Source organism: Sorangium sp. So ce176 (genome assembly GCF_051519835.1).
Lineage (GTDB): Bacteria > Myxococcota_A > Polyangia > Polyangiales > Polyangiaceae > Sorangium > Sorangium cellulosum_G.
In genome coordinates, this window is the sequence record NZ_CP150371.1 from 6439526 (window position 1) to 6554868 (window position 115343).

The window sequence follows — 115343 nt, forward strand, 5'->3', positions numbered from 1 at the left end:
TCCGCGCACGACCCCGCTGGTGTCGCTGTCCGCAATTCCCTGCGGGTGCTCACGCTGAACATCTGGAACCGCCACGATCCGTGGGAGGCGCGCCTCGGCCTCATCCGGAAGGGCGTCCGCGAGCTCGCGCCCGACATCGTCGGGCTCCAGGAGGTGATGTCGTACGAGGGCCGGTCGCTGGCCGACGACATCGCCGAGGGGCTCGGCTACGAGGTCGCCTTCGGCCCCGCGCACGAGCTCGGCGGCGGCGTGCTCTTCGGCAACGCCGTGCTGTCGCGGTGGCCGGTCGCGCGGAGCCAGGCGTTCCCCCTGCCCACGGGCGAGACGGACGAGAAGCGCGCGATCCTGCTCGCGGAGCTCGCGTCGCCGCGCGGCGTGCTCCCGTTCTTCGTCACCCACCTGAACTGGAAGTTCCACCACGGCGCCGCGCGCGAGGCGCAGGTCGCGGCCCTGGCCGAGATCGTCATGCGCGAGGCGCCCGTGGAGGGCCTGCCGCCCGTGGTCGTCGGCGACTTCAACGCGCAGCCCGAGGCCACGGAGATCCGGTTCATGAAGGGGCTGCACGCCCTGAACCAGAAGAGCGTCTACTTCGCCGACACGTTCGACCAGACGGGCAAGGGCCCGGGGTTCACCTTCGACCCCGTGCGGAACCCGTTCGCGGCGATCACGAACGAGTACCCTCGCCGCATCGACTACATCTTCGTGCGCGGCCCGGACAAGCAGGGGCGCGGCAAGCCGCTCGCGTCGCGGGTGGTCTTCGAGGAGCTCGAGGACGGCGTCGCCGCGTCGGATCATTACGGGGTGCTGTCGGAGATCTCGATGTAGGAGCCCGCCCGGCGGGCTGGTCCGGTCGCCGTCGCCCTCCCCGGCTTCCGGGTCGCCCTCCCCGGCTTTCTCGAGGGCGCCCTGTTCACGTGTACACTGGCTGCATGTCGTCTCCTCGAGCCCCGGGCGGCGGCCCGCCGAGCCCGCCCGACGCGCCCGACGCGCCCGACGAGCGCTCAGCTCCCTCGCCCGCCGTGCGCGTCGGCCCGGTGGTGCCCGACGCGCTGTCGCTCATCGGCGGCACGCCGCTCGTCCGCCTCGCCCGCATCTCGCCCGAGGGGGGCGGCGTCGTCTACGGCAAGCTCGAGTCGATGAACCCGGGCGGCAGCGTCAAGGACCGGGCAGCGCTCGGCATGGTGCTCTGCGCCGAGCGCGAGGGGGCCCTCAGGAGAGGGGCGACGATCGTCGAGGCGACGAGCGGCAACACGGGGATCAGCCTCGCCATGATCGCCGCCGTGCGCGGCTACCGGTGCGTGGTGGTCATGCCCGAGGACATGAGCGTCGAGCGACGGCACATCCTCCGCGCGTACGGCGCCGAGATCGTCCTCACGCCCGAGGGCCAGGGCATGGCCGGCGCCGTCGCCCGCGCGGTCGAGATCTGCGAGGCGACCCCGGGCGCCTGGATGAGCCAGCAGTTCCAGAACCCGGCGAACCCCGGCGCGCACGCGCGCGCCACCGGCCTCGAGATCCTGGCGCAGACAGGCGGCGACATCGCTGCCTTCGTCGCCGGCGTGGGCACCGGCGGCACGCTGACCGGCTGCGGGCGCGTGCTCAGGGATCGGCTCGGCGGCGCGGTCCGCATCTGCGCCGTCGAGCCGACGAAGAGCGCCGTGCTCTCGGGGCGAGGCGCCGGCCCCCACGGCATCCAGGGCCTCGGCCCCGGCTTCGTGCCGGCGATCCTCGAGCGCTCGCTCATCGACGAGATCCTCACGGTGACCGAGGCGGGCGCGTCCCGCATGGTGCGGCGGCTCGCGCGCGAGGAAGGGCTCCTCGTCGGGCCGAGCTCCGGCGCCAACGTCCACGCGGCCGTGGAGATCGCGCGCAGGATCCACGGGACGATCGTGACGGTGCTGCCCGACTCCGGGGAGCGCTACCTGCTCTGAGCGGCGCGGGGCCCGCACGCGCGCGGCCTCAGCGCGACGCAGATCCGCCCGGACGAGGAGCCCGGCGGCCCTCGTCGAGGGACGCCCTCTCCTCGCCTCCCCGGCGCGCGCCCCGCCCGTCGCGGGCGGCGTCGCGGAGGACCCGCTCGACCACCGGCTCGTGCAGCGCGAGCAGCCGCGTCGGGGCCACGCCGAGGACCGCCGTGAGCGCCACGAAGGCCAGCAGGAACGCGCGCTCGCGAAGCACGAGCGCCGCCATCGCGGCGCCCGGCCGGCGGCGCGCGGGCGGGCCCAGGAAGGCGCGCTGGAACGCGCGGAACAGCGTGATCCCGTTGATCGCCGCCGCCGCCAGGGCGAGCACCGCCAGCACGGGGTGAACGTGTAAAATTCCATGCAGGAGCAGATCCTCGCTCACGAACGAGAGCGCCCCCGGCATCCCGATCGCCGCGCACGCGAGCAGGAAGAAGAAGGCCGCCATGCGCGGCGTCCGGGCCACGAGGCCGCCGAGCTCCCGCGTGTCCGTCGTGCCGGTGCGCGCCTCGAGCGCGCCGATGACCAGCGCGAGCCCCGTCATCGCGATCGACGACGCGACGCTCTGGAGGAGCGCGCCGCTCACGCTCTCCGCGTTCAGCGTGGCGATCCCGAGGAGCACGAGCCCCTTCTGGCTCGACATCAGGTAGCCGAGCATCCGGCGCAGGTCGGTCTGGGCGAGCGCGAGCACCGCGCCGTGCAGCGCGCTGATCAGGCCGATGACGGCGAGGATCGGCATCTCCTCGGCGCAGGCCGCCGGCAGGAGCTTCACCCCGACGCGCAGGAGCACGCAGACGCCGACATGCACCTCGGCGAGCAGGACGGTCACGCCGAGCGGCCCGCGCTCGAGCAGCACGGGCAGCCAGCCGTGGAACGGCACGGCGGCCATGCGCATCAGCACGGCGATCCCGACGAGCGCGAGCAGCGGCGACTGCCACGCCTCGGGGATGCCGGCGCGGGCGATCTCCTCGACGTCGAACGGCAGGGCAGCGCCGCGGCGCGCGGCGAGCGCGGCCATCGCGCCGATCGCCAGGACGAGCGGCGCCGTGCCGCCCAGCAGGAAGATGCGGCAGGTGCGCCGGAGGAGCGCGTCCTCGGCGCCCTTCCCGGCGACCAGGCGCTCCACGGGCACGAGCGCGGCGACCCACGCCGCGGCGAGCAGCGCGAGGTCGAGCGCGCAGAGCACGCAGAGGGCGGCGCTCGCGGTGGCGAGCAGCGCCGCGGCGGTGGGCCGATCGAGCGCGGCGCGCGGGCCCGCGGCGACGAGGGCGAGCAGGACGACGCCGAGCAGCGGGAGCAGGGCGACGGTGTAGCCGTCGAGGCCGAGCCGGAGGCGCGCCCCGAGGAGCGGCAGGGCGGGACCCCCGGCCTCGAGCGCGACGCCGGCGAGGGAGAGCGCGAGCGGCGCGAGCGAGAGGAGCAGGGTGAGCGCCGCGCCGACGAGGGCCGCGCGGCGCGCGCCCTCGTCGCTGCGCGCCCGGGACGCGAGCAGCGCCGCGGCCGCGGGCGCGAGGATGAGCGCCGCGAGGAGCGGGAAGGCGCTCACGAGCGAGCTCGCTTCGCGCCGCGCGCGGGGGGCTCGAAGGCCATCTCGCGCTCGGGGACGCCGCGCGCGCCCTCTTCCCCGGGATCGACGGCGGCGCGCTCGGGCCAGCCGCTCAGCGCCGCCACCCAGCGGCGCTCGCTCTGGTCGAGCTGGCGCCCGAGGCGCATCAGCGGCGCGGCGATGAGCCGCTCCTGCAGCGCCTCGAGGTGAAACCGCTCCAGGGCCAGCCAGTACGCGCGCCGCACGAGCGCCGCGGGCAGGAGCCGGCCGGCCACCCCGAGGGGCAGCAGCGGCTCGCCCGCGTGCGCGGCCCGGATCTCCTGCGCGTCGCGGAGCGCCGAGGGGGCGCGCAGCATCTGGAGGCAGCGCAGGCACGCGTGCGCAAACAGGTGGACGAGCGCGAGCCAGTAGAGGCCGAGGCCGATCTCCACGAACATGAGCCCCACCTGCGTCATTGTCGCGTGCGCGAGCGCGCTCTTCACGTCGGCCTGCGCGCGCCCCACCAGGGTGCCGTAGAGGGCCGTCGCCGCCCCCACGCAGGCGATCACCGCGCTGGCGGCGGGCGTGCGCTGGAGCAGCGGGGCCACGCGCAGCATCAGGTACACGCCCGCGTGCACCGAGATCGCGCCGTAGAAGAGCGCGCTCGAGGGCGTCGGCCCCTCCATGGCGCGCGGCAGCCAGCTGCCCAGCGGGAACTGCGCGCTCTTGCCCATGGCGGCGAGCAGCAGGCACAGCGCGAGCGCCGTGGCCGCCCCCGGGCCGAGCGGGGCGGGCATCCCCGGCCAGGCAGCGGCGCCGAAGACCTCGCCCCACTGCGAGGAGCCGGCGACGTCGTGCATGAGCACCGCGCCCCCGAGCAGCCCGACGTCGCAGAGCCGGTAGGTGACGTAGACGCGCAGCGCGGCCCGCGGCGGCGCCGCGCGCTCGTGGAAGAACGCCACGAGCAGCACGCTCGTCGCGCCGACGAGCTCCCAGCCGGCGAACAGCAGATCGATGGTGCCCGCCGACACGAGCGCCAGCATGCCCGTCGAGAACAGCGCGAGGAGCAGGAAGAACCGCGCGAACCCCGCCTCCCGGTGCAGGTACGCCACCGAGAACCGGCCGACCAGGAGCGCGATCAGCGAGACGAGCACCATCATCGTCGCCGACAGCCGATCGACGAGCAGGACGATCTCGAACGCGTAGCTGCCGGTCTCGAACCAGCGGCCGAGCGCCACCGGCGTGAAGGCGTGGGGCGCCGCGACGGCCGAGCCCCAGATCGCCAGCGAGGCCGCGAACGAGAGCGAGAGCGCCGACAGCACGACGCGCGACACGACGCGCTCGCTCGGCGCGCGCAGCAGCAAGAGGTAGGAGCCGAGCGCGGCGAACGCCGCCGCCGGGGAGAGCACGGCGAGCGCGGCGAGCTGGCCGAGCATCACGTCAGATGGCATGGCGGGGGACCTCGGGGGGCCGCGTGGACGCGGCGCGGACGAGCGCAGGCGGGACGAAGCCGGACCTCCCGGCGTACAAGTCGGCGGAGCGCTGGACCGCCGGCAAGGGGTGATCCGGGGGAGCGAACGGCGCGAAGCCGTCGCCCGTGAAGTGCGCTATCCCGCGCGTCGCGGGATCGACGCAGGCGAGCTGGATCCAGCCGTTGCAGATGAGCTCGCGCAGGGCCGGCTGCCGCGCGCAGAGCGCGGCGCAGAGCTCGGTGCTCGCCTCGACGACGACGAGCAGGCGCACCGGCTCGTGGATCTCGATCATCTGCTTCGGCAGCCCGGTGCGCAGGTCGCTCAGCGACCCTTCCATGACCCCGAGCAGCGAGGCCAGGTTGTGCGGGAGCTTGGTGCCGGCGCCGTAGCGGCGGTTGTCGACGCAGGAGAAGTAGTACTCGAGGTTGATCCCCGCCCCGACCGGCCCGACGGCGAGCAGGACGCGCTCGAGGATCGCGCCTGTCGGGTCCTGCGTCGGGTCGTACGAGACGAGGAACGCCCGGCGGTCGAGGAACAGCCCGCGGGTGAGCGCGCGGCGGCCGACAACGCAGACGGCGTTGGTCACGTGCCCGAGCTCGGGCCGGGCCTCGCTGAGGTCCGCGGCGCGCGCCTCGACGTGCGCGAGCGCCCGCGCGGGGCCGCCCTCGCGCGGCGCCGACGCGAACCTCCGGCAGCGCTCGTGCGCGTGCAGCTCGCGCGCCGCGTCCAGCGCGGCCCGCAGCGCCGCGAGCTCACCGCGGTGCGACGCCGGCGCGAGGTGCTCGTCGTAGAGGACGATCTCGTCCGTCGTCGTGTTGTTCATGCCGCCGACGAAGAAGGTCCCGTCCGGGATGTCGATCCCGCGCGCGGCGAGCAGCGCGCGCACCTCGGGGTCGTTCGCGAGGGCCGCGAACAGCCGCGCGTTCGGGCCGCCATGGCGGCCGCCGCAGGCGCCGCAGTCGTACGCCGACTGGTGCGGGTTGTTCACGCTGGTCGAGCCGTGGCCGAGCACGGCCACGATCGGCGCGAACCCGCGGGTGAGCCCCATGCTCTCGAGCGTGGCCGCCACCCGGGCCGCCCTGTCTGCGGCGGTGAACGGCCGCCCCTCGCCGGCCGCGGGGGAGCCCTCGTCGCGCGGGCTGTGGAGCCGCGTCGGCACCGCCGGGAGCAGGCGCCGCTCGAGCGCGCGGCGCAGCCGCGCCGCCGCCCGCGGGAAGAGGATGCGCCCGACAAGCGGGACGGTGGAGAGCAGGCCCAGGGTCGGCGTGAGCAGCATCCCGCGCGCCATGGTGCGGCTGCCGCGCCCGAGCGCGTGCAGGAGCCGCGCCCACCCCTTGCGGCGGGCCCTTCGGCGGCGCGCCGCCTCCTCCTCGTGGGGTCGCTCGACGATCTCGTGCGCCGGCTCCACGCCGACGGGGCAGAGGCTCACGTGGCCGGCGTCGTCGAGCCCTCGGTAGCGGATCGGCACGCCGAAGAACCCCGCGACGCCGAAGGTCTCGTGCCGCGGCGAGAGCTCCTCGACGTGCCGCCGGAGGCCCTCGCAGCGGTCGTCGATGCAGAAGGCGATCTGGAAGCGGGGCTCCGTCACGGCGCGGTCCTCCTCCGGGCGGCGGAGGTTCGCGGCGATCCCGTGCAGCACCTCGACCCGGTGGTGCCGCTCGTAGGCCTCGTGCAGCGCGCGCCGCCGCGCGACATCGTCGAAGGCCTCGAGCGCCTCGAGCGCCCAGACGCGCTCCGCCGTCGAGAGCGGCTCGATCTCGGCGGCCGAGAGGCCGGCGAGCTGGGCGAGCTGGAACAGGCGGAACGGCCGCGCGTTGTCGGGCGAGCGCGGCGGCGGCGCCGGCGGCCGCGCGGCGCGCCGGGCGTGCTCGACGAGCCCGGCGAGGGGCCCCTCGTACCCGAGCCGCCGGCGCGCGACGTCGCGCAGCGCGTGCCTGGCGAGGGTCAGGCGCACGGCGAGGTACTCGATCAGCGACGCGGGCGGCGCGTCCGCGGGCCGATCGCTCGGGGTGTGCTCCAGGCGGTGGATCATCCCGGCCCAGCCCGGCAGCTCGAGCAGCACGCGCGTCGCGTACCCCTCCCAGCGCGCCTCGGCGACGCCGAGCTCGTCGAGGGCGCGGGCGGCGATGGCCGCCGGCGACAGGCCCTCCGCGTCGAGGCGGCGGAGCTCCGCGTCGAGCCCCGCGAAGGCCGGGGCGGCGGGCCGCGAGCCCTCCAGCACCATGCCGCGGAAGCAGCGCCAGAGCCCCTGCGCCCGATCGGGCATGGTCCAGTGCGCGACGCCCTCGTCGAGGTAGGCGCAGAGGAGCCGGATCAGGAGCGGATCGACGAGGTCGGCCGGGTCCTCGCCCGCCAGCGCGAGCAGCAGATCGCGGTGCGACCTGTCGACGCCCACGCGCTCGACAAGCGGCGGCTCCGCGGGCGGGGCGGGCGGCAGCGGCGCCGCGCGGCACGCGTCCCAGAGCGCGAGGGCGGCGCGCGACTCCGGATCGCGCGCGCCTCGGTCGAGGAGGCCCGCCGCGATCTCGGGGTGCTCCTCGAGCCAGCGCTCCGTGCGCTGGAGGATGCGCCGGCGCCGCTCGGGCCGGACGTCGGCCCGGAGCGTGCGCGTCTCCCCCGCCTCCGAGATGCGCCACAGGAGGCCCGCCGCGGTCTCCTCCTCGATCGGGTAGCGCAGGGCGATCCGCTCGATCTCGTGCCGTGACAACGGTATTTTACATTCCGGAGAGCGCTCGTCCGGGTGCGCGGCGAAGCGCTCGGCGAGCGCCGCCTCGAGGTCCTCGTCGTCGATGCGGCCTGCCGCGATGTGGGCGCGGTACTCCGCCTCGGCGAGGTACGGCTCGGCGTCGAAGACGGCGCTCGCCGCGGCCAGCGCGTCGTGGAACGGCAGGTGCTGGAACGCGTGCAGCGTGTTGTGGTGGACGAACACGCCGATGGGCCCCTGCGCTGGCAGGAGGTGCCCGGCGCGGTCGACCGCGGCGCACAGGCGCTCCTCGCGGGCGGCGCTCGCGGGGACATCGTGAGAAAGCTCGCGGCTCATGGCGATCCCGGAGGAGGGTTGTTCATCCCGGAGGAGGGTTGTTCCTGGAGAGCCTCGCCCGTGTGCGCCCCTCTCGCGGCGGTCGACGTCGGGCGTCTCCTTGGCTCAGCGCCCCGCGACGGGGCTGACAAGGGCCCTCTTCCTCGCGGAGAGCGGGTGTGACGACATCTGGAAATGATCGCCGAGGCCCGCGAGGGTCAATGTCCGGCCCTGGCGCGCCATCGAGCTCTCCAGCTCATGCAGGTTGGACATGGTCGTGTGATCGACCAGGCGGGCCTCCGCGAAATCGATCTCGATGCTCGAGGCGTCCGCGTACCTCGCGAGCCGCCGCCGGATGCCGAGGTAGTTGCTGAACACCGCCGCGTGCTTGACGCGCAGCACGACCCGCCCTGCCTCGACGCGCTCCTCCACCTCGGGCCGGAAGAGGATCCGCAGCGGGGCGCCGTTGATCAGGTGGATGAGCATCTTCACGAGGATGCCGGCCGCGACCCCGACGAGCAGATCCGCGGCGATGCACAGCGCGGCCGTGGTGGCGAAGATGACGAGCTGCTCCCTGCCGATGCGGAGCGTCTTCACGAACTCCTTCGGGGACCCGAGGCGGACGCCCGTGAAGGTGAGCATGGCGGCGAGCGCGGCGAGGGGGATCCGGTGGATGAGCCCCGGCGCGAAGGCGACGAAGAGCAGGAGGAAGGCGCCGTGAAAGAAGTTCGACAGGCGGCTCTTCGCGCCGTATCCGACGTTCGCCGAGCTGCGGACGATCTCGGAGATCATCGGCAGCCCGCCGAGCAGGCCCGCGATGAGGTTGCCGACGCCCGTGGCGAGCAGATCCTTGTCGAGGTCGGAGCGGCGCTTCTCGGGATCGAGCGAATCGACGGCCTTGGCGGAGAGCAACGACTCGATGCTCCCCACCAGCGAGAACATGACGATGTACTTGATCGACGCGGGCGTGCCGACGTGGCTGAAGTCCGGGAACACGAGCGCCTGGAGCAGGTTGCCCGGCAGGTTGACAAGGAAGCTCGGCCCGATCGCGTACGTCGAGTGGGTCGCCGCGAGCGTGTACGTGTGCTCGTGCTCGAGATCGAACGCGTAGGCGAGCGGCACGGAGATCGCCAGCACCAGCATCGGCGCGGGGATCTTCTGCGCCCACCGCGCCTTCCCAGCGACCAGCGGATAGCCGAACAGGAGGAGGAGCGAGACGGCGCCGATCGCGGCGATCTCGGGGTTCAGCCGGGCCACGCTGCGCGGGATCTCCAGGAGCAGGCCAACCGGCGCCTTCGCCGCGGGCGTGACGCCGAGGAGCGTGTGGATCTGCTTCGAGCAGATGATGATCCCGATGGCCGCCAGCATCCCGTGCACCACCGAGGAAGGGAAGAAGTCGCCGAGCTTGCCGGCGCGCGCCAGCGCGAAGGCGATCTGCGTGACCGCGGCGACGACGATGCAGGCGAGCGCGCGGCGGTAGCCGACCGCGTTGTCCCCGGCGCCGAGCTCCTGGACGGCGCCCAGCGCGATGACGATGAGGCCCGCGGCGGGCCCCTTGATTGTCAGCGGCGCGCTGCCGAGCCAGGTGGCGACCATGCCGCCCACGACGGCGGTCAGCACGCCTGCGATGGGGGGAAATCCGCTCGCCATCGCGATGCCGAGACAGAGCGGCAGGGCGATCAGAAAGACGAGGAACCCGGAGATCAGGTCGTCCTTCCAGGTAGAAGACACAGGTGCGCTCGAGATGCTCGACGTGGGCATGCGGTGCTCAGCCTCGGAATTGCGGGGATGGTGTGGGCCCGCTGTTCGTCAGGACACGCCCCAGGACGGGACGACCCGGTCCGAGGTTCCCGCTCGGGCGACGAAATTTCGCGCGACGCGTCGGAACCTCCGCGCGGGTCCGTTCCGTCCCAGGAGCGCCGATGCACAACGCCGCCCCGATCGAGGCGCCGCTCGTCACGCCGCCGTGGCGCGACAAGCGAGCGCTACCCCGCCGTCCATTCCACGCTAGAGTCCAGGGCCTCGACGCTCCCGATGCTCGAACGCCCCTCATGACCGGATCGCGACCTCCCCTCGGCGAATCGCGCGCGCAGTTCGAGTCGGCGGTGCGCCCGTCGCTCCCGCGCCTCTATCGATTCTGCATCTCGCTGTGCGGCGCTCGGGATCAGGCGGACGATCTGTTCCAGAACGCGCTGCTCAAGGCCTACCTGAACGCGGCGTCGTTCGAGGGGCGCTCGGACCTCGGGGTCTGGCTCTGCGGGATCGCGCGGAACGAGTACCTGGAGGCGCACAGGACCGAGGCGCGGCGCCGCGGGCTGCTCGATCGGCTCATCGAGGCGTGCACCGAGGTGCTCGGCGTGGGGCACCACGCCGAGGTCCAGAGCCCCGAGGAGATCGCGATCCTGAGCCAGGACACGGGGGTGCTCGTCGCCTGCCTTCGAGAGATACCGGAGGAGTTTCGCACCGTGGTGGTGCTGTGCGACATCGAGGATCTTGGCTATGATAGCGTGGCCGAGGTGCTCGGGATCCCCAAGGGGACGGTGAAGAGCCGCCATGCCCGCGGCCGCGCGCGGCTACGCGACGCCTACGAGCGTCTGGCGGTTCGACAGGTCATCGCGGTGCGGGAGGGATCGACGTGAGCGGACACGACGACGATCTGCCTCCGATTCCGCCGGATCTGACGGCGAGCCTGCGCGCGCTGCGCTCGGTGAGCCCGCCGGAGGCGCTCGTCGAGCGCGCGCTGAGCAGGCTGCCCGAGCCGCCGGAGCGCCCTGACGCGACGGCCCCCCAGCGGGCGCGCGGCCGATGGGGGTGGACAGCGCTCATCGCAGCGCCGGCGCTCGCCGCCATCGCGCTCGGGATCGTCGTGGCGGTGGACAGGGGCGTGAGCTCGCCGGCGATCGAGCGCTCCGAGGAGCGCTCGATCGCCTTGCCTGATGACGGGCACGCGTGGACGCACCTCGATCTGTGGACGCATCGCCACGCCGACGAGCCGGCGGTGGTTCACCTCGAGGTGCCCGAGGACGTGCGCGTGCGGCTGCCGGACGGCGAGGGCGGCGCGCTGGAGAAGCACTGTCGGCAGGAGCGCTGCTCGCACCGGCTGACGCGCTACCGCGGCGAGGCGCCGCTCAGCGTGGCGGTCGCCCAGCCGGGCCGCTACGAGATCCACGTGCGTCACGAGTCGAACGAGGCGCGCGTGCGCGAGCGCTTCGTGCTGACCGCGGCGCGCGACTGAGCCGGAGCGCGCCTCGGGGGCCTGCGCGCGGCGTCAGGTCCGCTGCTCGCCGCGCTTGGCCTCGTCCCAGTAGCCGTCGAGCTCCTCCAGCGTGAGCGCGTCGTCCGACGCCCTGGCGGGCCAGCCGCCGTGGCGCTCGACGACCCGCCGCTCGACGTGCTCGAAGCGCCGGGTGAACTTGTCGGTCGTCCGGCGCAGCGCCCCCTCGGCGTCGACGCCGGCGTGGCGCGCCAGGTTCCCGAGCGCGAAGAGCACGTCGCCGAGCTCCTCCTCGATCGCGCCGGGATCGCCGCTCTCGAGGGCCCTGTCGAGCTCCCCGAGCTCCTCTTCCACCTTCGCGCGCGAGCCCCGCGCGTCCGGCCAGTCGAAGCCGACGCGCGCGACCTTCTCGCCCACCCGCTGCGCCCGCGTGAGCGCCGGCAGGCTGCGGGGAACGCCGCCGAGCACGCCGCGGTCCTTGCCCTCGCGGGCCCGCTCCGCGGCCTTGATGCGCTCCCAGTTCTGGAGCACCTCGTCGGCGTTCTCGGCGCTCTCGTCGGCGAACACGTGGGGGTGGCGCCGCACGAGCTTCTCGCAGATGGCCGCGACCACATCGTCCGGGCCGAACGCCCCCTCGGCCCGGGCGAGCTCGGCCTGGAAGACGACCTGGAGCAGGAGGTCGCCGAGCTCGGCGCACAGCTCCTTGCGGTCGCCGCCGTCGATCGCGTCGATGACCTCGCAGGCCTCCTCGAGGACGTAGCGGCGGAGGGTCGCGAAGCTCTGCTCGCGGTCCCACGGACACCCGTCGGGCGCCAGGAGGCGCTGCATCAGCTCGACCAGGCGCGGGAACGTGCGGCCCGCCTGCTCAGCGAGCGGCGGCGCCTCCACGGGCTCGAAGGGACGCGGCATGCGGAAGCTACTAGCGCAAACCGTCCCCGCTGAGGAGACGGGGCGGCCCAGCCGAGGGGACGGGCGAGCCGGCCGGGGGGGCGGGGAGCCGGCGGGTGGGCGGGGCAGCCGCAGGGACGGGAGGTCCGGCCGCCGAGCGGTCAGCCTGGATTCACGGGCCGTGGCATGCGAAAAGTGCAGAGGTGGTCGGAGTTCGGCGGCGAGGACGCCCATGAAGAGCGCAGTCTATGTGGTGCTGTTCACGATCGCCGGGTGCTCGCAGGGGGTGTGTCGGAGCATCGGGAGCGCGCCGGGCGCGGCGCCGAACCCCGCGGCACCCAACCCGGGTCACTCCGCGGCGGAGCCCGTGATCGCGGCCCAGCCGGACAGCGGCGAGCAGGAGGCCCTGGGGGAGCACATCGCCCCGCTGCGCAAGGGGGGGCGCCGGCACATCGCGGAGCCGCCGGACGACGTGGAGGACACGGCGTATGTGGCGTGGGTCGCGGCGGCGGCGCTCGCCGCGCAGAACAAGCTGCCGCCGCCGGCAGCCCCACCGGGGTTCGCGCTGCGGGCGGTCCCGGGGCGCGACCTCTGGGTGCTCTCCGAGGAGCCGAAGGAAAAGAAGCGCCGCCGGGGCGCGGCCGCCGTCGTGCTGCGAACAGGGGCGGCGGCGCCGCTGATCGTCGAGGCGCCGCATACCTTCTTCGACCGAGGGACGCTGCCCGTCGCGCTCGCCGTGTTCGACGCGCAACGGGCGCGGGCGCTGGTCGTCAACACGTCGCACCGGTACGGCGGGCGCCCCAAGCCGGGCGACGTCGCCGGGGACGACGAGGGCGCGGAAGAAGGAGCGGGCGGGGGCGGCGAGGGCGCGGACGATGGGGGCGCGGATGGCGAGACGACGGGCGGCGGCGCCAGGGCGACCGGCGGGCGGGGCCACGGCGGGGGCGGCGGCGATCTGGGGGCGGGCGGCGGCGCCCGGGGGGAGAGACGCGCCGCCCGCGAGCGGCTGGTGGCGTCGCTCGCCTTCGCGGATGTGGCGCACGCCGAGCGGTCGTTCTTCCTGTCGGCGCACCGGGCGCTGCTCCAGAGCTTCCCCGGCATGCCAGCGGTACAGCTACACGGATTCCAGGATAGCTCGGCGGCAGCCGCCGCCATCGCCAGCGCCGTGGGGCCCGGCGCCGACCTGGAGCGGCTGCTCGCCCCGCTGCGGGCGGTCGTGAGCGACGGGAAGGTCCTTGCCTACCCCGCCGATATCGACAAGCTCGGCGGCGCCACGAACGTGCAGGCACGCTGGTCGCGGCAGATGGGCGCGCCGTTCTACCATGTCGAGATGTCGCGGACGCTGCGCGACAAGCTGATCGAGGATGCGGAGCTCCGGCGGCGCTTCGCGGCGGCGTTCGCGGGGATCGCGACGGGAAAAGGCCAGGCCGGGAGTGACGGACCCGGGTGGGCCCGATAGGACGACGGTGACCCCGGGGACCCGACCCAGGTTGGGGGACCCGACCCAGGTTGGGGGACCCGACCCAGGTTGGGGGACCCGACCCAGGTTGGGGGACCCGACCCAGGTTGGGGGACCCGACCCAGGTTGGGGGACCCGACCCAGGTTGGGGGACCCGACCCAGGTTGGGGGACCCGACCCGCGCCTTCGGACCGACCGAGGTTGGGGTTGGTGCGGTTGGGGTGAGTGCGGGTTCACAGCCCGACCCAGGTCGGGGTGAGTGGCGGTGAGTGATCCAGCTCGGGGTGGGTTGCCGCAGTCGACCCGTCGCTTGGACACGTCTACCGACGCAAACAGAAGCGCTCAAGCCGAGCCTGTACCAACCCGGCCCTGACGCCGCCGTATTCGAGCTCGCGCGGCACATCACATACGCGTCAGTGCACGCAGCGCGCGAATTCTTAACCTCCCTCTCCGTCTCCCCAGACGTGCGTAATCACGACAGGCGTCAACCCTGGCCCGCTCTTGCCCATTGTGCTGTGGCGCCCTCGCTCAGTGCCTATGCCGGGAGCACGATGTCGTCCAGACCGTCGCCATGGAACGCGCGCATTCCGGTGACGCTGGCGCCGTGAAAGATGCGCATCCACCAGGTCCCCGCCGGGAATACCGCGCTGCGTACACCGGCACGCCACCGTTCTAACGCCGCCCGATACGACGCGCGAAACGCCCGCACCGCGGCAATTGCGGCTTGCCGTGCGCCCCCCTGCCCACCGCCGACCGCGAATGTCGGGTTGCGTTCTCGCAGCGCCTCGAAGCTCGTGGCTCGCTCGTAAGGGGAGATCCTGGTGACGCGTTCGGCGTCCATGAAACGGAGCCCTTGCTTCTGCAACTCCGCATGAGCCTGCGCCTCTTGCCGCTCGAGCTCGGCCGCTACCTGGCAGCGAAAGCCCTCCGCGCCGTCCTGCTCGATGACGGGCGGCAGCGCGAGCGGGAGCGTTACTTCCTCCGGCCACTGTGGATTTTCTGGATCGAGATACGCCGCGGGACGCGCCGCACGCAGCACGCCGCGGCCGAGTTCGCCCACATCCACCTTAGCGCCCGGCCACTCATGCGCATGCCGGACCAGGCCAGCGGCAACAGGGTTCGCGAGGACGTAGGCGATCTTCTCCACCACCGCCGCGCGCGTCAGCAGCCGCACCACGCTTGTCGCCTCGTGGTCCCAGACGGGTCCTTCCCACGTGCGAAGCACCTTCGTGCCAAGCGCGACGATGCGGTGGAAGAATTGCAAGAAACGCGGCAGGACGCCCTCCGTATCGGTCACGACGAGATGCACATGCGATGACATTGCGCAGAACGCGTGGACCTCAATGCCGTAGCGGCGGGTCGATGCCGCGAGAGCGTAGACAAAGAGCTGGGTGATGGCCGCGTCGGGACGGAGGAGAAGATGGCGTCGCAGGACACGACGGGTGATCAAGTAGGTGGCGCCGGCAGCGATCTCACGGGGCTGGCTCATGGCTGGCGTACATTGACAAATGCCGTGCCGGGGATCGCGGCCAATGAATTCAATGACTTGCGGATTGCCGTGGGTGGCGGCCGCCAGGCGGTCCGCCACCCTGGGCTGCTGGTCCCTGCCCCAACCTGGGCTGGTGCGTGCCCCACGTTACTGCGAGCCCAAGGTCGGTCACCGGTCGCTTCAATCTCGGTCAGGTCGCCGCTGCCCAACGTCGGTCGGCTTGCTCTGCTCCAACCCGGGTCGGGTCGCCCCCAACCTGGGTCCGGTCGCCCCCCCAACCTGGGTCCGGTCGCCCCCCCAACCTGGGTCGGGTCGCCCCAACCTGGGTCGGGTCGCCCCAACCTGGGTCGGGTCCCCAACCTGGGTCGGGTCGCCGGGTCGCCGGTCGCCTGGGTCAGGTCGCCCCGGTCGCCCCGCGAGAGGCGCTCACGCCGCCGCGCGGACCGGCGGCAGGCGGAACGGGGCGCCCTGAGAGCGGCTGCGCCGGCGGAACGCGCCCGGCGCCTCTCCGGTGTGCCGCTTGAACGCGCGGCTGAACGCGAACTCCGAGTCGTACCCGACCTCGGCCGCGACAGAGGCCAGCGAGCGATCGCCCTCGGCGAGCAGCTCGGCCGCGCGCTGCATGCGGAGCTCCGCGACGTAGCGGAGCGGCGGGACGCCGACTTCGGCGAGGAAACGCCGCGCGAATGCCGCACGGGAGAGGCCCGCCGCCCTCGCGAGCGCCTCGATGGTCCACCGCGCCGCCAGCTTCTCCTGGATGAGCTGGAGGGCGCGCGCGACGCGCCGATCGAACGCGCCCGCCGCGCGCCCGTCGCCCGCGCGCCCGTGGCAGTGAAGCGTGTAGGCGAGCAGCGGCTCGAGGAGCGAGCGCGCCAGCCGCTCCTGCCCCGCGGACGGCTCCGCGAGCGCGGCGCGCAGCAGGCTCACGACGGCCGAGAGCCCCTGCGCGCGCCGCACCTCGCCACCGGGCAAGTGCACGACCGGCGCGAGGGCGGCGAGCGCCCCGTCGGGCTCGGCGGCGTATGTGGCCGAGAGCAGCTCCACCGGCGCGGACGCGGCGCCGGACGACGGCGCGACGCAGCGGAGGCTGTGCTCGCGCGGCGCGGCGCCACGCGGACCGGCCCCGAGGAGCACGACGTCGCCGGGCTCGAGCCCGAGGACGCGCGCCCCGTCCTGCGCGAGGAAAAACGAGCCTTGCACGACGACGTGGAGGCTCGGCGGATCGCCCGCGCTCACGCCCCACGGCGGCGCCCCGTGACGCCTCGAGACCGCCACGCCGCGAGGAAGCTGCCGCCCCATCTCGTCCGCCATGGCGCATGGTTGCCCGCGCCGGGGCCGTTCGTCCAGCGCTCGTTCGCGGTCGAGACGCGCGGGCATGACTCCGCGCTTCCCGGTCATGGCGCGCGGGCGGGAGCGGCCGCAACATCCTCCCCATGATGCGTTCCGAGGCGCCCTTGAGCGAGGAGCAGCCGCTCCCCCGCGCGTTGCCTGAGGAGATCCGCCACAGGCTCCTCAGGAGCCGGACGGTCCTGATCTTCGGGGAGATCACGAGCGAGCTGGCGCAGACGACGACCGCGCAGCTCCTCGCGCTCGCGAGCGAGAGCGAGGAGCCGATCCGGGTCCTCATCCACTCTCCGGGAGGACACGTCGAGTCGGGGGACACGATCCACGACGTGATTCGCTTCATCCGGCCCGAGGTCAAGATGATCGGCTCCGGATGGGTCGCCAGCGCGGGCGCCCTCATCTACGTAGCCGCGCGGAGGGAGAACCGGTTCGCGCTCCCGAACACGCGCTTCCTCCTGCACCAGCCGCTCGGCGGCGTGCGCGGCCCCGCGTCGGAGATCGAGATCGAGGCGGCCCAGATCATGGCCGTGCGCGCGCGGCTCAACCGCATCTTCGCCGAGGCGACCGGCCAGGAGCCCGCGAAGATCGCGCAGGAGACCGAGCGCAACCTGTGGATGGCGGCGCCCGAGGCCAAGGAATACGGCCTCGTGCACCGCGTGATCGAGAGCGCGCTGGAGGTCTAGCCGCTAGAGCGGCCGCACCGGCAAGCAGACCTCGCAGCGGAACGTGTTGGTCCTGGGATCGTGGAACTCGCCTCGGTAGAGCTCGAAGCAGGGCCGGTGGTCGGGCTGATAACCGCTCTCCGGGAGCCACCGCGCGAAGAGGTGGTCCCAGGCGGCGCCGATCTCGCTCCCGCCGCCGACGAACACGCCCGCGGCGTACTTGCCGCCGGCGACGTCGGTCACGTTGACGTCGCCATCGGCCTTGAGGCCATCGGGGATCACGATCGCCGCATCGTGGCGGCACCTGGCCGGCTCTGTCACCTTGGGATTGTCGTGCGCGATGCCGAGGCAGAGGCGGTCCGCGGTCCACAGATCGCGCGCGGCCGCCCAGCGCGCGAGGCGCTGCCATGTGTCGCGGACGCCCCCCTCTTCGCCGTACGGGCCGACGTTCCGGATATAGGCCACGCGGTAGCTCGGCAGCGTCTTCACTGTCACGTTCATGGTCATCTCCTCGTCCTTGCGGGCGTCAGCGCCCGACGAGGAGCCATCTTGGTCGGCGGCGCGCGCCGCTGCTTTGCCCGGCTTGCGCACGACTTCACCCGGCTTGCTCTCCGCTTGACGCGCCTTGCACGCCTCCGCGGCCCCGCCGTTACGCCAGGCCGAAGCGCTCATGCCGAAGCGCTCCTTGAACGCGCGCGCGAAGGCGCTCGCCGAGCTGAAGCCGTTCTCGAGCGCGATCTCGAGGATGTCGGCGCGGGGCCGCTGCGTCAGGTGGCTGGCGGCGTTCTCGAGGCGCGTCCGCTGGATGAACTCGCGGAGGTTCTCGCCGGTCATCGACTTGAACACGCGATGGAAGTGAAACGGCGAGAACGCCGCCACCGCCGCCAGCGTCTCGAGGGACAGCGCCTCCGCGCGGTGGGCCTCGATGTAGTCGATCACGCGGTTGACCCGCTTCTGGTACTCGGCCCGGCTCCTGTCGCTGCTCGCCACGCGCGCAGGTTACCTGATCGGGGCTGCGCCGACCGGACAGAACTGGCCAGGACACCGCCTCCGACACCTGCTGCACCACCTGCCGACGGTCAGAGACCAGCGCCCCGCGTGGCCAGCGGCCCGCCCCATCCCCCTCACGCCGTGCCGGTTCGAAATCTGCTCGCGGTGTCGGCCCCCCGTGGTCCGCCACGCTATCCTCGGCCGTGGAGCGCCACGCCGCTCGCCCCGAGGAGCCCAGCATGTCCATCGAGCACTTCGACGTCCTGATCATCGGCGCCGGCCTCTCCGGCATCGGGGCCGGCTACCACCTCCAGGCGCGCTGCCCCGGCAAGCGGTACGCGATCCTCGAGGCACGCAGCGCCATCGGCGGCACGTGGGACCTGTTCCGCTATCCCGGGATCCGCTCGGACTCCGACATGTTCACGCTCGGCTACTCCTTCCGCCCCTGGAAGGAGCCCAAGGCGATCGCAGACGGACCGTCTATCCGCGACTACGTGCGCGATACGGCCCGGGAGTTCGGCATCGACCGGCACATCCGGTTCAATCACCGGGTCCGATCCGTATCGTGGTCTTCCGAGCACTCGCGCTGGACCGTCGAGGTGGACGTCGGCCCGAACGATGAGCGCGTCCGCTACTCCTGCAGCTTCCTGTACGTCTGCAGCGGCTACTACAGTTACGAGAGCGGCTATGCCCCCAGCTTCCCGGGCCGCGACGACTTCCAGGGTCGGCTTGTGCACCCTCAGGACTGGCCGCAAGATCTCGACTACCGGGGCAAGCGCGTCGTGATCATCGGCAGCGGCGCCACGGCCGTGACGCTGGTGCCTGCGATGGCCGCTGACGCAGCGCACGTGACGATGCTCCAGCGCTCGCCGTCGTACATCGCCTCGTTGCCCGCCGAGGATCCGATCGCGAACGCGATCCGCGAGCACCTGCCGGAGCGGCTCGCCCACCGCGTCGCCCGCTGGAAGAACGTCGGGATCAGCCTTCTCGTCTACCAGATCTGCCAACGCGCACCGGCGCTGGCAAGGCGGCTGCTCCGCAGCGGCGTCGCGCGGCATCTGCCGCCCGACTTCGACATCGATACGCACTTCAACCCGCGCTACGACCCATGGGATCAGCGCCTCTGCCTCGTGCCCGACGCCGATCTTTTCCGCGCGGTGAAGGCGGGGCGCGCCTCGGTGGTCACTGACCGGATCCGGACCTTCACGAAGGAAGGCATCCTGCTCGAATCGGGCAAGGAGCTCCAGGCGGACATCATCGTGACGGCGACAGGCCTTCGGCTCCTGCTCTGCGGCGGCGTCCGCATCGCCGTCGACGGTGACGCCCTCGAGCCCGGTCGGACCTTCGTCTACAAGGGTTTGATGCTGGGCGGCGTCCCGAACTTCGCGCTCTGCCTCGGATACACCAACGCCTCGTGGACGCTCCGCGCGGAGCTGGCGTCGACGTACGTCTGTCGGCTGCTCAACCACATGGATCGCCACGGCTACCGGCAATGCCTGCCGCGCCCTGACGAGTCCATCCTCGAGGGTCGTCCGCTGCTCGGCCTGACATCGGGCTACGTGCAGCGCGCCGTGGACCACCTGCCCAAGCAGGGCTCGAAGGCGCCGTGGTACTTCCGCCAGAACTACGTGCTCGATCTGCTGGCGATGAAGCTCGGTCCGGTGGACGACGGGACCATGGTCTTTTCCAGAGGCGGTCAGCCGACGCGCCGCGATGTCGCCAGCGCGGCGCGTCCTCGGCACGCGGAGACCTGAAGCAGACGGGAGGCGTGCGCCGTCCGAACACGGGCCGGGAGCGTCGTGCCGTCGTCGAGCGCGCTGTCATCCCCGTCGATCACCGGTCGCTCACCTCGGTGATGAGAGGAACGCGGCTACCCGCGCAGCGGCGGCCCCAACCCTCGGTCGGGTGGCCCCGGGTGGCCCCAACCTGGGTGGCCCCAACCTGGGTGGCCCCAACCTGGGTGGCCTGCCCAGTCGGTCCCCAACCTCGGTCGGGTGGCCCAACCTCGGTCGGGTGGCCGATCCCCAGGTCATCATCCCACAATCGCTCACACATCCCCACACCACCCGTCGATTTTCTTCACCATTCGTCACCCGGCATGTCGAGACTCCGCCCGCAGCTCCGACCTGCCTGTGAACGCGCCCCGCTCCCGGGGCGCAGCGATGAGAGGGAGCCCACCATGAAATACATGCTGATGATGAACACCCCGCACGGCGGGCCGTACCAGGTTGCAAGCTGGCCGCAGAAGGACCTCCACGCGCACATCGCCTTCATGAAGAGCTTCCACAAGAAGCTCAGCGACTCGGGCGAGCTCGTGGCCGCCGAAGGCCTCGCCGGGCCCGAGCAGGCCAAGCTCGTGCGCGCCGGCGACGACGGCAGGCCGATCACCGACGGCGTGTTCCCGGAGACCAAGGAGTTCCTCGCCGGGTACTGGATCGTCGAGGTCGACACCCCCGAGCGCGCCTACCAGATCGCCGCCGAGGCCTCCGCCGCGCCCGGCCCCGGCGGCGCTCCGCTCAACATGGGGATCGAGGTCCGCGAGGTGATGAGCGGGCCACCCAAAGATCTGCCGTGACCTCCCCGTCACGCGACGCCCGGGCCGAGCGCCTGCTGCGCGACATCGCGCCGCAGGTGCTCGGCGCCGTCCTCCGGCGATTCCGCGACTTCGCCGCCTCGGAGGACGCCGTCCAGGAAGCGTTGCTCGCCGCGGCCACCCAGTGGCCGCGCGACGGCGTGCCCGACGAGCCGCGCGCCTGGCTCATCCAGGTGGCGTCGCGCCGGATCACCGATCACGTCCGGAGCGAGGCCGCCCGCCGCCGCCGCGAGGCGTTCGTGATCAGCCTCGTGCCGCCGGAGCAGCAGATCGCCCTCGCCCCCGACAGCGACGAGACCCCCCGGCAGGACGACACGCTCGCCCTGCTCTTCATGTGCTGTCACCCCGCCCTGTCGCCGTCCTCCGCCATCGCGCTCACGCTCCGCGCCGTCGGCGGCCTGACCACCGCCGAGATCGCCAGAGCCTTCCTGGTCCCCGAGGCCACCATGGCGCAACGGATCAGCCGGGCCAAGCAGAGCATCAAGGCCTCCGGCGTGCCGTTCCAGATGCCCACGCCCGAGGAGCGCGCGCAGCGCCTCGGCGCCGTGCTGCACGTGCTCTACCTGATCTTCAACGAGGGCTACACAACGAGCGCCGGCCCCGAGCTGCACCGCACCGACCTGTCGAGCGAGGCGATCCGCCTGATGCGCGCCGTGCACGCGCTCCTCCCGGACGACGGCGAGGTCGCGGGCCTGCTCGCGCTGATGCTGCTGACCGACGCGCGTCGCGCGGCGCGCACCGGGCCGGCGGGCGAGCTGATCCCCCTCCACGAGCAGGATCGGAGCCTGTGGGATCAGCGCGCCATCGCCGAGGGCGTCGCGCTCGTCACCGCGGCGCTGTCGAGGGGAGCCATCGGCCCCTATCCGCTGCAAGCCGCCATCGCGGCGGTGCACGACGAGGCGGCGCGCGCCGACGAGACCGACTGGCCGCAGATCCTGGCGCTCTATGGCGTGCTGATGCGGATGTCCGCCAATCCGATGGTCGCGCTCAGCCACGCGGTCGCGACGGCCATGGTGCACGGCCCTCGCGCGGGGCTCGATCTGCTGGAGGCCCTCGACGACGACCCGCGGCTCGCGGGGCATTACCGCCTCGACGCCGTCCGCGCGCACCTGCTGGAGCGCGACGGCGATCACGAAACCGCGATCGCGCACTACAGAAGAGCGGCCAGCCGCACAACGAGCCTCCCGGAGCAGGCGTACCTGGCGACGCAGGCGGCGCGGCTGAGCGACGCCCGGAAGTGAGCGGCAGGCGCCGGCGCGCGTCACCGCGCCCGACCCGACCGGCTTCGCTGTCGAGGAGCGCCGGTTGACCCGGAAGATGCGCGCGCCTAACCGGTCGCCCATGTCCAGCGCAAGCGACGCGTCCATGGCGCGTCACGCCCGGGAGCTCGATGTCGCGACGGCCGCCGTGCGGGCCGCCGGCGAGGTGGTCCTGGCGCTCTACGGGCGCGCCGCCGTCTCGGAGAAGCCCGACGGGTCCGTGGTGACGGAGGCCGACCACGCCTCCGATGCCGTGATCCGCGCCGCGCTCTCGTCGGCTTTCCCCGGCGACGCCCTCCTGACCGAGGAAGGAACAGACGATGCCGCGCGGCTCGCCAGAGATCGCTGCTGGATCGTCGACCCCATCGACGGCACCGCGCAGTTCGTCGCGCGCACGGGCGATTTCGACGTGTTCATCGCGCTCGTCGTCCATGGCGCGCCGGCCGTCGCGCTGTCCTATCAGCCGACGACCGGGCTCCTCATGAGCGCCGTCGCCGGGAGCGGCGCCTGGATCGAGCGCCCCGGGGAAGAGCGCCGGCCGCTCCGCCTCTCCCCGGGCGGCGGGCGGCCCGTGATCGCCACCAAGGGCTGGCTCGGCGCTCCGGACAACCTCCCTCGCCTGCAGCGCGCCGCGGCGCGGCTGGGATCCGCGCACGTCGTGGAGGCAACGCGGAGCCTCTGCGCCCGCGCGCTGCTGCCCGGCGAGGGCTCCGTCGACGCGATCGCCGGGGTCCCCGCCGGCCGCCGCCTCGGCGCCTGGGAATGGGACATCGCCGCCGTCGACCTGATCATCCGGGAGGCGGGCGGCGCCGCCACCGACCTCGCCGGCGACCCGCTCCGCTACAACCGGCCCACGCCGCGCCTCGATGAAGGGCTGCTCATCAGCCGATCTCCCGTCCTGCACGAGCAGCTCCTCTCGACCCTCGCCCGGGAGCCGTGAGGTCCGCGACGGCTGCCCGGCGCACGCCTGTAGACCTCGTTCCACGCCAGAGAGCCGCTGAAGCGCCCGCTCCTCCTGTTCGGACGAGACAAGACGAGGCGAGGAGATGAACCGCCACGACGCCAGGACGCCAGGCGGCGCTACGCGGACACCAGGCCCCGCCGCGCTTCTCCCTTCGACTTCGGCCGGGCGGCCTGCACGTCCACCGGCAGTCGCCTGGCGCTGAGCATCGCCGTCGGGCTGAAGAACTCGCGCTGATCGTCGCGCGCCACCGCGATGGCCCGGTACCGATCGAGCAGGATCTCCAGCGCGATCTTCGCCTCCAGCCTGGCCAGCGGGGCGCCGAGGCAGAAATGGATGTTGTACCCGAAGCTCAGGTGCGGGTTCGGCTTGCGGTGAATGTTGAACCGGTCGGGGTCCTCGAACTGCGCGCTGTCGCGGTTGGCCGAGACGAGCCACAGGATCAGGATCTGATCCGCCGGGATCCGCTTGCCGCAGAGCTCCACCTCGGTGGTGGTCCGCCGGGCGAGCCGCGGGAACGGCGGGCGATAGCGGAGCACCTCCTCGATGGCCGCCGGGATCCCCGCGGGGTCGGCCCGGAGCTCGTCCGCGGCGGCGGGGTTCTCGTCGAGGCAGAGGATCGCATTGCCGACGAGCGCCGTCGTCGTGATGTGCCCGGCGATCAGCAGCAGGCCGACGAAGCCGACGATCTCCTCGTCCTCGAGGCGGTGGCCGTCGACCTCGGCGCGCACCAGCTTGCCGATCAGATCGTCGGTGGGCCGGGCGCGACGCTGCCTGATGTGCGCCAGCAGGTAGTCGTTCATCTCCCGCAGCGTCGGGGCCATCCGGTTCATCATGGCCTCGTCCGGCAGGGCGGCCGTGTCCTCCCTCGACAGCAGCGAGTCGGCCCACCGGCGGAACGACTCCCGGTCCTCGACAGGGATCCCGAGCAGCTCGGCGATCACGATCACCGGCAGCGGATACGCCAGGGATCCCACCAGATCGAAGCGCTCGGCGTCGCCGACGCCGTCGAGCAGCTCGCTCGTGAGCGCCGCGATCCGCGGCGCTAGCCCGGACACCATCCGCGGCGTGAACGCCTGGCTCACGAGATCGCGGAGCTTCCGGTGCATCGGAGGGTCCATCCGGACGAAGTTACCCCGGGAGAACAGCTCGAAGTCCGCCTGCGGCGGGATGAACCTGGACATGTCCGACGAGAACGTCGCCGGATCGGACAGCACGCGGAGCGTGTCCGCGTGGCCGAAGAGCTGCCAGATCCGCTGCGCCTCGTCATGGTGTATCGGGCTGGACTCCCGCGCATGGCGTAGCCAGGCCAGGAGCGGATCCAGCGCGGGCTGGTTCGGATGGGCGATCGCGTCGGTCGTGCTCATGGTGGATCACTCCTCGGGGCTCTCCCGCGTTGAGGTCGAATTCCCTTGTATGAACTGCACGTAATCAGCGCGTAACCGCACGAACATGTCGATGATCCCGGGCGCGAGCGCGCGGAGGACCGCGGGATCGGGGGGATCCGGGGGCTCGAAGGCGTTGCGCACCATCGCCGCGACGATCTCGGCCCTCTCGTCGAGCGACCGCCGCTCCTCGGGCGGCAACATCGGATCGAGCAGGTAGAAACCGAACAGCGCGGCGTTGATCGCGTAGAACTGGTCTTCCGCGGCCACGTCGGTGCGCAGCAGGCCGTGCGACCGCAGGAGCGCGAAGTGGCCGCGGAACGACGCGAACTTGCGGCCCCGGAGCGGCCGCACCGTGCTCTCCTCCAGCAGGCTGCCGAGCACCTCCGTGTCCCCGGTGAACATCGCTTGCAGCAGCGGAAACCCCTTCAGCAGAAGGAGCGTCCTCCGCAGCAGGCGGTGCAGCAGGATCTCCGCGGGATCCTCGCGGATCGCCTCGATGAGCCCGGCGTACAGCGTCACCGAGTCGCGCGCGAGCACGGCGAGGAAGAGCGCCTCTCGCGTCCTCCAGTGCAGGTAGACGGTCCCCTTGCCGATACCGGCCCGCTTGGCCACCTCATCGATCGTGACGCGCTTGTACCCCCAGCGGAGCACCAGCTCCGCCGCTGCATCCAGAATCCGCTCGGCCCGCTGCCGGTGCTTCGAGATCTCCCCTTCGGTCAAGCTCATGCTCCACTGTGGACGTTTGACCAATTTTCTAAATTGGTCAAACGCAACCCGGTCAATGTAGCGCCCCCTCCAGGCGGGTCAAGCCGGCGGGCGGATCGCCCCGGTGAGACCCCGCGCGCGGTGAGACCCCGCGCGCGGTGAGACCCCACGCGCGGTGCGACCCCGCGCGAGGCGGATCGCGGCCCTCACGCGAGCGCCGCTCGCCGCTGGGGCGCCGTCAGCCTTCGAGGTACGAGCCGAGCTCGCGCTGCCGCGAGCGCATCCGGAGCTTCTCGAGCAGCTTCGCCTCGATCTGGCGGATGCGCTCGCGCGTCAGCGAGAAGGACTGCCCGATCTCCTCGAGCGTCTCGTCCTCGTTGCCGTCGAGGCCGAAGCGGCGCCGCAGGAGCTCGCGCTCGCGCGGCTGCAGCGAGTCGAGCAGCTCGCGCGTCTGCTCGATCAGGCGGCGCCGGGCCAGCATGTCGGCGGGCGTGGGCTCGTCGCCGGCCAGCAGATCGCCGTACCGGGTGTCGCCCTCCTCGCCGATGGGGGCGTCGAGGCTGAGCGGGTCGAGCGCGAGCTCGCCGATCATGCGCACCTTCTCCACCGAGAGGCCGCTGCGCTCCGCGACCTCCTCGACCGAGGGCTCGCGCCCGCGCTCCTGCACGAGATCTCGCCGGGCGCGCACGACCTGGCTCCGGATCCCGGTGAGGTGCACCGGCATGCGCACGGCCTTGCCCTGGTTGAGGACCGCCCGCTTGATCGCCTGCTTGATCCACCACGCGGCGTAGGTGCCGAAGCGGTGGCCGCGGCGGTACTCGAACTTGTCGGCGGCGCGGATCAGGCCGAGGTTCCCCTCCTGCACGAGGTCGAGCAGCGGGACGCCGAAGCGCTGGTGCTCCCGCGCGATCGCGACAGCGAGGCGCAGGTTCGCCTGGACGAGCTCGGACTTCGCCTGGGCCACGGCGCGGCGCGCCCGGGCGATCGCCGCGATCGTGGCCTGGATCGGCGCGCGCTCGGCCCCGGTCGCCTCGGCCGCCGCCGTGCGCAGGCTCCGCTCGATGCGCTCCTCGAAGGCGGGATCGAGGCGCAGCTCCGCGAGGCCCGCGGCGAGGCCCGCGAGCGCGATCTCGTGGTCCTCACCCGTCCGCTCCCCGGCATGGAGCGAGCGCGCCAGCTCGAGCAGCCCCGCGAGCCGCTTCAAGCACGCTTCCGCATCGACATCGGTGGCGTCGGACTCGCACAGCAGATCCCGGATGCTGAGCGCCCCCACATGCACGTCCTCCGCCGTCCAGGCGAGCTCGCGCAGGGCGATCGGCGAGCGGACCCAGGCCTCGACGCACGCGAGCGCGCCCGCCTCCATGCGGCGACCGATCGCGACCTCCCCCTCGCGCGTCAGCGGCTGGCTGCCGGCGAGCGAGCGGAAGTAGAGCTCGGTCGCGCCGGGCGTGACGTGCCCGGCCGCAGCCCGACCGCGGCGCACAGGGGCGCGCTCGCCCGCCTGCTCCTCCGGGGAATCGATGACAACGGGACGACTCGATTCGGGCTCGCTCGCAGAGAGCGAGGGACGGAACCTCATTCAGTGCGCTCCAGTGTTGCCGCTGCTTCGTGCCTGCCCCCGTAGGAGCAGGGAGATACGAGCAGCGAGGCGCCTCGATACTCTATCCGCTATGGACGTAAACAGAAAATCGAAGGGCTAGCCTACTGCCGCCCTTTTACGGCATTTTTCTTGGTTGTTCCACCGCTCCGCGCGCGTCGTTGCATCTCGGCGGCGGCGCCCGCGCGCGCGGGGGGTTCTCGGCGCGGAGGAGCCCGCGCGGGGGGCTTCGGGATCGGCGGTGAGAGGGTCTCCTCGGATGTCGAGAACTGGCATCACCCCGCCGCGCAGGCCGCCGCGAGCTCGTGAAGACGGCGGCTCCTCCCCCGGGTAAACTCCTCGAAAGAGGGAAATTCCATGCGCTTGCTTGTCTCGATCGACTCGTGGGGTGCGAGGTTGCTCTCGGTGCTGGCGATCGCGCCCGCCCTGAGCTGCGGTGGCGTCACGACCGGAGGAGGCCCGGGCGGGAGCGCGGCGGAAGGCTCGGGCGGGAGCCCGGCCGCGGGCTCGGGCGGGAGCCCGGCCGCGGGCTCGGGCGGGAGCCCGGCCGCGGGCTCGGGCGGGAGCTCGGCCGATGGCCCGGCCGGGAGCACGGGGAGCGTGACGCCGGGAGATCCCTCGTTCGCGTGCGAGGATCCCGAGCCCATCGTCGTCGCGGGCGTGGACACCGGGTACGTGCGCTGCGCCGGCGGCTGGATGCACCGCCCCGAGGTCGTCGCCTGCCCCAGCGCGCTCCCGCGCGAGAAAGCGTGCTCGGACCCGAGCGGCGCCGAGGGGAGCTGCAAGACCGACGCCGACTGCACCGACCAGCCGCACGGCTACTGCAGCACCGCCACCGGAGGCGACGTGCTGCCAGGGTGCTTCTGCCATTACGGGTGCACGACCGACGCCGACTGCAGCGATGGGCAGATCTGCCTTTGTGGCGATCCGGTCGGGCAGTGCGTGCTCGCGCAGTGCACGAGCGACGACGACTGCGGCGGCCTGCTCTGCTCCACCTACGTCCTGAACCCCGGCTGCGGCGGGCTCGGCTTCGCCTGCCAGACGCCCGCCGACGAGTGCGCCGGCGACGACGACTGCGCCGGGGAGGAACAGTGCTCGCTCGAGGCCGGACGCCACGCCTGCTCGCCGGAGATCTGCGCGATCGGCCGGCCGTTCCTCGTCGAGGGGGTCGCGCGCACCGCCGAGCCCGCCGCGCGCGACGACTGGCGGGCCGCAGCCCCGGGAGCGCCGCCCCGCCGCGAGGCCCTCTCGCCCGATCAGCAGGCGGCGCTCGCCGCGCACTGGACCCGCGCCGCCCTGCTCGAGCACGCGTCGATCGCGGCGTTCGCGCGCTTCTCGCTGCAGCTCCTCTCGCTCGGCGCGCCGCCCGAGCTCGTCCGCGCGGCGCAGGCGGCCATGGGCGACGAGGCCGAGCACGCGCGCATGTGCTTCGAGCTCGCGAGCACCTTCGCCGGCCGCGGCGTCGGCCCGGGGCCCCTCGCCATCGACGGCGCCCTCGGCGGCGACGGCGCCCGCGAGATCCTGGTCACCACCTTCCGCGAGGGGTGCGTCGGCGAGACCGTCGCCGCGATCGAGGCGGCAGAGGCCGCCCTCCACGCGACGGATCCCGCGATCCGGCGCGCGCTCGAGACGATCGCCGAGGACGAGGCGCGGCACGCGGAGCTCGCCTTCCGGTTCACCGCCTGGGCCCTCGAGCGCGACCCCTCCCTGGCGAGCGCCGTCCTCGACGAGCTCGCCGCCGCGCGCGCGGAGGCCCCCGCCCCGCGCGAGGCCGACGGCGGCGGGCCGCTGCTCGGCTTCGGCGTGCTCTCGGCGCAGCACCTGCGCGCGATCCGGGAGCGCGCGCTCGCGCAGGTCATCGCGCCCTGCGCGCAGGCGCTGCTCGCGCGCGAGCGCGACGAGCGCCGCGCGCCGCGCACAACGGCCGGCGCTCAGCGCGAGGAGACCGAGAGCTTCGCGATGAAGAGCTGACCGTCCGCGACCTCGGGCTTGCAGTTCAGGAGGCTGAAGTCGTCGCTGAAGGTGCCCGCCAGGAAGATGTCCGTGCCGGAGACGGCGAGCGCCTGGATCTGCTGGAGCCCGGCGCCGGCGAGCGCGCCGCTCCACTCGACCTCGCCGGTCGTGGCGCTGAGCCGCGCGAGGAAGATGTCGCCCTCGACGCCCTCGCCGGTGACCTCCGCGTCGTCGATCTTCATCTGCTGCTGGAAATGCCCGGCCACGACGATCTTCTCGGACGTGTCGATCCCCACCGCCTGCGCCGACTGGGCCAGGCTGCCCCCGAGGTGCTTGGCCCACCGGGAGACGCCGCGCCGGTCGAGGTGCGCGACGAAGCCGTCCTCGTCGGTGGAGACGAGCCCGCCGTCGGGCTCGCCGGCGAGGTCGATCCCCCCCGTGAACGAGCCGGCCAGGACGACGCCCTCCTTGTGCACCGCGACGTCGCTGGCGCGCTGATCGCCGGGGAGCGACGAGTAATGCCGGTACCAGAGGCCCGCGGTGCCGGCGCTCGGCGGGTCGCAGATCCACGCCGTGGGGAACGACGCGAGCACAGCGTCGACGCCCTCGGCGGCCTCGTCGCCGGACGGCAGCCCGCGCTCGGCGCCGGGGAAGCCGAGGTTCACGCGGCCCTCGAAATCGGCGACAACGAACGCCTCGCCGGCGTCCACGCGGAGCGCGCGGGGCCGGTAGCTCGCCCCCTCGCGGCCCGAGAAGATCCCGTTGCACGCGCTCGAGAGCGTCTGTCCGTCGTGGCTCGCGAAGCCCATGTCCGCCCCGCCGTTGAGCGACGTCAGGACGACGACGCGATCGCCGTCCACGGCGACCGCCCTGGCCTCGTCGAGGCGGCTCGATCCGTGCGTCGCGCAGGCCGCGGGCCCGCCAGGATCGCCCTTGTCGAGCCGCGCCACGAACACGTCGCCGTCGCCAGCGCCCTCGGGCAGCGCGCAGTCCGCGCCGAACGCGAGGCTGCCGGTGAAGTCGCCCGCCACGTAGACGCCGCCCTCGCCGAGGGCGATCGCGGTCGCCTGATGGACGCTTGTCGCGACGTCGTTCTCCGCGTTCCCGAAGCGCCCGCTCCAGAGGTGATTCCCGTCCTGCGCGAGGTGCGCCACGAAGACGTCCTTGCCCTCGCCACCGGCGCGGAGCGCCGCGCCGCCCGCGACAGCGAGGGTCCCCCGGAAGCCGCCCGCCACCCACAGGGTGCCGTCCCTGTCGGCCGCGATCCCGCCGAGCGTGGTGTCGGCGTCGCCGAAGGGCATCGCCCACTGGCACGTGTACCCGGGCTCGCTGAACGTGCCCCCCCCGACGCCCTGCTCGCCGATGCGCTGGATGCCCGCGACCTCCGCGCACCCCGCGGCGCTCGCCGCGAAGAGGGCGCTCGCCAGCCAGCGCCCGGCGCGCCTCTCGTGCGTGCTCCGCATCAGAACACCCCGACGACGGCGCCGCCGAGGACGCCGGGCGCGATGTGCACGCGGGCGCTCGCGCGCGGGCCATCCGAGGGCAGCGTCCACCAGAGGACGGCCGTGCCGGCGAGCGCCGCGCCCGCGGCGATGAACGAGAAATCGGAGACGGTCGCGTACGACATCGCCCTGCTGGACAGATCGGGCACCGGCTGCGCGCAGTCCCGGTAACGCGCCGGATCCCTGCAGGCCGTCCCGGCGGCGTCCTCGACCTTGTCCCACGTGGAGATCGCGAGAACGCCAAACGTGGTTCCGAGCGCGATGCCCGCGAGCGCGAGCCCGCCAGTCACCCACATCAGGTTCCGGTGGATCGTATCGGGCCGCGCGCCATACGGCGCCGGCGCGCGCCGCTCGACGAGGCGGGCTGCAGGCGGCGCGTCCGGCCCCGCGAGCTCGGGCTCGAGCGCCGGGATCTGGACCTCGATGAGCTGCCCTGGCTGGCTCGCCTCGACCTCGCGCGCGAAGGCCTGCGTGCCCGGCGCGATCGCTGTCACCCGGTGCCTGCCCGGCTCGACGGGGCGGGCCGCGCCGAGCAGGCCGCGCGCGTCCACGCCGTCGAGCCTCACAACGAGCCCCGGCAGCGCCTGCACCTCGGGCGACGCGACGATCGCGAGCTTCGGCAGCCGCTGCTCCACCGCCGCCGCGCGCCCGCGGGCCTCCGCCGCCTGCCGCGCGTCGCCGCCCGCGCCCTCCGGCGCCGCCGCGACCTCGGTGTAGAGCGCCCACGCGCTCGCCAGGCGCCCCGTGGCCTCATGGCACCTCGCGAGCTCGAGCTTCGTCCCGACCGACGGGCTCAGCCTGTCGCTCTCCTCGAGCTTCGGACAGGCCGACTCGGGCCGGCCGCTCGCCATGAGCTCCCCCGCCTCCCGGCGGAGCTGGTCGGCCCGCGCGCGCTCCCCGATCGTCGCCGGCTCGGCGCCGGCCGGGGCCGCCGGCGCCGCGGCGGCCAGCGCTACGACGAGCCCGAGCGCGAGGCGGCCGAGGCCCCCCCGCGCCGCGCGACGCGCGCCGCCCCCCGCGCCACGCGCGAGGCGGCGGGACCTTCTGCACATCTCATCAGGCATCGAGTCCCCAGGAAGGTCGGCGCGCAGCACCCGCTCCGGAGCGGCGCGCTGGACAGCGACGACCGATAACAGGGCACCGCGGGGAGCGCCAGGGCGAAAGGCGCCCTCGGATCCCCGCCGGCCGCGCTCGCGCTCGCGTTGATCCACATCGCCCTGCCGCGCGCGGTGGCGCGGTCGCGCTGCTCGCGCGCGCCTGCGAGCAGACGCGGCGCGCGGTGACCTACCCGCGCCGGGACGAGGGCGACCCCCCGACGCCGGGCCCCGCGGGAGCGGGAGCGGCGCGGCCGGCCCGACCTTCGATCCGCGCGGCCTTTGCGCTAGCGTTGCGCGTCCGCTCCCGGTCCCGCCCTCGCCCCCCGTCATCGAGCGTGCCGGCTGGAGCGCTCTCGCGAAGAGGTGCCCTGATGTCCTCCGTGCCAGCCCCGAAGAAGAAGCGGCCCAAGAAGATCGTCAAGAAGGCCGCGAAGAAGAGCGCGGCCCCGCTGCCTCACCGCGACGAGGCGTGGATCGGCGGCTTCTTCTCCCTGCGCGCGTTCGTGCACGAGGGCGACGAGGCGTACCGCCCCGAGGCGGTCGTCTGGATGACCGAGCGCGGCCTCGTGCTGAGCTGCGCCGCGCTGCGCCCCGGCGACGTGGTGGCGGGCGCGGTCGACAGCTTCGAGGCCGCCGCCAGCGAGCCGCTGGACGGGGAGCCGCGCCTGCCCGCGCGCGTGCGCGTGGCGTCGCCCGCGCTCGCGGACGCGCTGCGCGCGCGGCTTGGCCCGGCGGTCGAGGTCCGCGTCGCGCCGACGCCGGAGATCGACGTCGTCGCCGAGGACCTGGAGGAGCACCTCGGCGCGCGGGACGGCCGGCTGACGCCGAGCTTCCTTGGAGGCGGCATCGAGGCGCCGGCGATGGCGTCGTTCTTCCGCGCGGCGGCCGCGCTCTACCGCGCGGCGCCCTGGAAGGCCGTGCCCAGCGACGCCGACATCCTGGCGCTGTCGATCCCGTCGCTCGGCGCGCGCGACCTCGCGCTGTGCGTCGTCGGGCAGGCCGGCCAGAGCCACGGCGTGCTGCTCTTCGAGAGCGCGCAGGGGTTCGAGCTCTACCTCGCCGAGACCGCGAAGCTCCCGGACGCGCCGCCCGCCTCGCTGCCGGCGGGCTTCTTCTCGCTGAGCTTCGACCGCATCGACGACCTGCACCCCGCGCTGCGCGCCGAGGTCGCCGAGCAGCGCTGGGAGCTCGCCGGGCCGGACGCGTATCCGATGCTCGCGATGATCGACGAGGATCTCATCGGCCGCAAGCCGACGCCCAAGGAGCTCACCGCCTCCGAGGCGCTCGCGCTCGGCCTCGTCGAGCTGATGAAGCGGCGCAAGGAGGTCCTGAGCGCCTTCCGCGGCGGCGCCCCGGTGGACGCGAGCTTCGTGGTGGAGACGCAGGTGGGCCCGGTGGAGGTGCTGTTCGGCGCGCCGCACCCGGCGCGGCGCTGATCCGCCGCCGGGCGCGCGGCGGGCGTCGACTCAGCGGCTCATGAGCCGGTAGAGATCGGCGTTCAGGATGAACTCGCAGATGACGTTGCCGAACTGGAGGATGTCGCCGCTCCGGAGGGGCACGCCGTCGCCGGCCGGCGCGAGCAGCCGGTCGTTGAGGTAGGTCCCGTTGGTGCTCTTCCTTGCGTGGAGCAGCGGGGTGTCTGCGACGAGCACCGAGATGTGCGCGTGGACCTTGGAGACGGACTGGTCGCGGAGCACGATATCGCTGTTCAAGGCGCGCCCGATGAGGATGCGATCCTGCCAGGGGCTCTCCGGGCGCTTGGTCACGGCGAGGAGCTCGCAGCCGTGGGACGCCACGGACATCGTCGACGAGATCCGGTGACGGCACAGCGCCGGTTGGCTGGCCGCGCCGGGCGAGGTGCCGGCGAAGAGGGTCTTGAACGACGGAGGAGGCTGGTCCTCGGGGCCGAGCTCCCGGAGCAACCAGGCGTGAGGGTACCTCCGATCGAAGGCCATCCGTGAGAGCGCGCGGCTCTGGGCACAAAGGGTCGCGAAGGTCAACATGAGCGGATCTTCCCCCGGGTTCCGTGCTGTTCGAGCGACGGGGCCCGGCCGGGCGGCGCTCGGCCGGTCCGGCAGGGCCTGATAAGGCGGTTATACATCAGTCCACGACGGGATCACCGGGGGCCACGCCGCGCCGTGTGGTCGAAAATTCAGGCGCCACGCGGACCACACGTCGGTATTCGCCATACCCGGCTGACGCGCGGCTCACACGCGAGGCGCGCGCGACGCACGGGCGGCTCACGTGAAGGTCACGCGCGGCGCACCTACGTGCGCTCCCAGGTACCTCCACCGGGCGAGGGCCGGCGGCGGCGCCCTCGGACAGGCGGGTCCGGACGGCGCGCTCCATGCCCGATGGGGGTGAGGAGAGAGACAGGAAGCGAGGATTGAAAACACGCCCCCACGGCGACTCGTGGGATCGCTTCGCCGGGCGATCACTGTATGTTGCCGCCGTGACCTCCTCCTACAATGTCCAGCACGCGCCGGTCGGCGCCTTTGCCTCCTTCACGCTCGGCAGCTTCGACCGCCGGGGCGGCTTCGCCTCCCAGGTGGGCCGCCCGGGAGACTCGAACCTCTACATCGGCTACCGCGAGGGCGACGGGGATCTGTTCCTCCTCCCCTACTTCGAGGCGGCCAGCGGCCCGGACGTCCCGTTCGGCGTCACGCTGTCGCGCGACACGCGCACGCGCCGCGTCTTCGGTGACAAGGACATCCGCCGCGAGCTCGGCTGGGCCAGCGACACGATCCGCGCCGGCAGGCTCACGCTCGCCATCTACTCGCCGTTCGGCCCCATCCCCGATCCGCGCACGGCGCCGCCCGCCGAGGTCGCCGCGCGGTCCTGCCCGGCGCTCATCGCGCGCATCGAGCTCGACAACACCGGCCGCTCCGAGCCCCTGACGGGCGTGTTCGCGCTCGAAGCGCCGAGCCTGCGCGACCTCGAGACGGCGAGCGACGGCCGCCTCGTCGGGGTGGCCCACGGCCGGCGCTGGGGCTTCGCCGTTCGCCCCGAGGCCGGCGTCCGCGCCTTCCAGGCCTTCTCGCCCGAGCACGCGTTCGACGGCAGCGCCGATCGCCTGTTCCGCCTCGGCAAGACGGGCGGCCTGCTCATCGAGGTCCCCCCGGGCGAGAAGCGCGAGGTCTGGATCGCCCTCGGGTTCCACGACGCCGGCGCGATCACGACAGGCGTCGAGGCGCGCTACGCCTACACCCGCTACTTCAAGGGGCTCGAGGACGTCCTCTCGTTCGCGCTCGACCGCCGCGAGGCGCTCGTCGCCGAGGCGGCGCAGCGGGACGAGGAGCTCTCGCGCGCGGCGCTCAGCCCGGCCCAGAGGTGGCTGCTCGCCCAGGCGACGCACGGCTACTTCGGCTCGACCGAGTGGCTGGACACCGCGCTCGACGACGCCTCGCCGCCCGCGCCGCTGTGGGTCGTGAACGAGGGCGAGTACGAGATGATGAACACCTTCGATCTCACGATCGATCACCTCTTCTTCGAGCTGCGCTACGCGCCCTGGGCCGTGCGCAACGTCCTCGACCTCTACGTCGACCGCTACAGCTACCGCGACAGGGTGAAGCGCCCCGGCGCGCCCGGCGAGCTGCTGCCCGGCGGCGTGTCGTTCACGCACGACATGGGCGTCAGCAACCACTTCTCGCCCGCGGGCAACTCCAGCTACGAGCGGCCGAACCTCGACGCCGCCTGCTTCAGCTACATGACGTACGAGCAGCTCACGAACTGGATCTGCTGCGCCGGCGTGTACGTCGCGCGCACCGGCGACGAGAAGTTCCTCGAGCGCCACGGGGGCCTCTTCGTCGAGCTGCTCGCGAGCCTGTTCCACCGCGACGCGCAGGAGCCCGGCGCGCGCACCGGCGTGATGGCGCTCGACAGCGATCGCTGCGGGACCGGCGCCGAGATCACGACCTACGACTCGCTCGATCACTCGCTCGGGCGCGCGCGCGGCAACCTCTACCTCGCCGGCAAGGGGTGGGCGTCGTACGTGATCCTCGCGCACCTGCTCGAGCGCCGCGGCGACGCCCAGCGCGCCGCGGAGGCGAAGGCGGCGGCCCGCAAGGCGGCGCGCGCGATCGCGGCGGCCTTCGACGAGCAAAGAGGCTACATCCCCGCGCTGCTCGACGGGGGCTCGACGAGCGCGATCATCCCCGCGATCGAGGGGCTGCTCTACCCGCACGTCATGGGGCTGCTCGACGAGAGCGCCGCCGGCGGCGAGCACGGCGAGCTCGTCCAGGTGCTCCGCCGCCACCTGAGCGCTGTGCTGAAGCCCGGGCTGTGCCTGTTCCCCGAGGGCGGCTGGAAGCTCTCGAGCAGCAGCGACAACTCGTGGGCGAGCAAGATCGCCCTCTGCCAGCACGTCGCGCGCGCGGTGCTGAAGGTCGACCTCCCCGACCCCGACCGCCACGAGGAGGCCCACGTCCGCTGGCAGATCGAGGGCTCCGGCTACTGGGCCTACTCCGACCAGATGCAGCGCGGCGTGCCCGTCGGCAGCCGCTACTACCCCCGCGGGGTGACTGCCATCCTCTGGCTCGACGAGGCCCCCTCGGGCCAGAAGCAGGCGCGTTGATGAGGGTCCTCGTCATCGGCGGGACCGGGCTCATCTCGACGGCCATCGTGGAGCAGCTCCTCGCGCGGGGCGATCGGGTCACGCTCTTCAACCGGGGCGTGACCGCGCGGCGGTTCGAGGGCGACGTCGACGTCATCGTCGGTGATCGCTGGAAGTACGCCGAGTTCGAGCGCGAGATGCAGCAGCGCACGTTCGACGCCGTGATCGACATGGTCGCCTTCGCGCCGGAGAACGCCGACTCGCTGCTCAGGGCGTTCTCGGGCCGCGCCGGCCACCTCGTCGTCTGCTCGACGGTGTGCGTCTACGGCGGTCCCCTCACGCGCTCGCCGGCGACCGACGACGAGCCGCACCGCCCCGTGACGAAGTACGGCCGCAGCAAGTCGCGCATCGAGTCGACGCTGCTCGCGGCGAACGGTCAGGGCGGGCTGAACACAACGATCCTGCGGCCGTCGTTCACGACCGGCGAGGGGCACACAGCCCTCGGCGCGCTCTACTTCGACGACTCGATGGCCGACCGCGCCCGCCGCGGCCTCCCGCTCGTCGTCCACGACGACGGCGCGACGCCGTGGGCCATCGCGCACGTCTCCGATGTGGCCCGGGGGTTCGTCAACGCGCTCGGCAACGAGAGGGCCTACGGGCAGGCCTACCACCTCACGAGCGACGAGCACACGACCTGGGGCGGCATCTTCGCCGCGCTGCAAGAGGCCGCCGGCGGCAAGTCCCCCGTGGTCTCGATCCCGACCGACTGGCTCTACGACGTCGCCCCGCGCCGCATGGTCGGCGTCAAGTTCATCTATCGATACGGGTCGATCTTCGACAACGGCAAGGCGGCGCGCGACCTCGACTTCCGGACCACCGTGCCGCTTGTCGAGACGTTCCGCCGCCAGATCGCCTGGTCGGAGCGCGCCGGGACCTACAGGCGCGCCGAGGAAGAGCCCCTGCAGGACGCCCTGATCGACGCGTTCACGAAGGGCAAGAAGCCCGCGCCGGGGCAGGTGCACGACTTCAATCCCTGGGGTAACGAGCCCGAGTCATGATCCCCGCCGCCGCGCGGAACAGGGGATACGAGGGGTGCTTCACCACCTCTCGACGCATCCTTCCGAAGAATTGAAGGGGATTCCTCAGGGCCACCTTCACTCCGCACTCCGCACTCCGCACTCCGCAGCCTGCGGCGCGAAGCCGCGGCGGTGCAGCCCGCAATCGAGATAAGCTTCGAAGCAGCCCGGGGGGCCAACTATTGACGCCCCACTGCGCCGGGACGATGCTCCGGCGCTGGCATGAAGCACTCGAACCGACACGCTAGATGGCTGCTGCTGGCAGCCCTGACCATCCCTGTTCCCGCCTGCGGGGACGACTCCACAGATCGCCCGGCTGACCCGACAGGGTCGGGCGGGTGGGGCGGCGGCGCCACGACCGGGACCGGCGGCGGCGGCGGCGGCGGCGGCGGCGAGGGCGGCTCCGGCGCGGGCACGACCACCGGCACCGGTGCCGGCGGTGGCGGCGGCGCGGGCGGCGAGACCGCGTCGGTCGAGTGGCCGACGGTGACGAGCGAGATCCCGCTCGACCCCGAGATCGAGGGCGCCATCGCCGAGCTGCTCGCGCAGATGAGCGTGGCGCAGAAGGTCGGCCAGATGGTCCAGCCCGAGATCCTGGCGATCACGCCGGACCAGGTCCGGGAGTACCACATCGGTTCGGTGCTGAACGGCGGCGGCTCCTGGCCGGGCGGCTCCAAGCACGCGACCGCGGCCGACTGGGTCGCCCTCGCGGACGCCTATTATACGGCCTCCACCGACACGAGCGGCGCGTCCGGCGAGCACCTCGGCATCCCCGTCCTCTGGGGCGTTGACGCGGTGCACGGCCACAACAACGTGATCGGCGCGACGCTGTTCCCGCAGAACATCGGGCTGGGCGCCATGAACGATCCCGATCTCATCGAGGAGATCGGCGCCATCACTGCCACCGAGGTCGCCGTCACCGGGCTCGACTGGGCCTTCGCCCCCACGCTCGCCGTGGTGCGGGACGACCGGTGGGGCCGCTCCTACGAGGGCTACTCCGAGGATCCGGAGATCGTGAAGAGCTACGCGGGCCGGATGATCCGGGGCCTGCAGGGCCGGCCGGCGGACAGCGCGGACCTGTTCAGCGGCACGCACGTGATCGCGACCGCCAAGCACTTCATGGGCGACGGCGGGACCGAGCAGGGCAAGGACCAGGGCAACACAGTCTGCTCCGAGGAGGATCTGCGCGACATCCACGCCCAGGGCTACTTCTCCGCGCTGGAGGCGGGCGCGCAGACAGTGATGGCGTCGTTCAGCAGCTGGAACGGCGACAAGATGCACGGCCATCAGTACCTGCTCACCGACATCCTCAAGGGCCAGCTCGGCTTCACAGGCTTCGTCATCGGCGACTGGAACGGGCACGGCCAGCTCCCGGGTTGCACCAATTCGCAGTGCGCCGCGGCGATCAACGCCGGGGTGGACATGATCATGGTGCCCAGCGACTGGATGGCGTTCATCGAGAACACCATCGCCCAGGTGGAGAGCGGCGAGATCCCAATATCCCGCATCGACGACGCGGTGACCCGGATCCTGCGCGTGAAGATGCGGGCCGGCCTCTTCGGCCCCAGGGCGAACAAGGGCGCCCCCTCGACCCGGTCGGTCGCCGGCGACGCCGCGCTCCTCGCCGCGCCGGAGCACCGGGCCGTGGCGCGCGAGGCCGTGCGCAAGTCGCTCGTCCTGCTCAAGAACAAGGGCGGCGTCCTGCCGCTCAGCAAGTCGATGAACGTCCTCGTGGCCGGCAAGACAGCGGACAGCATCCAGAACCAGTCCGGCGGCTGGACGCTTACCTGGCAGGGCACCGGCAACACCAACGCCGACTTCCCGAACGCCCAGTCCATCTACGCGGGCATCGAAGAGACGCTCACGGGCGCCGGGATGGACGGCACCGCGACCCTGAGCCCGGACGGCGCCGCCGCGGCCGACACCTTCGACGCCGCGATCGTGGTCATCGGCGAGACGCCCTACGCCGAGGGCCAGGGCGACATCGGCAAGTTCGAGACGCTCGAGCACGCCAAGCTCCACCCCGAGGACCTCGCCGTCATCGACACCATCCGCGCCCAGGCGCCGGATGTGCCCATCGTCACGGTGTTCGTGTCGGGCCGCCCGCTCCACACCAACAAGGAGCTCAACCGGTCGGACGCGTTCGTGGCGGCCTGGCTGCCTGGCAGCGAGGGCGGCGGCGTCGCCGACGTGCTCTTCGGTGATCACGAGTTCCAGGGCAAGCTGTCCTTCTCGTGGCCCTCGGCCGACTGCCAGACGCCCATCAACAAGGGAGACGGCGAAGAGCCGCTCTTCCCGTATGGCCATGGCCTCACGACCACCGACGCCGACGTGCTCGGCGACGATCTGCCCGAGGTCTCCACGGGCCACGGCTGCGCGGCCCCGGACCCGGGGATGGCCGGCACAACGAACGAGCCGCTCGAGATCTTCGTGGATGGCGACGAGAAGGGCGATTACGTGCTGCGCATCGGCGGCCCCTCGAACTGGGGCGGCATGGACGTGGGCATGGGGGCCACCCTGCCCGACGGCGAGGTCAGCGTGAGCACTGTCGACGGCGAGATCCAGGGCAGCGCCAAGCAGGTGACCTGGAGCGCGACCGGCCAGATCTACGCGCAGGTCTCGGCGGGCGTGCCCGGGGTCGACCTGTCGCCCTACTACAACTCGGAGACCTCGATCGTCTTCCGGGCGCGCGTCGATGCGCCGCCCGAGGGCACGCTCGTCACGCTGGCGGCCCACTGCGAGTATCCCTGCTCCGGCGACATCGACATCGCCGGCACGCTGACCTCCATCGCGGACGGGCAGTGGCACGAGGTCTCCGTCCCGCTGAAGTGCTTGACGGACAAGGGGCTCGACATCACCAACGTCAACACGCCCTTCCTCATCTACTCGGATTCGCCGATGGACGTGGCGATCGAGGACGTCCGCTGGGAGCCGTTCACCGCCGGCCCCACGCCGACCTGCACGTTCTGAGCCCCTGGACCACGACCTGGAGGCGCGAGCCCTTCGGGGTGCGCCTCCGGCAGCCGGCGCCGCAGCCACCGCGCGCCGGCGAGCTCGGCAGCGCACGCGATCAGGGCAGGTTCTCGAGAGGATCGGTCTTGCCCACGCCCGCGTGCTCCAGGACGAGCGCCTTGACGGTCGCCGCGCTGTCGAGCGGGTAGTCGTACGGGGCGGTCCAGGAGCAGTCCTCGCCGGACTCCTGCGTCCCGGTGGTCTCCTCGAACACGTTGTCGATGCGGTGCGTGCCGCCGGCCGGGCTGTCCAGCGTGGTGATCGGGTTCTTGACCTTGAAGAAGTGGTTGCCCTCCACCCGCAGGCAGGCGCCGACGCGCGAGTTCACCCCCGACGTGGGGACGTTCTCGAAGTAGTTGTTGAAGACGTGGCCGTTGCCGCCGCGGTAGCTCGGGAGGCGCGAGTTCACGTTGCTGATGCGGTTGTGATGGAAGGTGATGCGGCGATCGCTGTCGTCTTTGTCCGACGAGCCGACCAGCATGCCTTTGTAGTGGTCGTGCAGGTAGGTCCACGAGATCGTGATGTCCGAGGACTCGTGGGTTGCGTCGATGAGGCCGTCGTACTTGTCCTTGTCGGAGTTCACGGCGGGAGAGTCGGCCCAGAGCTCGCAGTGGTCGATCCAGACGTTGTGGCTCTCGTCCATGTGGATGCCGTCGCCGTTGCCGCTGTCGGCGAGCACGTGGTGGATCTTCAGGTTGCGGACGATGATGTTGGACGACCTCTTCAGGTTGAGCCCGATCCCCTCGAGCTCTCCGCTCGTCCCGACCCCCACGATGGTCTTGTCCGAGGCGACGTCCACGTCGTCGCCGCTGCCGCTGATCTTGCCGGTGATCTGGATGATCAGGGCGCCCGGCCTCGCGGCCTCCGTCCTCAGGTCGTCGAGCGAGCTCACGGAGACGACCTCACCGCCCTTGCCGCCGGTGGTGCCGTCGCCTGTCGTGGCATAGCCGTAGAGCCGGAAGTCCGCGCCGCCGGGGCTGCCGCCCGTTCCCGCGCTGTCCGAGCCGCCGTCGCCGGTACCACCCGTGCTGCCGCCCGCGCCGCTGGCGCCGCCGCCCTCACCGCCGCCGCCCGTGCCCGCTGTCGCGCTCCCGGAGCCGCTGCTGCCCGCGATGCTCCCCCCCGTGCCCGCGCCGCTGCCGGAGCTGACGCTCGCGCCGCCTGTCGGCTGGCCCTCGCCGTCGTCGGACGGCCCTGACGTCTCCGTGCCACAGCCGACCGCCGAGAACCCGATCGCGAACAGCGCAGCGAGGACAACCTGAGTTTCGCACTTCATGAGCAAGCGACCTTTCCGTGATGAGCCAAGCGGATCGCGCGGCACAGAGGGAGGAGCCGGACAGCGCGCGGCCGTTCCCGGCGACTCCATGGCGACGCACGCGCCCTTGAATCAGCAACGCACATGCCAGCAGCTCCGAACGGGCCGGAGCCGCCCCGATGCGCGCATCGCTCACGGCATTTCCCGCCGTGACGGCCGCGCCGCGCGCCCTTCACCCGCACCGCGCGCGGGGCCCTGGGGCCGAGGCGGCGTCAACCCGGGGTTGACACGGTGGACACGCGCAGTCACCGCGCCCCGGCCCTCGCCTGCTCAGCCTCCTGCGGTGTCCCCGGGCCCGCCCGGCGTGCGAAAAGGAGAGGGACCGCAACGGCGCAAGGCGAAAAGGGGAACAGCTCTCCTCCCTGTTCCCTTGCGCCCCTTGCGCCCTTGCGGTCCTCTTCCCATCTGCTGACGGTATTTCAACGCGATCGGGGCTCTAAGGGCCGATCCACAGGAGCCCGACCTGGTCGAGCATGGCACCGTCCTCGCGGCATTCGAACGAGACGATGTGCGTCCCGGGATCGAGCGCGAAGGTGAGCAGCGCCGTGTCTGTGGCGTCGGCGTCGCTGACGATGTCGTCGTGGAACTCGGCGCCGGTGAAGTCGTAATAGTGCCCCAGCGGCGGCTTGTGATCCATGCGAACCAGGAAGGAGCTGTCCTTGCCTTGGTCGGGCCCCTCGGCGACCCGTGCCTTGATCTGGTACGTGCCGGCCCTGCTGATCTCGAACGAGCAGTCGACCCGGTCCTCCTTACAATTCGCTTCCTCGGGGACGACCACGTAGGTCATGCCGCTCGCCTCCGGGTGGGCCATTTGCTTGAAATTGCCGTAAAGATTGCACCCCTCGGCCTCGAGATCGAGCACGTCAGGCGCGCCTCCGCCGCTGGACGCGGCTGCGCCTCCCTCCGCGTCCCACGCTTCGGACAGGCCCTCGAGCGAGCAGGCGGCGCACGCCACGAGCGGCAGCAGCGCCCCCCAGCGCCCCCAGCGCCGTGGGCGGGCGTCGATCCCCGTGGCGCACACAGGGGAGGCTCGCTCTTCACCGACAGCCGCGCGACGCCCCGTCTCCGCACCAGGTCTCGATATCTCGTTCACTCCCGCCATCCTAGCAACACGCGCACCACCGGCGCGACCCAATAGGTCGACACGGCCCCTCCGCATTCCACCCGGAATCGCGGCCCGAGCGGCGCCCCGGCGGCGCCGCGCCGACCTGGCGCTTCAGCGCGCCGCGGGACGCGCGTAGTCCTGCGCGCGGAAGAACACCCCGTGGACCTCGCCGTCGACCAGCGCCGGCACCAGCGCGCCCGGCAGGACGGACTCGACGTCGTTCGGCGCCTTCGGCCCGCCGAGGTCGGTCCGCAGCCAGCCCGGGTCGAGCAGGTTCATGAGCACCCCCGTGCCGCGCAGCGAAGGGACTGTGTCGCGAACGAACTTGTCGAGCGCCGCCTTCGACGCTGCATACGCCATCAGCTCGGGCTGGTCCTGGATCCCGGACGTCACCTGGACGATGCGCCCCCAGCCGCGCTTCAGCATCGTCGGCAGCAGCCGGTACGTGATCCGGATCGGGCTGATCACGTTCACCTCGAAGCTCAGCCGGTAGTCCTCCGCCGGCGTCTCCGCGTACGTGGCGCGGAACGGCGTCATGATCGCGGCGTTGTTGTACAGGATGTCGATCCCGCCCGACGCGGCGAGGGCGTCGTCCACCAGGCGATCGACCGCCCCCTGATCCGACAGCTCACCCGAGACGGCGCTCACCCGGACGCCCTTGCCGGCGAGCTCCCGCTCGAGCTCCCGCGTGTGCGCCGCGTCGCGGCTGTGCAGGACGACATTGCAGCCGAGCCCCGCGAGGCCGCGCGCGATCTGCGTCCCGATACCCCGGCTCGCGCCGGTGACCAGCGCCCATTTCCCTTGGATTTTCACCGTCATGGCAGCGCCGTTATGACAGAAGTCCGTCCTCGCTGGCACATGAAAGCTTCCCCGGCAGCAACGACTGCTGATCGGGTGCTGCTGGAGCAGCAGCGCAACCCGGGCTCCGCGGGGGGACGTCCCGGCAACCGCGCGAAATCTCAGGGTTCTTGCGTGGCACGGCGGCTGCCTGAGCTCTGCATTTGCATCCAGGTGCGATTTTCTCGCCGAATCCCATGCAACTGGAATCGACCCGTACCGTCCTTGGCGAGCCGGAAGGCATCCAGAAGAACCCCATGATCAGGCACACCTCCTTCGCGAAGATCCGCTCCGGGCTGCTTGCATGCGCCGCGCTGGCGTGCGCCCTGCTCGGCTGCGATCGCGGCGGCGGTGAGCTGGGCGCCGCGGCCGCGAGCGACGCAGGCGCCCCGGCGCGGGCGCAGGACACGCGCGAGGCGGCTGTCGTGCGCCTCGGCTACCAGAAGATCGGCACGCCGTACCTGCTCAAGGACCGCGCGGAGGGCCTCAAGAAGGCGCTCGAGGCGAGGAACGCCCGCGCCGAGTGGATCGAGTTCCCCGCGGGGCCTCCGCTGCTCGAGGCCATGCGCGCCGGCGCCGTGGACGTCGGCCACGTCGGCGAGACGCCCCCTGTCTTCGCGCAGGCGGGCGGCGTGCCCTTCGTCTACGTCGCCACCGATCCTCCGGCCCCGAAGGCCGAGGCGATCATCGTGCCGAAGGGCTCGCCGATCACCGGCGTCGCGGACCTGAAGGGCAAGCGCGTCGCCGTCAACCGCGGCTCCAACGTGCATTACCTGCTGATCCGGGCCGTCGAGAGCGCCGGGCTGACGCTCGACGATCTCCAGATCTCGTTCCTCGCGCCGGCGGACGCGCGGAGCGCGTTCGAGAGCGGCAAGGTCGACGCCTGGGTGATCTGGGATCCGTTCCTGGCCGCGGCCGAGCTCGCCGGTGCGCGCGTCCTCCGGAGCGGCGAGGGGCTTGTCGACAACCACCTCTTCTACGTCGCCCGGCGCGAGTTCGCCGAGCGGCACCCGGAGCTCCTGCGGACGGTGCTCGACGGGTACCAGGCGCTCAGCGGCTGGGAGCGCGAGCACACGGAGGAGACCTCGCAGATCCTCGCGAGGTCGTCGGGCGTCGCCTACGACGCGTTCCTCACCTCCGAGCGCCGGCGCGCGTTCGGCCTCCTGCCGATCACGCCCGAGATCCTGAAGAAGCAGCAGGACATCGCCGACACGCTCCACAAGCTCGCGATCATCCCGCGCGACGTCCGCGTCGACGACGCCTTCCTGTCGGCGGCCGCGTACGGGGGCGTCCGATGACGGCCGGCCCCGCGCCCGGCGCGCTCGGCCGGAGCCTCGCCCCCTGGATCGCCCCGCTCGCGCTGGTGCTCGTCTGGGAGGCCCTGTCCCGGCTGCAGATCCTCCCGAAGAGCCTGCTCCCGTCGCCCTCGGAGGTGGTGCTGGCCGCGGTCCACGCCACGAGGAGCGGCGACCTCCCGGCGCACCTCGGCGTCAGCGCCTTGCGCGCGCTCGGCGGTCTCGTGATCGGCGCCGGCATCGGGCTCGTGCTCGGCCTCGCCACCGGCCTCTCGCGCCCGCTCCAGCTCGTCGTGGACGGGCCCCTCCAGATGCTCCGCGCCATCCCCGCGCTGGCGCTCGTGCCGCTCGTCATCCTGTGGTTCGGGCTGGGCGAGGCGGCCAAGCTCTTCATCGTCGCGGTGACGGTGCTCTTCCCCGTCTACCTGAACACCTTCCACGGCGTGCGCAGCGTCGACCCGCACATCATCGAGATGGCGCGCGTCTACGACGTCCGCGGGCTCGCGCTCTACCGCGAGGTCATCCTCCCCGGCGCGCTCCCGTCGATCCTCGTCGGCCTCCGCTTCGCGCTCGGGCTCGCGTGGCTCGTGCTGATCGTCGCCGAGACGATCGGCGCGACGCAGGGCCTCGGCTACGTAGCGATGAACGCGCGGGAGTTCATGCAGATGGACCTGCTCGTGCTCACGATCGTGCTCTGGGCGCTCCTCGGCAAGCTGGCCGACTCGCTGGCGCGGTGGGCCGAGCGCGTGCTCCTGCCCTGGCAGCCTCGATTGCAGCGAATGGACGCGGGGGGAACATGAGCGCGCCGGTCACTCCTCGCGGCGGCGCACGGGTCCTCCTCGATCGGCTCGAGAAGCGTTTCGGCGACAAGCCTGTCCTCTCGGGCATCGAGCTCGACGTCCGCCCTGGCGAGCTCCTGACCATCGTCGGTCGGAGCGGCTCGGGCAAGAGCACCCTGCTCCGCATCCTGTGCGGCCTCGAGCAGCCCACGGGCGGCGCCGCGCGCGTCCTGACGCGCGAGGGCGGCGCGGCCGTGCGCGTCGTCTTCCAGGAGCCCCGCCTGATGCCGTGGCGCACGGTCCTCCAGAACGTCTGCATCGGGCTGCCGAGGGAGCGCCGCGAGCGCGCGCGCGACGTCCTTGCCCGGGTCGGCCTTCTCGACCGCCAGGACGACTACCCCGGCGTGCTCTCCGGCGGCCAGCGGCAGCGGGTCGCCCTCGCGCGCGCGCTCGTCCACGACCCCAGGGTCCTGCTCCTCGACGAGCCGTTCGGGGCCCTCGACGCCCTCACCCGCATCGGGGCGCAGCGCCTCGTCGAGTCGCTGTGGGTCCAGCACGGCTTCACGGCCATCCTGGTGACGCACGACGTGGAGGAGGCTGTCTTGCTCGGCGATCGCGTTCTCGTGTTCGACGAGGGCCGCATCGTGGAGAGCGTCGCTGTCGATCTGCCGCGGCCTCGCGCGCGGGAGCTCCCGGAGGTCGGCCGCCTCACCGGCGCCCTGCTCCGGACGATCCTCGCGTCGGCCGATGGCCCACCGACCCCGCCCCCGACGCGCACGAGCCTTCCTCCGCAGCTAGCGGAGCCCCTCCTGGCCGGCGCGGAGTGAGGTCCGACGCCTCCTCCCCGTCTCCAGTCTTCCGCCCCTCCCCTCCGTCCCTCGTCTTCCGTCCCCTCCCCTCCGTCCCCTCCCCTCCGTCCCCTCCCCTCCGTCCCTCGTCTTTCGTCCCTCGTGCGCGTGCGCGTGCGCGTGCGCGCGCTCGTCCTCGCTCCGATCCTCTCCAGCAGCGCGCCCCTCCCCCTCAGACAAAGCACCCCTCAAGTCGCGGGTCGGTCCGGAGTATCGCCTCGACCTCCACCACACAATCGCGCGCCGAGAGGACCGTGTAGTACCCGGGCTTGATCTCCGGCGCGAAGCGGACCGCCTCCCGCCATTCGTCGAGCGAGAACGGGTCCGCCCGGATCGCATCCCAGAACCGCGTCGCGTCGAGCACGCCCGCGATCGGGCCCGTGTCTCGCCCCTGGAGCCGGCTGACGACGTACGCGGCCGTGCCTACCTGCAGGCCGTGGAGCCGCGGCCGCGCGGACGTCTGGTCGAGCGCGTGCGAGATGAGGTGCTCGCTGCCGCTCGCCGGCCGGGACGAGCCGGCGATCTCCATGGCGATGCCGTTCAGCATCAGCGCCGTCGCGAGCAGGCGCATGCCCTCGAGATCGCGCTCTGGGCGCGCCATGAACTGGAACACTGTCGCGTCCGAGAGCAGGGCGGCGAAGTCGTTGACCGGCTCGCCGCGCGCGTGGAACGCGAGCTTCCAGTCGTGCACCGCCGTCACCTTGGCCACGAGATCGCCCACGCCGGAGAGCCACAGGACCTCGGGCGCGCGCAGGCAGACCTCGGTGTCCACGACGACGCCGAACGGGACGGCGCACGGGAGCGAGCGGCGCCTGCCGCCGACGGTCAGGCTGGCCGAGGGGCTGCAGAAGCCGTCGTTCGAGAGCGACGTGGGCACGGCCAGGAACGGCAGCCGGGCGAGGAACGCGAGGTACTTCGCCGTGTCGAGGGCGCGGCCGCCGCCGAGCCCGACGATGGCGTCGCAGCGCGTGGGCAGCGCGGGCAGCAGCGCGGCGGCCTCCTCGAAGCTGGCCGTGGCGACCTCGCGCCGCGCCACGACCTCGATCGCCTGCCCCGCGAGGCCCTCGAGCATGGCCGCCTCGATGGCCGCGGGCGTCCCCGCGCTGGAGAGCAGCAGGACGTGCCGGCGCGCCGCGCGCGCGAGGTAGAGGCCGCTGCGCGCGAGCGCCCCGGGCTTGATGCGCACCAGCGTGGGGATTCCGATCTGGGTCGTGCCGAGCATGCGGTGTTCTTACGCGCGATTGCGCCGGATCACGCTCGATTACGCCGGATTACGCCGGATCACGCTCGATTACGCCGGATTACGCTCGATCACGCCCGCCTCCTCGCCGCGGCGCGCCTCCGGCTGACCTCCAGGCCGCGGCCCAGGCTGCGCAGGACGAGCAGGTCCTCGCCGAGGTCGACGTCGACAAGCGCGCGGGCGACCTCGGGGCGGACGCCGGTGAGGATCGGCCGGGAGCCGAGGAGCTGGATCGCGCGCGCGAGCTGCTCCAGGGCGGCGGCGCCGTCCGGATCGAGCGCGTCCGCGCCGGTCACGTCGAGGACGACGTGGGACGCCCTGTGCGCGACGATGGCGGGCAGGAGCCGCTCGCCGAGCTCGCCGCCGCGCTCGGCGTCGAGGCGCCCGATGAGCGGCACGGCGAGGGTGCCCCGGTCGACGTCGAGGATCGGCGCCGAGAGCTTCAGGATCTGCCGCCGCTGCTCCTCCACGAGGGCGAGCGAGCGGTTGAGCTGGTCGATGAGCCGGCCCTGCTCCTCGATCTGCCCCTCGGCGCGGCGCTGCGCGGTGACGTCGAGCTGCTGGATGAGCACGGCGGGCGCGCCGGTCACCGGATCGGTCGTGCGGCGCGCCTCCACCTGGTGCCACCGCTCGCCGTCGGCCGTCACGACCCGCACCTCCCCTGCCCAGGGCGCGTCGGCGTCGATCGCGCCGCGGATGGCGGCGCCCACGCCCTCGTCCGGGAACGCCGCGTCGATCTGCGGCGCGTCGCCGAGGGCGCGCAGGGCCGCGGGGTTGTGGAAGAGCACCGCGCCTTCCCTGTCGACGACGCTGACCAGCACCGTCGAGTGGCGGACCGCCTCCACGCCGCGCACCATCGAGGCGTCGACGCCGGGCCGGCGCGGGAGCGCCTGGAACAGGATGGCGAGCCGCCCGTCGTCGAGGCGGATCCCCTGGCCGTGGAGGGTGACGGTCTCGGGCGTCCCGCGCGGGTAGAGCGTCCAGTCCTCCACGACCGTGCCGCCGTCCGCGAGCACGCGGAAGTAGCCGTCGAGCCGCGCGCGGACGGCCGGGGACAGGTCCGAGAGGTCGCGGGCGAGCAGCTCGGCGCGCTCCGTCGCGCGCCAGAACGGGACGGCCTTGGCGTTGGCCCAGGGGAAGCGGTAGCGGTCGTGGTCGTAGACCCAGGTCGGCAGGATCGACAGTTCGAAGGCCGACAGGCGCTGGTCGAGGGACGTCATTCGGGGCGGCACGTCATACGATGCCCTCGGCCGCCCTGCACGCTCCTATCGTCCCTGGTTCACTCGTGCGGCTGGTTCACGTACGGGTCGCGCCCCGCCTCCGCGTAGCCCGCCACGGACTGGGGGCTCGAATCGACGGCGAGCTTGCAAGCGCTCCTGAGGGTCACGTTCGAGTTGTAGAACTGCACCGCCTTGATGTCGGGATACTGCTTGAGTGCGTCGACGACGCCGCGCATCCACGCGCCCTTGCGGTTTGGGTCGGCCGGGTCCTCGTGGCTGGAGAACTCGCTCAGGATGTACGGTTTTTCGCCGTGCCATGCCCTCTGCGCGGGCTCGTGCATCCACTGGTAGTGACTCCCGAACGTTGTCGCGGGGTCCTTCCATCCCCCGCCGTTGCACACGTAGAAATTGTAGGGGTCGTACCCGAGCCAGTCGATGTAGCTGTCTCCGGGGTAGAGGGCGGGGAGCCGGGCGCGCGTGCCGCTCCAGCCCATCGGGGTCCATACCCACACGACGTTTGTCGCGCCCGCCTCGCGGAACATGTCGACGATGCGCCGGTAGGCACGGACGTAGTCGGCGTCCGGGCCGTCCGCGGCGTGGACATCGACGTTGTCCATCTCGTGATCGAAGGAGATCATCAGCTTGCCGGGCGCGTTCCTGGCGCGCTCCGCGGCCGCCCGGATCACGGCGTCCTGCGAGCCGTTCGCGATCTCGGTCCACGTGACGTTCGTGCCCCCCGAGTAGCGGCGCGACTCCCACGACAGGTGGAGGATGTATCCCTCCCTCATCTGCGCCGTCTCGTACCTGTCCGGGAAGACCCCGTTATCGGCGGTGCCCCAGTCGTGGTAGCGGTACACGATGTCGAGCTTGCGGCCGGCCTTCCCCTCGAAGTCCTTGATCGCGGCGCCCCAGTCCCAGCCATGGTTCTTCGCCGAGTTGTACGCGCCCCACCAGGCGCCGTTCCTCGGCACGAGCTTGTCCGACACGGCGGGCTCGCCGTCGGTGGACGCGCCGCCGTCGGTGGACGCGCCGCCGTCCCCGGGCGGCGCGCCGGCGTCCGCTGTCGTGCCGGCGTCCGCGGGCGTGACGTCGATCCACACGATCGAGGACACGAGCGACCCCTGGCCTGCCGTGTTCTCGAAGACGAGCTCGGTCCGGAGCTGGTCGCCGTCCCTCACCTTGAGGCCGCTGAACGTGTCTCTCAGGTTCTGCTGCATCGCGCGGAGCGTGCGCGCCGGGCCGGAGCCGACCAGGGTGTCGCCGTCGTAGAGGTTGACGCGCACGGTCCCGGCGCCCCCGTCGATCGTCCACGCCTGGTAATTGACGACGACCTGGGTCGTGCCGCCCGCCGGAGCGCCCGAGTAGCCGAGCGTCAGCGACGCCCTCGCCGACCCGGGTGAGCTCCGCGCGAACGTGCTGCCGCCGTCGCTCTCCACGAACGAGGTGCCGTCGTCGACCAGCGCGTAGATGGGCGCCGTGCCGCCGCCACCCCAGATCTTGGTCAGCGCGACGTCGCTCGTCGGCTTCAGGCTCACCGCCGCCGCGGCGGCGGAAGCCTGCTGATCCATGGGCTCCGAGCCGGCGAGCTCCCCCGAGCCACAGGCGGCGAGGAAGGCGGGGACTGCGCACAGGAAGAGTCGTTGACCGGTCAAGGCGAAGCGAGAACGAGAAGTCATCATGAGGCGATAGAAAGCACACATGAATCGGAGATCAAGCGTTTGAGCGAATTTCGAGGCTTCTGCAGCGACGCTGCACGCATGAGCCTCGACATGACACCTTGTGAGACGTCGCGCTCAGCGCCCATCACCGCGCATCTGCCGCGCATCTGCCGCGCAGACGGGCGATTCCGCGCGGCGCGCCGCGCGACACGCACACTGGACTGTTAAATAATGTGATGTTCCGGAGAAGAGTTGTGGCCCGCCGCCTGTGCCCGGCGGGCGCACAGGGCCTCTGCTCGCCCGTCGCCCGTCGCCCGCGGTCCGTCGCCAGGCGTCGTGTCGTGATCGCCCGATCAGCGGGTGATCTGCCAGAGCAGATCGAGCAGCTCTTCCACCACCAGGCGCCGGTTTTCCCAGGTCGACGCGGGCGCGACGGCGCTCGCGCGCCTCGCCGCGTCCCTGGCGAGCTCTGCCTGGCGGCGCGAGCGCTCCGCCTCGTCGTTCTGCTGCTGCCGCGCCCTCGCGGCGCCGCCCGACGCGACGAACGAGAGGAGCTGCGGGAGCTCGCCCCTGTCGAACCAGGTGCCGTGTTCCCTGCAGATGTCGACGATGATGCCGCTCTTGCCGGCGAAGTTCTTGCGGTTCATCGGCTGGCGGCAGGCCGGGCAGCGGACGTAGCGCACGCGGACATTGACGTGCTCCTGGCGCCGCGGCGGCCTCGGCGCGCTCCTGCCGTAGCTCTCACGGCGCTCCAGGAGGTCGCGCAGGAGCGCGTGGTCGACGAGCTGTCCGCCGCATCGCCCGCAGTCGCGCAGCAGGCCAGTCGCGGCGTGGAAGGCTGAAAAGGGCTCGTCGCAGTCGGAGCAGCGGAGCGCGTCGGGCTCCGCGATCGGCTCCAGGCCGAGCTCGTGCCCGCAGCCGTCGCAGCGCTCCGCGTCGGGGAAGTTGAGCTGGTAGCAGCCGCCGCAGCGCAGGGTGGCGAGCGGGCCAGCGCACCCGGGATAACAGCGCCCCTGCGCGTCGATGAGGAGACCGCAGCGCGGACACGTGGGGCGGCCGGCGTCCATCTGGTGATTCTAGAGGAACGCCGCGCGTCCGAGAAGCGGCGCGGCGGGCGCGCTCGAGCAGGGCGCCGGCGCCGCCTCCGGGTCGTCGGCGCGGCGCGGCGTCAGCGCGGCGTCAGCGCACCCGCGCGGGGCGCGCCGCGGGGTTGGAGCTCCGGGAGCGGGCGACCGGCGGCGCGCTGGAGCGGCGCCCGAGCTTGCGCAGCTCGCCGCGGAGGTAGCCCACCGCGACCTCCTCGTCGTGGAACACGAGGACGTTGTCGTTGTGCTCCTCACGCAGGAGCCGGTTCACCTGCAGGGCGCCGACAGCGGTCCGCACCACGATGGCGACGCAGGCGAACTCCTGGACGAGCATGCTGCGGGTGCGCATCGTCGCGGCCTCGAACCCCGGGTCGTTGTTCATGGGAGGCTGGCGGAGATCGATCAGGTGGCCGAGGCCCGCGCGGTCGAGCGACTCGTAGACCTTGAGCGCCTCGGTGTGAACCCGGATGAAATCGTCGGGCGACGGATACGGGACTTCGGACCGCGTGCTCCGGACGATCGCCTGGTCCTCATGGAGGGTGACCGTCAGGTGATCGTTCTGCAGCAGGACCGACATGCCCAAGACAGGATAGCGAGCCGGCGGCGAGCTGGCACTGAAAAGCGCTGCGATCTCGAATACGTGGCGGGGTTGTCGTGTCGGGAGTGACCGGAGCGGACCCCGGCGCTCCCCGACCGGCGGAGTGGCCTTGCGAAGGCGTTCTCGTGGCCCGCCGGCGGTGCCGCGGACTACGCTGCCTCACCGTGGTCGAGCTGAAGCGCCTCACGATCCACCGCTACCGCAACATGGAGCATGCGAGCTCATCTTTAGCGACAGCCGGAACGTCCTGCTCGGCCAAGCATCCTCGCAATCCATTTTCCCGGGCTTGCGACAACCCAGGTTCACCCTGCACGTGGGTTGTACCTGTTGGGATTCTTGAAGGACCGAAGATCGGCCTGCCCGAGGGCACGACCGACGACTCCATGAAGGACGAGCAACTCGCCTTCTTGTCCGAGGTGGTCCGTCTGCTCGACCTACGCTCGGCGACCGCCCTCGCCGCCGCCCGGCCAGCCTGACGCGGCCCCCCCCGGGGCCGCCCAGCTCACTCGAACCGCAGCGCCTCCACCGGATCGAGCCGCGCCGCGCGCCGCGCCGGGCCCACGCCGAACGTGATCCCGATGAGGATCGACACCCCGAGCGCCAGCCCGACGGCGTACGGCGGCACGATGGTCGCCCACTCCCCGAACCGCGACAGCAGCACCGCCGCCGCGTACCCGAGGCCCACGCCGGCCACGCCGCCCGCGAGCGACACAACCACGGCCTCGACGAGGAACTGCCGCAGGATGTCCCGGCGGCGCGCCCCCACCGCCATGCGCACGCCGATCTCGCGGGTGCGCTCCCGGACCGAGACCAGCATGATGTTCATGATCCCGATGCCGCCGACGATCAGCGACACCGCCGCCACGCTGCCGAGCAGCGTCGTGAACGTGCCCGTGATCTGCCCCATCGTCGCGAGCATCTCGGCCTGAGACCGCACCTCGAAGTCGCTCGGCTGATCCGGCCGCAGCCGGTGGCGCAGGCGCAGGAGCTGCTCGAGCTGCGCGATCACCGCGTCGGACCGGTCCTCGCTCGCGAGCTGCAGCGAGATCGTCGACAGGTGGTCCTGCCCGAACAGCGCCGACCGGTGCGTCGACAGCGGCACGAACACCCCGTCGTCCGGCGAGCCCATGCCGGAGCCCTTCTCGGCGAGCACCCCGACCACCCGGAACGCGCTCCCGTTGATCTGGAGCCGCGTGCCGAGCGGCGATGCCCCGGGGTAGAGCTGCCGCGCGATGTTCGCGCCGAGGATGACAACGCGCGAGCGCTGCTGCTCGTCGAGGTCGGAGAACGGGATGCCGCTCCCCATCGCGAGCGAGCGGACCTCGAGGTACGCCGGCGTGATCCCCGTCACCGAGGCGTTCAGGTTGCTCGTCATGTACCGGAGCTGCGCGCTGCCGCTCCGCTCCGGCGCGACGGCGGCCACGCCGTCGAGCCCCCGCAGCGCCTCGGCGTCGTCCTCGGTCAGCGTCTTCACCGTTCCAGAGCGGACCCCGCTCGCGGACGCCGACCCCGGGCGCACCATGAGCAGGTTCGCGCCGAGCGACCGGATCCGCCCCTCGACGCTGCTGCGCGCGCCCTCCCCGATGCCGAGCACCGCGACAACCGCGGCCGTCCCGATGATCATGCCGAGCATCGTGAGCAGCGTGCGCAGGCGGTTCGAGGCGAGCGAGCGCCACGCGCTCTTCGCGGTCTCCTTGATCAGCATGTCCCCTCCATCTCGCTCGCGTGGAACGCCGCCACCACGGCGCCCGCCGGGCCGTCGGCCACGATGCGCCCGTCCTTCATGTGGATCGCGCGCGCGAGCGACCGCGCCACGCCGAGATCGTGGGTCACCATCACGAGCGTCGTCCCGTCCGCGTTCAGCGAGAGCAGGAGCTCCAGCACGTCGCGCCCCGTCCGGCTGTCGAGCGCGCCCGTGGGCTCGTCGCACAGGAGGATCGACGGCCGCGTCACGATCGCCCGCGCGATCGCGACGCGCTGCCGCTGCCCGCCCGAGAGCTCGGTCGGCAGGTGCCGCGCGCGCGCGGCGAGCCCCACGCGCGCGAGCGCGCTCTCCGCCAGGGCGCGGCTGTCCTTCACCGCCCCGTAGAGGAGCGGCAGCTCGACGTTCTCCGCCGCCGTCATCCGCGGCAGCAGGTTGAAGCTCTGGAACACGAACCCGATGTGCTTGTTCCTGAGCCCCGCGAGGTCGTCGTCGTCGAGATCCGCGACGTCGCGCCCCCCGAGCCGGTACGTGCCCTCCGTCGGCCGATCGAGGCAGCCGAGGATGTTCAGGAGGCTCGACTTCCCGCACCCCGACGGCCCGATGATCGCCACCGACTCGCCGCGGCGCACCTCGAAGCCGATCCGGTCGACCGCCCGCACGGCGAGGTCCGCGCGGTCGGCGTGGTACACCTTGGAGAGGCCCTCGACGAGGACGGGGACGTCCATCTCAGCGGCCTCCCTGGCGGCCCATGCCCATCCCGCGCATCGGGTTCTGGCCGCCGCCCTGCCGCTGCCCCTGCCCCTGCCCCTGCCCCTGCGCGGGGGTCTGGGCGGGCGCGCTCGCGAGGACGTCGTCGCCCTCGGCCAGCCCCTCGACAACGACCATCTGCGTGCCGTCCGTCGCCCCGGTCTTGATGGGCCGCTCCTCGCCGTTCGCGAGCCGCACGAACCGCCGCTTGCCGGCCGACTGCACGGCCAGGAGCGGCACGAGCAGCACGTCCTTCTGCTCCGCGGTCACGATCTCCACGTCCGCGCTCATCCCCGACCGGAGCAGCGACGCCTCCTTGTCCTTGATGACGATCTCGACGTCGAACGTCACGACGCTCGAGGTCTCCTTGCCGAGCGGGCTCACGCGGTCGACGACGCCCTGGAACACCCGGTCCCCGTAGGCGTCGACGCGGATGTCGACCCGCTGCCCCGGGGCCACGCGGCCGATCTGCGCCTCGTCGATCGCGCCGACGATGCGCAGGTTCGACAGGTCGGCGAGCGTCATCACGGCGCTGCCGCCGCTCACGTTGGTGAGCGCCGACGAGACGAGCGTCCCCACCTCCACGGCCACGTCGAGCACCGTGCCGGCGATCGGCGCGTAGATCTGCATCTCCTTCAGGCGCGTCTCGGCGTCCTGCACCGCGATCTCGGCCGTCTTGAGCTGCGCCTGCGCCGCGGTCACCTGCGCGCGCCGCAGCGTCATGTTCGCGCTCGCGACCTTCGTCGAGTGCGCCGCCGACCGGGCGGCGTCGGTCGACCCGAGGCCGAGATCGGCGCTCTTCTCGGCGATCCCCTGGCTCACCTCGTTGTTCTTGCGCTCGAGGTCGGCGACCGCGAGCGACGCCTGCGCCGCCGCGAGGTCGGCCTTCACGCGGTCGCGCGCCACGCGCGCCGCGGAGAGATCGCGCTCCGCGTCCGTCGGATCGAGCTTGACGAGGAGCTGACCGACCTCGACGTTGTCGCCCTCCTTCACGAGCACCTCGATGACCTGGCCGGCGGCGCGCGACTTCACCTCGACCTGGACGTCGGGCTCGATCTTCCCGGACGCCGCGGCGGTCTCGGTCAGGCTCCCCTTGCGGATCTCGACGGTGGGGCCGGCCGGCGCCTGCGAGGGCCTCTGATACCAGGCGTACCCGCCGATCGCGAACGTCGCGATGGCCGCCGCGGCGACGCCGGACATCAGGTAGCGCTTCTTGTTCCTGTTCATGACGACCTCCTGGAGAGCACCGAGGCGAAGCGATCGAGGAGCGCGCCCGTGGCGTGCTCGAGCTGGAACCGCGACGTGAGCTCTGTCACGGCGGCCCGCAGCTTGCGGAGCTCCGCCTCGCGCAGCGTCTGCTCCGCCTTCACCACGTCCGCCGACGTCGACGTCCCGAGCAGGAGCCGCTGCCGCTCCGCCTCGGCCAGCTCGTTGGCGAGGCGGGCCGTCTCCGTCGCGATGGCGATCTGGTCGACGGCGGCCTCCAGCGTCACCCGCAGCGAGGTGATCTCGGCCGTGATCGCGTCGGCGCGCGCCCTGTAGCGGGCCTCCGCGGCGGCGAGCTGCGTGCGCGCGCGCGCCGCGTCGGCCGACGCCCGGCCCCCGCCGAACGGCAGCTCGAGGTCGAGCCCGCCCAGCACGCTGAACGCCGGCCGCCCGCCCGGGAGCGCGAGCCCCGACAGGCCGTCGTCCGCCCACAGGGTGCCCACCGACGCGGTCGTGAACACGTCGAGGCGGGCCTGGTCCGCGTCCTCCGCGGCGCCCACGCGCGCGCGCAGCGCCTCGAGATCGGCGCGCAGGGCGGCGAGCTCCTGGGACCGCGCGCTGGCCGCCTTCACGAGCGCGGCGGCGGGCGGGAGCGCCCCGAGCGACGGCGGCGCGCCGGTCGCGGCGAGCGACGCCGCGCGCGCCGGGTCCATGCCGAGCGCGCGCCCGAGCGCGATGGCCCGCGCCGAGCGCGCCGCGCGGGCCTGCGACAGCGCGTCGGCGATCGACCCGGCCGACGTCGAGAACTGCAGGACGTCGACGCGCGTGCCGGTGCCGAGCGTCTCGGCGCGGGTCTTCGCGTCGGCGAGCTGCCGCTGCGCGGCGGCGAGCGCCTGCTCCTGCACGCCGATCGCCTGCTCCGCGTACCAGAGCTCCCAGTACGCATCGAGCACGTCGAGCGCTGTCTGGCTCGCCGCGAGATCGCGCTCCCGCTCCGCGGCGACCGCCGACGCCTCCGCCTGCGTGAGCGGCGCGAGGACGGCGTCGGTCCCGGCGCCCCGGAGGAGCGGCTGCCGCGCCGAGACGTACGCCTCCGCCCTGTAGGTCGGCCCGGCGATCGCGCCGTCGAGCGCTCTCCTGTCGTCGCTCTGCCACCCCGAGTCCGCCGACGCGCCCACCTCGAGGCCCGTGCCGATGTCGGTCGTGTACCGGAGCGCCGCGTTCGCCGCGACGGACGTGCTGTCCGAGCGCGCGAGGCCGGCGCCGCCGCCCCGGAAGGCCTCGGTGTACTGTCCTGTCACCGAGGCGGAGAGCGTGGGCCTGCGGGCGCCTTGCTCGGCGGCCACGACCTGCCGCGCCGCGGTGGCCTCGAGCAGGGCCGCGCGGAGGCTCGGGTTCTGGGAGGCCGCGCGGCCCACCGCCTCTTCCGCGGTGAGCGTCTCGGCGCGCGCCGCGCTGCTCAGGGAGCACGTGGCGATCACGGCGAGGGACGCCAGCCACGGCAGGGGAACGGAGCGAGAGAGCGTCATGCGCCGAAAGCTAGAGGCCAGTGTCTCAAGAGGTGTCCGGTTCGTGTAAAGATTCGTCAAGAGCCTTTTGACCAGGCCTTACACGGCGCCGCGCGGGCCGCGCTACAGTCCCCGACATGGCCGATCCGCCGCAGATCCTGGTCATCGACGACGACGCCGAGCTCTGCGAGCTCCTGGCCGAGCTGCTCGGTCAGGAGGGCTACTCGGTCGAGAGCGCGCGCGAGGCGATCTCCGGCCTGGCGCGCGCGCAGGAGAAGGCGTTCACCCTGGTGGTGCTCGACGTGATGTTGCCCGGGCTCAACGGCTTCGAGGTCCTCACGCGGCTCCGGCAGAGCTCCAGGGTCCCTGTGCTGATGCTCACCGCGCGGGGCGAGGACGTCGACCGCATCGTCGGCCTCGAGATGGGGGCCGACGACTACCTGCCGAAGCCGTTCAACCCGCGCGAGCTCGTCGCCCGCGTGCGCGCGCTCCACCGGCGGGCCGCGCACGCGGGCGCGCCGGGCGCGGCGGCGCTGGGCCCCGCGGAGGCGCAGCAGGTCCTCACGGTCGACGACCTCGAGGTGGCGCCTGCGGCGCGGCGCGTCCGCGTCCGCGGCGAGGAGATCAAGCTCACGACGGCCGAGTACGACCTGCTCGAGGTCCTGGTCCGGCAGGCGGGGACGGTTGTCTCGCGCGAGGAGCTCGCGCGGCGCGTCCTCGGCCGCCGCCTCGCGGCGTACGACCGCGGCATCGACATGCACGTCTCGAACCTCCGCCGCAAGCTCGGCCCCGGCCCGGGCGGCGTCGAGCGCATCAAGACGGTCCGCAACGCGGGCTACATCCTGGCCCGGGAGCCCTCGTGAAGAGCCTCTTCCTGCGGCTGCTGGTCTCGCTGTGGATCGTGATGGCGCTCCTCGTCGGCCTGTTCGCGGTGATCCACGGCCGGGCGTTCTCCGCCGAGTCGAGCTCGCTGCGCCGCCGCCTGAGCACGCGCGCGATCGAGCTCCGGGCGGAGAGCGCGGTCGTCTGCGCGCGGGACGGGCTCGCCGGCTGCGAGCAGCGCCTCGCGCCGCTCGATCCGCGGGACCCGCGCGTCGCTGTCTACCGCGCCGGCGCGCTCGTGGCCGGCGAGCCGGTCGAGGGCGCGGCGGGCGTCGAGGAGCGGGCGCGGCGCTCGGCCGAGGGCATCGCCGTCGAGATCGACGACCGTGAGCTCGTCGCTGTCGTGCTGCGCCGCGACCCGACGCTCGTCGCCGTCGCGACAGGCCCGGTCCGGTCGCCGTGGATGTTCTTCATCGTGCCGGAGACGTTGCCGCTCCGGCTGCTCGCGATCGTCGTCGTCACCGGGCTCGTCGCGGTGGTCCTCGCGCGGTACCTGTCGCGGCCGGTCCGCGTCCTGCGGGGCGCCACGCAGCGGATGGCGGCGGGCGATCTCTCGGTCCGGGTCTCGCAGCAGCTCGCGGGCGCCGACGGCGAGACGCTGGCGCTCGGCCGCGACATGGACCGGATGGCCGAGCGCATCGACGAGTTGCTCGAGACGCAGCGCCGGCTGCTCCGCGACGTCTCGCACGAGCTCCGGTCGCCGCTCGCGCGGCTCAACATCGCGCTGGAGCTCGTCCGCCGCCGCTCGCCGCCGGACGTGGAGCCGGCGTTCGACCGGATCGAGCGCGAGACGGAGCGGCTCAACGGGATGATCGGCGAGCTGCTCACGCTGAGCCGGCTGGAGTCGGGCCGGGGCATGGAGCGCACCGAGCGGGTCGATCTGACGGCCCTGGTGGAGCAGCTCGTGGAGGACGCCGCGTTCGAGGCCGAGCAGCAGGGGTGCTCGGTCGAGCTGGGCGCGCGCGACGCGTGCTCGCTGGACGGCAACGGCGAGCTGCTCCGGCGCGCGATCGAGAACGTTGTGCGCAACGCGGCGCGCTTCACCGAGGCGGGAACCGCTGTCCGGGTCGACCTCGAGTGCGCCGGCGGCCTCGCCGAGCTGCGCGTGCGCGACCGCGGGCCGGGCGTCCCCGAGGCGGCGCTCGGGGACATCTTCAGGCCGTTCTACCGGGTCGACGACCACCGGGCGCGCGGCGCCGGCGGCACGGGGATCGGGCTGGCGATCACGCAGCGCGCGGTGCTGCTGCACGGCGGCGAGATCGAGGCGAGGAACGCGGAGGACGGCGGGCTCATGGTGGTGCTGCGGCTGCCGGTGGTGGCGGGGGGCTGAGCCGGGCGCGGGCAGGCGCGGTGAAAGGGGCCCGGTGGGTCGTCTCGTCTGCCGGCGATCGGGTATGGCTCTCGATCTCGGATCGATCCTTCCCCCCTCCCGAGGCCGCTCCGCCACGTCGCGACCTCCCCGCGCCGCCTCTCGAGGCCGCCCTTCTCGGTCCCGAACCGACCCGCCCCCCTCCCGAGGCCGCTCCGCCACGTCGCGACCTCCCCGTGCCAGCTCCCGTGCCGTCCCGCTCGATCCCGGATCGACATGCCCCCCTGGCGAGGCCGTCCCGGCACGTCGCGACCTCTCCGCGCCCGCCTCGACCCCCGCGCCGCCGCGCGTGAGCGCTCCACCACGCCTGCAAGAGTTCAACTCACGCGCCGGCGGCGCACGAAACCCACACCGCACGTGGGTTGACGCAAAGCAAGACAGGACTTCCTTTACCCGCTCACCCGCAATGCCTCCTCTGGCATTGCCCGCCCGGGGCAAGGCGTCGCTGCTCGACGTCGTGAAGCGGTGGCTCACCAAGGGCCGGGAGCTCGAGGCCATCGAGCGGGCCCGCACGGAGATCGAGGCGACCGAGACAACGACGCCGGCCAGCAAGACAACCATCCAGTCGGCCCGCAGCCAGTGGTTCAAGGTCGTGTCGCTCGTGCTCTCCAACCTCGAGATGTCCCGCGCCCCGGCGCGCGACATCGAGATCATCCGTGGGCCCGTTCTCCGCGCCTCGGGTCGCGCCGGCAAGCGCTACGTGAGCAGCAAGCCCGCGGAGGCTCCGGCAGAGGAGGATACGCCGGAGGAAGAGGCGGACAGCCCCGCCTCCGTGCCGGAGGGAGCCGCGCCGAGCAAAGATGAGGGCGACGCCGAGGACGAGGTGTCCTGAGCGCCTCGTCTGGGCTGAGCCGGTATGCTCAACTCCGCGGATGCGCGCCGATCCTCCGCCCGACAGCGGCCTCGTCCTTGATCTCGTCCGGATCGGGAGTTCTCTTGCGGACGACTCCTGCGCTCCGGGCGACCCGCGCGTGCTGTCCGGCCGCGCGGACGGCCTTGTCGTGCGGATCGACGAGGTGGTGGTCAAGGCCCATGCGCACGAGACGGCTGGCCTCGCGGGGCGAACCGCGGTAGGAGGGCGCCATGCTCAAGCACAACAGCTACTTCAACGGCGGCGTCCAGAGTCTCGGCTTCGAGCGCCACGGGCGCCGGCAGACGATGGGTGTCATCGACACCGGCGAGTTCCACTTCTCGACCGAATCGCCGGAGCGGATGACCGTCGTCGCGGGCGAGCTCGCGATCCGCTTCGACGGCTCGCAGGAGTGGCGCGTCTACCCGGCCGGGACGTCGTTCGAGGTGGCGGGCAAGAGCGGCTTCGACGTCAAGGCCTCGCAGCCCACCGGGTACTTCTGCGAGTTCCTCTGAGCCCACCCGCGCGGCGCCGCGCGCTTCCCGCGGCGCTCCTATCCGCCTCCCCGGCGCCCCAGCCTTCCTCCCGCCTCGCGCCCTGACGGCTCCAGGCGGCCGGCATCACCCGATCAACAGCGCGGGCAGCTTCGCGAGGTCGTCGATCTCTGGCGCTCGGCCTCGCAGCCCGTACTCGTCCGGATCGCCCGCGCGGTTCACGCGGAAGGCGCGGTATCCGCAGGCGAGCGCTCCCTGCGTATCCCACGCGTTGGCGGAGATGAAGGCCATCGAAGCAGCGGCGTGCCCGAACCGGCGCTCGGGCAGGCGGTAGACGAGCGGGTGCGGCTTGAAGACGCCGATCGCCTCCACGCTCAGCACGTCGTCGAGCAGATCGGCGATGCCCGCGGCGGTGACAGCGGCCGCCAGCATGCCGGGCTCCCCGTTGGAGAGGATCGCTGTCGCGAGGCCGCGGGCGCGCAGCGCGCCCAGCACGGCCGGCACCTCCGGATACGCCGGACAGGCGCGGTATGCGTCGAGCAGCGCCGCGCGCAGGCCGCGATCGGAGAGGCCGTGCCTCTCGGAGACCCAGTCGAGCGCGTCCTCCGTGCACCGCCAGAAGTCGCGGTGATGGGCGGGCCCCGTCAGGCTGCGCACCCAGGTGTACTCGAGCTGCTTCGCCCGCCAGTCCACCGAGAACCGGCGCCAGTGCGGACCGATACGCTCGGACTGCACAACGACGGGGGCGTGCACGTCGAGCAACGTGCCATAGGCGTCGAAGATGGCAGCTCGGATGTCCGACATGTCCTGGTGACCTCCCTGGCTTCTGAAACGGTGTCAGGAGAAAGCGGGAAGAGAAGATCGCCAGAGATCCACAGAGAGAGCTCAACGCAAAGGCGCGGCAGCGGCGTGGCAGGGTCTCTGACCCGAGGTACCAGCATGCCCGATCCCGCCGCTCCGGTCCCGCCGCGCCGGGCGCCGGCCTCGGCTAGGCTCCCAGCCACCTCCGCTCGAGCTCGAGCGTCGCCACGTTGTCCGGCACGTTGCCGAGGAACTTCGCGCGCCACACCGGGTCGCCGATCTTCCTCGCCCTGTCGAGCAGGCGCTCCCGCGCCGAGGCGATCGCCATGGTCGCCTCCCGCCGGTGGCCGCACGCGGAGAGCGCCTCGGCGTGCGCGAGGCGCACCAGCGACTCGCCCATCTCGGCGCCCACCGACTCGAGCAGGCAGTACGCCTCGGTCGTCGCGGCGAGCGCGTCCACCGCCTGCCCCGCGTCGAGCAGCGTCCGCCCGAGGACCGCGTACGCGAAGGCGCGGAGCGGCGGCGCGCCGTACAGGATCGCGACAGCGGCGCGCGCCTCGCGCTCGGCGCCCGCGAGGTCGCCCGACAGGATCAGGATCCTCGCGAGGCACGTCCGCGCCGCGCCCTCCATGCGCACGTCGCCGAGGCGCTGCGACGTCGCGATCGCCTCCTCCTCCGTCTGCCGCGCCTCGTCGACGAGGCCCTGCCGCGCGAGCACCGGACCCAGGTTGAGCAGCGCCCCGAGCCGCGCCTCCAGGAGCCCCATCCGCTCCGCGTCCGCGAGCGACGCGCGCAGCGCCGCCTCGGCGCCCTCGAGCTCGCCGAGCTCCGCGGTGCAGGAGCCCAGGTTGTTCCGCGCCCAGCAGGCGTTGCGCCGATCCCCGGCCTGCTCGAACGCCGCGAGCGCCGCCTCGAAGCCCGCGAGGCTCGCGCCGGGGTCGCCGTCCGCCATCGCCCTGTACGCGCGCGCCTCGTGCAGCCGCGCCAGCACCTCGACCTCCTGCTGCGTCTCCTCGGCGTCCTGCTCGATCGCGTCGAGCAGCTCGTCCGCGAGCCGGTACCGCCCGCCGAAGACGAGGCGCCCGGCCCCCGCGCACAGGCACACGCTGCGCGCGGGCCGCCCCGACCGCCGCGGCTCGGTGCTCTGCGCCACGCGCACGAGGCGCTCTACCTGGTCGTGGTTGCCGCGCTTCGAGGCCGCCAGGATCATCTGCGTCAGCGCCGAGAACCACGACGCCGACCCGGGCGAGAGCCGCTCCAGCGCCTCCATCCCCCGCCGCTCCGCCAGCGCGAACTCGCCGCGCCAGAGGTGCGCCTCCGCCTGGCAGAGCCGCAGCGCCCCGGCCGTCGTCTTCGAGGCCCCGCGCGCGATGCCGCGCTCCACGCGCTCGATCGCCGCGCCGAGATCGCTCCCGAGCAGCGCCTGCTCGGCCGCGCGCAGCGTCCACGTCGCCGCCCGCGCCGGCTCGCCCCCGCGCTCGAAATGCTCGGCCAGCGCCATCGGCTCCGCCGCGCCCGCGCGCTCCAGCCACTCGCCCGCGAGCCGGTGGCCGAGGCGGCGGTCGTGATCGGTCAGCATCCCGTACGCCGCCTCGCGCACGAGCGCGTGCCGGAACCGGTACTCGACCGCCTCCGACGCGCCCTCCGCCGCGCACCGCACGATGAGCTCCCGCGCCTCGACCTCGGCGAGCAGCGGGTCGACCTCCGCCCGGCCGACAAGCGCGGCGACCCCGCCCCGCGGGAAGCGCTCGCCGAAGATCGCCCCGGCGCGCAGCACGCGGCGCGCCCCGACGTCGAGCGCGTCGAGCTCCGCCTGCACCATCGCCAGCACCGTCTCCGGCAGGTCGGCCCCCTTGCCGGCCGCCGCCGCGCGGATCTGCTCCTCCAGATAGAAGGCGTTGCCGTCCGCGCGCTCCACGAGCGTCGCCACGAGCGCCTGGCTCTCGCCCTCGCCGAGCACCTGGCGCACGAGCCGCTCGCTCGACCGGCGCGAGATCCCCGCGAGCCGGAGCTTGTGCCCGCGCCGCTCGTCCCACAGCTTCGGGAAGAGCTCGTGCACCTCGGGGCGGCCGAGCGCCATCACCATGAACGGCCTGTCCTTCAGGTTCCGGAGCGCGGCGTCGACCATCGTGACCGTGGGCAGGTCGCCCCAGTGCAGGTCCTCGAGCACGAGCAGCACCGGGTGCTCCGCGCACTCGGCGCGCAGGAAGTCCTCCCACGCGAGGCGGAGCTGATCGCCCATGAGCATCGGGTTCCGCCGCGCCGCCCGGAGCTGGACGTCGTCGTCCGGGAACGGCGCGCCGACAAGCTCGCCGAGGAACGTCGCCACCCGCGCCGGGTCGAGCGCCGCGTGCCGCTCGACCCGCGCCCGCACCTTGCGCCGCCGCTCCTCGATGGAGTCGGCGTCCGACAGCCCGATCGCCCGCCGGAGCGCGTGCGCGAGCAGGCCGAACGCCGAGCCGGCGCTCATCGCGTCCACCTGGCCGAGCCACACCTCGACAGGCGCGCCTTCCTCCCGGAGGCCGCGGACGATCTCGTGGCGGAGCCGCGACTTGCCGATGCCGGCCGGACCCGTCACGAGCACGACGCTCGGGGTCGACTCCTCGACGCAGCGCGCGAGCTCGTCGCGGATCAGCGCCAGCTCGCGCTCGCGCCCGACGCACGACGTCAGCTTGCCGAGCAGGTGAGGCGCCGCGTCCGGCTCCTCGCGCGCGCCGTGGAGCCAGCGGCCCGCCTCGTCGCCCGAGATCTCGAACCGCGGCCCGAGCAGCCCCGCCGTCACCTCGTCGATGCGGATCGCCGCCGCGCGCGACGGGGCGCGGCTCTCGGGCAGGAGCTGGACCACGCGATCGATGAGATCGCCGATCGGCATGCGCGAGGCGATCTCCGCCCGGCCCGTGACGACAGCGACCGGCGCCCCGCCGAGGAGCGCCTGCACGGCGAGCGCGCAGCGCGCCGCCCGGGCCGCGAGGTCGGTCGTCGCGCCGGCGCCGGAGAGCACGACCAGCGGCAGCCGCGCCTCGACGAGCTCGAGCTGGCCCCGGTAGCGCGCCGCCGTGGCCGCGAGCGCCTGCGCGCGCGCCTGCTCGTCGGCCTCGGGCGCGGCCGGATCGGCCGCGGCGGGGGCGAGCCCGTCGCGCGCGAGGACGAGGCACATCACCTTGCGCTCGCCTGTCGTGAGCTCCGGCGGGCGGATGGACGGCGCCGGCGGGCGCACGGAGAGCGCCGCGGGATCCATGAGCGCGGCGAGCTCGGCCGCGACCGCGTTGCCGTCGCTCGGCCGCCCCTCGGGCGACTTCGACAGCATCCGCGTCACCAGGTCGTCGAGCGCCTCGGGCACGTCGTCGCGGAGCCACCGGAGCGACGGCGGCTCCTCGATGAGCACCTTGACCAGCACGGCGAGCCCGCGCGCGCCGCGGAAGGGCGCGCGCCCCGAGACGCACTTGTAGAGCAGGCAGCCGAGCGCGAAGACGTCGGCGCGCGCGTCGACCTGCGCCTCGCCGCGGGCCTGCTCGGGGGCCATGTAGCCGGGGGTGCCGAGGATGGCGCCCGGCATGGTGAGCTGCTGGTCGATGCCGGACATGCGGACCACGCCGAAGTCGATGAGCGTGATGCGGTCGATGGCGCCGTCGACGAGGAGCAGGTTGCTCGGCTTGAGGTCGCGGTGGACGACGCCGAGCCGGTGCACGGACCCGAGGGTGATCGCGACGCGCCGGGCGAGCTTGAGGCTCTCGTCCAGGCTGAACGACTGTCGGGCGAGGCGCTGGGAGAGGGTCTCGCCGGTGAGCCATTCCATGGCGAGGTAGGGGTGCCCGGTGTCCGTGAGGCCGTGCGCGATGTACCGCACCACCCCCGGCACCCGCAGGCTGGCGAGCGCCTGCGCCTCGCGCGAGAGGCGGCTGGAGTCCTGGGAGGCGGCGTTCTGGAGGACCTTGAGGGCGACGGTGTCGCCCGTCGTGAGGTCGTTCGCGCGAAAGACATGGCCCATGCCGCCGGCGCCCGCGAGCTCCACGATCTCGAACCGGCCGTCGATGACGTTTCCCGCGCGCATTGCCCTAGCCGCCGCTCCCCGCAGACCGCCGTCCGTCCTCTGTGTGGGAGCTACGCGAAGTTCATGTGGATGGCCAGCGGTTCGGGGTAGCAGGCGTGTCACCGGGCGCGGCGCCGCGAGGCCTCCGCGTCCCCTCATGCAATCACCGCCGATTACCGCGCTTCGGTCCGCATCGTCACCAGAGAGCGCGGCCCGGGGCAACTCCAGAGCGACGAAGCGCCCGGCGCGGCCCCTGCCGTCACGTCCGGCCGCGGGTCATGTCGGTTCTCCTCCGCTGCCGAGCGGCCTTTCCGGCGCGCCCGGAGCCCCGCGGGCGATACAGGAGCAGCCGCCGCGGCTCTCCGGTGATCGGTCCCACCGACGCCGCGGCCTCGACCGCGGCTCGTCTCGCCTTCGATCGCGGCGCCGGGCCGCTTTTCGTCCAGACGGCCTCGAGCGTGGAGCGGCCGACGCGGCGTGGCTGGTGTAGGCGGCGGTCCGTTCTTCGCGTCGACGGGCGCGCGGCGCTTCCGCTGTCGCGCCCGCGTGATAAATGAGCTTGTCTGGGGACTGGGGGGAGGCGACCGGAACGCGCTCGACCCCTTTTTGTCAAGCGAAGGAGGCCGCTCTTGTCAATCGTGCCCGGAACCGTCCTGCTCCAGCGCTACGGCGTCGTGGGTCACCTCCGCCGCGAGGGCCTCGGTGAAGTGTTCAGCGCCGAGGACGCTAGCACCGGCCGCCGCGTCGCGGTGAAGGTGCTCGGCGAGCCTCCAACGCGCGTGGATCCGGGGAGCGTGTTCAGCGCGCCGGAGCGCATGCCCCTGGCCGAGGCCAAGGCGCGCTTCCGGCGCGAGGCCGCGGCGTGCGAGCGGCTGCGGGGCCCGCACACGCTCCCTTCGATCGGCGGCGGCGCGGACCCGAAGCACGGCCCCTTCATCGTCTTCGAGCTGCGCGAGGGGGAGCTCCTCGCCGAGCGCATCGCCCGGCACGGGGCGCTCCCGTTCGACGCTCTCCACCCGCTGATCGAGCAGCTCTGGCTCGCGATCGCCGAGCTCCACGAGATTGACATCATCCACCGCGACATCAGCTCCGCGAGCGTGCTCGTCGATCGCGGCCCTGAAGGCGACCGGCTGACGCTCCTCGATCTCGGCTCGTGCAAGCTCCCGCCCGCGCTCTGCGACGAGGAGACGACCGTGGCGAGCCGGTGCCTCGGCGATCCCAGGTTCGCGCCCCCGGAGCAGCTCACGAAGGGCAAGACGGTGGATCACCGGGCCGACATCTATGCGGCGATGACGGTGGTCTTTCAGGCGCTCACCGGCGAGCTCCCCTACGCCGCGCGCAACCTGATGATGCTCGCCGATCTCAAGACGAGGACGGCGCCGCGGCGCCTCGGGAACATGATGCCCCCGCCGGTCGACCGGCAACTCGAGGTGTTCGTCAACCGCGGTCTCGCCCATAGCCCGGACCGCCGCTTCGCGAACATCGCCGAGGTGCTCGACGGCTGGCGGGCGCTGCGACCCGCCGCCTGAACGTCGCGGCCGCCCACGCGCGGCGCCCCACCGCTGAAGGCTGGACACCGAGGGCCCCCGGCTCGCGGCAACGCGCCCGCACGGACAGGAAGGCGGCGCGGGCGCGCCGTCCTCTCCCGCTCTCCGTGCCTTGCTGACTCCCTGCTCGTTTTCTCATGAATCAAGAGAGGTCCGCGACCGGCTCGCGGCCGCAGGCGTACCGGCGATCGTGACGGGACGCCGGAATGCCTGCGGGACCCGCGCGCGACGGCGCCTCGCGCGCGGCCCTGCCGGCGCCGCGCCTTCGCTCCGCCGCCCGCTCCCGCGTTCCTGACGAGCCCGGTCCGCGGCGCTGACGAGCGTTGCCCCGGCGTTCCGGGTAGGGCTCCGCCGCCGCGACGCCGTTCGATCGAGGCCTTTGGCCCACCATTACGACATCGCCTCTTTTTTTCTCATCGACGCTGCCATCCTTCGTCGCCGCACAGGCCGGTTGCCTCGATGGCGCGGCGGGGTGCTTTGCGCGAACGGCCCGCCCTGTTCCAGAGCGAGTTACGATTCTGCTCCCTTCTTGATCACGAGATCAGTCCGGGCCTAATCACCTGGGGTCCTGAGGAGGAATACGCATCTTCAGTCCAGAAACCGCCTCTCGCAGGATTGCAGAGCGTGAGCATGCATGTTAATCCGGGGTCGTTCGCTCGTCGCCGCGCCCTCTTGCGCGGCGCCAGGGCAACCGGAGCGACGTGCAGCTCCCCTGTCTGCGCGCCTGCCTGGCCGCGCGGAGGCTGCTCTCAGCGTCTCCGGCGCCGCCGAGGTGCGCCTCGGGACCGGCTCATTCCGGGCCGGCACGTCTCCTGGGATCTCTCAACCCTTGCTGCCACCACGCTATGACGACACCTACCTACCGTTATGTCTTCCTGGGACTCTCCATCACGTCGTCGTGGGGCAACGGCCACGCCACGACGTACAGGGCGCTCCTCCGGGCGCTCGCGTCGCGCGGCCACCACGTGCTTTTTCTGGAGCGGAACCTCTCCATCTATGACCAGCACCGCGACCTGCCCAACCCGCCTTACGGCAAGACCGAGCAGTACTCGAGCATTCCCGAGCTCCGTGATCGATTCTCACGCGCGGTGCGCGAAGCCGATCTCGTGATCGTCGGCTCCTTCGTCCCGGAGGGGGCCACCGTCGGGGCGTGGATCACGGAGGAGGCCCGCGGCAAGACAGCGTTCTACGACCTCGACACGCCGGTGACGCTGGGCCGGCTGGCGCACGGGGATCACGCGTACCTCACGCCGGCGCTGATCCCGCGGTACGACCTCTACCTGTCGGCGACGGGCGGCCCGACCTTGGAGCGGCTCGAGCGCGGCCACGGGGCGGTGCGCGCGCGGGCGCTCTACTGCTCGGCCGACACCGACGTCTACCATCCGCAGCCGGCGCCGATGCGCTGGGATCTCGGCTACCTCGGCACGTACAGCGACGACCGGCAGGCCGCGGTCGAGCGGCTCCTGCTCGAGCCGGCGCGGCGCATGCGCCGCGGCCGCTTCGCTGTGGCGGGCGCGCAGTACCCGACGTCGCTCGCGTGGCCCGACAACATCAGCCGGACGGAGCACCTCCCGCCGGACGAGCACCGCATCTTCTACAATTCCCAGCGCTTCACGCTGAACCTGACCCGCCGGGCGATGGTCGAGTCCGGGTGGTCGCCGAGCGCACGCCTGTTCGAGGCGGCCGCGTGCGGGACCCCCGTCCTGAGCGACACATGGCCGGGGATCGAGACGTTCTTCCAGCCCGGCGACGAGATCCTCCTCGTCCGCACGCCGGAGGACGTGCTCCGGAAGCTCAGGGAGATGAAGGAGGACAAGCGCCTCACCGTGGGCCAGCGAGCGCGGCAGCGCGTGTTCGCCGAGCACACGGCGATGCACCGGGCCGAGGCGTTCGAGCGCTACACCCGCGAGGTGCTCGACGCCGGGAGCCGCGCGCGGGCGCGCCGCGACCGCGACGGGCAGATCCCCGCGGCGCACATCGAGAGCCAGAGCGGCTGACGCCCCGGGAGCGCCAGGGCGGCCAACGCATCGGCCGGGCGCGGGCGGCCGCGCCGCGCTCCTGCTCCCTTGCCGCTCGGGTCAGCGCGCAGTACGCCACGGAGGTGCGCTCCACCCCGCTTCACCCTGTCGCTCGCTTGCCTGAAGAGTGGTCGGCCTCGCTGGCCGCCCGCGGAGAGCGGTCGTTCACGGCGAAGCAGGTATTCCACTGGATCCACCGCCGCGGCGTCCTGGATCCGGCGGCGATGAAGAACCTCCCGGCGCGGCTGCGCGAGCACCTCGCCGCGGAGGGGCTCGGCGAGGTGCTGACGCCCGAGCGGGTTCATCGCTCCGAGGACGGCACGCGCAAGCTGCTCCTCCGCCTGCACGACGGCGCGACAATCGAGACGGTCCTGCTCCCGTCGGTGTCGGGCCCCGGCTCGCAGGCGCAGCTCGACGCCGACGCGGCCGCGGGCGACGACACCGACGACGAGGACGACGACGCTGGCCCGGGCGCGGCGCCGCGCGTCCGCGTCACCCAGTGCATCTCCACGCAGGTCGGCTGCGCCATGGGGTGCGGCTTCTGCGCGAGCGGCGTGGCCGGGCTCAAGCGCCACCTCGGCGCCGAGGAGATCGCGGGCCAGGTGCTCCTCGGGCGGGCGATGCTCGAGGAGGGCGAAGATCTCCGCGGCGTCGTTTACATGGGCATGGGCGAGCCGCTCCACAACTACGAGGCCACAGCGCGCTCGCTGCGCCTGCTCACGCACCCGGAGGGCATCAACCTCTCGACGCGGCGGGTCACGGTGTCCACATCGGGCCTCGTCCCGGAGATCGCGCGGCTCGGCGAGGATTTCGGCGGGCAGATCGCGCTGGCGATCTCGCTGCACGCCGCGGACGACGCGACCCGCTCGGCGCTGATGCCCATCAACCGCAAGTACCCGCTCGACGAGCTGCTCGCGGCGCTGCGCGCCTACCCGCTGCCGCGGCGCCGGCGCATCACCATCGAGTACACGCTCGTGGCCGGGCAGAACGACGATCCGGTCGAGGCGCGCCGGCTGGCGAAGCTCCTGCGCGGGATCCCGGTGAAGATCAACCTCATCCCGATGAACCCGATCGAGGCGTCCTCGCTGGGCCCGCCCGGCCTGGAGCGCGTGACCGCGTTCCAGGAGGTGCTCACCCAGGCCGGATACTCGTGCTTCGTGCGGCGCCGGCGCGGGGACGACGTCTCGGCGGCGTGCGGGCAGCTCGTGCTGCTCGGGGCCAAGCCCAAGGTGCGGCGCGCGGTGGGCTGAGCCGGACCCGGCGCGGCTCAGCCCGCCGGGCAGGCAAGGGCGCTCCGCCGGAGGCCGTCCGACGAGGCCTGTCCGCGAGCGCTCGGGGCGCGCCGCGCCGCCCGGACCGCCTTGACGCCCCGCCGCGCGGGGGCGTAGCTGTCAACCGTGCTGAAAAAGATCCTCGTCGCCAACCGTGGAGAGATCGCCTGTCGCGTCCTCCGGACCTGCAAACGGCTCGGGATCGCCACGGTCGCCGTCTACTCGGACGCCGACGCGGGCGCGCCGCACGTCGCGATGGCCGACGAGGCCGTGCGCATCGGGCCGCCGCCGGTCCGCGACAGCTACCTCGTCATCCACGCGATCGTGGAGGCGGCCCGGGCGACGGGCGCCGACGGCATCCACCCGGGGTACGGGCTGCTCAGCGAGAACGAGGCGTTCGCCGAGGCCGTCCTCGCGGCCGGCATCACGTTCATCGGCCCGCCGCCCGCGGTGCTCCACGCCTTCGGCGACAAGATCCTCGCGCGCGACCACGCGCGCGCCGCCGACGTCTTCCCGCCGCCGGGCACGGGCGGCCCGGTCGACCCCGCCGACCTCGAGGCCGCCCAGCGCGCCGCCGAGAGCATCGGATTCCCGCTGCTCGTCAAGGCCGCGGGCGGCGGCGGCGGCATCGGCATGCAGGTCGTCACCGAGCCGGTCAAGCTCGCGCGCGCCCTCACCGCGTGCTCCGACCGCGGCCGCTCCGCGTTCGGCGACGCGCGCGTCTACATGGAGCGGTACATCGAGCGCCCGCGCCACATCGAGGTGCAGGTGCTCTGCGACGGCCAGGGCGGCGCCGTCGCGATCGGCGAGCGCGAGTGCAGCGCGCAGCGCAGGCACCAGAAGATCGTCGAGGAGAGCCCGTCGCCCGCCGCGTTCTTCCAGGGAGACGCGGGCGAGTCCCGCCGGAAGACGCTGCACGAGAGCGCGCTCCGGGTCGTGACAGGCGCCGGCTACGTCGGGGCCGGCACGGTCGAGTTCGTCGCGACGGAGAGCGGCGAGCTCTACTTCCTCGAGGTCAACGCGCGGCTCCAGGTCGAGCACTGCGTCACCGAGATGTGCACCGGGCTCGACCTCGTCGAGCACCAGATCCGCATCGCCTCGGGCGAGCCGCTCGCGCCGGAGGTCCGCGACCACGCCTACCGCGGCCATTCCATCGAGGCGCGCCTCTACGCCGAGGATCCGGCGAAGAAGTTCGCCCCGCAGCCCGGCCGCATCGCCGCGCTCCGCTGGCCCGCCGCGGGCGACGACCTGCGGATCGAGACAGGCGTCGCCGAGGGGCTCGAGGTGACGCCGTTCTACGATCCGCTGCTCGCCAAGATCGTCGCCCACGGGCCGACGCGCGACGACGCGATCGCCCGCCTGGACCGGGCGCTCGCCGGCACGACGATCGAGCTCGCCGGCCCGGCCGGTCCCGCCGCGACAAACCTCGCCTTCCTGCGCCAGATCCTGGCGGACGACGACTTCCGGCGCGGCCAGTACGACACGCGCTTCGCCGAGGCGCTCGCCGCCGGCAAGAAGGCCGGCTAGCCCCGCCCGTCCGCACGGAATCGCGCGTGCGCCTGCTGCACACGGCGGCCAGCTTGAACTAAAGATGGAGTCGTGAGCCACGACTTCGTCCTCGAGCCTGCCGAACGCTGGCTTGCCCACGACCCCGATCCGGAGACCCAGAGCGAGCTGCGCCGGCTCATCGACGCGGCCCGGGCGGGCGAGGAGGGCGTCCGCGATGAGCTCGCCGAGCGCTTCGCCGGCCCCCTCGAGTTCGGCACCGCCGGCATCCGCGGCGTGCTCGGCGCCGGCGAGAGCCGGATGAACCGCGCCGTCATCCTCCGCACGACCGCCGGCCTCGCCCGCTACCTCCTCGCCACGCTCGGCGACAAGGCGCGCAGCGCCGGGGTCGTCGTCGGCCACGACGCCCGCCGGATGAGCCGCGAGTTCGCGGAGGACGCCGCCTGCGCCCTCGCCGCCGCGGGCATCCCGAGCCACCTCTCGCCGCGGCCCTGCCCCACCCCGATCGCCGCGTTCGCTGTCGGTCACCTCGGCGCGGCCGCGGGCGTGATGGTCACGGCGAGCCACAACCCGCCCGAGTACAACGGCTACAAGGTCTACTGGGACAACGCCGCGCAGATCGTCCCGCCGCACGACACCGGCATCGCGACGGCGATCGACGCCTCGCCGCCGGCGGATCAGGTCCCCCGCGTCCCCCTCGACGAGGCGCGGCAGCGGGGCCTCGTGCGCGACTTCCCCGAGGATCTCGAGCCGGCGTACCTCCGCGCGATCCGCGGCCTCGCCGTGCGGGCGGACGGCGATCGCAACCTGCGCATCGTCTACACGCCGCTGCACGGCGTGGGCAACCGCCTCGTCCGCGAGGCGCTCGCGCAGGCCGGCTTCACGCGCGTGACGAGCGTGCCCGAGCAGGCCGAGCCGGACGGCGCGTTCCCCACGGTCGCGTTCCCGAACCCCGAGGAGAAGGGCGCCATGGACCTGGCGTTCGCCCTCGCGAAGAAGGAGGGCGCCGACATCGTCCTCGCCAACGATCCGGACGTCGACCGGCTCGCCGTGGCGGTGCGGCGCCCGGACGGCGAGTACGTGCAGCTCACGGGCAACCAGGTCGGCGTGCTCCTCGGCCACTACCTGCTCACCGAGGGGGGCGCCCAGGGCGGCGGCAGCGCGACCGAGCGCCGCCTCGTGCTGGCCTCCTGCGTCTCGACCCCGATGCTCGGCGCGATCGCCGCGGCGCTCGGGGTGCACTACGAGGAGACCCTGACCGGGTTCAAGTGGATCGCCAACCGGGCGATGGACATCGAGCGCTCGACAGGCGCCCGCTTCGTGTTCGGCTTCGAGGAGGCGCTCGGCTACACCATCGGCCCTGTCGTGCGCGACAAGGATGGCATCGGCGCCGCGGTGGTGCTCGCCGAGCTCGCCGCTGTGCGCAAGGCCGAGGGCAAGACGCTGCTCGACGAGCTCCAGGCGCTCACCCGCACGTACGGCCTCTACATGAGCGGGCAGCGCTCCTACACCCTGCGCGGCGTGGACGGCGTCGAGAAGATCGCCTCCATCATGGCCGCGCTGCGGAAGAGCCCGCCGGCGGAGCTCGGCGGCGTCCCGGTGGTGGCGTGGCGCGACTTCGAGGCGCGCACGCGCACGTCGAGCGACGGCAAGGCCGAGCCGCTCGTCCTGCCCCCGAGCAACGTCCTCGTGTACGAGCTCGACGGCGGCAGCCGGATCATCGCGCGCCCGAGCGGCACCGAGCCGAAGATCAAGTTCTACTTCGACGTGCGCGAGCCGGTCGCCGCGGACGAGCCGCTGGCCGACGCCGAGGCCCGCGCGGCGGCGCGGCTCGACGCGCTGGCCACGGCGTTCTCGGCCCTGGCCGGCATCGGCTGACGGGCCGCTTCAGCCGCCGGCGCTGCGGAAGGCGGCGCGGCCGACGAAGAACGGGCCCATCTGGCTGATGAACTCCGATGTCTGGCGGGTCTTCCGCATCGACTGGACGATGTGCGAGAGCGGGTGGAGCTCCTTGCCGACCAGCCCGATCACGAACTCGTTGTCGCGGGCGTCGAGCCCGTGGGACGCGAGGCGGATGTCGTGCGCGAGGTCCTGCGCGCCGTACGCCCGGCCGATGGTGCCGTGCTCGCGCAGGATGCTCCCCTGCTCGCGCGGCTCGAGCTTGGAGAACGCGCCGCTGCGGCGGAGCGGGTACCACACAGCCCACGACCAGGCGGGGTTGAGCACTGTCTCGGCCGGGCGCCGGAGCATCCAGTACTCGAGGTCCTGCTCGTAGCCTGTCGAGTAGGTGCGCCCCAGCATGGAGAAGTCGGGGCGGAGCTCCAGCCCCCGCAGGTCGCCGCGGTTGAGCGCGGGCCGGACCTTCTCGACGAAGAGGGCCGGGTCTTCCGCCCAGGTGAGCACCGCGATCCCGCGCGGGTCACTGACGTCCTCGTACACGACAGCGCCGACGCGCTGGGCCTCCAGGGCCTGACCGACAGCGCGGGTCAGCTCCGCCGGATCGCCGGTGCTCGGGCAGCGGAAGACGAGGAGCTGCATGAACAGCCTGCGGTCGATGACCTGCGGTCGCCCGTCGCGCGGCGCCCCCCGCTCGGCCACATCGATGTGCGGCAGCTCGGGCTCCGCGTGGCCGGCGGCCGGCCGGCCCGTCGTGGATTCGCTCATGGCGTAGGGGTACCGAGGTTCGCGCAGGAGGGCAACACCGAGGCGCCGCACCGCCGCCGGTCGCCGCCGTTCGCCGGCCCACCGCGCCGGGCGCCCCCTGGCTCCGCCGGCTCCGCCCGCCCGGCCGCGCGCTGCCCGCAGCACGTCGCGCCCGCGGCATCGACCGAACCACGGAGGCGGGTAATGTCGATTACACCTGCACCCCGCATCGGGACCGACGCTGGCATCCTGCGGTCTGGCCATCGGGTCGAAACGAGGGCTGGACAACCGGCGAAGGCTCGTCCAGCGCCGCTTCATTCCATGTCGCACGCCTGCTCCCGTGTAATCATCTCTTGCCATCCAGGCGAACTCACGCTCCCCTGCAAGGTACAACCACGACTCCTGGAGTCCCCCCGACGATGTGCTCTCCGGCAGGGCTTCCCGCCCGAGACCGCGCCCGCTGCGCCCGCGACCTGGGCCGGCGTCGTCAGGGCCTTCCCGCCGTAGGTTCGCCGCGATGAAGACGCACGAAACGAAGAGCAAATCCTCGATCCCCGCCGGTCGATGCAAAGGAACGTTGCTGGTCAACCTCCGGTCGTTCGTCACGACGAACCGCGATGCCGGGGCCTGGGAGCGGCTGGTGACGTCGCTCCCCAAGTCAGACCGGGACGTACTGTATCAGCCGCTGCTGCCGAGCAGCTGGTATCCGATCGGCGTCTGGAACCGGGCGTTGCGAACGCACGTGCGGTCCGCGAGCGACCAGGCCGCCGAGATCAAGCGGTTTGCCCGTTATGTCGCGGATCGCGACCTCAATACGGTGATGAAGTTCGCGCTCTCGATCGCGATGCCCGACACGATCGTCGCCCGCACTGGAATGTTCTGGTCGCGCTACTTCGATTCCGGGAAGGTCTTCCCGCGAATGGTGAAGCCGCGGGAGTGGGTGCTGACGATCACCGGTCCGACGGGGGACGACGAGGGGCCGTCCGCGATGAACTGCGGCGATGGCGTGTGCGGGTGGGTGGAGCAGGCGCTGCTCCTGTGCGGTGCGTCGACCCCCAAGGTGACTCACCAGCGGTGCCGGTTCCGCGGCGCGACCGAGTGCCTCTCCGAGGTCGTATGGTGAGCGGCTGAACGGACCGCCCATTTGCCTGTTGACTTGATCCTTCGCTCCGATCCAAACTGGATGCAGGCGGGACACATGTACGCGAAGCCTCTCATGGTGAGGTCATCGTGCTGGCCCTTTCATCCTCAGCGTCTGGGGGTCAGCATCGTGCCCGCGCCGCGCATTGTCTCCTGACGGCCGCGGGCCGGTCAGCCTGAGGGGTTTGGTGGAGCGGAGACCGGCGGGCAGGCACGAGGGAGATTGACCCAGCAACCCACCAGGTAAATTCATGCTGTCACCTCGCTCGCAGCGGCACAAGGAAGTCAAGGACAGCCTCAAGGCGACGCCGCATCCGGTCTGGGTCGAGGACATGCTCGAGTCCCTGGCCGACCAGTGGAAGGCCGCGGTTTACACGCCTCCGATCGCGCGGACGATGACGGAGCCGATCGATCAGGAGACCTGGGGTCTGATGATCCGGGAGTTCTTCTGCGTCGTCGAGGCGTTCCCGAAGTACATGGGGCTCAGCCTGGCGAAGACGACGTACGGACAGACGCCGCGCGACTCCCTGGTGCGCGACTGGCTCATCGGCAACATCCGGGTCGAGGCGCTGCATGTGCGCTGGTACCTCGACTGGGCGGCGGGGCACGGCATCAGCGCCTCGGAGATCACGAGCCATCGTCCGACCACGGAGGTCGCCTCGCTCTTCGACTGGCTCTGGTCGGTCTCCTACCGCGGCTCTCTGGCCGAGGCTGTCGGCGCGGTCAACTATGCGATCGAGGGTGTCACTGGCGAGTGGTCGCGCGTGGTGCTGCCGGCCTTCACGAAGCAATACGGCGAGGGGAGCAAGGCGCTGACGTGGCTCGCTGCCCATGCGAACTACGATGACGCTCACCCGCGCGAGGCGCTGGAGATCGTGAAGCTCGCGACCACCTCCGCCGAGGAGATCCGCCGGGTGCATTCGAGCATCGGCCGTTCCCTCGAGCTGTTCGAGCGCGCCTTCAAGGCCTGCAGCAACGCGCCCCGCAGCCGCAGCTAAACCGCCCCCTCCCGCCGCAGCGCGCGCCCCTCGCGGCGGACGTCCGCCCGAGCCGCGGCGGGAGACGACAGTTCCTCCTTACCCCTGCGGCGCGCCGAAGCAGCGAGTCTCTCGCGGTCGCGTCCGCCTCTGATGTGCCCCACGGCATCTCCCGCCCAGCCCCGCAGTCCGGACGAACGCCGCTCGCACGACCACGACGAAACTAGAAGACACCGAGAGCGCCATGCTCTCTGATTGCCCCTCTTCCGTCTTCAAGCGTCCTCGACGTTCCCCCCTTCACTGCAGGATCGCCTGCCGCCCACCGCCCGACCCCCCCTCAACGGCTCTCGTGCACGCCCCCCCTCTGCGATCGCACGTCTTCCGCGCGCGCGCCCCCAGCAGCCGTTCTCCCCTCCCCCTCCGCCCCCTCCGTTGATTCCGAGCGTCCCAGAGCGGGGCTCACCCGCACAGGAGACGGGCCCAGATCGGCGTTTTCGGCGCACAGGCGTACTCCTGTACGCCGAGCACCGAAAACGTCGAGATGGGCCCGTCTCCGAAGCGGGTGAGCCCCGCTCAGCGGCCGTAGACGGCTTTGCGGACCTTCTTCTTGAGGTCGTCGAGAACGAAGGGCTTCGTGATGTAGTGACGGGCGCCGGCCTGGATGCCGGCGATGACGTCCATCGGATCCGACTTGGCGGTGAGGAAGATGACGGGCACCCGGCGCATCTGGTCGTTCTCGCGGAGCCGCTTCGTCATGCTCACCCCGTCGAGCTTCGGCATCATGATGTCCACGATGACGAGATCCGGATGCGGCTCCTGCTGCGCCAGCGCCAGACCCTCGACCCCGTTCGTCGCGACCACGGTGTCGAACTCGTCGCTGAGGAACCGGGCAATCATCGCCGCCGTGTCCTCCTCGTCCTCCACCACCAGAACTCTCTTTTTTGTCGCGGTCACCATCTGCGCCCGGAAGGATAGCGCGAAGCGAACGACGCGGGCCGCGCGTGGGGCACTTTTTCGAGGATGTTGGAACCGCGCTGATTTTCTTCACCCTCACCGCAATCGCCCGCTGCCACCGGAGGCCAGCGACAACAAGGGCGCGCGCCGCGTGAAACGCGGTGCCCCCGCGCGGAGCAGGGCTGTCTCAGGCACACGGCGCGATGGTTCGTGAGCCGGCCGCGCCGGCGCCATTCGCCATCTCCCGGGCCGCTCGCCGGAAAACGGGGCAAAGGCCGGCTCGGCCCGCGCCAGGACCGCTCGGGGCGCGCTCCCGCTCGCGCCGGCAGGGGCGAGCGGGAGAGCGCCTGGACGTGAGCGCAATCACCTCTTCGGAGATGGACCGAGCCGGAAGGCTCAGGCGGCGCCGGACGCGGCGCGCTCGAGCAGCGACGCGAGGCGGTCGAGCTGCATGGGCTCCACGAACGTGCTGCCGATGTCGCGCATCAGGACCGCGCGGACCGTCGAGCCGCGGCGCTTCTTGTCGAGCGACAGGAAGCGCAGCGCGGCGGAGACCGGCTCGTCCTCGATCCGGGTGGGCAGCCCGAGCCGGGCGAGCAGGCGGATCACCCTGTCGGCCGACGCGCTGTCGGTCACGCCGAGAGAGCACCCGACCCGGAGCATCGCCACCATGCCGAGCGACACCGCCTCGCCGTGCGCCAGCCGGACGAACCCGCCCTCCGCCTCGAGGGCGTGCCCGAGCGTGTGGCCGAGGTTGAGCAGGGCGCGGTCGCCCGACTCGCGCTCGTCGCGGGCCACGATGGCCGCCTTCACAGCGATCGAGCGCCGGATGATCTCGGCGAGGAGGCCGGGGTCGCGCGCGAGGACGCGATCGGCCTCGCGCTCGAGGAGCACATGCAGGTCCGGGTCGCCGATGCAGGCCGTCTTCACCACCTCGGCGAGCCCGCTCCGGTAGGCGCGGTCGGTCTCTGTCGCGAGCGCCGCCGGGCTCGCGACGACCGCGGACGGCTGGTGGAAGGTGCCGACGGCGTTCTTCGCGGGGCCGAGGTCGACCCCGGTCTTGCCGCCTACCGACGCGTCGACCATCGAGAGGAGCGTCGTCGGCGCCCCGACCCAGCGGACGCCGCGCAGGAGCGTCGAGGCGGCGAAGCCGCCGATGTCGGTCACCACGCCCCCGCCGTGCGCCAGCACCACCGCGTCGCGATCGGCGCCCGCCTCGATCATCGCGGTGAGCGCCGCCTCGACGGCCGAGAGCCGCTTGTGCTCCTCGCCGGGCCGGAGCACCGTGACCGCGGCGGCCGGCTTGCCCTGCGCCGCGAGCGCGTCGAGCAGCGGCGCGCCCCAGAGGCGGCTCACGTTCTCGTCCGTGACCACGAAGACCGACGAGGGCGCGAGCGCGACGACGGCGTCGGCCACGGACGCCGGCGCGTCCGAGGCGATGCGCACCGCGTAGCTCTTGTCGCCGAGCGGCACGAAGAGCGGGCGATCCGCGTAGGCGCGGAGGACCCGCGCGGCGACCTCCTCGGGCGCGACGCCGTCGGTCACGACGCGCGCGTGGGCCTCCGCGTACACGGCCGCGCGCGCGGCCAGGAGCTCGCGGATGCGCGCCTCCCGGTCCGGCGCGCCGTCGAGGAGCGGGCGCGTGCCGCCCGGCGTGCGCGCGGCGATCGTGCGCGGGGTCGCGCTGAGCGCGACGACGCAGCCGCGCTCGAGCGCCTCGGCGCGGAGCGCGGCGTCGACGAGGGCGCCGCCGCCGAGGGCGATGACGCGCGGGCCGCGCGTCGCGAGGAGCCGGCGAAGGGTCGCCGCCTCCAGCGCGCGGAAGCCGGCCTCGCCGCGCGAGGCGAAGAGCGACGGGACGCTCTCGCCGGCCTCCGCCGTGATGGCGTCGTCGAGGTCGATGAACGGGAGGCCCGCGCGCGCGGCGGCGAGGCGGCCCACGGTCGTCTTTCCGGCCCCCATGAAGCCGGTGAGCAGGAGCGGAGGTGCGTCGGGGAGGAGTTGCATGGCGTTCAGTAAGAGCGGACCTGCTGGAGGTAGGTGTCGACGTTGCGCGAGAGCTCGGTGAGGCTGTCGCCGCCGAACTTCTCGAGCAGGGCGGCGGCGAGCGTGATCGCCACCATCGCCTCGCCGACGACCGAGGCGGCCGCGACGGCGCAGACGTCGCTCCGCTCGAAGGCGGCGTCGAACTGCTCCTTGGTGCGCACGTCGACCGAGGGGAGCGCGCGCTTCAGCGTGGCGATCGGCTTCATGGCGGCGCGGCAGATGAGCGGCATACCGTTCGTGATGCCGCCCTCGAGGCCGCCGGCGCGGTTCGACGGGCGGGTGAACGCGCTCGACGCCTGGTCGTACCCGATCGGGTCGTGCACCTCGGAGCCCGAGATGCGCGCGGCCTCGAAGCCGATGCCGATCTCGACGCCCTTGATCGCCTGGATGCTCATCAGCGCCTGCGCGAGCCGGCCGTCGAGCTTGCGGTCCCACTGCACGTGGCTGCCGAGCCCAGGCGGCAGGCCGGTGGCGATCACCTCGAAGACGCCGCCGAGCGTGTCGCCCCGGTGCGCTGCCTCGCGGATGGCGTCGCGCATCGCCTGCGCCGCGGCGGCGTCGACGCACGCGAGGTCGGAGGCGCGGGCGCGCTCGCGGAGCTCGGTGAGCGGGAGGTCGCCGAGGCCGGAGGCCGCGGAGATCTGCGAGCGCACCGGGCCGATCGAGAGGACGTGGGCGAAGACCTCGACGCCGACCGACCGGAGGAGCTTGCGGCAGACGCCGCCCACCGCGACGCGCGCCGCGGTCTCGCGCGCGCTCGCCCGCTCGAGCACGTCGCGCAGGTCCCGCCGGGCGTACTTCAGGCCGCCGGCGAGATCCGCGTGGCCGGGGCGCGGGCGGGTGAGCGCCTCGGGCGGCTCGGGGAACGGCTCCGGGCCCATGCGCCCGGCCCAGCTCGCGTGATCGCGGTTCTCGATCACCATGGCGATGGGGCCGCCGAGCGTCTCGCCGCCGCGCACGCCGGCGACGAGGCGGACGCGGTCGGTCTCGATCTTCATCCGCCCGCCGCGCCCGTAGCCGCGCTGGCGCCGCGCCAGATCCTCGTCGACGTCCTCCGCGAGGAGCGGCATGCCCGCCGGAATACCCTCGACGGTCGCCACGAGCTCCGGCCCGTGCGACTCGCCGGCCGAAAGCCACCTGAGCTGCGTCATCGTCTGGAAAACCTCCTCTGCGCCCGGGGCTCCGGGCCAAGCTTGCTGCCTATTACAGGTCGATCTGCTCGACGTCGACGCCCTGGGCCCCGGATCGGCTGGCGCCGTCCGTCTCGGGGCGGATCGGGGACCGGCCGCCTTCCGCTCCGACGACCGGCTCCCCGAGGAACCGGGCCGCCACCGAGGCGAAGCTCTTCGGCAGATCCGTGACGAGCAGCGCGAGGCTGCCCGGCGCGCTCCGGGACGTCGCGAGCCCCCGCTCGGCGAGGAACGACGCCACCTCCTCCGCTGTCGCGGACGCGCTGTCCACGATCGGGAGGGGGCCGCCGGCGAGCGCCGCCGTCTCGGCCTCGATCGCGGCGCGGAGCAGCGGGAAGTGCGTGCAGCCGAGCACGATCGAGCGGGCGCCCGCGCCGATGAGCGGCTCCAGGTAGCGCCGCGCGACGAGGCGCGGGACCTCGCCCTCGATCCACCCCTCCTCCGCCAGCGAGACGAGCAGCGGGGCCGCCTGGCCGGCGACCTCGGTGCGGGTGCTGAGCGACGCCACGGCGCGGGGGTAGGCGCCGGACGCGATCGTCCCCGCCGTCCCGAGCACGCCGATCGTCGCGCCGCGCGACGCGGCCACGGCGGCCCGCGCGCCGGGAAGGATGACCCCGAGGACGGGCAGGTCGAGCTCGACCCGGAGCATGTCGAGCGCGACGGCGCTCACCGTGTTGCACGCGACGACGATCGCCTTGACCCCGCGCTCGATCAGCACGCGCGCGCAGCCGAGCGCGTAGCGGACCACCGTCTCGGGGGACCGGGTGCCGTACGGGACGCGCGCCGTGTCGCCCAGGTAGACGATGTCCTCCGCCGGGCAGCGCCTGCGCAGCGCGCGCACGACCGTGAGGCCGCCGAGGCCCGAGTCGAACACCCCGAGCGGCGCGTCCCCGGGCGACGTCACGGCTCCTCGATGCGGAACAGGTGCGGCGGCTCGCGCAGGAACTCCTCGCGCGCGATGGCGTCGAGCGCGCTCCGCACGAGCCCCTCCTGCGCGTCGTGCGTGATGAGCACCACGTCGACGGCGGGCTCGCGGGCCGCCGCGCCGCCCGCGGGCGCCGCGCCCTGGCTCGCCTTGGTCGGCCCCTGCTGCACGATCTGCTCGATGCTCACGCCCGCGTCGCCGAGCGCGCCGGCGAGGCGCCCCATGACGCCCGGGCGGTCCTCGACCGCGAAGCGCAGGTAGTACCGCGAGACGATCTCGCTGAGCGGGCGGACCCGGCGGGGCTTGATCGACATGCCGCGGCCCTGCATGCCCGCGACGCCCGAGGCGATCGAGCGCGCGACGTCGAGGACGTCGGAGACGACGCTGACCGCGGTCGGCAGGTCGCCGGCGCCGCGGCCGTAGACGAGCGACGGCCCGACGGCGCGCCCCTCGAGGAGCACGGCGTTGAGCACGCCGGAGACGTTGGCGAGCACGCTCTGCTTCGGGATCAGCGTGGGGTGGACGCGCAGCTCGATGGAATCGCCGAGATCGCGGCCGATCGCGAGGTGCTTGATCGTGTAGCCGAAGCGGTCGGCGTAGCGGTGGTCGGCCTCCTCGATGGTCCGGATGCCGGAGGTGTGGACGGCGCCGCTGTCGACCTGCGCCCCGAAGGCGAGCATCGCGAGCACGATCAGCTTGTGCGCGGCGTCGTGGCCGTCGACGTCGAGCGACGGATCGGGCTTCTCGGCGTAGCCGAGGTCCTGCGCCTCGCGCAGCGCGGCCTCGAACGACGCGCCCGTGTCGCGCATGCGCGTGAGGATGTAGTTGCAGGTGCCGTTCACGATCGCGGTGACGCGCTCGACCCAGTCGCTCGCGAACGCGTCCCGGAGCGTGCGGATGATCGGGATGCCGCCGCCGACCGCCCCCTCGAACGCGAGGTCGACCTGGCGCGCCGCGGCCCGCGCGATGAGCGCGGGGCCGTGGGCCGCGAGCAGCAGCTTGTTCGCGGTGACCACCCCCTTGCCGCGGTCGATGGCGCGCTCGATCAGCGCGCGGGCGGGCGTCTCGCCGCCCATCACCTCGACGACCAGGTCGATCGTGGGGTCGTCGACCACCTCCTCCGCGCTCGTGGTGAGCAGGCCGCGATCCAGGGCCGAGACGCGCTCCTTCTCGAGGTCCCGCACGACGACGCGCTTGACCACGAGGGGCACGCCGGCGCGCTCCGCGAGGTAACCGGAGTTCTCGGCGAGCAGGCGGAGGACGCCGCCGCCGACAGTACCGCAGCCGAGGAGCCCGATCTGGATCGGGGCGCCGCCGCGCAGGCGCCTGCGATCGCTGGCGGCGTGGGGTTCAGGGTTCAAGTTCAAGGGCGGACCGCCTTCCGTCTTCATGCGCGCGGAGCTTAGCGCTTCTCGCGCCGAGAGGTGACGCCTATGCTGCGCGGGCCATGGCGGAAACGATCAAGGGCGTTCTGGGCGAGGAGTTCAGGTTCCACGTGGGCGAGGACGGGGGCGCCGCGGCGCGGGGGCCGCTGCTCCCGCTGCGCGTGCTCGTCGTCGCCGATCTCGTCCCCCGCGATCCGCACAACGCCGGGGCGAGCCCGCCCGCGGGCGCGATCCGCGTCGACGCGGGCCGGTTCGATAACCTCTTCGCGATGCTCCGGCCGCGGATCGCGATCGAGGTGCCGAGCGTGCTCGCGGGGGGCCGGCCGGCGCGCGTCGACCTGTCGCCCACCAGCCTGAAGAGCTTCCGGCCCGACGCCCTGTGCGCCGAGGTGCCGCTCCTGCGATCGCTGCTCGACGCCCGGCGCGTCCTCGATCGGCTGCGCGACGGCTCGACAACGCTCGATCAGGCGCGCGCCGAGCTCGATCGGCTCTGGGGCGGCGCCCCGCTCGGGCGCGACATCCTCGGGCTGCTGCCGGAGCGCCAAGGCGCCGTGGCCGCCCGGCCGGCGCCGCCCGCGGCAGCGCGGCCCGCCGCGCCTGCGCCCGCGCCGGGCGGTGACATCGACGCGCTGCTCTCGATGGTCGATCTCGGCGGGGGCGGCGGCGGGGAGGCCGCCGCGTCACCGGCGACGCCGGACGACGCCGGTCCGAAGCCCTCGGACGGGGGGCGGTTCTCGGAGCTCATCGCGACAGTGGCGGCGAGCGCGCGCCCGCGCGCGGGGCAGCCCGCCCGCCCCGCCGAGGCGATCGCGCAGCTCGAGCGCGCGATCGGCGCGCAGCTCGGCGCGATCCTGCAGCACCCGGAGGTGCGGCGCCTCGAGGAGGCGTGGCGGGGGCTGAGCCTGCTCGTCGATCGCGTGAAGGCGGCGGAGGGCGTCCGGATCGAGGTCGTCAGCGCGCGGCCGGACGAGGCGGCCGGCGCGCTCGAGCGGGTGCTCGCGCAGACGGCGAGCACCGAGCCGCCGGCGTCGGTCGCGATCGTGGACGTCGCGATCGACGGCACCGCCGCCTCGCTCGCGCGGCTCGAGCAGATCGCGCGCGTCGCCGAGGCGCACGCGCTCCCCGCCGTCGTGAACGGCGCCGCGGGGCTGCTCGGGGTCGACGAGCTCGGCGGCGTCGAGCGCCTCGACAACAAGGCCGCGCTGTTCCAGGCGCCGCACCGGGCGCCGTGGCGCTCCGCCGCGGCGCGGCACTGCATGCGCTGGGTCGCGATCGCCATGAACCGCGTGCTCGGCCGGATGCCCTACGACAGGTCGACCTCGCGCATCCGGGAGGCGACGATCGTCGAGCAGCCCGCCGACGAGGGCGGCCGCGTCTGGATCCCGCCGGCGTACGTTGTCGGCGCGCTGATCGCGGCGAGCTTCCGCGAGACGGCGTGGCCGTGCCGCATCGCGGGCGCGAAGGGCGGCGGCGTGATCGGGGACCTGCCGGTGCACGAGGTGAAGGGCGCGTACGAGGGGGACGAGGGCGTCGCGATCCCGACCGAGGCGTTCGTGTCGACCGACACCCAGCGCGATCTCGCGAAGAGCGGCGTGCTCCTGCTCGCGTCGGCGCCGAACAGCGACGCGGTGTACGTCCTCACCGCGCCGACGGCCTACGTCCCGCCGGAGAAGCTCACGTACGACAGCGCCACCGCCGAGCCGGACGCGCGCCTCGATCGGGTCTCGCTTGTCGATCAGCTCTTCGTCGCGCGCGTCGTCCAGTTCCTGCGCGCGCTCTGCGCGAAGCTGCCCCCGGACAGCGACCCGGCGGAGGTCCAGCCCGTCGTCGAGGGGGCGCTGTGGACGCTGTTCGAGAACGCGCCGCCCGCCACCATCGAGCTCTCGGTGAAGGCGGCCCGCGCCGAGGGCGGGGCGCTGGTCGCCGTCGCGGTGCGCCCGCGCCGCTTCCTCGGCGTCGGGCTCGACGAGGTGTCGCTCGAGGTCCCGCTCGGCTGAGCCCGCTGGTCACGATTGACGCCGCCCGGCGCGCAGGGGGAGAATGGCCGTCATGCGGCTCCGCGTCGCGATCCTCCTCTGTGTCCTGAGCACCCTGGTGACGACGTGCCAGCGGCCGGCCCCGCAAGCGCCGGCGGCCTCGTGCGGCTGTCGCAAGAAGTAGCCGCGACCGCCGCGCCATCGTCCAGGCCGCGCCGCACCTCCCGGGTCTGCATGCCCGCCTCCTGCGCCGGCGGCGTCGTGCTCGGCGCGGGAAGCGCAGGAGCGCGCACGAGTCGCGCACAGGCGTGCGCGAAGCACGTCCCCGCGCTCCATGCGGGCGGAGCAGACCTGGTTTCCTGTCATGGGTTCCCGGACGGTCCGAGATCGCTCAACCCATCTCGCAGGAGCTCGGATGAAGGCGTCGCACTCCGCGCTCTCCCATACACCGCGTCGCCGCCGCCCGTCGTGAGCTGTCAGCCGTCAATTTCCAGACACGGCCGCTCCGCGCCGAACCTCGGCCAGGGTCGCTCTCCGGTGACGACGAAAGCGCGCGCCTGAGGGCCTGTTTCGTGGCGACGGAGAGCAGCCGATTGCGTAGCTACGCAATCGCGCGGGTGAGCGACATCACCCGGCCCGCGCGTCCGGCGCGGCGCGGGAATAACGTCGCATCAGGACGGCGCCTGATGCGTCCGCCTTGCCTCCAGCAGGATCGGCCCGTGGTTTGCAATCTCCGTGGCTCCATGAACCCCTCCCCCCAGCAGAACCTCCGCCCCGATCACCGGTTCGGCGGCCGCAGGGCCGTGGTGATCGGCGGGAGCATCGCGGGCCTCGTCGCGGCCCGGGTGCTCGCCGATCACTTCGACGAGGTGGCCGTCATCGAGCGCGACGGCATCCCCGACGATCTCCGCGAGCCCCGCAGGGGCGTGCCGCAGGCGCGCCAGGTCCACGGCCTGCTCGCCCGGGGCGAGCGCATCCTGAACGATCTCTTCCCGGGCTTCACCGAGGACCTGATCCGGGACGGGGCGGTCGCGTACGACTTCGGGCTCGGCCTCGCCTGGCACCACCTCGGCGCGTGGAAGCCGCGCTGCGCGACGGGGGTGCGGACCGTGTGCATGACCCGGCCGCTGCTCGAGGCGCACGTGCGCCGCCGGACCTTCGCGCTGCCCGGGGTGCGACGTCTGGACGGGCGCGAGGTGGTCGAGCTCTCGGCGTCGCCCGACCGCTCCCGGCTCACGGGCGTCGTGGTCCGGCGGCGCGACGCGTCGGGCCAGGTCGAGGCGCTGCCGGCGGAGCTCGTTGTGGACGCCAGCGGGCGCGGCTCCCGCGCGCCGGCGTGGCTGGAGGCGCTCGGGTACCCGCGGCCCCTCGAGTCGACGATCAAGGTGCGCGTCGGGTACGCGAGCCGGCAGTACCGGCCGCGCGAGCCGGCGCAGGTGCCGTGGACCTCGCTCTACATCCTCGGCTCGCCGTCCGACAGCCGGCGGTTCGGCTGCATCGTGCCCGTCGAGGGCGGGCGCTGGATGGTCGTTCTCGCGGGCCTGTTCGGCGAGCACCCGCCCGCCGACCCCGAGGGCTTCCTCGAGTTCGCGCGGGGCCTGCCGCACGACGCGCTGTACCGAGCGCTGCTCGGGGCCGAGCCGGAGACGGAGATCGCCGTCTACAAGTTCCCGGCGCACCTCCGGCGGCGCTACGAGCGCATGGCGCGCATGCCCGAGGGGCTCGCGGTGCTGGGCGACGCGCTCGCGAGCTTCAACCCGGTCTACGGGCAGGGGATGACGTCGGCCTGCCTCCAGGCGCTCGCCCTCGACGCCGCGCTCGCCGAGCAGCGGCGCCGCGCGGGCCAGGGGGCGATCGCGGGGCTCACCCGCCGCTACCACGCGGCCGCCGCGAAGGCGGTCGACCTGCCGTGGCAGATGTCGACGGGGGAAGACCTCGCCTACCCCGAGACCGAGGGGGAGCGGCCGCTCCTCCAGCCGGTGCTGCGCTGGTACACCGGCGTGCTGCACCGCGCCGCGCAGGTCGACCGCGAGGTCTACGTGCGCTTCGTGCGCGCGCTGCACATGCTCGACGGGCCCGAGGCGCTCGTGAGCCCGCGCCTGCTCCTGCGCGCGCTGCGCGCCGGGCTCTCGGCGTCGCTCCCCCGGATGAGCGCGGCCGCCCCGGACTACGCGCGCCAGCCCGCCGACACATGAGCGGCCCCGGGCGGGGCGGCGATCGGCGCAGGGCCGCGCCGCTCACGGACGCGATTGCCACGTTGTTCATCGACGCGACGACTGCCACGTTGATGGAGCGCGAGGGCGTGGACGCGGATGCGAGCACAGGCGCGTTGCGGCCCAAGGGCCAGCGCGCCCTGGCGCGCTGCGCTGCGGGGACTCCGGTGGACCGCGGTGTCGCCCGGCGGCGAAACGTTGCCTGCGGGTCGTGTTCTGGTAAGAAGGGCGCGCGAGGCGGCTCCTCGCGGAGACAGGACGATGACCGACCCGGTGAATCCGCTGCTGGAGCTCGTCGCTCGCGATCAAGAGCACGACTGTGATGGATATGGCCACGAGAACGTGTGTGTGCGGGTGGTCGGCGTCGCCGAGCTGCCGACGCGCGCCGGCCACTTCCGCATCGTCGCGTTCTGGAACAACCGCGACGCCAAGGAGCACATCGCGATGGTGCACGGCGATGTCGTCGGCGCCTCGAACGTGCCGACGAGGCTGCACTCCGAGTGCCTGACCGGCGACGTCATGGGCTCGCTGCGCTGCGACTGCCGCGATCAGCTCCTCGAAGGGCTGAAGAAGATCAAGAGCATGGAGCGCGGCATCCTGCTCTATCTGCGCCAGGAGGGCCGCGGCATCGGGCTCATCAACAAGATCCGGGCGTACGCGCTGCAGGATCAGGGGCTCGACACGGTCGAGGCGAACCTGGCGCTCGGCTTCCGGGACGACGAGCGCGATTACGCCGTCGCGGCGCACATGCTGCATAGCCTCAACGTGAAGTCGGTGAAGCTCATCACCAACAATCCGAACAAGGTCCAGCAGCTCATGCAATATGGGGTGTCCGTGGCAGGGCGCATCCCGCACGTGATCCCGCCGAATGAGCACAACCGCTTTTACCTGGAGACCAAGGCGAAGCGGTCGGGCCATTTCATCGACACGTGGGGCAAGCCGCACCTCGTCGAGCAGAGCGACCCGGTCGTCGTCGACGGGATGGCGCCCCCCGAGTCCGATCGGACGCCCGCGAGCTGAGGCGCGGCGCCGCGCGGCGGCGTTGCGATCGCCTCAGGCCGCGGCGCCGCGCTCGCCTCACGGCGCGGCGCCGGTCAGGCGGCGTACCCGCTCGGCGTGAGGGCTCGTCGGGAACTGCGCGAGGAACGCCTCGGCGCGCCCGCGCGCCTGGTCGGCGCGCCCGCGGCGCACCAGCGCGTCGATCGCGATGAGCTCCCGCTCCGCCACGAGCCGGCCCTCCGGGAACTCCGCCCTGTGCTCGTCGAGCAGCGAGAGCGAAGCCTCCGGCGATCGCGCGAGCGCCGCCCGGATCTCCGCGAGCCGCGCGGCCTCCCGGAGCAGCTCGTCGCGCGCGAGCGCCGCGGCGTCCGGTGCCTGGCGCTGCGGCTCGGCGCCCGGCACCGGCGCCCCGAGCGCTTGATCGCTGCAGCCCGCGAGGTGGACGAGGAGCGCGGCGGCGAGGCCGCCCGCGATCCATCGATTGTGTGACGAATGATCAACAACGACGTTCATGTCGCCGGACTCCTTCATTGTCGAGCCGCCGGAACCTCGCTGGAACGGGCTCGCTCAGCGCGCACGCCCGTTCGCGGACCGCAGCTCGCCGCCGTCGCCGCTCAGGCGGCGCGGCGTGTTCGACATCATCGACTCGCGCTCCAGCAACTGTCGCCCGAGCGCCAGCATCTCTGGCTGACAGGCGTAGTGTAAAATTCGAATCCAGTTTGTCAAGACTGCTTACATACGCCGTTCAGGGCATCGCGACCCCTTGCCTATGGCCGCGAATGCCCCACTCAGAAGGCGCCGGCGACGCCCACGCCCACGCCGGCCGGCGCGATCGACAGGCGGAAACTCCGCGTGTCCGGGCCCGCAACACGCGCGCGCGGGGCGTGAAACAGATACGGAATCAGCACGCCGGCCGCGGAGCCGAAGGCGGCGCCCGTGAGCACGTCGGAGAAGTAATGGCGGTCGGAGGCGATGCGCAGGTATCCGGAGAGCGCGGCGATCGCCATCCCCTGGGCCCAGACCCACGGCGCCGCGCGGTAGCCGCGCATCGACGCCACGGTGCCGCTCGCCGCGGCGAGGGAGAAGGCCGCGTTCGAGTGGCCCGAGAAGAAGGAGAGATCGTCGTCGTGCGCGAGCGGGCGCGAGCAGCCCGCGCCCTCGCAATGCAGCACGTCGGCGTTCTCGAAATGGGCATAGGGCCGCTGGCGGCCGACGATGTACTTGGTGAGCTGGTTCAGGTTCATCGCCAGCACCGTCGCCTCGGTGACGATCACGAGGTCGGCGGCGATGTTCTCGGTCCGGCCGTCCTGCCACGCGGCGAGCGCTGTGAGGCCCAGCGCGGAGGCGGGCGCGACGGCGAGGACCGTCACGTTGCTGACCTGGTGGGCGGCGCCGGGGTTGCCGCTCCAGAGCAGCGCGTCGCGGACCGAGGTGTCGAGCGGGCCGACAGCGCACCAGCGGCACGCGTCGGGCGCGAGGCCCCTCTTGGCGAGCTCCGTGGCGATCCACGCGGCCCCGCCGACAACGGTGACGGGCAGATCGACCTCCGGCACGTACGTGAGCTCGGGGGATGGCCCCGCGGCGGCGGCCGGTGAGAGGGCGAAGAGGAGGGCGGAGACCGTTGTCGCAACGAGGGCGGCGCGCACGAGGGGGGCGAGCGTAGCCCGGGCGCCGGGGCACGGGAACCCGCCGCGCGGCGGAGATCAGGCGAAGATCAGGCGCGCGGCGGCCCCGGCGCGGCGAGGAGCAGCCCGTCGAGCAGGCGCGCGTGGGCGTCGTCGCTCACGCGCCGGAGCTCCGCGGGGCCGGCCTTGGACAGCGCGCCCGACGCCGCGAGGGTCGCAACGCCGTGGTGCATCGCCCAGATCGGGACCGCGAGCGCCATCGGCTCGCCGGGCGGGAACGCCCCGGCGCGCTGCGCCTCCTCGATGAAGCCGAGGAGCAGCCCCAGGCTCCTCGACGTGGCCGCCGCGACCCGCGGGTCCTCGGGGTCGACCTCGCCGGAGTACATCACGTGGAACGGCGCCGGGTGCTCCAGCGCGAAGCGGACGTAGGCGAAACCGGCGGCCAGGAAGCGCGCCCGGAGGTCGCCCCCGGCGCCCCCGGCCGCCTCGAGCGCGGCCGAGATCTGCGCGGCGAGCGCCGTGCTCGCCTGGACGGCGAGCTCCGCCATCAGCGCGCGCTTGTCCGGGAAATGGCGGTAGGGCGCGGCGTGCGAGACGCCGATGCGCCGCGCTACCTCGCGCAGCGTGAAGCCCGCGTTGCCCCGCTCCTCGATGAGGGCGAGCGCCTCCTCCACCACGGCGCGCCGGAGGTCGCCGTGGTGGTAAGGCCGGTCGATCGACGCAGGAGGCGACGCAGGAGGCGACGCAGGAGGCGACGCGGGAGGCGACGCGGGAGGCGACGCAGGAGGCGACGCAGGAGGCGACGCTGGGGCAGGCGGGGTGCGCGCGCGCGCACGGCGGCGTCTCGGGGAGGAAGCCACAGCGCAGGCGCACACGATACCACGAAGGCCCCGCGCCGCAGGGCGGGTGCGCGGCCTCGAAGAAAATGTAGGCGGTGGAAACTTCGGCATGTTGCCACTGTCATCATCGGGCGCGCGGGCGGCCCAGAGGGGGCCGGCGCGCCGCACCCACCCTGGATCAGGAAGGAGCCCCGTATGTCCGAGCCCCGTCGATCTCCCGATCGTGAACGCCTCCTCGCCGCCGTGGAGCGCGCGCGCGGCGTCGCCGCTGCCCACGCCGAGGCGTCCGAGCGGCTGCGCACGCTCGCGCCGGCGGTCGTCGACGCGCTGCGATCGAGCGGCCTCTTCGCGCTGGCCGCGCCGCGCGCGCTGGGCGGCGCCGAGTGCGATCCGCTGACGCAGGTCGAGGTCTTCGAGGCGATGGCGCGCGCGGACGCCTCGGCGGGGTGGTCGCTGATGATCAGCGCGCTGCTCGCCGCGGTCGCCGGGGGCACGCTGCCCGACGCGGGGGCGCGGGAGGTGTTCGAGGGGCCCTTCCCCACGTTCGCGGGGCTCCAGGTCCCGACCGGCCTCGCGCGGCGGGTCGCTGGCGGCTACGCGGTCGAGGGGCGCTGGGCGTTCGGCAGCGGCGTGCGGCACGCGGGCTGGGTGTTCACCTGCGCCGTCGTGGCGCCGGAGGGCGGGGCTCCGCCGGCGGGGCCGCCCGAGATGATCAGCCTCGCCGTCCCGCGCGAGCGGGTGGTGATCGAGGACACGTGGGACGTCGCCGGGCTGCGCGGCACCGGGAGCGAGCACTACCGGATCGAGGGCGCGTTCGTGCCCGAGGCGCTGACGTGCCCGTTCCCGGCGGCCCCGCAGCGGCGCGGCGGCGCCCTGTACTCGTTGCCCTTCATCGCCCTGGTCGCGGCGGGGCACGTCGGCTTCGCGCTCGGCGTCGGGCGGCGCGCGCTCGACGAGATCGCGGCTGTCGCTCCGCGCCGCATCAAGGCCTGGCCGCAGCTCGCGCTGGGCAGCCACGCGGCCTTCCACATGGATCTCGGGCGCGCGGAGGCGAAGCTCGCCGCGGCGCGCGCCTACGCGTTCGACGCGCTCGGGCGGATGTGGGACCGGGCGCGCGCCGGGGAGGCGCTCTCGATCGACGACTGGAGCGCGATCCGGCTCGTCCAGACGTACGTGACCGACGTGGCCGCGGAGGTCGCGGGCTTCGCGTACCGCGCCGGCGGCGGGGGCGCCCTGTTCGCGGAGAGCCCGCTGCAGCGGTGCTTCCGGGACGTCCACGCGGCGACGCAGCACATCGCCGCGACCGACGACGCGTACGAGTTCGCCGGGCGCGCGCGGCTCGGGATCGCCGAGCTGCACCCGATGCTCGCCCCGCGGCAGGCCGCGGGCGGCGCGCGCTGACCCGGGGCGGTCGCGCGGTCAGCGCGGGCCGCGTTCCGGCGGACACGCGACCCGCAGGGGCGGCGGCGGGTTGCACATGATGACAACGGGAGGGCCTCCGTCCTGCGACGGCAGAGGCCGCGGGCACGGGCTGGGGAGGAACTGCCTGCACGTGCCGTCCTCGTCCCGGACCACCGTCCCCCCGGGCGCTGGCGGCGGCAGCGGCCCGTCCTGCGCTGCCGTCACGCCGGCGACCTGGTGCGCCTCGATGGAGGCTGCGCCCTGCGCGGTCGCGCCGCCGTCCTGCGGCGGCCCCGACGCCGCCGCGTCCTGCGCCGCCGTCGCCCCGCCGTCGGGCAGCGCCCCGGAGGCGGCCGCATCTCCCACGCCGGGCGCGCCGGTCGGCGGGTGATCCGGGGGCGGCGGGTTGGACGTCGCGTCCGGCGGATCGGGCGGCGGGGTCGAGGCGCAGGCGGCCACGCCGCCGGCCACCGTGACGAGGAACGAGGACGCGAGCACGCGGCGGCGATGGCGCGATGAAGGCTTCATCACAACCATCCTACGCGAGCTCCGTCGCATCGTCGCGAGGCCCCGAGCCGCGATGGGACGGAGCTCGTCAGGGCTCGCTGCGCTCCGGCGGACACGCCGCCGGGCGAGGGGCTCACTTCTCCATCTTCACCCCGTGCGGGCGCGCCAGCAGGCGGTCCACATAGGCATCCAGCCTGGGCCGGCCCGTCGGGCCGGCCCACAGGCGCATCCAGATGAACATCGAGCCGACCATCACGTCGGCCGCGGTGAACCAGTCGCCGAACAGATAAGGCCCCTCCCCGAGCTCGCCTTCGACGACGTCCATCGCCTTGTCGAAATCCGTCCACCCTCGCTGCGGTTGCGTCTCGACCTTCAGCAGGCGGTCGCCCATCGCCGGCTCGAGCTGCGAGGTCGAATAGACCATCAGCGACAGATAGCGCCCCCGCTGCGGCGCGCTGATCGGGGGCGCCAGCCTGGCCTCGGGGAACCTGTCCGCCAGGTACAGACAGATCGCCGCGTTCTCGAAGAGCCGGACATCGCCGTCCACCAGCGCGGGCAGCTTGCCAGCCGGGTTGATCTTCAAGAACTCAGGCGACTTGTGCTCCCGCTTCTCGAAGCTGATGGGTACGAGCTCGTACGAGGCGCCGCACTCGTCCAGCATCCACTTGGTGATCACCGCGCGACTCTGCTGGTTGAAATAGAGCTTCATTGCATCTCCCTCGACGGTCTGATGGAACGGCCGTGAGCATGCCAGAATACCGGGGCTCGTTCCATGGATCATGAGCCGCGGTATGGATTACTTCACGCAGAGCCCGGCGCGCGGCGCGCCTCGCTCTATGCGCGATTCGACGAGGCTCGCAGACGCGCGGGCTTCTCGGTCGAGGGTGAGTTTACCGCAGACGGAACTACGCCTTGCGCCGGAGATGCACGGACAGGAGCCGCGGAGGATCGTTCCGGAGGGCTCCGGCGTCGCGCCACTCGCCCAGGTGAACGAGCTCGTATCCGGACGACAACCCCGCATTCACGTACTCGGAGACGTCGTGCAGGAATGCGGGCACCCGCTCGGGCTCGCCCGTCGCCCTGTTGACGAAGTTGGCCTGGCCGCCGCGCATCTGCCGCGTCGGGTGCAGCTCGCACAGGAAGAGCTCGCCGCCCGCGCGCGAGGCCCGTGCTGCCTCGGCGAAGATCGCCTCGAGGTGCTCGATGTGCTCCAGGACGAGCAAGGCAATCACGACGTCGGCCGCGCCGTCCGCGACCGGCCAGGCAGCGCGGATGTCGTGCTGCACGAGCCGGACGCGCGGAGACCGCACGCGGGCCCGCGCCTGCCGCAACATCCCCTCGGAGAAATCGAGCGCGAGCACGCTCGTGGCGCGCTCGGCGAGCCACGGCGTGTTGCGGCCGGTGCCGCACCCGATCTCGATCACGTCGCGGCCGGTCAGATCCAGGTCGCGCTGCCGGAGGACCGCGGCCGCCAGCTCGCGGGTCCGGTTGTCGTCGTCATCGTACGTCTCGGCCCAGCGATCGTAGGCTGTGGCGATCTCAGCCTTGCTCGAAGGGGTGGACATCGGTCGAACCGCCCCTACAACCCGAGCTCGCTCAGCCCGGGATGATCGTCCGGCCGCCGCCCGAGCGGCCAGTGGAACTTCCGGTCCGACGCCGCGATGCGCACGTCATTGATGCTCGCCTCGCGCCGCCGCATCAATCCATGAGCGTCGAACTCCCACTGCTCGTTGCCGTGGGACCGGTACCAGCTCCCGCTGTCGTCGTGCCACTCGTAGGCGAAGCGCACAGCGATGCGATCGCCGGTGAACGCCCAGACCTCCTTGATCAGGCGGTAGTCCAGCTCCCGCTGCCACTTGCGGTGCAGGAACGCCTCGATCGCCTCGCGGCCCTGGAAGAACTCGGCCCGGTTCCGCCAGCGGCTGTCGACGGTGTACGCCTGGGCCACGCGCGCGGGATCGCGGCTGTTCCAGGCGTCCTCCGCCAGCCGCGCTTTCCGGGCGGCGGTCTCGGCGGTGAAGGGCGGAAGCGGAGGGCGCGACTCAGCGGGTTCCTGGCTCACGGTGCACCTGCGCGAACCTTCCTCGAATCGCCCATCCCAGGCAACCCCTTTTCGAGCGCGGCTCCCCGGCGTCGGCGCCGCGCGCCCGCCTCCCCCAGGCGCCGCGCGGCGCCGACGCCGGGGGAGCGGCGGCGAGCTTGGCCCTCGCGCCACCGGGGAGGACTCGTTAGAATCGCGCTCTCCGATGGCTGGTCTGAACCGCGCCGCGCCCGCGACGGGCCCACGCAGCGGCTCCCGCGCGCGGGGGCCGACGCCGTGAGCGCCGACCCGGGGGGCGCCGGCTACCTGGACGCGATCTTCGCGGCGATCCGCGGGGGCGCCAGCCAGCTCGCGGCGATGAAGACGTGGCTCGGCAGCGCCGAGCGCGCCGCCTCGTCGCCGTGGCGCTTCCAGTTCCTCGGCGCCGCGCGCGCGGCGCACCGGCGCGCCGGCGCCTTCCTCGACGAGACCGAGGAGCGGCTGCGCCGGCTCGGCCCCGCCGACCAGGTCCCGGCCCCGCTGGACCAGCTCCCCAGGAACGTGGCGGCCATGCGCGCGGATCTCCGCGACGGGGAGCAGCGCATCGATCGCCTCGAGGCAGAGGCGACCTCCCGGGAGCAGGCGCGCAGCGGCGGCGGCCGGAGCGCGCGCTCCTCGTAACGGCGGAGTCGACTCGCCGAGAGCCTCGGTGTGGCCACAGCGCCGACCCCGGTCCGGCCGCGCGGAGAGCCTCTGTCGACGCGCGCCGAGCGCCTCGGTCAGGCCGCGGGAGGACCTTTATCGCGACAGCAGGAGATCCAGACCGCCAGGGTCCGGCGGGACTGCAGGCTTCACGGGCCGCGGGGCCGGCGCCGGGGGCGTCGCGACCGGCGGCGGCCCCCGGGGCCTCGGGTCCGCGGCCGGCGGCTCAGGGAGCGGCGAGGGCAGCTCGGCCGCGGTGAGCTGGCGCGTGCTGCCCCTTCACGAGCTGGTCGATGTGGTCCGCGATCCGCGAGAGCGGCGGCGGCTTGATCGGCCCCTCCTGGGCCTCGAGCTTCTCGATCTCCTCGCTGGTCGTCGGCCCGCGCCGTCGTTCATCGTCCGGGTGATGGTCGGCCGAGCGTGTACGATGCCGGGGTGAACAGCTTGCGCATCGAGAGCGAGGGCGTCGCGTTCGTCCACGCGCGCCGCGCGCGCATCGCCGCGTGGTCCGTCTTGCTCGGGGCCGCCGCGCTCACGGCCGCCGCGCCCGTGCTCCTGGTGATCACGCAGTGGGGGATGGTCGTGGCCGTACTCTTCCTCATCAGCCATCCCACGTCCGCGGCGCCCACGCCCAGGCGAGGCTCCGCGCGCCCCGCCACTGTCGCTGTCGAGGGGGACGAGATCGTCGTCGCGCAGGCCGCTCGAACGACGCGGCTCCAGCGCGCGCGCCTCGAGGCCGGCTGGATCGACGGGTTCGCCGGCCAGCATCACGTTGTGTTCCGGGGCAGGGGCGGAGACGCCGCGTGGATCCGGGTGCGCGGCGCCGCGGAGGCGAGCGCGCTGCTCCGGGCCGCGGGCTTCGCCGCGGATCAGCACGTCTTCTCGTCGCGCCTCGTGAGCGTGGCCGCGGAGCGGCTGACCCGCGCCGAGCGCTTCGGCCTCATCTGCCTCGCCGTCTGCATGGGGTACCCGACAGCGCCCATCGCGCTGATCGCGCTGTGGAGCGGCCCCACGGCGCTCCTCGCGGCGGTGCTCGCCGTGGCGGTGCCGCTCCTCGCCTATCCGCCGCTCCGGCTCCTCGGCGCGAGGACGGCGCTCGTGGGCACGGACGGCGTCACCATCAAGGGCTTCTTCCACCGGCGCCTCATCCCCTTTGCGCTCGTCACAGGCGCGTCCGCGGACGAGCGCGGCGTCTGGCTCGCTCACCCCGGCGGCGCACGCACGCTCCTGCCGACGATGGCGCGGATGAGCAAGGGCTCCGCGGCGGCGGGGCCGGCGCCCGCGCGCCTCGCCGCGAGCACCGAGGTGCTCCTCGCGCGGGTGCGCGAGGCCATGGCGGCGCAGAGCGGCCAGGGCGCCGCCGCGCGCTTCGCGGCGCTCGATCGCCGCGGCCGCGCGCTCGCGGAGTGGCGCAGCGCCCTCGGCGCGCTCGTCCGGCGCGACGGCGGCGGCGCCGGCTACCGCGACGCGCCCCTCGACGCGGACGACCTCGCCTCCGTCGTCGAGGACGGAGCAGCCCCCGTGGAGCGCCGCATCGGCGCTGCCATGGCGCTCTCGTCGGCGCCCGACCCTGGCCACCGGCGCCGCATCCGCATCGCCGCCGGCGCCTGCGCCGACGAGGCGCTCCGCGCGGCCCTCGAGAGGGCGGCCGAGGGGGAGCTCGCCGAGGACGAGGTCGAGCGCGCCCTCCGCGCGCGCGCCCGATGACCGCTCCGCCGAAGGGGCAGCCTCCCCGGCGCGCGGCGCCTTCATGGCACGATGAGGCTCACTCCGATTCGAGCAGGAGCCCGCTGGCCGAGAGCGCGATGAGGGAGGGATCCACGCCCTCTTTGTTCACGATGGCGGCCACGGCGGCCTGCTGCTCGGGGTAATACAGCATGATCGTGGCGAAGCCCGGAATGCCGCCGTCGTGCCCGAGCGCGGGGACTCCAAGGACCTCGCGCCCGATGACGAGCGTCCCGAGCCCGAAGCCCTGGCCCTCGACGCCGGAGGGCACGGGATCCGCGAGCATCTCTGCCCGCGACGCCGGATCGAGCGCCGCGCCGTCGTAGAGCGCGACCGCCCAGCGGGCGACGTCCCCCGCGCTCGCCACCATGGCGCCGGCGGACCAGGGGAACGAGGGATGGAGGACCGACGTGATGTCCACCCCCTCGGCGGTGTAACCGCGGGCGAGCTCACCTGCGATCGGCTCCTCTCCGTCGAACGAGGTGCTCGAGAGCGCGCTCGGATCGAGCAGCCGATCGCGGATCACCTCGGCGACGCCCTCGCCTGTCGCGGCCTCGAGGATCATCCCGAGGAGGATGTAGTTCGTGCTCGAGTAATGCCACCCCTCGCCCGGAGCGAAATAGGGGTCGTGCTCGGCGGCGATGGCGACGATCTCCTCGGGGCTCCAGACACGGCCCGGATCGGCGATCACGGCGGGCACGAGGTCCTCATCCTCCGTGTAGTTGAAGATGCCGCTCGAGTGGTTCAGGAGCTGTCGCAAGGTGATGCCGTCCGCGCCGGGGAACGTCGCGATCCACGTCGAGAGCGGGTCGTCCAGGTCGAGCGCGCCCTCGTGCGCGAGCTGGAGCACCGCGGCCGCGACATAGGTCTTGGTCACGCTGCCGACGCGGAGCACGTGGTCCGCGCGCATCGGGTCGCCGGGCGCTGACTCGCCGCTCGCGAAGTCCTGGACGCCGCACGCCGGCGTGCTGACCGCGAGGACGGCGCCCGGGGTGCCGAGGGCCTCCCGCGCCCCGTCGAGGCGCGCCTGGAGGGCCTCCGCGAGCTCGGCGCAGTCGTCCACGCCGCCGCCCCCCTCGCCTCCCGCGCCGCCGCTGCCGACCCCGCCCTCGTTCGCGCCGCCCGCGCCGCCCCCCTCGTTCGCGCCGCCCGCACCGCCTCCGCCCTCATTCGCACCGCCCGTGCCGCCCCCGCCCTCGTTCGCGCCGCCCGTGCCGCCCCCGCCCTCGTTCGCGCCGCCCGTGCCGCCCCCGCCCTCGTTCGCGCCGCCCGTGCCGCCCCCGCCCTCGTTCGCGCCGCCCGTGCCGCCCCCGCCCTCGTTCGCGCCGCCCGTGCCGCCCCCGCCCTCGTTCGCGCCGCCCGTGCCGCCCCCGCCCTCGTTCGCACCGCCTTCGTTCGCGCCGCCGGAGCTGGTCGTCGACGACGCGCCCGACGGGTCCACTGTCTCGCCGCCATCGCAGCCAGCGCCGAGGGTGAGCGCGCTCGACGCCAGCAGGGCGAGGAGGAAGCCATGATGTCGAGAGACTTTGTTCGAGGTTCGCATGCGATCTCCAGGGCAAGAATCCGGGTGAGCGCGACAGTACAGAATCGGCGCGCGAGCACAAGGGCACATCATCGAGTCGCGACGATTCCCTCCTGTCGTTGGCAGACACAACAGTCGCGCTGAGCCGCCTCAGCCGCCCTCGGGAGATCGCCGCGCGCGACACCCCGGTACGTCTCAGGCGCAGCCGAGCCCACGACGGGCGGAGGTCGTCAGCGCAGGACATGACAGCTCGAGAATCGACACCGACGATCCGACAAAGACATAGATCACGCCCGCTCCGCCGCGCGCCGCGCTGCCCTGCATTCACAGACAGGCTGAACAACTTGACTATCGGTCGCACCGCCGTAATCTGCGCCACCCGCCGACGACCATCGAGCGCGGAGCGTGGCCCGTTCAAGAGGTGGCTCGTGAGCTCCGGACATCTGGTTACGCCCAAGCTCCGGCTGGTGAGGCCGCGCGGACAAGGAGGCATGGGGACCGTCTGGGTAGCCGACCACCTCTCGCTCGGGTCGCAGGTCGCCGTGAAGCTCATGGCCCCGGAGATCGCGCGGTGCCCCGGGTTCATCGAGCGGTTCAGGCGTGAGGCGGTGGCGGCGGCGCAGATCAAGAGCCCCCATGTCGCCCAGGTGTTCGATCACGGGATCACCGACGCGGGGGTCCCGTACATCCTCATGGAGCTGCTCGAGGGGGAAGAGCTGAAGCGCAGGATCAGCCGCCTTGGCCCCATGTCGCTGCACGAGATCGCGCGCGTCGTGCGGCAGGTCGCGAGGGCGCTCGGGCGCGCGCACCAGCTCGGCATCGTCCACCGCGACACGTTCAACGGGCTCGTCATGCCGGGCGCGGGCGCCCGTCGGGGCGGCGCCGGCGTCCTGATCGCAGGGGTCGCGCTCGCAGGGGCGGCGGCGCTCGGCCTGGGCATCCCCTGGATGCACCGCGATCCGCCGGAGCACGGCGCGCCCGCCGCGGACAGCCCGGCCGCGCGCGGCGCGCCCGACCAGGGACCGCCGCCGGAGCCGCCCCCCGCGCCGCCCGCAGAGGAGATCCGGGCGGCCGCGCTCCCGACGGCGTCCACGACGACGCCACCCCCGCAGCCCGTGGCCTCCACGTCCCCCGCCCTGCCGGCGGCTCCCAGGGCGACGCGAGCCGCCTCGAGCGCGCGCCCGCAGCCGAGGCCCACGCCCGCCGCAAGGACGAACGCGCGCGCCCGTAAGGACCGGATCGGCTTCTGACCTTGTCGTCGTCGTCGAGCGCGCGTCGACGGCATCGCCCTGGCGCGATCTCGAGCAGGCGAGACGTCGACGTACGCCGCCGCGAGAGCGAGCCCCGCCCGGACGGGTGAGCCCGCCCAGCCCACCAGCGCGCCCTTCTCTGCCCCGCCTGGACCGACACCGTCCGCCGCGCGCCGAGCTCCTGTGGTCCGCCGTGGGCCCCTGTGCTCGATGGTCGCAGGCCGCCGGCCAACGGGCGACCCTGTGCTCCACCTTCGCAGACAGCCGGTCGCGGATCCCCATCACGGGCGGATTCCGCGGTCGATCGACGCGCGGCGCGCCCCACGCGACGCCGCCGCGAACGAGGCGCTTCGCGCGGCGATCCCCGGCGCCGCCGGTCGCCGGATCCGGCGCGGCGCGGGGCGGCGGATCGCCCGTCGACTCCTCTCGTGAGACCGGGCGCGGGACATGCACCTTCGCTCGGGCTCACACGGATGTACGAAACCTGGAGGAGCGTCGATGGAGAAGCATGTTTCACAAGGCAAATTTGGACGCAGGCGATTCGCCGGCAGAGCGGCGGCCGCCGTCGGTGTCTCGCTGCTCGCCCCGGCGGGCCTCGCGCTGGCTGTCGAGAAGGGCGCCGGGAGCTGCGAGTCGGTCGGGCCCCTGTCTCTCCCGGAAGGGATCCCCCAGACGCCCGGTATCCTCATCGATCAGCGCGCGACGAAGCCGATCTACCTGCCCGGAATGCACGCCGGGCTCGCGGCGCAGGCCCTCTCCGAGGTCCTCTTCTGGACGGACATCATGATGGAACATGCGATGTTCATGGCGCTGCTCATGCCGGGCGACGCCCTCCGCGCGCCCCGGGCCGAGGCGCGGCAGTTCCAGGTGCTCTTCGCCCAGCACTTCATCTCGGCCCGCGACCGCGCCTACCGCGACGACGAGCTCTATCCGCTGCTCGCCGACACGCGCTCGAGCGTCCTTCAGTTCATCGAGTACAAGCGCCGCATGCAGCGCCAGCAGGAGGCCGGCACGCTGAAGAGCCTCGTCTGGCCGCTCTTCTTCGACCACATCGCGCGCGAGGCCGAGCGGTTCGCCGGCCGGCTCGATCTGTTCGCGAGCGGCGGCGCCGGGTTCCAGCGCGACGAGGTCGGGGCGTTCTGGACGCGGATCATGGCCGAGCACCTCGAGTTCATCGCGCACCTGCTCGACCCGCAGGAGCGCGCGCTCGTCGGGCAGGCGAACGCGCGCGCCGACGCGATGTACCAGGCGAACATCCAGCTCGTCGGCAGCGGGCAGCTCGCGATGATGGCCGACGATGTCATCGACTTCAAGACGGCCGCGGAGCAGGGCATCGAGACGGGGCAGATCAAGAGCATCATCGATCCCTCGCTCGCCGATCACGTGCTCCGCGAGGCGGTGAGGTTCTCCGACGAGGTCCGGCGCGCGCGGTGAGCAGGAGCGAGGCCGCGCGCGGGGAGGCCGCGCGCGCGGGGGCTCAGGGGACGCTCATCTCGAACGCGACGCTGTAGTTCGGCTGGGCCTCGCCCGAGACCGACCCGACGAACGGATCGGAGTCGCGGAGCTGCCCCCACCGCGTCGTGCCGCCGGGCATCGTGGTCCCGTCGGTCGTCGCCGCGTAGCCGACCATCACGCCCGACGCGGGGAGATCCGACGCTGTCGTGATCTTCACCGCGCCGCCGGAGATCTCGACGCTGCTGATCTCGATCCGGGTGTTGCCGCTCCAGACCTGGAAGCCGCGGCCCTTCGACCACTCCGTGAAGGCCGTCTGGTGGGGAGACGGCAGCGCGCTGTCCCAGACGAGGGGCGGCACCGGGACGTGGAACTGCACGGTGATCACCTTGCCGGCGCGCTCGACGCCCGTCGGCTGGAGCGGCTGCCAGTCCTTTCCGAGGACGACCTTCTCGAAGTAGACCTGGCCGTACTTCTCGCCGAGGAGCTGGTAGCCGCGCGCGGTGAGGTGGATGTGGTCCTCGTCGTACGGATACTGGTACTTCGGGCCCGAGCAGACGATGTCGCCCGGGTGGCCCACGCCCACGTGCCACTGCGCCTGGGTCGACGTCGAGCGCGAGCCCACCTCGGTGTGCACCGAGTGCTGCTGGGACACCAGCAGGGGGATGCTCCGCGACTGCCCGGTGATGGGCAGGAGATCCGCGTTGTAGTCGGACCAGAGCTTGACCAGGTCGTCCTCGTAGGTCGCGCTGCCGGCGTCGGACTCGCCGTGCGTGATGATGATGGCGCCGATACCGTAGGTCTTGCCCGCGTCCCTCGCGAGGCGCGCGATCGCCTCCGCCTCGAACAGCGTCGCCTCGTAAGCGCGGCCGGTCGACTTGTCGCCATCGACCGTCGGGTTGGCGCCTTTCCGGAGGACGCTCATCGGCTGCCCGCTCTCGCCGACGACTGTGTGCACGGTGATGTGATCGCCGCCCGCCGCCTGCGCGAGGGTCGATATCTGATCGGCCATGGCCGTGTGCGGCGTCTCGCCGTAGATGTTCTTCGGGTACGCGCTGGGGTAGGTTATCGCGAACCCGCGGATGGGCTCGGTGAGCGGCACGAGGGAGAGGGCGCCGTTCGCCGGATCGAACGGGGGCATGGACCCGCCCCCGAGGGACAGCTTGAGGTTGCTGAAGCGCTGCTCCGTCCCGCGCGGCGGCGTGCCCTCGGCGCCGACCGAGAGGCTCTGTCCCGTGCCGACGATCCCGGTCCAGTCCCAGCCCGGCCCCGCAGGCGCCCCGCCGCCGGTGCCGCCGGCGCCGCCGGTGCCCGCAGCCTCGCCGCCGGCGCCGCCAGACCCCGCCGCGTCGCCGCCGGTGCCGCCGGTGCCGCCGGCCGGGTCGGTGCCGCTCGCGCTGCTCGTCGCGCTCTGGCCGCCGGCGCCGCCTTCGCCGCCGGCGCCGGAGGACGACTCGTTCGACGAGCTGCACCCGATCGCCATGAGGAGGAGGACGAGAGAACCTGATGAGCTCAAGCTCAAGAACGATGATCTTCGCATGATGGCTCCTTGCTGAAGCACGAGGGGACCCCGGGGATCCCCGCGGCGCCAAGCTTGGATCATCAGCCCTCGCGGGGGAAGGTGAACCGGTTCAGTTCTTCCGTCCGGGACCGCGCGTGGCACGCGGGTGCTCGTCGTGCGACCACCGCGCGTTGCGCGGGCGGCCGGCGCCCTCGCGTCGTGCCGGACGGAGCGCGGCGATCCTCACCCTGCCGGCGGCCCCCACCCTGCCGGCGGTCCCCACCCTGCCGGCGGCGCCGTCGGCGGCGCCACCTGGCCGAGCACCTCCATCCAGGCTGTGCTCTCCACCCACGCCGCCAGGTAGGGCGCGCGCGCCCCGCGCCGCTGGAGCAGCACAAGGAACGGCGCCGTCACCAGGAAGGACCGGGGCGGCGGCAGACCGTACGAGCCCACGATGGCCTCCGCCGTCGCGCCCGCGCCGCCCTCGTCCAGGTGGAACTGCACCCGCTGCTTGGCCTCGTCGAGGCGCCTCCCTCGGAACGCGTCGCCGAGCAGCGGTCGACCCATGAGCTCGCCGAAACGCGCCTCCAGGTCGAGCGTCAGCCGCGGGATCGCGAGCGCCTCGTCCGGCGCGATCCGCCGCGCCTCCCCGCCGAGCCGATCGAGCCGGCCGAGCGCGCTGGCCACCGTCGCGGCGAGCGTCTCCGCGGGCGCGATCTGCGCGACGAGGACGCGGCTGTCCGGATCGTCGGCGACGAGCTCGATCACGAAGTCCTTCGGCGCAGCCCAGTCGTGCACGACGACCTGCGATCGGCGCGCCGGGTCCGCGCCGAACGGGTTGCCGTCCAGCCCGAAGGCGCGAACCCTCGAGTCCTTGAACGTCCCTTCCCGCACAGCGAACGTCGCCTCGAACTTCAGCGTCTTGCTCAGGTAGCCATACGCGAGCAGGGCGTCGGCCGGCACCGCCCGCGGCAGGTACTCCGGCTTCGCGTCGGGGAACTTCGAGGAGAGCTCGGCCCAGAGCGATCCGGGGCGCCGAGGAACGCGCGCTCGCGGCCTTGCTCGAGAGCTCGTATGCAGCGCTCCGCGCCTCGCCTCGCTTCGAGGGGTCGCCGAACGCCGCCCTCGTGGGCGCCTCCTCCGGCCCCACGCGCGCCCTCGCCGAGAAGCGCGCGATCGCCGGCCGGATGCGTGCGTGGATCGAGCCGCGGATGCGGTGATACGGGCGTCACTCCCCGGCGCCACGCCTGGGGATTGCTGACCGTGCGCTGCAAGAGAAACAGCAGGGCGGCGAGGGAGCGCTTGCTGCCGAGCGCCTCGATGCACGCGTCGATTTCAATATTGCGAATCCGCTGGATCCGGAGCTCGCTTTCGGACCATCGCAGGATGCACGTGAGATGGAGGAACTTGAGCCCTCCCGTGAAGATGACCGCAGTTCAGTCTGTGACCGCACGCGCGCCCCTGTTATCCTCGAAAGCATGGCCCGCACGGCACCCGTCCCGAATATCCCCGCAATCCCTGGCATGAATCCGGGCGTTTTCATCATGGGCGGCGGCGGGGGCAGCGGGGGCAGCGGGGGCAAGGGTGGCAAGGGGAGCGGCAAGGATCAGGGCGCCGATGGCTCCGGCGGGGGCAACGGCGCGGGTGGAGGCGGCAAATCTGCCTGCGGGGGCACGGGCGGCGACGGCTCCGGCTGCCCCAACCACCACGGGTCCAAGAAGAGCGGGAAGGTGTCGAAGGGCGATCCCGTCGATGTCGCCACCGGCCGCGTGTTCACGGATCCGGTCGTCGATCTGGAGTTGCTCGGCCCGCTCGGATTGCGGTTCGTGCGCCGCTACAGCACGAGCGCCCGTGAGCGTGACGTGGGTCTCGGCTTCGGCTGGACGCATTCGTTCGCGTGGGCCGTCGAGGTGCGGCGCCAGACCACCGTGCTGTGGACCGACACGGGCGCGGAGCTCTCGTTCGACGCCATCGCAGAAGGAGACGCAGGGATCGGCCCCGATGGCTGGATCCTGACCCGCGACGCGAGCGGCTTCGTCCTCGACGACGCCGCCGGCACATTCTATCTGTTCTCCGAGCCCACGGGCTCGACATACCGCCTCTCCGCCGTGCGCGACGCCCACGGCAACACGACGCGGCTCGGCTACCGTGAGGGGCGTATCGAATCGATCACCGACGCCGCCGGCCGCGTCGTGCGCGTGCGGCGCACGCCGGACGGCCGCATCGGCGCGCTCGAGATCAAGAATGCGCCTGAGCAAGGGAGGTGGATCACGCTGCGGGCCTACACGTACGATGCGCGCGGGGACCTCATCGCCGATACGGACGCAGAAGGCTGCGTCTCCCGTTATACGTACGAAGACCACCGGTTGACGTCGCGCACGGATCCCGAAGATCTCACCTTCCATTTCCTCTATGACGAGCAGGGGCGCTGCGTCGAGACCTGGGGTGTTCACCCCGACGCGGGGCGCCTCGGCCTCGCCGAAGGCGTACCCGATACCCTCGCCGACGGCACGAGAGCCCGAGGGATCTATCACTGCAAGCTCCTCTATGGCGACGACGGCTACTCGGAAGTGACGGACTCGATCACCGTGCATCGCTACTTCGCCAACGATTTCGGCAAGCTCGACAAGGCCGTGTCGGGCGGGGCCGTCTACAGCCGCACATACGACGAGAACGGCAACCTCCTTTCGTTCACCGGCCCGCTGGGCGCGACCACGACCTGGGTCCGCGACGCCCGCGGTCGCACGCTCCGCGTGACCGATCCGCTGGGCCGCACCACCCTCATCGACCGCGACCCGGACGGGCATATTCGCCGCGTCACCGACCCGGCCGGCGGCGTGACGGAGGTCACACGCACCGCGACCGCCCTGCGCTGGACCGACCCGATCGGCGCGAGCTTCGAGGTCCGCATCGAGGCGCGCGGGCTCATCACGGAGACGGTCGCGCCGAACGGGGCGCGCACGCGCGTCGCCCACGACGCGCACGGCAACATGGTCCAGAAGGTCGACGGGACAGGCGCCGTCACCGAGTATGTTTACGATCACTGGGGACGCTGCCTGTCGGTGCGCGACGCGCTCGGGAACATCACGTCGTACGCCTACAACGATCGGGGTGATCGCGTCGCTGTGCGCCAACCCGACGGTGGCGTGACCCGCTATACCCACGACCGCAACGGGGACGTCGTGCGCGTCGACCACCCGGACGGCACCGCGACGCGCTTCGATCGCGGAGGCCTGCACAAGGTCTGCGCGATCCGCCGTCCGAACGGCGAGGTGAACCGCCTCGGCTACGATCGCGAGGGTCGCCTCGTGCGGGCCGAGAATGCGCGGGGAGACGTGTACCTCATGCGCTACGACACGGCGGGTCGCCTGGTGTATGAGCGGACGTTCGCCGGGCTGGAGAAGCACTATCGGCACGACATGGCCGGACAGCTCGTCCTCGAGCAGACCAGCGCAGGCGAGACCACCGAGTTCGCCTACGACGCGGCCGGACAGCTCGTTCAGCGCTCCCTGCCGGACGGCACCACGGAGTCGTTCGAGTACGACGTGTACGGCAACCTCATCGCCGCCGTCACGCCCGCCGGGGAGCTCACGTACACGCGCAACGCCGTGGGCTGGGTGGTAGAGGAGCGGCAGCGCGCCTCGGGAGACCTGTCCGTCGTGCGGCGGACGTACGATCTCATGGGCAATGTCGTGCAGCGGAAGACATCACTCGGCCACTCGGCCGCCTTTGCGCGGGACGCCTGCGGCCGGGCGACGCAGGTCGTGCTGGACGGGCGCGTCACGGTTGACGTCGCGCACGACGCGCTCGGGCGCGAGATCGCCCGCGCGCTGCCGGACGGCGGGCGCATCCAGGTCGTCTACGACGCGCTCGGCCGCATGGCGCAGCGCTGGGTGGGCCACCCCGGGCAGACCAGCGCCGGCGCCGGTCGGCCCGACTGGGTCGGCCCTCGCCCGCCGGGGACGACGGTGTACCAGGCGTTCCGCTACGGGCCGTGCTCGGAGCTCGTCGAGGCATGGGACGACGCGCTCGGCCGGAAGCGGTTCGAACACGACGCCGCAGGGCAGATCCTGGGTGTCCGCAACGAACGGGGCCAGGGCGAGCGCTTTTCGTACGACGCCGCGGGCAACCTCCACGAGCCGGACGGCGAGCAGCGCTCCTACGGTGCGGGCAACCGCCTGATGCAGAAGGGCGACACCACGTATACGTGGGACGAGTCGGGCAGGCTCACGAGCGCGCGAGGCGCGGACGGCCGGCTGACCCGCTACACATGGAACGGCCTCGGGCTGCTCGCTTCCGTCGAGAAGCCCGATGGAAGGGTGGTCGAGCTCAGCTACGATCCGTTCGCGCGGCGCATCGGGAAACGCACGCTCGAGCGCGCCCCCGACGGGCAGCGGCGCGAGGTGTCGAGCGTGCGTTTCGTGTGGGATGGCGGCGTGCTCGTCCACGAGATCAAGCGTATGGCGCAGGCGTCGGGCGATCCCATCGTGGAGGAGCGCACGTACTGCTTCGAGGAGGTCCGGTACGCCCCCTGGGCTCACCGCGACGCGCGCATGGCGGGCGGCCGCCGTGAGGAGAGCCCATGGTTCCATTACCTCAACGACGATGTGGGCGCCCCCGAGCGCCTGGTCGGTCCAGCGGGCGAGGTGGTGTGCGAGATCGATCGATCCGCGTTCGGCGCGAAGGTGAAGGAGGGCGGGCGGACCACGACGCCGCTCCGCTTCCCGGGCCAATACGAGGACGAGGAGACGGGGCTCGTCTACAACCGCTACCGCTACTTCGATCCCGCGCTCGGCCGGTACCTGAGCGCGGACCCGGCCGGCCTGGACGGCGGCTTCAACGGCTTCGATTACGCAGGCAACGCGCCGACGCGCTTCGTCGATCCGAGCGGCCTGATGCCGTTCTCGACCGTCCGGAACGCGGCCGGGGAGAACCCCGGCGGCAAGGACTTCACCGAGTCCAAGCACCGCCGCGGAGTGCCGGACGATATCTCGGGCAAGAGCCAGGGAGAGCGCTCCCGGGCAGAGGAGGGCCAGCGCGAGAGGTACAAGGACCCTGCGATCACCGCGGCCGTCAAGAACGCGCAGAGGGCGCGCGGTGAGACCCAGACAGGGGACACAACATGCGCGGAGGTGGATGCGCTGCACAAGATGGCGAAACAGATCCGCACGGAAGGGGACGCGAAGCGCAAGCGGCAGGGTAACCCCAAGATGACGGACCAGGAGGTCCGCTCGGAGCTGCAGAAGCGCTTCAAGGACGGCGCGATCATCGAGACCACGAACGCGCGTGGCGAGGGAATGGCGCCCTGCCCCATGTGCGCGCAGATCTTCCGCGAGCTCGGCCTCCACCCGGCGAACATCGGAGAGGACGCGAAGGGCGGCGTCGTCGGCCCGAACGACGAGACGGAAACCAAGGTGAACAAGATGGGCCGGTGGGACGGGACCTGGACACAGAGCAGCGAGCCCGCGCACTCTCGACGGAAGAACGTCACCACGGTGCCCTCCTCGACGCCGCCGTTCACTGACACATGACCTGCGCAATGACGATGTCCCCGCCACAACTCCTCGCCCCCGCGCCCGTCGAGCGCGCCTGCCGCTGCGCCTGGGCTGAAGCGTCGAGCGCCACGCTCGACCCCGCGGAGCAAGCCGCGCTGGCCGCGCTCAGCCAATGGCTCGACGAACCAGAGCTGCCCTATGCGATCTTGCATGGCCCGCGCCCAGGCCGGCGCTCGGTCGTGGCCGCCCACCTGGTCCGTTCACAGCACGAAGGTACCGCCTACGCTGCGCAGCTCGTGCCGCTCGGGCCTGATCTCAGGCTCGAGCGCGACCTCATCGCGCTGCTGGTCTCTCGGCTGCTAGCCGATTACGTGGGCGGTCCTCCTCGGCGTCTACGCGCGAAGATCGCGGAGGAGCACCTGCGCGTGGGCCCGACCGAGGGCGAACCATCGCTGCTGCTCGCAATCACCGACGTCGAGGAAGCGGAGCCGCTCGTCTCCTGGCCAGCGCTGTTCTCCGCCGTTGGCCCTCGCGTCAAGGTGCTCGCCACCGTCGAGGGCGACGAAGCCGCGGCCCGCGCGTGGATCCCGCGCCTCGGCTTCGATCCGGCGCGCACGCGGATCCTTCCGCTGCCGTCGCGGCCCTGGCCCGCGCCGGGCGATCCCGCCGAGCTCCTCGCGGCCGCCGGCGCGGTGCCGGCCCGGCTCCTCGGCCTGCTCTCGGCCGCCTACGGCCGGCTTCGCGAGGACGAGATCACGACCGCCCTCGGAGCCCCGATCGAGAGCGCCCTCGCCGGGATCGAGCCGCTCGTCACGGCCGTCGATGGCACCTATGCGTTCCGCTGGAACGCGGCCCGCCGCGAGGTGGAGGAGCGCCTCGACAGCAGCGCGCGGGAAACCTCGATCCGCCGCCTGCTGTCGCTCGCGCCGGACGGCTATCCCTGCGCCTACACGCGGGCGCACCTCGAGCAGGCCGCCGCGCCGCTCCAGGCATTCGCCGCGCTTGTCACCGAGGAGCACCTCGCCCGCTGGATGGCTCGGCCCGAGGGCTATCTCGGCTTCGTCGCCGACCTCGAGCGCGTGCGCCGTCGCGCCGTCGAGGCGCTCGCGTCGGGCCGCGAGGCCGCGGCGCTCGCGGTGCGCGCAGCCCTGGTCGAGGCGAGCGTGAACTGGTGCGCCCGCCGCGAGGATCACGAGGCTCCCGTCGGCGTCGAGCCCCTCGATCGGGAGGAGCCGATCGCGGACGAGCGAAAGCAGGCGAAGGCGCTCATCGCGCTCGGCGCGGCGATGGCGGCCGGGCCGGCGCGCGCCGAGGTGCTCGCGTGGGCCGAGGACGCCGCGCGGCGCATCCCGGAGGCCGAGCTCCGCGGGGATGCGCTCGTGGCCCTCGCCGAGGCCGCAGGTGACGACCGAGGCCATGCCCTCGCGCGCGAGGCGCTCGCGGCGTACCGCGACGCGGCGGATCCGGTCCTGCCGCAGCTGCTCTCGGTGGGCGTGCTGCCCCCGGACGAAGGGGTCGCGGTCGCGCGCGAGGCGCTCGCCAGCCTCCGCGACGGCGGCGGAGACCCTGGCGATCTCGACCTGTTTGCCGACCGCTTCCCGCGCGCTGTCGCCGAGGCGCTCTGGGCCGACGCGGAGGCGCTGCCTGGGCCCGCGCGGGCGCGAGCGCTCGCCGCGCTCGCGGAGGTCCTCGGCGATCCCGACCACGTGCGCGCCGCGTTCGCCGCGGTGGAGCAGCACGCCGACCCCTACGACCCGCTCGCGCACCGGACGCTCGCGCGGCTCGTGCCGCTCCTCGCCGTCCCGGAGGCCCGTCGCGCCGCGGCGCTGGCTCCCCGGTTCGGCGAGCGCGCCGCCGAGCTCTTCGAGGGCCTGATCCCGCGCCTCAGGGCGCTGGGCGATCCCGCCGAGGACCTGCTCGAGGCGCTGCCGGAAGCGTCGCGCGTGCGGGCGCTGGCCCGGAGCCTCCCCTTCGCCACCGAGCCGGGGCCGCTCTGGGCGCGGATCGACGCGGCGCTGCGCCGGGCCGAGCCGCTCGATCGCTACGGGCTGCTGTTCGACGTGGGCCCGTGGCTCGGCGCTGCGGGCGAGAGCGACGCGTTGCTCGCCTTGATCGCGCCGCTCAGCGACGCCCACCACCTGAACGCCCTCGGCTTCCTGGCGCGCCACGATCCCGCGCACGCGCCCGAGCTGGCGCGCCGGGCCCTTCCGCTGGCCCTGCGCCTCGGCGCCGACGAGCCGGATCGCCTGCTCGATCTGGTCCCGCTGGCCCGCCATTTCCCGCCCGAGGGGGCCGCCGCGGTATTTGGCTTCCTGCTCGACGCGCTGGCCGGAGACTTCCGCTCTGCCGCGCTCGCGGGCGACGGCGTGAGCCTCGAGCGGCTCGTGCCGCTCATCGCGGCGCTCGCGGGCGACGAGGGCCTGGCCGGCGCGGCGCGCGAGGTGGTGCAGGTCGCGGCGTGGTTCCCGTGAGCGCCGCGCTCGTCATGGGCAATCCGGCGGGTACGCGGACGCAGCGAGCGCTCGAGTGTGCTCCGCGATCCGCCGAGCGGCGTTCCCGAGCCTCGGCAGGCGCTCTGCTCTGCGGTCCGGAGGGGGCCCGGACCCCTCGCGAGCGCTCTGCTTTGCGGTCCGAAGGGGTCCGGACCCCCCATCTGGCACAAGATCGAGGGTATTCGCGGGGTCCTTGGCACAGAATTTCGCGTCGAGGCGCGAGTTCTGGCACATTTTTGCTCTCGAAGACGCACGGCGGAGCGATCTCGAGGGGTCCGGACCCCGGTGTGTCGCAATGCATTGCGTTTGAGCCAGTGTTCGACCCCCCTCGTCTGGCACAGAACAAGGTGACCTGGCACAGGCGCGGGCGCCGCTCGCTGCACGGCAGGCGGCAGGCAGAACGGGGCCGGACGGGACGCCCGGCGCCGACGGCGCCGTGGACAGCTCGGCGGGCGACGGAAGCGTGCTCCTGAGGCGGGGTTGACGAGGGGAATGCGCGGAGGGGATCGCCGCGTCAGCAGCGGGCGTGCATCACGCGAGGGGGCTCAGAGGTCGGCCGGCGCCGGCTCGGTGCCCTGCACGTCGGGCGGGAGCGCCACGCCGGGCGCGGGGGGCGCTGCGGGCTCGCCCTCGGGCTTGCCGTTCTTCCGGGCCGCGCCGCGGCCGCTCGGCCCGACGCTCCAGCTCGCGAGGGGCGCGAGCAGCTTGTCGGCGAGCTCCTGCGTCTCCGGCTCGTCGGGCTCGACCGCGCCCATCACCTTGATCACGTACGCGCGCAGCGCCTCGGTGAACGCGTCGAGCGCCTCGCGCACGCTCGGCGGCGCCCCCGCGGCCGTCGCTGCCGGCGCCGTGACGCCGAGCGCCTTGCCGTACGCGGCGTGCGCGGCCTCGAGGGCGGCGAGGAAGCGCTTGCCGCCGAGCGCCTCGATGCGCGCGTCGAGCCCGTTCTTGCGAATGCGCTGGATCCGGAGCTCGCTCTCGGACCATTGCAGGACGTACGTGAGCTGGAGGAACTTGAGCCCTCCCGTGAAGATGGCCGCCTTCAGCGAGGCCGCCTCCGCGACCTCGGGCGCGCCGGGCGGCAGCTTGGTGAACGCGGTCAGGAAGTCGTTGAGGCCGCTCCAGCACCCGTCGAGGACGCGGTCGCACTGGACCGCATCCTCGCTCGCCTCCCCTCCCTCGGACAGCGACACCTGATCGCGCAGCGCCGACGCGAGCTCTCCGTGGCGCGAAGCCAGCGCCGCGAGCACGCGCGCGATGCCCTTCGCGAGCTGCTTCTTCGCGGGCTTCGCCGCGCTGAGGAGCTGCTCGCCGAGCGCCATCGCCCCGACCGCGGTGAAGCGGGGGAGCTGGATCACTTCCGAAGCGGTGTATTTGCTCATGAGATCACCCTCGTCCGTGGCAGGAGCGCGGGATTGCGCTGGAATGCCAGACGGGCAAGCGTCCTCTATTCATGATGCGAAGAGAGGAGTCCAGAGAGAACTGGAGGGGGAGGTGATTTATAGAAGACGAGGTAACGTTGGATTCTTGCTGTGCGCGGGGCGGCACCGCGCTTGCCTTCTGTGTTGGCTGTGCACGCGGTCTCGCACGATTCCCGAACGACACGAGAGGAGCAATCGAATGGGCAGCAAGGCGAACACGACGACCGCTGTCGCCCGGTCGATCGATGATGTATCCGAGCACATCTTCCGGCAGGTCGAGCAGAGCGGCGCGCTGCCGCCGCACCTCGGAGCGCCCGAGGCCGTCGGCGCGGCGCTGTGCACGCTGTCGCGCCGGCTGAGCGGCGGAGAGGCGCGGGACCTCGCCGCGGCCCTGCCCTCGACGATCCAGGCGATCGTCCAGCCGTGCGCCACGCACCGCGACGAGGCTCCCGAGGTCTTCAGTCGTCGCGAGTTCCTGGAGACGCTCGCGGAGCACCTGCACATCGACACCGACCAGGCGAGGGCGGTGTCCCACGCGATCTTCGCGGCCGTGGAGCGCGAGATCCCCACGAAGGAGGTCACGGACATCGAGAGCCAGCTCCCGGCTGATCTGAAGGACCTCTGGGGGCGCCATCGCGTCACGGGCAGCTCCCACGCGGAGCGGCCGGCGGACACGTCGCTGGCAGAGCCTCCCCCGCGGGCCTCCGTGGAGAGGCCCGCGCCAGACCAGCTCCGCGGCGACGTGGGCGCGGACAGCACGGCGGCGGCCTCGTCCGGCGATGTCCCCGCCAGGCGGCGCGCGAGCTGACGGCGGCGCGGGGAGACGCGCCGGGGAGCTGGACGGCCTCGCTGGATGAACCGGCCGGGAAGACGGAGCTCGCCGCGGCGCTCTCTTCTCCTCGCGCGCGATGGCTCCTCTAGTGCCCCGCCTCCACCTTGACCCCTCGCTGCGGCTTTCCCAGCAGCATCACCAGGGGCAGGAACAGGACGATGATCACGCCGGCCAGCCAGAACGTGTCCGCGAACGACATGATCGAGCCCTGCTGCGCCACCGACCCGGAGAGCAGCGACAGCGCGCGCTGCTTCGCCTCCGCCACGGACGCGCCGCTGGCCATCATCGCGCGCGTCAGCAGGTCGACCCGCTCGATCGTCATGGGGTCGTTCGACACGAGCTTCTCCGCGAGGACGGCCTCGTGAAAGGCCTGCCGCCGGACGAGCAGCGTCGAGAGCAGCGCGACGCCGATGCTGCCCCCGAGCTGCCGCGTCAGGTTATAGAAGCCCGTCGCGGCGGCGATGTCCTTGCGCGGAATGGGGCCGAGCGCGGCCAGGGAGAGCGGCAAGAACATGAAGGTCGTGCCCACGGAGCGGACGATGAGCGGCCAGAACAGGTCGTCGCCGCCCGTCTGCGGGTTCATCGAGGCCAGCATCGTCAGCGAGGCCGCCAGCAGGAGCGCCCCCATCACCAGCGTGAGCCGCGGGTCCATCCGGCGCGACAGCCTCCCCGCGACGGGCATCAACAAGGCCGTGGCCAGGGCGCCCGGCAGCATCAAGAGGCCCGTCTGCTGTGACGTGTAACGCAGGACGGTCTGCGCGAAGATCGGCACGGCGAAGAGCCCGCCATACAGGGCCATGCCCATGACAACCGAGAGGACGCTGCCAGCCCACAGAGAGCGGTGGCCGAGCACGCGCAGGTCGACGACAGGCTCCTCCGCGCGGAGCTCGCGGCGCACGAAGAGCACGAGGGACACGAGCGACGCGGCGAACAGGGCGACGATCAGCGAATCGTCGAACCAGTCGTGCGAGTTCCCCTCCTCGAGGAACGTCTGCATGCAGCCCAGTCCCACGGCCAGGAGGCTGATGGCGAGCCAGTCGATGCCCTTCCGGGCCGCGGCGAGCGGCCCGTCGGCCGGGAGCGCCGCGAGGCAGAGCACCACGGCGAGCACGCCGAGCGGCAGGTTGATGAAGAAGATCCACCGCCAGCCGACGTTGGTGACGATGTAGCCGCCCAGCGTGGGGCCGATGGTGGGGCCCGCGATGACGATGGCCCCGAAGAACGCCTGCGCCGTGGGCTGCTCCTCCTTCGGGAACGTCTCGAAGAGGATCGACTGCGCCTTGGCCAGCAGGCCGCCGCCCGTGAGCCCCTGCAGGACGCGCGCGATCACAAGCATCGGCAGGGTCGTCGAGAGCCCGCACAGGACCGAGGCCGCCGTGAAGCCCACCAGCGAGAAGATGAAATAGCTCTTCTTGCCGAACCGATGCCCGAGCCACGCGGCGAGCGGCAGGACGATGACGTTGGCGACGGCGTAGCTCGAGACGATCCAGCTCGCCTGGCTCATCGTCGCGCCCAGCGACGTCTGCATCTCCTTGAGCGCGACGTTGACGATGCTCGCGTCGACGACCTCGAGCAGCGCGCCGATGGCCACCGCGACGGCCACGGCCCATTTGTTGGCCGGCGCGGCCTCGAGCTCCAGCGCGGCCGGCGAGGAAGCGACGTGAGCCATGAGCCCCTCCTAGCCGCGCGTATCGACGGACAGCTCGACGCTCATGCCCGGCTTCAGCACGACGCCCTGCGGCACGTCGAGGACCTTCACGCGCACGGGGACGCGCTGCACCACCTTGGTGAAGTTGCCGCTGGCGTTGTCCGGCGGCAGCAGCGTGAAGCGCGAGCCGGTGGCGCCGGACAGGCTCTCGATCTCGCCGTGCAGGGTGACGCCGGGCAGGGCGTCGACCTCGAGGTCCGCGGGCTGGCCCGGGTGCATGTGCGCGACCTGGGTCTCCTTGAAGTTCGCCGTCACCCACACGAGCGGCGTCACGAGCTGCGCGATGGCCTGCCCCGCCGCGACCTGCTGCCCGACGGCGATCGTCTTCTTGGAGGCCACGCCGTCGGCGGGGGCCACGACGCGCGTGTACGACAGCTCGAGCTTCGCGAGATCGCGCGCCGCCATCGCGATGGCCACCTGCGCGCGCGCCGACCTGGCGCGGGCCTGCGCCTGCGCCACCACGACGTCCACGCTGCTCGTCTGCTTCACCTTGGCCGAGGCCTCGATCGTGCGGCTGCGCGCCACCGCGATGTTCGCCCGCAGCGTGGAGAGCCGCGCGCGCGCCGCCTCCAGGCCGGCCTGCGCCACGTTGAAGCTCGACTCCGACTGGTCGAACGCGGCCTGCGGGAGCGCGCCCTGCGCGAGCAGCGCGCGGCTCCTGTCGCGCTCGGTCTCGGCCTGCTTGAGCGCCGTCTCCGCGGATCGGACCGAGGCCTCCGCCTCCTTGAGCTGATCGGCCGCCGACGTCACGCCGCCCTGCGCCGTCTGCAGCGA

90 protein-coding genes (2 of these 90 running past the window's edge) are annotated in these 115343 nt (G+C 72.9%); 41 read left to right on the top strand and 49 right to left on the bottom strand.

The features are described 5' to 3' along the window. Nucleotides 1–825: the 3' portion of an endonuclease/exonuclease/phosphatase family protein gene (locus tag WMF42_RS24110; protein WP_233561308.1), read on the top strand. Its footprint begins 36 nt before the window's first position; the window shows 825 of its 861 coding nt (coding positions 37–861); the start codon falls outside the window, past its left edge; the stop codon is at nt 823–825. Between the two features lie 212 nt (nt 826–1037). Beyond that, nucleotides 1038–1928 carry a cysteine synthase A gene (gene cysK / locus WMF42_RS24115; protein ID WP_061607302.1) on the top strand — a complete coding sequence of 297 codons (891 nt, stop codon included), beginning with the start codon at nt 1038–1040 and terminating at the stop codon, nt 1926–1928. Nucleotides 1929–1956: 28 nt separating this feature from the next. Here cysK and WMF42_RS24120 read toward each other — a convergent pair whose 3' ends face one another. The 4 genes from WMF42_RS24120 to WMF42_RS24135 all read right to left on the bottom strand — a co-directional run bounded on the left by WMF42_RS24120 (nt 1957) and on the right by WMF42_RS24135 (nt 9735). After that, a complete protein-coding gene (locus WMF42_RS24120; RefSeq protein ID WP_437684975.1) occupies nt 1957–3504 on the bottom strand; it encodes a complex I subunit 4 family protein in 1548 nt (515 codons plus the stop codon). Further along, complete coding sequence (locus WMF42_RS24125) at nt 3501–4934, bottom strand: NADH-quinone oxidoreductase subunit 5 family protein (protein WP_437684977.1); 1434 nt, start codon at nt 4932–4934, stop codon at nt 3501–3503. The genes WMF42_RS24120 and WMF42_RS24125 overlap by 4 nt, the downstream gene beginning before the upstream one ends. Then, entirely contained in the window at nt 4924–7995 is a 3072-nt protein-coding gene (locus WMF42_RS24130) for a YbcC family protein (RefSeq protein WP_437684979.1), read from the bottom strand. Before WMF42_RS24130 ends, WMF42_RS24125 begins: the two co-directional genes overlap by 11 nt. A gap of 105 nt (nt 7996–8100) precedes the next feature. Continuing rightward, entirely contained in the window at nt 8101–9735 is a 1635-nt protein-coding gene (locus WMF42_RS24135) for a SulP family inorganic anion transporter (protein ID WP_437684981.1), read from the bottom strand. Between the two features lie 290 nt (nt 9736–10025). Here WMF42_RS24135 and WMF42_RS24140 point away from each other — a divergent pair, with 290 nt between their 5' ends. Both WMF42_RS24140 and WMF42_RS24145 read left to right on the top strand, forming a co-directional pair. Next, entirely contained in the window at nt 10026–10613 is a 588-nt protein-coding gene (locus WMF42_RS24140) for an RNA polymerase sigma factor (RefSeq protein WP_061607286.1), read from the top strand. Then, nucleotides 10610–11209: a hypothetical protein gene (locus tag WMF42_RS24145; protein ID WP_061607287.1), complete on the top strand. Its 600-nt coding sequence runs from the start codon at nt 10610–10612 to the stop codon at nt 11207–11209. The genes WMF42_RS24140 and WMF42_RS24145 overlap by 4 nt, the downstream gene beginning before the upstream one ends. A 33-nt stretch (nt 11210–11242) precedes the next feature. Here WMF42_RS24145 and mazG read toward each other — a convergent pair whose 3' ends face one another. Next, nucleotides 11243–12097 carry a nucleoside triphosphate pyrophosphohydrolase gene (gene mazG / locus WMF42_RS24150; RefSeq protein ID WP_061607288.1) on the bottom strand — a complete coding sequence of 285 codons (855 nt, stop codon included), beginning with the start codon at nt 12095–12097 and terminating at the stop codon, nt 11243–11245. 211 nt (nt 12098–12308) lie between these two features. Between mazG and WMF42_RS24155 the strand changes: the two genes are divergently transcribed. Beyond that, a complete protein-coding gene (locus tag WMF42_RS24155; RefSeq protein ID WP_437684983.1) occupies nt 12309–13535 on the top strand; it encodes a hypothetical protein in 1227 nt (408 codons plus the stop codon). A gap of 535 nt (nt 13536–14070) precedes the next feature. On the opposite strand, the gene WMF42_RS24160 is transcribed toward WMF42_RS24155, so the two are convergent. Together WMF42_RS24160 and WMF42_RS24165 are read right to left on the bottom strand one after the other, a co-directional pair. Then, nucleotides 14071–15024, bottom strand: a complete 954-nt coding sequence (locus WMF42_RS24160) for a hypothetical protein (RefSeq protein WP_061607290.1) — start codon at nt 15022–15024, stop codon at nt 14071–14073. A gap of 426 nt (nt 15025–15450) precedes the next feature. After that, entirely contained in the window at nt 15451–16335 is an 885-nt protein-coding gene (locus tag WMF42_RS24165) for an AraC family transcriptional regulator (protein WP_437684984.1), read from the bottom strand. A 125-nt stretch (nt 16336–16460) separates the two neighbouring features. Between WMF42_RS24165 and WMF42_RS24170 the strand changes: the two genes are divergently transcribed. Next, a complete protein-coding gene (locus WMF42_RS24170; protein ID WP_061607303.1) occupies nt 16461–17051 on the top strand; it encodes an ATP-dependent Clp protease proteolytic subunit in 591 nt (196 codons plus the stop codon). A gap of 3 nt (nt 17052–17054) precedes the next feature. Here WMF42_RS24170 and WMF42_RS24175 read toward each other — a convergent pair whose 3' ends face one another. Beyond that, nucleotides 17055–18020, bottom strand: coding sequence for an AraC family transcriptional regulator (locus WMF42_RS24175; protein WP_061607292.1), 966 nt, complete (start codon nt 18018–18020; stop codon nt 17055–17057). A gap of 239 nt (nt 18021–18259) precedes the next feature. On the opposite strand from WMF42_RS24175, the gene WMF42_RS24180 reads away from it, so the two are divergent. From WMF42_RS24180 to WMF42_RS24195, 4 genes are all read left to right on the top strand, one after another. Beyond that, on the top strand, nt 18260–19774 hold the full coding sequence (locus WMF42_RS24180; protein ID WP_437684987.1) for a flavin-containing monooxygenase: 1515 nt from the start codon (nt 18260–18262) through the stop codon (nt 19772–19774). Nucleotides 19775–20199: 425 nt separating this feature from the next. Further along, nucleotides 20200–20595 (top strand): YciI family protein, encoded by a 396-nt coding sequence (locus tag WMF42_RS24185; RefSeq protein ID WP_061607294.1) that lies wholly within the window; start codon nt 20200–20202, stop codon nt 20593–20595. After that, nucleotides 20592–21854, top strand: coding sequence for an RNA polymerase sigma factor (locus tag WMF42_RS24190; RefSeq protein ID WP_437684989.1), 1263 nt, complete (start codon nt 20592–20594; stop codon nt 21852–21854). Before WMF42_RS24185 ends, WMF42_RS24190 begins: the two co-directional genes overlap by 4 nt. A gap of 100 nt (nt 21855–21954) precedes the next feature. Next, nucleotides 21955–22812: a 3'(2'),5'-bisphosphate nucleotidase CysQ family protein gene (locus tag WMF42_RS24195; protein WP_437684991.1), complete on the top strand. Its 858-nt coding sequence runs from the start codon at nt 21955–21957 to the stop codon at nt 22810–22812. A gap of 140 nt (nt 22813–22952) precedes the next feature. Here WMF42_RS24195 and WMF42_RS24200 read toward each other — a convergent pair whose 3' ends face one another. The 3 genes from WMF42_RS24200 to WMF42_RS24210 form a co-directional block, all read right to left on the bottom strand. After that, nucleotides 22953–24200, bottom strand: a complete 1248-nt coding sequence (locus tag WMF42_RS24200) for a cytochrome P450 (protein ID WP_061607296.1) — start codon at nt 24198–24200, stop codon at nt 22953–22955. A gap of 6 nt (nt 24201–24206) precedes the next feature. After that, entirely contained in the window at nt 24207–24947 is a 741-nt protein-coding gene (locus WMF42_RS24205; protein ID WP_061607297.1) for a TetR/AcrR family transcriptional regulator, read from the bottom strand. A gap of 217 nt (nt 24948–25164) precedes the next feature. Beyond that, nucleotides 25165–26505, bottom strand: coding sequence for a sigma-70 family RNA polymerase sigma factor (locus WMF42_RS24210; protein ID WP_061607298.1), 1341 nt, complete (start codon nt 26503–26505; stop codon nt 25165–25167). 375 nt (nt 26506–26880) lie between these two features. Here WMF42_RS24210 and WMF42_RS24215 point away from each other — a divergent pair, with 375 nt between their 5' ends. Further along, nucleotides 26881–28494, top strand: a complete 1614-nt coding sequence (locus WMF42_RS24215) for a ferritin-like domain-containing protein (protein ID WP_437684995.1) — start codon at nt 26881–26883, stop codon at nt 28492–28494. On the opposite strand, the gene WMF42_RS24220 is transcribed toward WMF42_RS24215, so the two are convergent. After that, nucleotides 28455–29939, bottom strand: a complete 1485-nt coding sequence (locus tag WMF42_RS24220) for a hypothetical protein (RefSeq protein ID WP_437684996.1) — start codon at nt 29937–29939, stop codon at nt 28455–28457. The genes WMF42_RS24215 and WMF42_RS24220 overlap by 40 nt on opposite strands. Then, a complete protein-coding gene (locus WMF42_RS24225; protein WP_437684998.1) occupies nt 29939–31030 on the bottom strand; it encodes a hypothetical protein in 1092 nt (363 codons plus the stop codon). Before WMF42_RS24225 ends, WMF42_RS24220 begins: the two co-directional genes overlap by 1 nt. Nucleotides 31031–31446: 416 nt before the next feature. Here WMF42_RS24225 and WMF42_RS24230 point away from each other — a divergent pair, with 416 nt between their 5' ends. Beyond that, entirely contained in the window at nt 31447–32511 is a 1065-nt protein-coding gene (locus tag WMF42_RS24230; RefSeq protein WP_061611849.1) for a hypothetical protein, read from the top strand. A gap of 30 nt (nt 32512–32541) precedes the next feature. On the opposite strand, the gene WMF42_RS24235 is transcribed toward WMF42_RS24230, so the two are convergent. Continuing rightward, nucleotides 32542–33030, bottom strand: coding sequence for an FHA domain-containing protein (locus WMF42_RS24235; RefSeq protein WP_081426932.1), 489 nt, complete (start codon nt 33028–33030; stop codon nt 32542–32544). A gap of 497 nt (nt 33031–33527) precedes the next feature. On the opposite strand from WMF42_RS24235, the gene WMF42_RS24240 reads away from it, so the two are divergent. The 3 genes from WMF42_RS24240 to WMF42_RS24250 all read left to right on the top strand — a co-directional run bounded on the left by WMF42_RS24240 (nt 33528) and on the right by WMF42_RS24250 (nt 39673). Then, nucleotides 33528–35648 (top strand): glycoside hydrolase family 52 protein, encoded by a 2121-nt coding sequence (locus WMF42_RS24240; protein ID WP_437685000.1) that lies wholly within the window; start codon nt 33528–33530, stop codon nt 35646–35648. Further along, nucleotides 35648–36685, top strand: a complete 1038-nt coding sequence (locus tag WMF42_RS24245) for an NAD-dependent epimerase/dehydratase family protein (protein ID WP_437685002.1) — start codon at nt 35648–35650, stop codon at nt 36683–36685. Before WMF42_RS24240 ends, WMF42_RS24245 begins: the two co-directional genes overlap by 1 nt. A gap of 240 nt (nt 36686–36925) precedes the next feature. Beyond that, nucleotides 36926–39673 carry a glycoside hydrolase family 3 protein gene (locus WMF42_RS24250; protein WP_437685003.1) on the top strand — a complete coding sequence of 916 codons (2748 nt, stop codon included), beginning with the start codon at nt 36926–36928 and terminating at the stop codon, nt 39671–39673. A gap of 100 nt (nt 39674–39773) precedes the next feature. Here WMF42_RS24250 and WMF42_RS24255 read toward each other — a convergent pair whose 3' ends face one another. The 3 genes from WMF42_RS24255 to WMF42_RS24265 all read right to left on the bottom strand — a co-directional run bounded on the left by WMF42_RS24255 (nt 39774) and on the right by WMF42_RS24265 (nt 42954). After that, entirely contained in the window at nt 39774–40991 is a 1218-nt protein-coding gene (locus tag WMF42_RS24255) for a pectate lyase family protein (RefSeq protein WP_437685005.1), read from the bottom strand. Nucleotides 40992–41466: 475 nt separating this feature from the next. Then, nucleotides 41467–42051 carry a hypothetical protein gene (locus WMF42_RS24260; protein WP_437685007.1) on the bottom strand — a complete coding sequence of 195 codons (585 nt, stop codon included), beginning with the start codon at nt 42049–42051 and terminating at the stop codon, nt 41467–41469. 195 nt (nt 42052–42246) lie between these two features. Next, on the bottom strand, nt 42247–42954 hold the full coding sequence (locus tag WMF42_RS24265) for an SDR family NAD(P)-dependent oxidoreductase (protein ID WP_437685009.1): 708 nt from the start codon (nt 42952–42954) through the stop codon (nt 42247–42249). 275 nt (nt 42955–43229) lie between these two features. Between WMF42_RS24265 and WMF42_RS24270 the strand changes: the two genes are divergently transcribed. From WMF42_RS24270 to WMF42_RS24280, 3 genes are read left to right on the top strand one after another with little or no spacing between them, the layout of a single operon-like run. Beyond that, entirely contained in the window at nt 43230–44270 is a 1041-nt protein-coding gene (locus WMF42_RS24270; RefSeq protein WP_437685011.1) for a sulfonate ABC transporter substrate-binding protein, read from the top strand. Further along, complete coding sequence (locus tag WMF42_RS24275) at nt 44267–45067, top strand: ABC transporter permease subunit (protein ID WP_061611856.1); 801 nt, start codon at nt 44267–44269, stop codon at nt 45065–45067. The genes WMF42_RS24270 and WMF42_RS24275 overlap by 4 nt, the downstream gene beginning before the upstream one ends. Next, nucleotides 45064–45873 (top strand): ABC transporter ATP-binding protein, encoded by an 810-nt coding sequence (locus tag WMF42_RS24280; RefSeq protein ID WP_437685013.1) that lies wholly within the window; start codon nt 45064–45066, stop codon nt 45871–45873. Before WMF42_RS24275 ends, WMF42_RS24280 begins: the two co-directional genes overlap by 4 nt. A 193-nt stretch (nt 45874–46066) precedes the next feature. Here WMF42_RS24280 and WMF42_RS24285 read toward each other — a convergent pair whose 3' ends face one another. From WMF42_RS24285 to WMF42_RS24305, 5 genes are all read right to left on the bottom strand, one after another. Beyond that, nucleotides 46067–47116 (bottom strand): iron-containing alcohol dehydrogenase family protein, encoded by a 1050-nt coding sequence (locus WMF42_RS24285; protein ID WP_437685015.1) that lies wholly within the window; start codon nt 47114–47116, stop codon nt 46067–46069. Between the two features lie 89 nt (nt 47117–47205). After that, nucleotides 47206–48354: an STAS domain-containing protein gene (locus WMF42_RS24290; protein WP_437685017.1), complete on the bottom strand. Its 1149-nt coding sequence runs from the start codon at nt 48352–48354 to the stop codon at nt 47206–47208. A 59-nt stretch (nt 48355–48413) separates the two neighbouring features. Beyond that, the gene (locus tag WMF42_RS24295) at nt 48414–50006 is read right to left on the bottom strand and encodes a glycoside hydrolase family 26 protein (RefSeq protein WP_437685019.1); all 1593 of its coding nucleotides are present in this window, start codon (nt 50004–50006) and stop codon (nt 48414–48416) included. Between the two features lie 359 nt (nt 50007–50365). Beyond that, complete coding sequence (locus WMF42_RS24300) at nt 50366–51079, bottom strand: zf-TFIIB domain-containing protein (RefSeq protein WP_061612113.1); 714 nt, start codon at nt 51077–51079, stop codon at nt 50366–50368. 112 nt (nt 51080–51191) lie between these two features. Then, complete coding sequence (locus WMF42_RS24305) at nt 51192–51674, bottom strand: hypothetical protein (RefSeq protein ID WP_061612112.1); 483 nt, start codon at nt 51672–51674, stop codon at nt 51192–51194. A 185-nt stretch (nt 51675–51859) separates the two neighbouring features. Between WMF42_RS24305 and WMF42_RS24310 the strand changes: the two genes are divergently transcribed. Then, complete coding sequence (locus WMF42_RS24310; RefSeq protein WP_155798950.1) at nt 51860–52171, top strand: hypothetical protein; 312 nt, start codon at nt 51860–51862, stop codon at nt 52169–52171. Nucleotides 52172–52197: 26 nt separating this feature from the next. Here the strand turns inward: WMF42_RS24310 and WMF42_RS24315 are convergent, their stop codons facing one another. The 4 genes from WMF42_RS24315 to WMF42_RS24330 are packed head-to-tail and all read right to left on the bottom strand — an operon-like array spanning nt 52198 to nt 56882. Beyond that, nucleotides 52198–53400 (bottom strand): ABC transporter permease, encoded by a 1203-nt coding sequence (locus WMF42_RS24315; RefSeq protein ID WP_061612111.1) that lies wholly within the window; start codon nt 53398–53400, stop codon nt 52198–52200. Beyond that, nucleotides 53394–54125 carry an ABC transporter ATP-binding protein gene (locus WMF42_RS24320; RefSeq protein WP_061612110.1) on the bottom strand — a complete coding sequence of 244 codons (732 nt, stop codon included), beginning with the start codon at nt 54123–54125 and terminating at the stop codon, nt 53394–53396. The genes WMF42_RS24315 and WMF42_RS24320 overlap by 7 nt, the downstream gene beginning before the upstream one ends. A gap of 1 nt (nt 54126) precedes the next feature. Continuing rightward, entirely contained in the window at nt 54127–55374 is a 1248-nt protein-coding gene (locus WMF42_RS24325; protein WP_437685022.1) for an efflux RND transporter periplasmic adaptor subunit, read from the bottom strand. Next, a complete protein-coding gene (locus WMF42_RS24330) occupies nt 55371–56882 on the bottom strand; it encodes a TolC family protein (RefSeq protein ID WP_437685024.1) in 1512 nt (503 codons plus the stop codon). Before WMF42_RS24330 ends, WMF42_RS24325 begins: the two co-directional genes overlap by 4 nt. A gap of 116 nt (nt 56883–56998) precedes the next feature. Between WMF42_RS24330 and WMF42_RS24335 the strand changes: the two genes are divergently transcribed. The 3 genes from WMF42_RS24335 (at nt 56999) to WMF42_RS24345 (ending at nt 59944) form a co-directional block, all read left to right on the top strand. Next, nucleotides 56999–57724, top strand: a complete 726-nt coding sequence (locus WMF42_RS24335) for a response regulator transcription factor (RefSeq protein ID WP_437685026.1) — start codon at nt 56999–57001, stop codon at nt 57722–57724. Then, nucleotides 57721–59073 carry an ATP-binding protein gene (locus tag WMF42_RS24340; RefSeq protein WP_061606530.1) on the top strand — a complete coding sequence of 451 codons (1353 nt, stop codon included), beginning with the start codon at nt 57721–57723 and terminating at the stop codon, nt 59071–59073. Before WMF42_RS24335 ends, WMF42_RS24340 begins: the two co-directional genes overlap by 4 nt. A 445-nt stretch (nt 59074–59518) precedes the next feature. Continuing rightward, nucleotides 59519–59944 (top strand): hypothetical protein, encoded by a 426-nt coding sequence (locus WMF42_RS24345; protein ID WP_437685029.1) that lies wholly within the window; start codon nt 59519–59521, stop codon nt 59942–59944. A gap of 28 nt (nt 59945–59972) precedes the next feature. Here the strand turns inward: WMF42_RS24345 and WMF42_RS24350 are convergent, their stop codons facing one another. Further along, nucleotides 59973–60203, bottom strand: coding sequence for a hypothetical protein (locus WMF42_RS24350; RefSeq protein WP_437685031.1), 231 nt, complete (start codon nt 60201–60203; stop codon nt 59973–59975). On the opposite strand from WMF42_RS24350, the gene WMF42_RS24355 reads away from it, so the two are divergent. Then, complete coding sequence (locus tag WMF42_RS24355) at nt 60196–60477, top strand: pyrimidine/purine nucleoside phosphorylase (protein WP_437685033.1); 282 nt, start codon at nt 60196–60198, stop codon at nt 60475–60477. The genes WMF42_RS24350 and WMF42_RS24355 overlap by 8 nt on opposite strands. 105 nt (nt 60478–60582) lie before the next feature. Here WMF42_RS24355 and WMF42_RS24360 read toward each other — a convergent pair whose 3' ends face one another. Both WMF42_RS24360 and WMF42_RS24365 read right to left on the bottom strand, forming a co-directional pair. Further along, on the bottom strand, nt 60583–61260 hold the full coding sequence (locus tag WMF42_RS24360; RefSeq protein ID WP_437685035.1) for a haloacid dehalogenase type II: 678 nt from the start codon (nt 61258–61260) through the stop codon (nt 60583–60585). Between the two features lie 184 nt (nt 61261–61444). After that, nucleotides 61445–65308: a serine/threonine-protein kinase gene (locus tag WMF42_RS24365; RefSeq protein ID WP_061607899.1), complete on the bottom strand. Its 3864-nt coding sequence runs from the start codon at nt 65306–65308 to the stop codon at nt 61445–61447. Between the two features lie 617 nt (nt 65309–65925). Here WMF42_RS24365 and WMF42_RS24370 point away from each other — a divergent pair. From WMF42_RS24370 to WMF42_RS24390, 5 genes are all read left to right on the top strand, one after another. Continuing rightward, nucleotides 65926–66816, top strand: a complete 891-nt coding sequence (locus tag WMF42_RS24370; RefSeq protein WP_437694336.1) for a serine/threonine-protein kinase — start codon at nt 65926–65928, stop codon at nt 66814–66816. 863 nt (nt 66817–67679) lie between these two features. Further along, nucleotides 67680–68831: a CgeB family protein gene (locus WMF42_RS24375; protein WP_437685037.1), complete on the top strand. Its 1152-nt coding sequence runs from the start codon at nt 67680–67682 to the stop codon at nt 68829–68831. 137 nt (nt 68832–68968) lie between these two features. Next, a complete protein-coding gene (gene rlmN / locus WMF42_RS24380) occupies nt 68969–70102 on the top strand; it encodes a 23S rRNA (adenine(2503)-C(2))-methyltransferase RlmN (RefSeq protein ID WP_437685039.1) in 1134 nt (377 codons plus the stop codon). A gap of 147 nt (nt 70103–70249) precedes the next feature. Next, a complete protein-coding gene (locus WMF42_RS24385; protein WP_437685041.1) occupies nt 70250–71650 on the top strand; it encodes an acetyl-CoA carboxylase biotin carboxylase subunit in 1401 nt (466 codons plus the stop codon). Nucleotides 71651–71722: 72 nt separating this feature from the next. Continuing rightward, nucleotides 71723–73507, top strand: a complete 1785-nt coding sequence (locus WMF42_RS24390; protein WP_061607903.1) for a phospho-sugar mutase — start codon at nt 71723–71725, stop codon at nt 73505–73507. Between the two features lie 9 nt (nt 73508–73516). Here the strand turns inward: WMF42_RS24390 and WMF42_RS24395 are convergent, their stop codons facing one another. Next, nucleotides 73517–74293 (bottom strand): chlorite dismutase family protein, encoded by a 777-nt coding sequence (locus tag WMF42_RS24395; protein WP_061607904.1) that lies wholly within the window; start codon nt 74291–74293, stop codon nt 73517–73519. A 496-nt stretch (nt 74294–74789) separates the two neighbouring features. Here WMF42_RS24395 and WMF42_RS24400 point away from each other — a divergent pair, with 496 nt between their 5' ends. Then, nucleotides 74790–75395, top strand: coding sequence for a hypothetical protein (locus tag WMF42_RS24400; RefSeq protein WP_061607905.1), 606 nt, complete (start codon nt 74790–74792; stop codon nt 75393–75395). Between the two features lie 268 nt (nt 75396–75663). Continuing rightward, nucleotides 75664–76410 carry a TenA family transcriptional regulator gene (locus WMF42_RS24405; RefSeq protein WP_061607906.1) on the top strand — a complete coding sequence of 249 codons (747 nt, stop codon included), beginning with the start codon at nt 75664–75666 and terminating at the stop codon, nt 76408–76410. Nucleotides 76411–76962: 552 nt separating this feature from the next. Here the strand turns inward: WMF42_RS24405 and WMF42_RS24410 are convergent. The 5 genes from WMF42_RS24410 to WMF42_RS24430 form a co-directional block, all read right to left on the bottom strand. Then, a complete protein-coding gene (locus WMF42_RS24410; protein WP_061607907.1) occupies nt 76963–77316 on the bottom strand; it encodes a response regulator transcription factor in 354 nt (117 codons plus the stop codon). Nucleotides 77317–77739: 423 nt separating this feature from the next. Next, entirely contained in the window at nt 77740–79350 is a 1611-nt protein-coding gene (gene aroB, locus WMF42_RS24415; RefSeq protein ID WP_437685045.1) for a 3-dehydroquinate synthase, read from the bottom strand. 5 nt (nt 79351–79355) lie between these two features. Continuing rightward, nucleotides 79356–80540: a chorismate synthase gene (gene aroC / locus WMF42_RS24420; protein ID WP_061607909.1), complete on the bottom strand. Its 1185-nt coding sequence runs from the start codon at nt 80538–80540 to the stop codon at nt 79356–79358. Nucleotides 80541–80592: 52 nt separating this feature from the next. Next, the gene (murI, locus tag WMF42_RS24425) at nt 80593–81483 is read right to left on the bottom strand and encodes a glutamate racemase (RefSeq protein WP_061607910.1); all 891 of its coding nucleotides are present in this window, start codon (nt 81481–81483) and stop codon (nt 80593–80595) included. Further along, nucleotides 81480–82871, bottom strand: coding sequence for a homoserine dehydrogenase (locus tag WMF42_RS24430; RefSeq protein WP_233561419.1), 1392 nt, complete (start codon nt 82869–82871; stop codon nt 81480–81482). The genes murI and WMF42_RS24430 overlap by 4 nt, the downstream gene beginning before the upstream one ends. Before the next feature lie 80 nt (nt 82872–82951). Here WMF42_RS24430 and WMF42_RS24435 point away from each other — a divergent pair, with 80 nt between their 5' ends. From WMF42_RS24435 to ribA, 3 genes are all read left to right on the top strand, one after another. Further along, entirely contained in the window at nt 82952–84886 is a 1935-nt protein-coding gene (locus tag WMF42_RS24435; protein ID WP_437685048.1) for a type VI secretion system contractile sheath domain-containing protein, read from the top strand. A 722-nt stretch (nt 84887–85608) separates the two neighbouring features. Beyond that, nucleotides 85609–87060 (top strand): FAD-dependent oxidoreductase, encoded by a 1452-nt coding sequence (locus tag WMF42_RS24440; RefSeq protein ID WP_437685050.1) that lies wholly within the window; start codon nt 85609–85611, stop codon nt 87058–87060. Between the two features lie 279 nt (nt 87061–87339). Continuing rightward, entirely contained in the window at nt 87340–88098 is a 759-nt protein-coding gene (gene ribA, locus WMF42_RS24445) for a GTP cyclohydrolase II (protein ID WP_061612315.1), read from the top strand. Nucleotides 88099–88155: 57 nt separating this feature from the next. Here ribA and WMF42_RS24450 read toward each other — a convergent pair whose 3' ends face one another. The 4 genes from WMF42_RS24450 to WMF42_RS24465 all read right to left on the bottom strand — a co-directional run bounded on the left by WMF42_RS24450 (nt 88156) and on the right by WMF42_RS24465 (nt 90379). Next, the gene (locus WMF42_RS24450) at nt 88156–88590 is read right to left on the bottom strand and encodes a hypothetical protein (RefSeq protein ID WP_233562509.1); all 435 of its coding nucleotides are present in this window, start codon (nt 88588–88590) and stop codon (nt 88156–88158) included. A 54-nt stretch (nt 88591–88644) separates the two neighbouring features. Beyond that, on the bottom strand, nt 88645–88803 hold the full coding sequence (locus WMF42_RS24455; RefSeq protein ID WP_437685053.1) for a hypothetical protein: 159 nt from the start codon (nt 88801–88803) through the stop codon (nt 88645–88647). 62 nt (nt 88804–88865) lie between these two features. Further along, nucleotides 88866–89723 (bottom strand): phosphatase PAP2 family protein, encoded by an 858-nt coding sequence (locus tag WMF42_RS24460; protein WP_437685055.1) that lies wholly within the window; start codon nt 89721–89723, stop codon nt 88866–88868. Nucleotides 89724–89791: 68 nt separating this feature from the next. Beyond that, the gene (locus tag WMF42_RS24465) at nt 89792–90379 is read right to left on the bottom strand and encodes a TetR/AcrR family transcriptional regulator (protein ID WP_061612318.1); all 588 of its coding nucleotides are present in this window, start codon (nt 90377–90379) and stop codon (nt 89792–89794) included. Between the two features lie 357 nt (nt 90380–90736). Here WMF42_RS24465 and WMF42_RS24470 point away from each other — a divergent pair, with 357 nt between their 5' ends. After that, the gene (locus tag WMF42_RS24470) at nt 90737–91942 is read left to right on the top strand and encodes an acyl-CoA dehydrogenase family protein (protein WP_437685057.1); all 1206 of its coding nucleotides are present in this window, start codon (nt 90737–90739) and stop codon (nt 91940–91942) included. Nucleotides 91943–91960: 18 nt separating this feature from the next. Here the strand turns inward: WMF42_RS24470 and WMF42_RS24475 are convergent, their stop codons facing one another. The 4 genes from WMF42_RS24475 to WMF42_RS24490 all read right to left on the bottom strand — a co-directional run bounded on the left by WMF42_RS24475 (nt 91961) and on the right by WMF42_RS24490 (nt 94511). Beyond that, a complete protein-coding gene (locus WMF42_RS24475; protein ID WP_437685059.1) occupies nt 91961–92470 on the bottom strand; it encodes a hypothetical protein in 510 nt (169 codons plus the stop codon). Nucleotides 92471–92582: 112 nt separating this feature from the next. Then, nucleotides 92583–93158, bottom strand: a complete 576-nt coding sequence (locus WMF42_RS24480) for a glutathione S-transferase family protein (protein WP_061612320.1) — start codon at nt 93156–93158, stop codon at nt 92583–92585. Between the two features lie 196 nt (nt 93159–93354). After that, on the bottom strand, nt 93355–94014 hold the full coding sequence (locus tag WMF42_RS24485) for a class I SAM-dependent methyltransferase (RefSeq protein ID WP_061612321.1): 660 nt from the start codon (nt 94012–94014) through the stop codon (nt 93355–93357). Nucleotides 94015–94028: 14 nt separating this feature from the next. Further along, nucleotides 94029–94511 (bottom strand): DUF1348 family protein, encoded by a 483-nt coding sequence (locus tag WMF42_RS24490; RefSeq protein ID WP_061612322.1) that lies wholly within the window; start codon nt 94509–94511, stop codon nt 94029–94031. Between the two features lie 255 nt (nt 94512–94766). Here WMF42_RS24490 and WMF42_RS24495 point away from each other — a divergent pair, with 255 nt between their 5' ends. Together WMF42_RS24495 and WMF42_RS24500 are read left to right on the top strand one after the other, a co-directional pair. Next, a complete protein-coding gene (locus WMF42_RS24495; protein ID WP_061612323.1) occupies nt 94767–95150 on the top strand; it encodes a hypothetical protein in 384 nt (127 codons plus the stop codon). 456 nt (nt 95151–95606) lie between these two features. Continuing rightward, nucleotides 95607–96878, top strand: coding sequence for a hypothetical protein (locus WMF42_RS24500; RefSeq protein WP_437685061.1), 1272 nt, complete (start codon nt 95607–95609; stop codon nt 96876–96878). A gap of 58 nt (nt 96879–96936) precedes the next feature. On the opposite strand, the gene WMF42_RS24505 is transcribed toward WMF42_RS24500, so the two are convergent. Beyond that, on the bottom strand, nt 96937–98439 hold the full coding sequence (locus WMF42_RS24505; protein ID WP_437685063.1) for a serine hydrolase domain-containing protein: 1503 nt from the start codon (nt 98437–98439) through the stop codon (nt 96937–96939). Between the two features lie 221 nt (nt 98440–98660). Here WMF42_RS24505 and WMF42_RS24510 point away from each other — a divergent pair, with 221 nt between their 5' ends. Together WMF42_RS24510 and WMF42_RS24515 are read left to right on the top strand one after the other, a co-directional pair. Further along, nucleotides 98661–99668 carry a protein kinase domain-containing protein gene (locus WMF42_RS24510; RefSeq protein WP_437685065.1) on the top strand — a complete coding sequence of 336 codons (1008 nt, stop codon included), beginning with the start codon at nt 98661–98663 and terminating at the stop codon, nt 99666–99668. Nucleotides 99669–100166: 498 nt separating this feature from the next. Next, nucleotides 100167–101102: a DUF2935 domain-containing protein gene (locus WMF42_RS24515; protein ID WP_061613119.1), complete on the top strand. Its 936-nt coding sequence runs from the start codon at nt 100167–100169 to the stop codon at nt 101100–101102. A gap of 43 nt (nt 101103–101145) precedes the next feature. Here the strand turns inward: WMF42_RS24515 and WMF42_RS24520 are convergent, their stop codons facing one another. Both WMF42_RS24520 and WMF42_RS24525 read right to left on the bottom strand, forming a co-directional pair. Then, nucleotides 101146–102660, bottom strand: coding sequence for a dockerin (locus WMF42_RS24520; protein WP_437685067.1), 1515 nt, complete (start codon nt 102658–102660; stop codon nt 101146–101148). Nucleotides 102661–102864: 204 nt separating this feature from the next. Continuing rightward, entirely contained in the window at nt 102865–103584 is a 720-nt protein-coding gene (locus tag WMF42_RS24525) for a hypothetical protein (RefSeq protein ID WP_437685069.1), read from the bottom strand. A 515-nt stretch (nt 103585–104099) separates the two neighbouring features. On the opposite strand from WMF42_RS24525, the gene WMF42_RS24530 reads away from it, so the two are divergent. Further along, on the top strand, nt 104100–108152 hold the full coding sequence (locus WMF42_RS24530) for an RHS repeat-associated core domain-containing protein (RefSeq protein ID WP_437685070.1): 4053 nt from the start codon (nt 104100–104102) through the stop codon (nt 108150–108152). 14 nt (nt 108153–108166) lie between these two features. Next, the gene (locus tag WMF42_RS24535) at nt 108167–110587 is read left to right on the top strand and encodes a hypothetical protein (RefSeq protein ID WP_437685072.1); all 2421 of its coding nucleotides are present in this window, start codon (nt 108167–108169) and stop codon (nt 110585–110587) included. A 566-nt stretch (nt 110588–111153) separates the two neighbouring features. Here the strand turns inward: WMF42_RS24535 and WMF42_RS24540 are convergent. Next, a complete protein-coding gene (locus WMF42_RS24540; RefSeq protein ID WP_061613121.1) occupies nt 111154–111990 on the bottom strand; it encodes a hypothetical protein in 837 nt (278 codons plus the stop codon). 238 nt (nt 111991–112228) lie between these two features. Between WMF42_RS24540 and WMF42_RS24545 the strand changes: the two genes are divergently transcribed. Further along, nucleotides 112229–112837: a DUF2267 domain-containing protein gene (locus WMF42_RS24545; RefSeq protein ID WP_437685074.1), complete on the top strand. Its 609-nt coding sequence runs from the start codon at nt 112229–112231 to the stop codon at nt 112835–112837. A gap of 109 nt (nt 112838–112946) precedes the next feature. Here WMF42_RS24545 and WMF42_RS24550 read toward each other — a convergent pair whose 3' ends face one another. Beyond that, nucleotides 112947–114530, bottom strand: a complete 1584-nt coding sequence (locus tag WMF42_RS24550) for a DHA2 family efflux MFS transporter permease subunit (protein WP_437685076.1) — start codon at nt 114528–114530, stop codon at nt 112947–112949. Between the two features lie 9 nt (nt 114531–114539). After that, nucleotides 114540–115343: the 3' portion of an HlyD family secretion protein gene (locus WMF42_RS24555; RefSeq protein WP_437685078.1), read on the bottom strand. Its footprint extends 432 nt past the window's final position; only the last 804 of its 1236 coding nucleotides appear in the window; the start codon falls outside the window, past its right edge; it ends in the stop codon at nt 114540–114542.

Bases quoted from the DNA above. Each gene is read 5' to 3' on its own strand.
- WMF42_RS24315 (WP_061612111.1), bottom strand. From the start codon at position 53,400: ATGCTGATCAAGGAGACCGCGAAGAGCGCGTGGCGCTCGCTCGCCTCG.
- WMF42_RS24505 (WP_437685063.1), bottom strand. From the start codon at position 98,439: ATGCGAACCTCGAACAAAGTCTCTCGACATCATGGCTTCCTCCTCGCC.
- WMF42_RS24245 (WP_437685002.1), top strand. From the start codon at position 35,648: ATGAGGGTCCTCGTCATCGGCGGGACCGGGCTCATCTCGACGGCCATC.
- WMF42_RS24435 (WP_437685048.1), top strand. From the start codon at position 82,952: ATGGCGGAAACGATCAAGGGCGTTCTGGGCGAGGAGTTCAGGTTCCAC.
- WMF42_RS24440 (WP_437685050.1), top strand. From the start codon at position 85,609: ATGAACCCCTCCCCCCAGCAGAACCTCCGCCCCGATCACCGGTTCGGC.
- WMF42_RS24230 (WP_061611849.1), top strand. From the start codon at position 31,447: ATGTCCTCCGTGCCAGCCCCGAAGAAGAAGCGGCCCAAGAAGATCGTC.
- WMF42_RS24405 (WP_061607906.1), top strand. From the start codon at position 75,664: ATGCTGTCACCTCGCTCGCAGCGGCACAAGGAAGTCAAGGACAGCCTC.
- ribA (WP_061612315.1), top strand. From the start codon at position 87,340: ATGACCGACCCGGTGAATCCGCTGCTGGAGCTCGTCGCTCGCGATCAA.
- WMF42_RS24330 (WP_437685024.1), bottom strand. From the start codon at position 56,882: ATGACGCTCTCTCGCTCCGTTCCCCTGCCGTGGCTGGCGTCCCTCGCC.
- WMF42_RS24125 (WP_437684977.1), bottom strand. From the start codon at position 4,934: ATGCCATCTGACGTGATGCTCGGCCAGCTCGCCGCGCTCGCCGTGCTC.
- WMF42_RS24165 (WP_437684984.1), bottom strand. From the start codon at position 16,335: ATGGCGGACGAGATGGGGCGGCAGCTTCCTCGCGGCGTGGCGGTCTCG.
- WMF42_RS24360 (WP_437685035.1), bottom strand. From the start codon at position 61,260: ATGTCGGACATCCGAGCTGCCATCTTCGACGCCTATGGCACGTTGCTC.
- WMF42_RS24255 (WP_437685005.1), bottom strand. From the start codon at position 40,991: ATGAAGTGCGAAACTCAGGTTGTCCTCGCTGCGCTGTTCGCGATCGGG.
- WMF42_RS24185 (WP_061607294.1), top strand. From the start codon at position 20,200: ATGAAATACATGCTGATGATGAACACCCCGCACGGCGGGCCGTACCAG.
- WMF42_RS24200 (WP_061607296.1), bottom strand. From the start codon at position 24,200: ATGAGCACGACCGACGCGATCGCCCATCCGAACCAGCCCGCGCTGGAT.
- WMF42_RS24395 (WP_061607904.1), bottom strand. From the start codon at position 74,293: ATGAGCGAATCCACGACGGGCCGGCCGGCCGCCGGCCACGCGGAGCCC.
- WMF42_RS24365 (WP_061607899.1), bottom strand. From the start codon at position 65,308: ATGCGCGCGGGAAACGTCATCGACGGCCGGTTCGAGATCGTGGAGCTC.
- WMF42_RS24275 (WP_061611856.1), top strand. From the start codon at position 44,267: ATGACGGCCGGCCCCGCGCCCGGCGCGCTCGGCCGGAGCCTCGCCCCC.
- WMF42_RS24265 (WP_437685009.1), bottom strand. From the start codon at position 42,954: ATGACGGTGAAAATCCAAGGGAAATGGGCGCTGGTCACCGGCGCGAGC.
- WMF42_RS24280 (WP_437685013.1), top strand. From the start codon at position 45,064: ATGAGCGCGCCGGTCACTCCTCGCGGCGGCGCACGGGTCCTCCTCGAT.
- WMF42_RS24270 (WP_437685011.1), top strand. From the start codon at position 43,230: ATGATCAGGCACACCTCCTTCGCGAAGATCCGCTCCGGGCTGCTTGCA.
- WMF42_RS24130 (WP_437684979.1), bottom strand. From the start codon at position 7,995: ATGAGCCGCGAGCTTTCTCACGATGTCCCCGCGAGCGCCGCCCGCGAG.
- WMF42_RS24250 (WP_437685003.1), top strand. From the start codon at position 36,926: ATGAAGCACTCGAACCGACACGCTAGATGGCTGCTGCTGGCAGCCCTG.
- WMF42_RS24155 (WP_437684983.1), top strand. From the start codon at position 12,309: ATGAAGAGCGCAGTCTATGTGGTGCTGTTCACGATCGCCGGGTGCTCG.
- WMF42_RS24205 (WP_061607297.1), bottom strand. From the start codon at position 24,947: ATGAGCTTGACCGAAGGGGAGATCTCGAAGCACCGGCAGCGGGCCGAG.
- WMF42_RS24225 (WP_437684998.1), bottom strand. From the start codon at position 31,030: ATGTGCAGAAGGTCCCGCCGCCTCGCGCGTGGCGCGGGGGGCGGCGCG.
- WMF42_RS24320 (WP_061612110.1), bottom strand. From the start codon at position 54,125: ATGGACGTCCCCGTCCTCGTCGAGGGCCTCTCCAAGGTGTACCACGCC.
- WMF42_RS24135 (WP_437684981.1), bottom strand. From the start codon at position 9,735: ATGCCCACGTCGAGCATCTCGAGCGCACCTGTGTCTTCTACCTGGAAG.
- WMF42_RS24290 (WP_437685017.1), bottom strand. From the start codon at position 48,354: ATGACGTCCCTCGACCAGCGCCTGTCGGCCTTCGAACTGTCGATCCTG.
- WMF42_RS24220 (WP_437684996.1), bottom strand. From the start codon at position 29,939: ATGCGGAGCACGCACGAGAGGCGCGCCGGGCGCTGGCTGGCGAGCGCC.
- WMF42_RS24480 (WP_061612320.1), bottom strand. From the start codon at position 93,158: ATGAAGCTCTATTTCAACCAGCAGAGTCGCGCGGTGATCACCAAGTGG.
- WMF42_RS24485 (WP_061612321.1), bottom strand. From the start codon at position 94,014: ATGTCCACCCCTTCGAGCAAGGCTGAGATCGCCACAGCCTACGATCGC.
- WMF42_RS24325 (WP_437685022.1), bottom strand. From the start codon at position 55,374: ATGAACAGGAACAAGAAGCGCTACCTGATGTCCGGCGTCGCCGCGGCG.
- WMF42_RS24170 (WP_061607303.1), top strand. From the start codon at position 16,461: ATGCGTTCCGAGGCGCCCTTGAGCGAGGAGCAGCCGCTCCCCCGCGCG.
- WMF42_RS24535 (WP_437685072.1), top strand. From the start codon at position 108,167: ATGTCCCCGCCACAACTCCTCGCCCCCGCGCCCGTCGAGCGCGCCTGC.
- WMF42_RS24195 (WP_437684991.1), top strand. From the start codon at position 21,955: ATGTCCAGCGCAAGCGACGCGTCCATGGCGCGTCACGCCCGGGAGCTC.
- WMF42_RS24375 (WP_437685037.1), top strand. From the start codon at position 67,680: ATGACGACACCTACCTACCGTTATGTCTTCCTGGGACTCTCCATCACG.
- WMF42_RS24530 (WP_437685070.1), top strand. From the start codon at position 104,100: ATGGCCCGCACGGCACCCGTCCCGAATATCCCCGCAATCCCTGGCATG.
- WMF42_RS24180 (WP_437684987.1), top strand. From the start codon at position 18,260: ATGTCCATCGAGCACTTCGACGTCCTGATCATCGGCGCCGGCCTCTCC.
- WMF42_RS24140 (WP_061607286.1), top strand. From the start codon at position 10,026: ATGACCGGATCGCGACCTCCCCTCGGCGAATCGCGCGCGCAGTTCGAG.
- WMF42_RS24235 (WP_081426932.1), bottom strand. From the start codon at position 33,030: ATGGCCTTCGATCGGAGGTACCCTCACGCCTGGTTGCTCCGGGAGCTC.
- WMF42_RS24520 (WP_437685067.1), bottom strand. From the start codon at position 102,660: ATGCGAAGATCATCGTTCTTGAGCTTGAGCTCATCAGGTTCTCTCGTC.
- WMF42_RS24470 (WP_437685057.1), top strand. From the start codon at position 90,737: ATGTCCGAGCCCCGTCGATCTCCCGATCGTGAACGCCTCCTCGCCGCC.
- aroB (WP_437685045.1), bottom strand. From the start codon at position 79,350: ATGCAACTCCTCCCCGACGCACCTCCGCTCCTGCTCACCGGCTTCATG.
- WMF42_RS24545 (WP_437685074.1), top strand. From the start codon at position 112,229: ATGGGCAGCAAGGCGAACACGACGACCGCTGTCGCCCGGTCGATCGAT.
- WMF42_RS24305 (WP_061612112.1), bottom strand. From the start codon at position 51,674: ATGTCGGTCCTGCTGCAGAACGATCACCTGACGGTCACCCTCCATGAG.
- WMF42_RS24540 (WP_061613121.1), bottom strand. From the start codon at position 111,990: ATGAGCAAATACACCGCTTCGGAAGTGATCCAGCTCCCCCGCTTCACC.
- WMF42_RS24550 (WP_437685076.1), bottom strand. From the start codon at position 114,530: ATGGCTCACGTCGCTTCCTCGCCGGCCGCGCTGGAGCTCGAGGCCGCG.
- WMF42_RS24510 (WP_437685065.1), top strand. From the start codon at position 98,661: ATGACAGCTCGAGAATCGACACCGACGATCCGACAAAGACATAGATCA.
- WMF42_RS24400 (WP_061607905.1), top strand. From the start codon at position 74,790: ATGAAGACGCACGAAACGAAGAGCAAATCCTCGATCCCCGCCGGTCGA.
- WMF42_RS24450 (WP_233562509.1), bottom strand. From the start codon at position 88,590: ATGAACGTCGTTGTTGATCATTCGTCACACAATCGATGGATCGCGGGC.
- WMF42_RS24335 (WP_437685026.1), top strand. From the start codon at position 56,999: ATGGCCGATCCGCCGCAGATCCTGGTCATCGACGACGACGCCGAGCTC.
- aroC (WP_061607909.1), bottom strand. From the start codon at position 80,540: ATGACGCAGCTCAGGTGGCTTTCGGCCGGCGAGTCGCACGGGCCGGAG.
- WMF42_RS24475 (WP_437685059.1), bottom strand. From the start codon at position 92,470: ATGAAGCCTTCATCGCGCCATCGCCGCCGCGTGCTCGCGTCCTCGTTC.
- WMF42_RS24215 (WP_437684995.1), top strand. From the start codon at position 26,881: ATGCGCTTGCTTGTCTCGATCGACTCGTGGGGTGCGAGGTTGCTCTCG.
- WMF42_RS24210 (WP_061607298.1), bottom strand. From the start codon at position 26,505: ATGAGGTTCCGTCCCTCGCTCTCTGCGAGCGAGCCCGAATCGAGTCGT.
- mazG (WP_061607288.1), bottom strand. From the start codon at position 12,097: ATGCCGCGTCCCTTCGAGCCCGTGGAGGCGCCGCCGCTCGCTGAGCAG.
- WMF42_RS24355 (WP_437685033.1), top strand. From the start codon at position 60,196: ATGCTCAAGCACAACAGCTACTTCAACGGCGGCGTCCAGAGTCTCGGC.
- WMF42_RS24160 (WP_061607290.1), bottom strand. From the start codon at position 15,024: ATGAGCCAGCCCCGTGAGATCGCTGCCGGCGCCACCTACTTGATCACC.
- WMF42_RS24285 (WP_437685015.1), bottom strand. From the start codon at position 47,116: ATGCTCGGCACGACCCAGATCGGAATCCCCACGCTGGTGCGCATCAAG.
- WMF42_RS24300 (WP_061612113.1), bottom strand. From the start codon at position 51,079: ATGGACGCCGGCCGCCCCACGTGTCCGCGCTGCGGTCTCCTCATCGAC.
- WMF42_RS24345 (WP_437685029.1), top strand. From the start codon at position 59,519: ATGCCTCCTCTGGCATTGCCCGCCCGGGGCAAGGCGTCGCTGCTCGAC.
- WMF42_RS24515 (WP_061613119.1), top strand. From the start codon at position 100,167: ATGGAGAAGCATGTTTCACAAGGCAAATTTGGACGCAGGCGATTCGCC.